Origin of the sequence: Geopseudomonas sagittaria (genome assembly GCF_900115715.1) — a bacterium.
In the GTDB taxonomy this organism is placed as follows: Bacteria; Pseudomonadota; Gammaproteobacteria; order Pseudomonadales; family Pseudomonadaceae; genus Geopseudomonas; species Geopseudomonas sagittaria.
Window position 1 is genome coordinate 1 of the sequence record NZ_FOXM01000001.1, and the last position, 110976, is coordinate 110976.

A 110976-nucleotide genomic window follows, 5' to 3' on the forward strand; every position below is an offset into this window, starting at 1 on the left:
TAGAACAGCAGCTGTTCGGACTGAAGGTGCGGATTGCCGAGCAGGCGATCCACACGCTTGATGGCGTGCTTGGGGTAGGCCTGCCCCGGCAACGAGCGTCCCAGCGCCGTCAGGGTCAGGCGCTGACCTTGTAGCAAGGCGCTGACGCAAGCCATGAGTGCGGTCAGGCGGCGAGCGTGAATGGTCGGCAGTGCTTGAGCGAACGCGGTATGTAAAAATTGGACGGCCTGCATGGGGAACGGGTGTGGTGGCTATGTTTGGCGACAACCACCGTGCCCGCCCATGCAGGCATCTTCAAGCCCTATCCTTTTGATTCGTAAAGATTTTTTGTGGGGATTCCTCAGGCACTGACCAGAGTTGCATTGAACTGCTCCGGCCAGCCAAGCAATAGAACCGCAAGAAAGAGCAATGCGGCGTCGCGGAGCAGGGCGACGGCATCCTTTTCGATCGCCACCATCATCGGCAGGGAAGCTCTCGCTCCCCTCTGCTGCCCCTCTTGAGCCATCGTCATCATCCTCCCCACCGGCTCCCGAAACATGGGCCAGGTGGCATCGTCCTGCACTGCGCCTCAGACCAGGCCCGCGCCTCCTGTGCTCACTCGCACCCCTGCCCCGCCGCCCCCTCCTGCATATTGGCGGCCTCCATCTCGCAGGCCCGTTGCTGGGCCATGGCCCGCAGGCACTCGGCAGCGGCGACCTGGCTGATGGAGCCCTCGCCCGCCGCATAGAAACCGCAGTTCGCGTCGCGGTACTGCACCCACAGGCGCTGCGCCGCCTTCAGCGGCTCCTTCTGGCCGGGGTCGCTGCGCGACATCAGCGCCTTGTAGGCGCCGTTCAGCCGGCGGTCCCAGGTTTTCGCGCTGGCATTCAGGCAGTCGACGATCTCGGTGGTGGATTGCTGGTTGCATTCCTCGTAGTCCGCGCCGTACATCTGCGCCCCGACGGGAGCACTGAGCGCCAGGAACAGCACAGGCAGAGCAAGCTGACGCATGACGAAAACCTCCCGTATCGGAAACCCCACGGACCGCCGTCCGGCCTCCCCTCAGGGTAGATGTTCTGCGCGACGCTGCCGCGCCATGGAACGTGCAGGAAAAGCAAAACGCCGGGCAATGCCCGGCGTCTTGTTCAGCGCTCGCTGCAAACGATCAGTGGCTATACGCCCGCTCGTTGTGCTCGGCCAGATCGAGGCCGATGTCCTCGACCTCCTCGTCCACGCGCAGACCGACCAGCTTGTCGACCAGTTTGAGCAGCACCCAGCTCACCACGAAGCAGTAGACGAAGGTGAACAGCACGCTCTTCAGCTGCGCCCAGACCTGCGGCAGGATCTCGCTGCCCTCGACGTAGCCGCCCAGCGCCGGCACGCAGAACACGCCGGTGAGGATGGCGCCAACCACGCCGCCGACGCCATGCAGGCCGAACACGTCGAGGCTGTCGTCATAGCCCAGGCGCTGCTTCAGCGAGGTGACGGCGAGGTAGCACAGCACGCCGCTGAGCAGGCCGATGACCAGCGCACCGCCGGGACCGACGTAGGCACAGGCCGGGGTGATGCCGACCAGGCCGGCGATGGCGCCGGAAGCCAGGCCCATGGCGCTCGGCCGGCCGGCCTTGAGCACTTCGGTGAGCATCCAGCCGACGATGCCGGCGCAGGCGCCCAGCTGGGTGTTGAGCATGACGATGCCGGAGATGCCGCCGACGCCGGCAGCCGAGCCGACGTTGAAGCCGAACCAGCCGACCCACAGCAGCGCCGCGCCGGTCATCGCCAACGGCAGGTTGTGCGGACGGATCTCGACGTGCGGGTAACCCTTGCGCTTGCCCAGCAGCAGGCAGGCGGCCAGCGCGGCGACACCGGCGTTGATGTGCACGGCAGTGCCGCCGGCGAAGTCCAGCGCACCCCAGTTGTGCATCAGTGCACCCGGACCGCCCCAGACCATGTGCGCCATCGGCGCGTAGACGAAGGTGAACCACAGCGCCATGAACAGCACAGCGGCGACGAACTTCATGCGCTCGGCGAAGGCGCCGGCGATCAGCGCCGGGGTGATGATGGCGAAGGTCATCTGGAAGGTGATGAACACCCCTTCCGGCATGCCCAGCACCAGGCTGTCGCCCTTCAGGCCAGCGAGCATGGCGCGCTCCAGGCCGCCGACGAAGCTGTTGAAGCTGTATTCGCCGGCCGCCATGCCGGTGGTGTCGATCACCAGGCTGTAGCCGTAGATCACCCACAGCACGCCGATCACCCCGGCGATGGCGAAGCATTGGGAAAACAGCGAGAGCATGTTCTTGGCGCGCACCAGGCCGCCGTAGAACAGCGCCAGGCCGGGCAGGCACATGCACAGCACCAGCACGGTGGCGGTCATCATCCAGGCGGTGACGCCGGTATCCAGAACGGGGGCGGCTTCCTCGGCCAGCGCCAGCGGCGCGAAGGCCATCAGCAACAGCGGCAGGGCACGACTGAGCGTGCGGCGTAGCGGTGTGGAACCTAGTGGTGTGGTCGACATGGTGATGCACCTCAAACGGTCATTGAAGAATTCCTGGAAGTCGTGGTGACGCAATGCAAGTTCCTGGCCGGGATACCGATCCGTAGGGGCGAATTCATTCGCCCGACAGGGCTGCGCTGGCGAATGAATTCGCCCTACGGGATCCGGACCAGTGGAGCGGGCGCCAGTACGCTGCAGGCGCCCGTCCGACGATCAGTACTGCTGGCCCGGAATCCAGCTGGTGCCGGCCAGCGGCACGCGGGCCATGGCGGCGGACTCCACGGTCAGCGCCACCAGGTCCTCGGGGTCGAGGTTGTGCAGGTGCGACTTGCCGCAGGCGCGGGCCATGGTCTGCGCTTCCAGCACCAGCACGCGCAGGTAGTTGGCCAGGCGGCGACCGCCCTCCACCGGATCGAGGCGCTTGCTCAGCTCCGGGTCCTGGGTGGTGATGCCGGCCGGGTCGCGGCCGTTCTGCCAGTCGTCGTAGAAGCCGGCGGCCGAGCCGATCTTCTTCAGCTCGTCGTCCAGGCGCGGGTGGTTGTCGCCGAGGGCGATCAGCGCGGCGGTGCCGATGGCCACCGCGTCGGCGCCCAGCGCCATGGCCTTGGCCACGTCGGCGCCGGTGCGGATGCCGCCGGAGACGATCAGCTGCACCTTGCGGTGCATGTCCATCTCCTGCAGCGCCTGCACGGCCTGCGGGATGGCGCAGAGGATCGGGATGCCGACGTGCTCGATAAACACTTCCTGCGTCGCGGCCGTTCCGCCCTGCATGCCGTCGAGGACGATCACGTCGGCGCCGGCCTTCACCGCCAGCTTGACGTCGTAGTACGGGCGGCTGGCGCCGATCTTCACGTAGATCGGTTTTTCCCAGTCGGTGATCTCGCGAATCTCGGCGATCTTGATCGCCAGGTCGTCCGGGCCGGTCCAGTCCGGGTGGCGGCAGGCGCTACGCTGGTCGACGCCGATCGGCAGGGTGCGCATGCCGGCGACCCGCTCGGTAACCTTCATGCCCAGCAGCATGCCGCCGCCGCCCGGCTTGGCGCCCTGGCCGAGGACGATCTCGATGGCGTCGGCCTTGCGCAGGTCGTCGGGGTTCATGCCGTAGCGCGATGGCAGGTACTGGTAGACCAGGTGCTGCGACTGGCCGCGCTCTTCCGGGGTCATGCCGCCGTCGCCGGTGGTGGTACTGGTGCCGGCGATGGTCGCGCCGCGGCCGAGGGCTTCCTTGGCGTTGGCGGACAGCGCGCCGAAGCTCATCCCGGCGATGGTCACCGGGATCTTCAGGTGGATCGGCTTCTTGGCGAAGCGGGTGCCGAGCACCACGTCGGTGCCGCACTTCTCGCGATAGCCTTCCAGCGGGTAGCGCGACATGCTGGCGCCGAGCAGCAGCAGGTCGTCGAAGTGCGGCACCTTGCGCTTGGTGCCGCCGCCGCGGATGTCGTAGATGCCGGTTTCGGCGGCGCGCTGGATTTCCTGGATGGTCAGGCGGTCGAAGGTGGCGGACTCGCGCAGTACCGGGGTGTGTTTCTCGCTCATGGTGCTACTCCTCGTGGCCGGCCGGCGCAGGGCGCCAGCGGGCCGGAATCGGGTGGCCGGGCCGCGCGCGGCAAGCCCGGACGATGGTCTCGATCAGTAGGCGGACGCGTTGTCGACCTTGAAGTTGTACAGCTGGCGGGCCGAGCCGTAGCGCTTGAAGCTGGCCGGGTTCTCGTCGAAGCCGGCGCGGTTCAGCAGGTCGGCCAGTTCCTCGATGTGTTCGGCGCGCATCTCCTTCTCGATGCAGTCCGAACCCAGCGACTTCACCGTGCCCTTCACGTAGATTCGCGTCTCGTACAGCGAATCGCCCAGCGCGTCGCCGGCATCGCCGCACACCACCAGGCGACCGGCCTGGCCCATAAAGCAGCTCATGTGGCCGATGCTGCCGCCGACCACGATGTCGACGCCCTTCATCGAGATGCCGCAGCGCGCGCCGGCATCGCCCTCGATCACCAGCAGCCCGCCGTGGGCGGTGGCGCCGGCAGCCTGGGAGGCGCTACCCTTCACCCGTACCGAGCCGGACATCATGTTCTCCGCCACGCCGACGCCGACGTTGCCGTGCACGGTGATGCTGGCCTTCTGGTTCATGCCCGCGCAGTAGTAGCCGGCGTGGCCCTGGATATCGATGGACAGCGCTTCGTTGATGCCCACGGCGAGGTTGTGCTTGCCGTCCGAATGGGTGACGACCCACTCGCGTTCTTCAAGGGTCTTCACCTGGTCGTGCAGGGCCTGGTTCAGATCGCGCACAGTGGCGGTAGAGAGATCGATAGTTTTCATGTGTGCGCTCCTCAGGCGGACTTGCGTTCCCAGATGTACATGGTGGCCGGCTCGGGTTCCCAGACCTTGGCCTTGTCGATGCCCGGCAGGCTGGCCAGCGCCTGGTACTCCGAGGCCATGGCCACGTAGTCGTCGGTCTCGGCGAGGATCGCCGGCTTGCAGGCGATCGGGTCGCGGATCACCGCGAAGCCGTCGCGGGTGCCGATGGCGAAGGTGAAGAAGCCGTCGAGGTCTTCCAGCGAGTGGTCCAGCGCTTCCTTGAGGCTGTCGCCCTCCTGCAGGCGCCAGGTCAGGTAGCCGGCGGCCACTTCGGTGTCGTTGAGGGTCTCGAAGGCGATGCCCTTGCGCTTGAGTTCCTGGCGCAGGCGGCTGTGGTTGGACAGCGAGCCGTTGTGAACCAGGCACAGGTCGGCGCCGGTGGAGAACGGGTGGCTGCCCTCCATGGTCACCGCGCTCTCGGTGGCCATGCGGGTATGGCCGATGATGTGGCTGCCCTTCATGTTCGCCAGCTTGAAGCGCTCGGCGATTTCCGCCGGCAGGCCCATGCCCTTGAGGATCTCGATGCTCTGCCCGGCGCTCATGATGCGCACCTGCGGGGCCAGTTCGGCCAGCGCGGCGCGCACCAGCGCTTCCTCGGCGGCGACCTTGAGCACCGCGGCGCTGGCGTTCTGGAACCAGTCCAGCGAGCAGCCCAGGCGCCCTTCCAGCGCGCCCATCAGGGCGTTCCAGTCGTACTCGCCGACCGTGCTCTGCAGGGTCAGCTTGACCCAGCCGTCCTTCACTTCGTCACCGTAGATGGCGAAGCCGGCGCTGTCCGGACCGCGGTCGGTCATGGCCAGCAGCATCGGCTCGAACAGCTTGCCGAGCTGGGACTCCAGCGCCGGGTTCTTCAGGTAAAGACCTACGATTCCACACATGTTCACTCTCCTTCGGAGGCAGGTGGCCGCCGCCCACGCGGGCGACAGCCCGAAGCGGGTCAGAAAAATTCGGTGTAACGCTGGATTTCCCAGTCGGAGACGTGGCGGCTGTACTCCACCCACTCCATGCGCTTGAGCTTGATGAACTCGTCGACGATCTGCGGACCGAGCACCTCGCGGAACAGCGGGTCGGCCTCCAGCGCGTCGCAGGCTTCCTTGAGGCTCTGCGGCAGGGTGGCGATGCCGCGACCGGCGATCTCCTCCAGGCTCAGCTTGTAGAGGTTCTCGTTGCACACCGCGCCCGGCTCGAGCTGGCGGTCGATGCCGTCGAGGCCGGCGGCGATGATCGCGGCGCTGACCAGGTAGGGGTTGCAACCGGCGTCCGGCAGGCGGAACTCGATGCGCCCGTAGGGGATGCGCACCATCGCCGAGCGGTTGTTGGCGCCGTAGGTGATGAAGGCCGGCGCCCAGGTCGCCCCGGACAGCGAGCGGCCCACCACCAGGCGCTTGTAGGAGTTCACCGTCGGCGCGGCGAAGGCGCACAGCGCCGGGCCGTGGGCCAGCAGGCCGGCCATGAAGTGGTAGGCCATCTTCGACAGGCCCATGCCGCTCGGGTCGCTGGCGTCGTGGAACAGGTTCTTGTTGGTGGCGCTGCTGATCGACAGGTGGAAGTGCATGCCGTTGCCGGCGCGCTTGGGGTCCGGCTTGGGCATGAACGAGCAGATTATCCCCAGCTCGTTGGCGATCTCGCCGGCGGCCATGCGGAAGAAGGTGAAGCGGTCCGCCGAGGTCATGGCGTCGCTGTAGGTGTAGTTGATCTCGAACTGGCCGTTGGCGTCCTCGTGGTCGATCTGATAGATCTCGAAGCCGACCGGCTGCAGCGCCTCGGTGAGCCGTTCGAGGAACTCGCGGGAGCGCGACAGGCCCTTGTAGTCGTAGCAGGGCTTGTCCAGGTTGTCGGAGGCGTCGACCAGCTGCAGCTTGCCGGCGCCGTCGCGCTGGAACAGGCTGAACTCCGGCTCCAGGCCGGTGTTCAGCGTCCAGCCCTTGTCGCTCAGGCGCTGCACCTGCTGCTGCAGCACGTAGCGGCTGTCGTAGGGATGCGGCTGGCCGTCGACGTGGCCGATGCACACCACCCGGCCGTAGCCCGGCTGCCAGGGCACCGGAGTCAGGGTCGACAGATCGCCCTTGGCCATGAAGTCCGGGCCGTGGGGCTCCATGCCCATGCCGCAGATGGCGAAACCGGCGAAACCGGCGCCGGCCTCGGCGACCGCCTCCAGACCGCAGATCGGCACCGACTTGGTCTTGGCGGCGCCATGGATGTCGACAAACTGCGCCAGCACGTACTTGATGCCGTACTGGTCGATGATTTTCTGGGTTTCGCTGGGCAACATGGGCGGTTGGCTCCTCGGTCGCTGATGCTTTATTCCGCTGGGGAAATTTACTTTCACCAAAAGAAATGCAAACACCTTGCCAACCTTGCCCGCCCACTCGCCAACCCGGCGAAAGCCCCGCAATCCTTCTATCTATATGGGAAAGATGGTTTCATTGCGGGAAAGTCACGCGCCAGCCGGGACCGAACGGCCCCCAACAGCGAACATTCCTGGTGCGAAATTTATATTCTTGATCTAAAAGAGTGCAGATCCGCATGAAGAAAACCGACGACGATCAACCCCGCCTCAAGCTGGAGCAGTACCTTGGCATGCAGGTCAAGCGCCAGCGCCTGGCCCAGGAACTGAAGATCGCCGACGTCGCGCGCATCGCCGGCATCAGCCAGGGCATGCTCAGCAAGATCGAGAACGCCCAGGTCTCCACCAGCCTCGACACCCTCAGCCGCCTGTGCGACGTGCTCGGCATGCCCATGTCCAAGCTGTTCAGCCAGTACGACCAGCAAGGCAGCGGCGCGCTGCTGGTCAAGTCCGGTGAAGGCATGGAGGTGGTCCGCCGCGGCACCGACAAGGGCCACACCTACCACCTGCTCAACCACGTGCGCGGGCCGAAGAAGAACTTCGAGGCTTACATGATCGACATGGACGACGCCAGCGAAGTGTTCCCGACCTTCTCCCACCCCGGCACCGAGTTCCTGCATCTATTGGAAGGCGAACTGGTCTACCGCCACGGCAACCAGCTCTACCCCATGGGCCCCGGCGACAGCCTGACCTTCGACGGCGAAGTGCCGCACGGGCCTGAGCAGCTGGTGAAGGTGCCGATCAAGCTGTTGTCGGTGGTGAATTATGGGAAGGAGTAAACAGGAGCAGGACGGACGCGGAACAATCAACTTGTTGCGGTTGACGACGGAAAAGTCGCTCGCAGCTCTGTGGAGTGGTTGAAAACGGGAAATAGCAGAGATGCTCCGAAGAGCCTTTTAGTGGTATTGCGTAAATACCTGCCAACCCACCAGAAGAAAAATTCTTAGCTGAGGGAACAGCCTCCATGCATAGCGATGAACAAATTTTCACAGATGCTCTGCTGCGCATCCTCGGAAGTCTGTACCCCAGCGGGGACCAGTTACTCACTTCATTCCTATATGGGATGCCGGGCACTCCGCATTGGAATCACCGAATCGGTGCTGAGATTTTCGTCCGGGAACATCAATATATCGAAGCCCTGCTCTTTCTCCGGCGACATGGCGCGCCCTTCCTCAGGGACATCTCGATTGGTTCGCTGTGGTCGATGACCACCAACTTTATCACCGAAAACTACGCCTATATAAGTGAGGGCCGCCTGACCCTATCCCCCAACGTATCGCTGGCCCAGCAGATTTCCCCGAAAAGTCTTTCCATCCTGTCTCAAGCCCTGCGTCGTTCTCAACTTTTCAATCCTTCTAATGAAGTCACCCTCTATCCTCTAGTCCCAGTTAGAGTCATGGCTTGCTTTCAGTCCCGCCATTTTGCTCTCACAGGATCAGATGGCTTGGCCGCCGCACTCGAGGGTTTTGAAACTCGTCTACCTTCCCTGCTACCGACTCAGTTTCCGCCCATCGAGGGACTGATAGGATTGCCCAAGCCGACGTCGACCTGGCTTTGCATCAATTCGCCAGACCCGTTAGTTGCTCGTAAGCGTGCATGTGCAACGCTCGGAGCGCTGTCGCTAACCGCCATCAGGAAAGAGAGATACCTACAAATAGGGAGATCAGTGCATGGAGGCCATTGCACGTTGTCAACCACGACTGTCTCGTGTAGTCCAGACACCGAACCAATGACTCCACGGATACCTAGCGACATTATCATCACCAAAGACGATCATCCATGGCTAGAAATCCTCAGCACGCTGTTCGACAGTGAGGCGTTTGTACAAAAGTCCCAAGTGCGGGCATTGGAGTACTTCCACCGTGCTTGGTTTGATGCCCCTAGGGAGCGTTTTCCCACCCTGTGCATGGCCTTGGACTCACTAGTTTCCGCCCAGCATCGGCACACGAGGGCAGCTATTGACTTCGTCAGGTCTACGATCAATGAGCCTATTGATCAAAACAGGCTACTCCTGCTCATGAAGCTTCGTGGCGCCGTCGTCCATGGCGCCGCCCCCGACGTATATGAATCGGAGCACTACGAAGCCTACTATTCCCAGTATGGTGAAGATCCCATATGCGACTTGGAACTAGTGGTAGCTGGTTGCCTGAGGCAACGCATCTTTCTGGGGGAACTGATCCCTCATCCGGACCCACATGCGGACATCATCAAGCAGCAGCAACAGCTAGGCCGACTGCCGCACAACATGCGTGGACGATCGATCATTGTGGATGATTGATCGCATACGTTGCACCTTCGATGTTTTAGAACTGCCTAGCTAGCCCGATCGGTTGGCTTGATACCAAGGCGCACTTGAAGAATCAACTTGATCGCATTGAGGACCACTGCATACGCATCACTCAATGCTTGAGCGTCTACGGTGCCTGTGTGGACCAATGAGCCACGCAAGTCATAGGCATTCACCACCTTGCGAGCAAGCTTATTAAGCTCTGGTTCGGAAAGCGGCGCAACGTCTAGGACAAGTTTGCGCACCCTGCGCCGGATGGAAGTTTCCTTGCGAAAATCGATTTCCCTGAGCAAGGCCTGCAAGGCGTCGTAGGCCTCGTCATCTGATGTCGCATTGAGTTTCGCTTGCACCATGGCAGCAAATTTTTGCAGCAGCACCACAGCCTCAGCATGTTTATCCGCCTCTGGTGCAAGCACTTCGAGTGCCATCATAAGGGTCAAGAAACGAGCTCTGGTAGAACTCTCTGACAAGTGCGCCAGATATAAGTCCAGTGCAATATCCAGACGCGGGTCAGTCTGGTCAGATACGACATTACCAAGCTGTATTCCTTCGCTTAACGATTCCTCCACCATGGCCCATGGTGTGGATACATAACCTGTGGCGCTCATCGAGAAAAAGCGGATATTCTCGCCGCCCCTATACACGGTGAAACCCGCTTCTTCAGTCAAGCCATGCACCGGCCCTGTGTAGGGGAGATTGAATCCCTTATCCAGATGCTTAGCCGCTCCCTCGGGATCGTTAGCTCGGATAATTTCACGCCGCTGAAAATATGGGACAAATGCGATATTTCTTTCTATGGAAAGATTCCAAAGTCCGGCCTTCAAGTGTGGGACATAGGCTACCGCAGCAGCTTCGGAGTCGAAGTCGCGCGCTTGCAGAACAAGGTGGCCAGTTCGCTCTTTTGCCGTTATCTGGAGCGTCCCGACCTGAAAAGTAGGCTCAGATTCCAGCCCAGAAACCGATTTTTCACCAAGCAGCTTTACGGAGAGGCGCAAAGTCCATTTTTCAGCGGGCATTGTCGAGTTACCTTTTGCTCTGTGAATCGCATCCGTCAACTCTAACTAAAATCATAGGGTTGTTGGGCATCAGTCGTTTGAAGGCTTTGGTTGAATAGACGCTGCACATAGCGGTAGAACACTCGCAAAACGATTTTCTACCAAGGGGCCAGCCATAGCGCCCACATTGCCCTGCCCCCGCCCCCCAGCCTTGCCTTTCCCCCATCCGCCCCCATAAAGCCGTAACGACTTCTGGAGGCTGTATGAGCAAGCTGTCCACCACCCCGTTTTCCATCCTCGACCTGGCACCGATGCGCGACGACGACGTCGGCCCTGGGCCGGCGCTGCGGCGTTCGCTGGCGCTGGCGCAGCACGCCGAGCGCCTCGGCTTCACGCGCTTCTGGGTGGCCGAGCACCACAACATGGAAGGCATCGCCAGTTCGGCCACCGCCGTGCTGCTCGGTTATCTGGCCGCCGGCACCTCGACCCTGCACCTGGGCTCCGGCGGGATCATGCTGCCCAACCATGCGCCGCTGGTGGTCGCCGAGCAGTTCGGCACCCTCGCCGCGCTCTATCCGGGACGCATCGAGCTGGGCCTCGGCCGCGCGCCGGGTTCCGACCCGCAGACCGCCCGCGCTCTGCGCCGCGAGCGCAGCGGCAGCGCCGACGACTTCCCCGAGGATGTCGCGGAGCTGCAGGCCCTGCTCGGCCCGCGCCAGCCGGGGCAGACGGTGATCGCCATGCCCGGCATGGACAGCAACGTGCCGATCTGGCTGCTCGGCTCCAGCCTGTTCAGCGCCCAGCTGGCGGCGCAGATGGGCCTGCCCTACGCCTTCGCCGCGCACTTCGCGCCGCGCTACCTGCATCAGGCGCTGCGCATCTACCGCGACAACTTCCAGCCCTCGGAGGCCCTCGACAAGCCCTACGCCATGGTCGGCGTGCCGCTGATCGCTGCACCGAGCGACGAGGAGGCCGAGTTCCTCGCCACCACCGCCTACCAGCGCGTGCTGGCGCTGATGCGCGGCGAGAGCCTGGTGCTGCGCCCGCCGGTGGAGAGCATGGCCGGGCGCTGGCGGCCCCACGAGCAGGCGGCGGTGGGCGACTTCATGGGCCTGGCGGTGATCGGCGGGCCGGAGAAGGTGCGCGCCCGCCTGGAAGTGCTGCTGGAGCAGACCGGCGCCGACGAGCTGATCTTCACCGGCGACATCTACCAGCCCGAACACCGCCTGCGCAGCTTCGAGATCGTCGCCGGCTTGCGCTAGGTGGGCTTCTTGATCCTGCCCACTGAGCTGCCCCTGCAGCTGGACGCGGAGCGTCGATGATTCGGGCTCCCACGCCGGAGGGTGGGAGCCATCAAGGTGCGTGGCGATGCAGCGCGCTGGACGAGGCACCCACCTTCAGAAGTAACCCACCAGCCGGCCGAGTCCGAGCGCCGTGAGCCACGCCGCGAGCGAGAAAGCCGCGGCCAGGCGGATACGTGGGGGCACCTTGTCGGCCTCGCCGTGCACGCCCGCCGGATCGAAGCCGGCCCGGCGCAGGGCGAGCGCGTTGAGTGTCGCGAGCAGAACCAGCGCCATCTTTCCCAGGAACAGGCCGGACGCCGCGTATTCGGTCGCACGCGTTGCGAAGAGCAGCCCGCCGCACCCCACGGCCAGGGCGAGACCCACTGCGGCGGTGCGCGTCAGGGCCACCCACAACGGGGCGAGGGGCAGCGTGCGCCAGGCCCCCAGCAGGCGCAGGTCAAGCGGCACTATGGCCCCGACCAGGAGCGCCACGCCCAGCACATGCCCCGCGTTGACCAGCGGGTAGGACCACACCGAGTCGCGCAGCGCCTGGGCGAATCCGGTCGCCTCTAGCGCAGCGAGCCAGCTCGCCATGTTCCGCTCGTCTCAGGAGGCGCGATCGGGATACAGGTTGTAGCTCTTGCCCTCGATCACGATGCGCTCGGCCTTCATCAGGCGCTGCTCCGGGTTGGAAGAGCGGTGGCCATGGGCGGTGAGCTCCCGGCCGATGCTCAACAGATCGTCGTCGAGGCCAGCCCGCTTGTTGCGCCATGGCTGGCCGACCTCCACGATCCAGCGCTGGCCGTCCGCCTCCACGCTCAGCTCGCCGTGGGGATTTCCGAGGCGTACCGCCACGATCTTGCCGGTGAGCACGAACTCCTCGTCGCTCGTCCAGCCCCAGCCATGGTGGGCAGCCGCGACCTGCGCCCCCAACACGCCAACCGCGAGCGCGAGTGCGATCGCAGCCGCTTTCAACTTCGTCCAGAGGTGCATGCCCGTTCCTCCGCCTGTGCGCGTCATGCCCCGGACCGCAGGGCCGCTTCATCGGACCGAGTATAGGCTGCTCGTAGACCTCGGCCGCCCCGCGGCTGGACGCGGAGCGTCCGGAGTGAGCCTGTCTAGTGGCCTGTGCGGTTAGTTTGTTAGCTCAAGTTCGGATGACCATGGTTCCGAGACAAGGCGCCGCGACGAGTCATAGCAGGGCTATGGCGAGGAGTGGCAACGCAGAATCGGGGCCATGGGCGCCGAAATTGACTAACTGAACTGACCAAACAGGCCGCTAGTCCTTCACGACCAGCAACTCCACCGCCCGGCGCGCCAGCGGGGCGATGACCAGCACCGCCGGAAAGGCGAACAGCCAGGCGGTCAGCCAGGCGTCGATCCACAGGCTGGCGAAGTCGGGTACCGACCCCACGGCGCGCAGGGTGGAGATTCCCGACACCATCAGGGACATCAGTCCGGAGAGGATCAGGGCGAACAATACCTGGCTGTATTTCCTGGGAATCATCGGGCGACCTCCAGTTGCTGGCTGCAGCGCTCGTCGCTACGGATGGCTGTGATTATCTTCATTTCTCGCTCTCCGGTGGAGGTTGGTCGGGGTCGACTTCAGGGCAGGAGCCAGGCGAGCAGAACGGCGCTCAGGTAGAGACCCAGGCCGAAGACCGCGTGATTGGCCACGCTGCGGATGCAGTTCTTCAGCGGGGTGGGCGTTCTGGCGGCGGCGAAGCCGGAGCCCATGGCGGGCTGGATCACGAACAGGGGAATGACCACCGTAGCGATGCCGACCAGCAGTGCGGGCAGCAGGCTCGGGCTGCGAACCCAGTCCCTGCCTTCGATGCCGAGCAGCAGGCCGGCGAAGGCGATGCCGGTGACGTAGTGCATCAACCAGCCCAGGGCGAGCTCGCCCTTGATCGGCTGCGCCCTGGCGATGGCGTCGTGCCTCACTTTTCCACGGACCAGGTGCCCGACCCAGCGGCCGATGAAGGCGAAGTCGAGCGTCTTGACGCCCCTGGATTTGAGGAACGTCAGCCAGATGTCCATGACCGCGGTCGCGCCGATGCCGATTCCGGCGGCCAGGATGATGTCGTGCAACAGGTGTCCCATGATGACCTCGTTCAGGTTGACCGGTGATGGGTTCGGGGTGACTATAGAAGTTCAAGTAAACTTGAGGTCAAGGGGTTATTTGTGGATATCGCCGAGGTCGCAAAACGCTCCGGGGTGCCGGCATCGACACTGAGGTTCTACGAGGAGAAGGGGCTGATCGCCTCGCTCGGCAGCCCTGGCGAGCGGCGCCGCTTCGCGCCGCAGATACTCGACCAGCTGGCGCTGATTTCCCTGGGGCAGTCAGCGGGCTTCACCCTGGAGGAGATACGCTCGATGTTCGGCGCCAACGGGGAACCCGAGATCGACCGGCAGATGCTCGCGGCCAAGGCCGACGAACTCGACGCGACCATCAAGCGCCTGCAGGCCATGAGCCGGGGGCTGCGCCATGCGGCCGCCTGCCCGGCCCCCAGCCATGCCGAATGCCCCACCTTCCAGCGGCTGGTGAAGGCCGCGGCGGCGAGCGCCCATGCGCGCAAGCACACAAACCCCGGGCGCGGGCGCCTGCGCAAGTGAGACGACCGCCGGCCCGGCGCAATCGACGCGCGAGTTAACTACCCTTCCGCCTGCATGTGATCATCGAAGCGGCACGCGCAGCAATTGGAACGGAGTGCACGGATGCTACTGCGGGGCGGCGCTGGACATGGGCCGGTGATTCGCTACCGGCAAACCACTTCACATCCCGTGTCCCCATTTTCAGGGGACAGGGCAGTGTCTCTTGTCGACCTATGCTGTTGCTCAGTGTCAAAACAGCGCAGCGGCGTCCTGACGTGCGCTCAGCCGACAACAACGACAAGAGGATTCTGCTCATGCAATACCATCTGAACGGTTTCAAGCCCGGCAACTACCAGATTCCCGATGCGGCGCGTGAGCCCGCAGCGCCGCCGCCGATGGTCGATCTGCCGAAAGAGGTCGATGTGCTGATCGTCGGTTGTGGCCCGGCGGGCCTGGCGCTGGCGCGGCAGCTGGCGGATTTTGCCGATATCAAGACCTGCATCGTCGAGCAGAAGTCCGGGCCCATGCTGTTTGGCCAGGCGGATGGTATTTCCTGCCGCACCATGGAAATCATGGAAGCCTTCAACAGCAGCGCACTGCTGGAGAAGGAGGCCTACCAGCTGCACCAGAACGCCTTCTGGGAGCCGGATGCGCAGAATCCGCAGCACATCAAGCGCACGCACAAGGTGCCGGATGCGCGCCTGGGGCTGTCCGAGTTCACCCACTGCGTGGTGAACCAGGCGCGCCTGCACGACATTCTGCTCGACGGCATGGCGCATTCGATCACCCACCTGGTGCCGCATTACAACCGCCGCCTGCTGGAGCTGGTGGTGGATCAGAGCCTGACTCAGGATCTGAACGCACACCCGATCACCGCGACCTTCGAGCGCAACGATGCCAGCCAGTCGAGCAAGGTCGAAACCATCAAGGCCCGCTATGTGGTTGGCTGTGATGGTGCCCGCAGTGCGGTACGCAAGAATCTGGGGATCGAGCTGCAAGGCGACTCGGCCAACAAGGCCTGGGGCGTGATGGATGTGCTGCTGGCGACGGACTTTCCGGATATCCGGGTGAAGAGCTTCATCCAGTCGAAGGACGACGGCGCGGTGATGCTGGTGCCGCGTGAGGGCGGCTATCTGGTGCGTCTGTATGTCGAGCTCGACCTGCTGGGCAAGGATCAGCGGGCTTCGCAGCTGAACCTGACCGTCGATGACATCATCGCCAAGGCCAAGCGGATCATGAGTCCGTATCAGGTGGATGTTAAGGAAGTCGCCTGGTGGTCCATCTATGAAGTCGGCCAGCGCGTTGCCGAGCGCTTCGACGATACCCCGGTGGGCAATCCGGATGGCCTGATTCCGCGTGCCTTTGTCGCCGGCGATGCCTGCCATACCCACAGCCCGAAAGGCGGTTGGGGCCTGAACACTTCGCTGCCCGACACCTTCAACCTGGGCTGGAAGCTGGCGGCGGTGCTGCAGGGCAAGTCGCAGCCGAAGCTGTTGCAGACCTACGCCACCGAGCGCCGCAAGGTGGCCTTCATGCTGATCAACGCCGACCGCGAAATGTCGGCGCTGGTCGCCACCCGCGCCAACAAGGACGCCACCGCGGCGAAGACCAGTACCGCCGACATCGAGAAGTTCATCGCCCGGCAGAACGGCTTCATCGCCGGCACCTCGATCGGCTATGACGAATCCTGGCTGTGCACGGGGCATGAGCACCAGGCGCTGGCGAGCGGCTTCCCGATCGGACAGCGTTTCCATTCCGCCCAGGCCGTGCGCGTGGCGGATGGTTGCCCGGTGCATCTGGGGCACCTGAACAAGGCGGATGGCCGCTGGCGCATTTTCATCTTTGCCGATGCGCAAGGCCCGCTGGATGCGACCTCCGCGTCGGCCAAGCTGGTCGAGTTCCTGGCCAACGCGGATAGCTCGCCGGTGAAGCAATACACCCCGGCCGGGGCGGATATCGACTCGGTGATCGATGTCTACGCGGTGTTCCAGCAGCAGGATCTGGCCATCGACGCACTGCCGGCTTTCCTCTGGCCCGCCAAGGGAAAATACGGCCTGCGCGACTACGAAAAGGTCTTCCAGACCAGCGCGGCGCACGACATCTTCGCGCAGCGCGGCATCGACCGTGCGCAGGGCTGCATGGTGGTGGTACGCCCGGACCAGCACGTCGCCACCATCCTGCCGCTCAATGCCCATGCCGAGCTGAGCCAGTTCTTTGCCGGGTTCATGCTGAAGTAAGTCCGCTCGCCCGTTTGGAAGAACGACACAGCCCGCTTCGGCGGGCTGTGTCGTTCTTCACCGGCGACCTCTACCAGCCCGAACACCGCCTGCGCAGCTTCGAGACGTAGCCGGGTTGCGCTGAGCGCCTCCCGGCGGGCGCCGCCGTTCAGCACGCAGGGTAGAAAACTCGCGCAGCGATGTTCTACCCCGGTGTCAGACGCGGCTCCCCAAGGTGGGCAATGCCTGCGGCAGTTGCCCCCTACGGCTGGGTCCGCTCTCTCGTCGGCCACCTGCCCCGCTGACCACCAACTCCCGCAGCTTGTGCTGAACTGTAGATACGGCCCTGTCACAGACAGCCGTGAGGGTTGCGGCTGGTGCGGGGCATTCGAGGGGTTGTGAACGCCGGGGGTGGAAATCATGTACCACGGTGAACGCTTCAACGCCTGGACCCATCTGGTCGGCGCGGTGCTGGCCAGCATCGGCGCGATCTGCCTGCTGGTGCAGGCGCTGTGGGAAGGCGAGCCGCTGAAGATCGGCAGCGTCGCGGTCTACGGCGCCAGTCTGGTGCTGCTTTACGTCATTTCCACCGTCTATCACAGCGTGCGCGGCCGAGCGAAGGCGGTGCTGCGCAAGCTCGATCATCTGTCGATCTATCTGCTGATCGCCGGCAGCTACACACCATTCTGTCTGCTGACCCTGCAGGGGCCGTGGGGCTGGGCGCTGTTCGGCACGGTGTGGGGGATGGCGCTGGTCGGCATGCTGCAGGAGCTCAAGCCGCGCTCCGAGGCGCGGGTGCTGTCGCTGGTGATCTATGCGCTGATGGGCTGGATTGCCGTGGTGGCAGTGGAGCCGCTGGCCGCCTCCCTCGGCCCGGCGGGCTTTGCCTGGCTGCTGGCGGGCGGGATCTGCTACACGGTCGGCATGGTCTTCTTCGTCTTCGACGAGCGCTTCCGCCACTGGCACGGCATCTGGCACCTGTGCGTGATCGGCGGCAGCACCCTTCACTACGTGGCGGTGCTGGTGTATGTGGTGTGAAGCTTCCTATGGACAACGACGGCGTGCCCGATGAACACACCTGCCAGTCTGCCCTGGAGTGACAGCGCAACAGCGAGGGAAACCGACCTCGGCGCATGGCTCGAGGAAACCGCCAGCGACCCGGTGGTCGTGGCGATCATGCACACCGAAGCCTTCCGCCGCCTGCACGACGTGGCCTTTCTCGGCGCGCTGGACTACACCCACCGGCTGTTCCTGCCCAGGGCGCAGCGCAGCCGCGCCGCGCACTCGCTGCACGTCGCCGCCCTGGCCAACTACGTGGCCTGCGGCCGGGACTACCCGCCGGCACTGCGCCAGCACCTGGTGATCGCCGCCCTGCTCCACGACATCGGCCACCCGCCGCTGTCCCACAGCAGCGAGGCGGCCCTGCAGGCGTGCACGGGCTACGGCCACCATGAGGCCAGCGCGCGGATCATCCGCGGCGAGGTGCGCATCGGCCGGGAACTCAACGCCCTGCTGCAGAACGTGGCCGACGTGCCCTTCCTGCTCAACCTGCTCGACCAGCAGATCGGCGGCACCACCGGCGGCGACCTGTTCGTCGGCCGCATGAACATCGACACCTTCGACGGCATCGCCCGCTCCCTCGACTGTCTGGAGCCCGGCCTGCCGCCACTGTGCCGGCTGGCCACCGCCCGCGCCGCCCTGGTGGATACGCGCCGGGACGCAGCGGCGCTGGCGATCCTCGACGAGTTCTGGGAACGCAAGAACCTGGTCTATACGCAGTTCATCCGCCAGCCACTGGGGATTCTCGCCGACCAGGCCAGCCGGCAGTTCTTTGCCCACACCGATGACGGACAGGCCGTCGTGGAAGAGGATTTCTACGCCGGCGAAACGCACTGGCGGCACAAGTACCCCGGCCTGTTCGAGGGCTTGGCGCAGTTGCAGCGCAGCCAGCTGCCCGCCTGGCTGTCCGACGAGGACTTCGAGGTCGAGTTCCGCGGCTACTTCGTCGACGGCGAAAAGAGCTTCCCCGAGCGCTACCGCCTGATCCGGAGCAGCCAGCAGGCCCAGGCCAGCGCTCTGCTGGCGAAGCTGGAGCCGGACGAAGAGCCGCAGCGCGAGCGCAACCCGGCGTACCGCGACTTCCTGCACGACTATCCGCACATCGCCAGGGCCAGGCGCCACAGCGAGGCCGTGGTGCAGCGCATCCGCGCGGACCTGCAGGCGCTGGTGGACACCAGCCCGCGCCGGGATCGGCTGAGCGTGGTGGCCACCGGCTCCTACGGGCGCGAAGAGGCCTGCACCGAGTCCGATCTGGACTACTTCATCCTGCTGGATGGCTGCAGCGCCGAGCACATCCGCAAGGAGAAGACGCAGATCAAGCGGGTCGTCGACCGCTACATCGCCCGGCAAACCAGCGACTCGGGCCTCTTCGGCGGCGAGGCGACCCAGGACTTCGCGCCGCTGGTGGAGCACATCGGCGGCAGCCAGGACAGCAATCCGTCGCTGACCCGGCGCATGCTGTTGCTGCTGGAGGGGCGCAGCCTGTACGGCGACCAGCGCTTCGCCAGCCTGCGCCGGCAGTTGATGGCGGCGTACATCTGCAAGGGCAGCCGGGACAAGTCGATCTCGCGCTTCCTGCTCAACGACGTGATCCGCTACTACCGGACGATCAGCACCGACGTGCAGCACAAGGCCTGCGTCGACCAGAGGGACTGGGGGCTGCGCAGCATCAAGCTGAAGTTCTCGCGCAAGCTGCTGTACTTCGCGGCGATCATCGCCATCGCCGAGACCGCCAGCGAGCCGGCCCGCGACGCGCGGATCGAGCGGATGCTCACCCTGCTGGAGCTGCCCGCGCTGGAGCGGATTCACGCCATCGCCAGCGCCACTCCGGCCGAGCAGACCTCGGCCGCACTGGCGGCGAAGACGCGGGAAATCTTCGCGATCTACGAGTTCTTCCTGCGGCAGATCTCCGACCCGGCCAAGCGCCGCGAGCTGGCCGACCTGCGCGAGGACAACCGTGAGGAGTCCGAGCTGTACATGGAGCTGCGCGCGTGCAGCAAGACCTTCACCCGCTGCCTGGTCGACTGGCTGCGGGTGAAGTATGCGCAGGAGCATCCGATCCACAACGCGCTGCTGTTCTGAGCGCGCCCTTCCCGGCTACCCCGGCGCTCGCTTACTCGGCGACGCGGTAGCGCTCCAGCCAGTGGGCGTAGGGCGCCGGCAACACCCAGGTGGGGCGCTCGACGCCGAGCTGCTGGGCGGCCTTGAGCGGCCAGTGCGGATTGGCCAGGTGGGCGCGGCCGATCATCACCAGGTCCATCTGCCCCTCGGCGACCACACGCTCGGCGTTGGCCGGGCTGTCGATACCCCAGGACGAGGCCACCGCAATCTCCGCCTCGCGGCGCACGCGCTCGGCGATCGGCGCGAGGAACGCCGGCCCCCACGGGATGTTGGCGTCGGGGATGGTGAAGCCGACGCTGACGTTGAGCAGGTCCAGCCCGCCGCGGCGGAAGCCCTTGGCCAGCTCGATGGATTCCTCGAGGGTCTGCTCGTCGCGTCCGTCGTACTCGATCACGCCGAAACGGGCGGTCAGCGGCAGGTGCTCCGGCCAAACCTCGCGTACGGCGGCGAGGGTTTCCAGCAGGAAGCGGCTGCGATTGGCCAGGCTGCCGCCGTACTGGTCGTCGCGCTGGTTGCTGTGCGCCGAGAAGAAGCTCTGCGCCAGGTAGCCGTGGGCGAAGTGCAGTTCCAGCCACTCGAAGCCGGCCGCCAGGGCGCGGCGCGCGGCGGCGACGAAGTCGGCCTGCACGCGGGCGATGTCGTCGAGGCTCATGGCCTGCGGCACGTTGGGCAGGTGGGCGCCGAAGGGGATCGCCGAGGGGGCGATGGTCTGCCAGCCGCGCGGGTCGCCTTCAGCGATATGGTCGTCGCCTTCCCAAGGCCGGTTGGCGCTGGCCTTGCGCCCGGCGTGGGCGATCTGGATGCCCGGCACGGCGCCGGCGGCCTTGATGGCGGCGGCGACCGGGGCGAAGGCTTCGGCCTGGGCGTCGCTCCACAGCCCGGCGCAGCCGGGGCTGATGCGCCCTTCGGGGGCGACGGCGGTGGCTTCGACTATCACCAGACCGGCGCCGCCACGGGCGATGCTGGCGTAGTGGTGCAGGTGCCAGTCGTTGATCAGGCCGTCGGTGGCGCTGTACTGGCACATCGGCGGCACGGCGATGCGGTTGCGCAGGGTGACGTCTTTGAGCTGGAACGGGGTGAACAGTGCGGACATGCGGAGTCGTCTCGAAAAGCGGGATGAATGGGGATGAAGCGCAGCGCCGGCCCCGCCAAGGGGCCGGACGGAAGGCGATTTCTTAGTGGCCGAGCAGTTTCAGCAGCGCCTCGGCGCTGGCGTCGGAGGACGCCGGGTTCTGCCCGGTGACCAGCAGGCCGTCGACGGCGACGTGGCTCTGCCAGTCGGCCGCGCAGCTGTAGTGGCCGCCGTTGGCCGTGAGCATGTCCTCGACCAGGAAGGGCACCACGTCGGTGAGTCCCACCGCCGCTTCCTCGCTGTTGCTGAAGCCGGTGACCTGCTTGCCCTTGACCAGCGGCTGGCCGTCGGCGCCTCTGACGTTGCGCAGCACCGCCGGGGCGTGGCAGACCGCACCGACTGGCTTGCCGAGGGCCTGGAAGCGCTCGATCAGCGCGGCCGAGCGCGGGTCGACGGCCAGATCCCACAGCGGGCCGTGGCCGCCGGGGTAGAACAGCGCGTCGAAGTCCTCGGCGCGCACCTCGTCGAGGGTCAGGGTGCTGGCCAGCGCGGCGCGGGCCTCGGCGTCGGCGTTGAAGCGCTCGGTGGCGGCGGTCTGCGCGAGGGGATCGCTGCTCTTGGGGTCGAGCGGCGGCTGGCCGCCCTTGGGCGAGGCCAGGGTGATCTCGGCGCCGGCGTCCTTGAACACGTAGTAGGGGGCGGCGAACTCTTCCAGCCAGAAGCCGGTCTTGTGGCCGGTGTCGCCCAGCTGGTCGTGGGAGGTGAGCACCATCAGAATCTTCATCGCGTTCTCCTGTGCGGCCATGCGGCCGGTCAGTGGGGCGTGGTGAACAAGCTTAGGCGGCTGGCGGGGTTTCGATAATTCGAAAACATTGATGCCCGCTATCGGCCAAATGAATACCGCCCACCGCGGCCGCAACCGCGCCCGCAGCCTGCGGGAACTGTCGTGCTCCAACGGCAACCCGCAGATCGTGAACGGGCGCTGACGCCAGGCCCGCAACGCTCAGGGATGCAGCCCGCCCGGCGCAGATGGCGTAGCGCCGACGATCCGCGCCACCTCGCCCATCATCGCCTCCGCCAGCGCCTGCCGCCGCGCGGCGGTCATCCGCGGGCGCGACAGCGCGCAGCTGAGCGCGCCGAGCACTTGGCCGGCACCGTCGACGATGGGCACGGCGAGGCCGGTGTAGCCGGGCAGGCGGCGGTCGGGCAGGCCGCAGGCGTAACCGAGGCGGCGCACGCTGGGTAGGCTGGCGGCGATCACCTCGGCGTCCAGGCCATAGTCGAGGCGCAGCGTGGCGGCGTTGTGGCGCAGGGTGTCGCGGCAGTCGCGGCGACCCAGGTGCGCCAGCAGCACCTGCGAGCCCTGGCCGACGCCCATGGGGATGCGCCCGCCGACCACCTCGCTGTAGCTGCGCACCGGCTGCTTGCCGCCTTGCCGCTCCAGGCACAGCACGGCGTGGCCGTCCGGCACCAGCAGGAAGAAGCTGTCGCCGAAGCACTCGGCCAGGCGCAGCAGCGCCGGGCGCGCCTGGTCGCGCAGGCCGCCGGGGTTGCCGGCCTGGGCGCCGAGGGCGAACAGCTCGTAGCCCAGCACATGCCGGCCACGCTGCGTGCCGGGGCGGACGAAGCCCTGCTGGCGCAGGGCCTGCAGCAGCCGGTAGGTGGTGCTCGACGAAGCGCCGCATTCGGCGCAGAGCTCGTCCAGGGTCGCGCCCGCCTCCCCCGCCGCGGCGATGGCGCGCAGCAGGGCGAAGGAACGGTCGAGGGTCTGGGTGCCCGGCACCCGGGCGGACTCGGCGAGGCTGACGGTAGGCATGGCGGCGGATCTCCGCGGGGTGATTCCCACATGCTGGGAAAGTCGCTCGCTGGAAATCGATGCAAGTTGCGCGCCGCGGAGCGTGCGGCAGGATCGGGGCATTCCCGTCCCATCGAGGTGCACCATGTATCCGCAGATCCCCACCGTTCCCAGCGACGCCCAGCTCCCCGCCCGCACCGATGTGGCGATCATCGGCGGCGGCATCGTCGGCGTGTGCACCGCCTACGCCCTCGCCGCCCGCGGCATCGCGGTGACCCTGCTGGAGAAGGGCGAGATCGCCGCCGAGCAGTCGTCGCGCAACTGGGGCTGGGTGCGCAGCATGGGCCGCGACCTGGCGGAGATTCCGCTGGCGCTGGCCAGCCTGCGCCTGTGGGACGCCTGGCAGACCACGCTCGGCGAGGACACCGGCTTCGTGCGCACCGGCATCTGCTACGCCTGCGAGAACCCGCGCCAGCTGGCGGACCAGGAGAGCTGGTTGCGCGGCGCCAGCGCGTTCGGCGCCGAGGCGCGGCTGCTGGCGGGCGACGAACTGCGCCGCCATCTGCCCGAGGGCGCGCGGGCCGGCTGGAGCGGCGCGCTGTTCGCCCCGCACGACGGACGCGCCGAACCGCAGCTGGCCAGCGCGGCGATTGCCCGCGCCGCGCGCCGGCTGGGCGCTCAGCTGTTCACCCGCTGCGCGGTACGCGGCGTGGGCACCGAAGGTGGCCGCGTGGCCTCGGTGATCACCGAGCGCGGCGAGCTGCACTGCTCCAGCGTGGTGCTCGCCGGGGGTGCCTGGTCGTCATTGCTGTGCAGAAGCCTCGGCATTCGCCTGCCGCAGCTCAAGGTGATCGCCTCGGTGCTGCGCACCCCGCCGATGCCCGGCGGGCCGGAGCAGGCGCTGGGCGCCAGCCGCTTCGCCTTCCGCAAGCGCGCGGACGGCGGCTACACCATCGCCCAGCGCACCGCCAACCTCGCACCGATCACCCCGGACAGCTTCCGCTACCTCGGCGACTTCCTGCCGGCGCTGGGCAGGCAGTACCGCGAGGTGCGCGTGCGCCTCGGCCGCGAGTTCGTCGACGAGTGGCGCCTGCCGAGCCGCTGGGATCTGGACGGCATCAGCCCGTTCGAGCGCTGCCGCGTGCTCGACCCCGCGCCCTCGCCGGCGATCCTCGAAGAGGCGCGGGCGGCGCTGGGCGCGGTCTATCCGTTCTTCAAGAACCTGCGCATCGCGCAGAGCTGGGCCGGAGCGATGGACGTGACCCCGGATGCGATCCCGGTAATCGGCCCAGTGGCGCAACTGCCGGGGATGTTCCTCTCCACCGGCTACTCCGGCCACGGCTTCGGCATCGCCCCGGGGGCGGGGCAGCTGATGGCGGATCTGATCATGGGGACGCAGCCGCTGGTCGATCCGCGGCCGTTCCGGTTCGAGCGGTTGTAGGCCGCGGCTCTCAGCTATCCAGTTCGTCGGCCAGCGCCCTCAGCAGCTTCGCCCCGTCGCCGCGCCAGGCGCTGCCGTGCATGCAGGCCAGGGTGGTCGGGCCGGCGCCGGCCAGGCGCTCGAGCATGGGCCGGACGAAGCGGGTGTGGGAGAAGTAATCCATCTGCCGGCGGAAGGCTTCGCTGGGGCCGAGGATGTCCGCCTCGGTGATGGCCGGCAGCTTGGCGCCGCCCTGGGTGAACAGGTCGCCGCACAGCAGGGTCCGCGTGCGGTGCTCCATCAGGAAGCCGCACTCCCAGGCGTGCGGCAGGTGCGGGGTGTCGAACCACTGCACGGTGTGCCGGCCGAGCGCCAGCGTCTCGCCGTCCTTTAGCGCCCGCGCCGGGCGGTCGGCGAGATCGTCGATCGACACCAGCGCCGCGACGCTGCCGCACAGCGGCACGGCCTGCGGGGCGACGGCCAGCCATTCGTTGAGCGAGCCGCACTCGTCGGCCTCGACGTGGGACAGGCCGATATAGCGCAGGCGCTCCACCGGCAGCACGCTGGCCACCGCCTCGCGCACCAGGGGGAACATCCTGCGCAGGCCGGTGTGGAACAGCATGGGCTCGTCGTCCACCACCAGGTACTGGTTGAACGAGAAGCCGCCGCCCTCCAACTGCACCGGGGTGTTGATGCGGTAGATGCCGTCGGCGATCTCGACGACGTTGGTGCCCGAGTAGGCATTGGTGATGGTCATGCTGCACTCCCCTTCTCGGTGTCACCTATCAGTTAAGCAAGCCGTGCAGTCCTGGAGTCCCGGGCGGATGGCCGGCCGTTTTCGGCAACCGGTCACAGCCTGGCACTTTCACCCGGGTGGTTATTGACCCGGCTCAGAATATGGAAATGCCAGCATTGAAGCTCGTCGACCATTTCGGCACCCTGCCGATTCGTCCACCCCAAGGAAGGAGGCCCAGGCATGCTGGATGCCAATCAGGCGCATATCACGCTGGTTATAGCCGGCGTCGACACCGATCTGCAGGTGCTCGCCTTCGACGGCCGCGAGGCCCTCGACACGCCCTACCGCTTCGACCTCGAGCTGGTCAGCGAACGCCCCGACCTCGATCTCGAGGCCCTGCTCAACCGCCCTGCCCGGCTGACCTTCGGCGCCGCCGGCCAGGGCGTGCACGGCATCGTCTACCGCATCGCCCAGGGCGAGCCGGGCAAGCGCCTGACCCGCTACCGCCTGAGCCTGGTGCCGCGCCTCGCCTATCTCGCCCACCGCAGCAACCAGCGCATCTTCCAGCACCTCACGGTGCCGCAGATCATCGCCCGGGTGCTGGAGGAGCATGGCATCCTCGAAGGCGACGGCCACCGCTTCCAGCTCGGCCCAACCGTCTACCCCCAGCGCGACTACTGCGTGCAGTACGACGAGTCCGACCTGCACTTCGTGCAGCGCCTGTGCGAGGAGGAAGGTATCCACTATCACTTCCAGCACAGCGCGGACGGCCATGTGCTGGTGTTCGGCGACGATCAGACCGTTTTCCCCAAGCTGGCGCCACTGGCCTATCAGCAGGACAGCGGCCTGGCCGCCGACCGCCAGGTGGTGCGCACCTTCGGCGTGCGCCTGGAAACCCGCAGCAGCCGGGCCAGCTACCGCGACTACGACTTCGAGAAGCCGCGGCTGACGCTGGAAGCCGGCTGCAGCAGCGCGTTTGTGCCGGAGCTGGAGGTCTACGACTACCCCGGCCGCTTCGCCGAACGCCCGCGCGGCAAGCACCTGGCCAAACGCACCCTGGAGCGCCTGCGCAGCGACTACCAACTGGCCGAGGGCGAGAGCGATGCGCCGCTCACCTGCGGGCACTTCCTCGCCCTGACCAACCACCCGCGCCCGTCGTGGAACGACCTCTGGCTGATCCATGCGCTGCACCACGAGGGCCGGCAGCCGCAGGTGCTGGAGGAGTCGGTCACCAGCGAGATGACGCCGACCGATGGCTTCCAGCAGGGCTACCGCAACCGCTTCAGCGCCACGCCCTGGGACATCCCCCACCGTCCGCCCCTGAAACATCCCAAGCCCAAGGTGCTCGGCAGCCAGACCGCCGTGGTCACCGGCCCGGCCGGCGAGGAGATCCACTGCGACCCATACGGTCGGGTCAAGGTGCAGTTCCACTGGGACCGCGAGGGCCAGGCCGACGACAGCACCAGCTGCTGGCTGCGCGTATCCAGCAGCTGGGCCGGCGACCGCTACGGCGGCATCGCCATCCCGCGGGTCGGCATGGAAGTGCTGGTCAGCTTCCTCGAAGGCGACCCCGACCAACCGCTGGTCACCGGCTGCCTGTACCACAAGGAGCATGTCGTCCCCTACGACCTGCCGGCCAACAAGACCCGCAGCGTATTCAAGACCCTCAGCTCCCCCGGTGGTGGCGGCTACAACGAGCTGCGCATCGAGGACCGCCAGGGCCAGGAGCAGATCTACATCCACGCCCAGCGCGACTGGGACCAAAACATCGAGCACGACCAGAAGATCCGCATCGGCCACCAGCGCCACGACACCGTCGAGGCCAACAGCTACAGCGAGTTCAAGGCCGAGGAACACCTGACCGTGCACGGCGACCGCAAGGTCGAGATCAAACCCGACGACCACCTCACCGTCGGCCAGAGCCAGCACATCAAGATCGGCACCGGCCAGTTCGTCGAAGCCGGCCGCGAAATCCACCTCAAGGCCGGGCAGAAGATGGTCATCGAGGCTGGTATGGAGCTCACCCTCAAGGCGGGCGGCAGCTTCATCAAACTCGACCCGAGCGGGGTCACAGTGGTGGGGCCGCAGGTGCGGGTCAATGCGGGGGGCTCGCCGGGGGCGGGGTCGGGGATTGGCATCAAGGCGCCGGTGTTGCCAGGAGCGGCGGATAAGGATAAGGCAGGAAACCTGCTGGATGACGCGCAGCTCAATCGACTCGCGCCTGGCAAACCCAGGGCCAAGCGCATGCTCAACTTCTCCGGCTGAACAGGACCGCAAGGACGCAGGCAATTGACTGCCCGCATGACCATGGACAAGGACTTTAGGTAAGTAACAATGATCGACAACGTGAAGAACTGGAGCTACCCCTTTGCCGGCGCCAGCGGCAATCCGCTGGCGAACCTGACCAGTCTGGCCAAGGCCACGAGCGGCTTCTACCCGATGGGAGCCAATGGCCTCTGGCATGGCGGCGTGCATTTCGACCAAGGCACTGCTGGCACATTTGATCAATCCAGCGTGCGTTGCATCGCCGACGGTGAGGTGATCGCCTACCGCATCGACGACACGTACCCGATCAGCGAATACATCGACGGTCTCCCCCAGTGCAGACGAGCCCCCTTTTCCTCCGGCTTCGTGCTAGTAAAGCATCAGCTAACGCTACCACCCCTGAACTCCGCACCTTCAGTCCCCGCACCGCCGGCGCTGACTTTCTACAGCCTGTATATGCACCTGCAGGACTGGGCCGGCTACCTCGCCAAGCCGGACTTGCCCCGCCCGAGCTTCTGGGGTGAAGGTATCTACCAGGTCAAAGCCAACACCACCGACCCCGTGCTGGGCCTGAATGTCCGCGGGCATCACAGGGTCCCCTTGGAACACGCCCAATACAGCGCCTATCGGACCATCCTCTGCACCTTGCCCAGAGGTACCCACGTAGAAGTTGATGAGGTAAGTCCGGATGGTAATTGGCTGAAACTCTCCAGCGTGAATCCCCTACCGGCTGAATTGGCAGCAAGCACTGGCTGGGTATTCAAAAATGAAATGAAATTCCTTGGCGGCAATAGTTATCTGATTGCAGAACAAGCCAAGGATGTGCCGGCCACTCCGCAGCAAGGCCTCAACATACGGGCGTCTGCCAACAGCACCAGCGATATCCTTGCCGTTCTCCCGCACGGCACGCAAGTCAAGATCAGCAGCGAAGCAGCGGCCAGCAAATACCACAAGCTGCTCGAGGTTGTCCGCGGCGACCGCGTGCCTGCGCTGATTGCAAAAGAGGACGGTGAACTGCCCGGATTCGTGTGGCGCGACTCGCTGGAAAGTAAAAGCGAACCCAAAGTCAAAGGCAGCGTAGTGGTGCTGGAAAGCCCGGTGCCGATCAAGGCCGGCGACCTCATCGGTCACCTCGGCCTTTACCAGAACCACAACGAAGGTTCGCCCCAAGCCATCCTGCATCTGGAAGTTTTTAGTTGTGAGGATGTGCCGGCATTCATTGCCCAAAGCAGAGCCCATGCCGCTCGCCTACCGGAGACACAGAAAACCTTGCTGAAGGTCCACAAAGGCGCCAGCAAACTGATCCCGCACCATACCGGTATCAACGCAGCCAATCCGCCGAAGCTCAGCGACGACGGTGTGACAGTTGGAGTCGATCTCATACTCCCGCAGAGCCTGCTCGACAGCCTACCGGCAGACGCCAAGCTGGTAGTGCCCGCCAATACTGGCGGCACTACATGCCGCCCCGAGATCCGCTGGTGGCGCCTCGACAACCTGCTGGCGGACGAAGACGACAACCCCATCAGCGGCTGGCTAGCCGAGCAGGACATGATTACCACCCGACATAGCCCTTGGGAGTGGGAGGGATACGATTTCATCGAGGACAGCGAACGCCAGGCCGGAGCCCTGGCCTATCACCTTGAGGCCATGCATCGCCTGAATGATCGCGAGCGCGCCAGTTACCAGGGCGTGATCGACCAGTCCGACAAAGGCCCTGTGCGCAGCCGTCTCTACGACATCATCGACACCAACCGCAACGGCAAGATGACCTCGGAAGAGATCCGAGCAGCGCTGGAAAAGCCGTGGCATGCCCAATCCATCTCGCAGCTCGTCACGCGGCATGAAAGCGAGTGGTTCTGGGATGCGTCGCGCTGGGACGAACTCGATGATCTGATGGGCCACAGTCCCGATGATCCCAATCAGGATTGGGTCGAAGAGAAAAACCGCATCAAGACCCTGAGCTGGTGGAGCGATGTGGCCGGCAGCCTGAAGCTCGATGCAGCAGGCAAGACCTGGCATCTGCAGCCCATTGGACTCTTAGCAACCTTCTCATCACAGCGAACCGAAGAAATCACCGTCTCCTTTCTGGAAAAAATACTCAAAAAGCCAGGCGATTGGTTCACCGGACGCGGCGGCCCTAGAAGCTTCGTTGCGCGTTTCCAAGAGAACTACCCTGCTATTTACAAGATTGACAAGGAGGAATTCGTAAAGATATTGAATGCGGCCTTGGCTAGGCACGGCATCACCTCGAGTTACCAAAAAGCCCACTTTCTGGCTCAGTGCTACCATGAGTCGGCACACTTCGAGACAACAATTGAATTTGCTTCAGGTGACAGATACAACCCTGGCCAGCACCCTGATGCAATAAGAAGGGGAAACACAGAAATGGGAGACGGCCCCAAATACAAAGGAAAAGGGCTAATCCAACTCACATGGAAAAACAACTACGCAGCGTATTCCAGATATCGCGGGATAAACTTTATAGACTCTCCGGACCTAATTGCATCAGACATGAATAATGCAATAGATGCATCCTGCTGGTTCTGGCGAAACATTGGTGGCGTATACAAGAAATATAACGCCAAAGGTGACATTAACGCACTGATTGAACATGAAAAAAACAATGTCGATCTAGTTACTTTGGCCGTCAACGGCGGATACAATGGCTTAGCTGAGCGCAAAGAGATATTTGTCGCCATTAAGAAGGAGTGGAATTTAACATGACAAAAGAAAAACTGAATTCCAAATTTTGCACTGCTTTTATCTATTACTTATTAGCCGGCGCTATCCTTCTTGCTACCACAAACACTTTCGCAACAACGAACAAAGAAAAACCTACAACACTTTCCGCCAATGGCTCTGGGGCAGCTATTTCAATTACAGCCTGCCACGAGGACATATGCAAAGCCATCACACCTCCAGAAACCATGCTAGATGCAATACATGATGGATATAGCCAGATTTCATTAGAAGACCTGACATTGGATGGGATCCCGGAAATCATTCTGACGCATAACGCGGAAGGCAGTGTGAACGCCTGTTCAAAAGTGTATCGATATGACAGTAAATTTGAAACACTACACTCCATGGACAACATTCGAAACCAGCTATGCAATTACTCCATAAATAATGACCATCTAGTTAGCAGTTATAGAAGTGGTGCAAAGTGGCATGAAGATATATACAAGATAAAAAACAACGACCTCATCCTAGCGTTTTCTGACAGCTGCATAGGATGCGACTACATAAACCGCACTATTTATCTCGGGAGCACAGAAACAGACACCTTGCTAGTCACGGACAATCTCGATTATCGGCTTCGCACTCCCATCTCAACAACCGTTATCTCCCAAAAAGCCACTCTCTACAGCGAGCCAAACATCAACCGCGCCACCAAAATGTATTTAATCAACGGCGATGAAGTAGCCCTTACCGATGCCACATCGGATGAAAATTACTTTTGGTACAAAATCCGCTACGCGACAAAAGAAGGCAGGCTAATTAATGCTTGGCTACAATGTGAGGATGTAAAATTTTGCGAAAAATGAGTTACATTTTCCAGAAAACCTAACACAAAGATACCTAGGGGAGGTCTGAAATAAACCCGAATTCCGTCTTCGCCATGCCCGGCAAGCCGAAAACGAAGGTCCCCTAGGTTCTGTACGAAAAGTCTCTGGCCTCTGAACAGCAAAGCAAAGAGCGCCTCGAAAAGCCTCCGAAACCCCAAAAAACGGATGTTTTTTGACCGATTCAGAGGCCCGTCAAATCCGGCTCGGGACTTTTCGTACAGAGCCTAAGTTAATCGCGGGCTATTTCAGCGCTCCCAACTCGACTCCTTGCCCATCACGGGCATCCTGTGGGCTGCTGCCCACATCACGGACGCACCTCGCCTGCCATCAGCAGTCGTTTCCGCATCATCCAGAGGTTTGATCTTGCCCAGCACCCGTGGACACGAGCTCAAACACTCTTCCAGGCCTTGAGCGGCGCCGGCGTGGTGGTCGGGTACTGACCGAGGCATCGCGCCATCGCCAGTCTGGAGTGCTGACCTCTCCTCTCGGGACGCGGAGCGTCCCTGGCTGGGTACCGACGCGGGAGCGTGGGCACCATCAGTTGCACGCAAGCCCCCGCCAATTGCTGCACTTGCGCCCCCTGGCTGCACCCCGCTGTGCAAGCCGCTCGTCGTACGTCTCGCCCCCGACCGCCTCCTCCATCCCGTCGCCCCACCCCGGCAGACAGCGCCGGCAACGGCATGCCCTCAAAAAATTCCCCACACGATAAAAAATTTCACCACAGGTATGGACGCACCGTTTCCCTTCGCTTATAAAAACACCAGCACGAAAATTTTATTCCCAGCAGTCAAAATTATTCAGGAATGAAATCGGGCTTCACCGACAAATTTTCCGCCTTGCAACCGCTGCCTCCACCTCCAGAGGACTCGACATGCAACACGCTCAGAACCAATACGTGATCAAGATCAGCTGCCCGGCCACTTCCGGCATCGTCGCCAGCGTGACTTCCTTCCTCGCCGACAACGGTTGCTACATCAGCGAGATGGCGCAGTTCGACGACGAGATCAGCGGCACCTTCTTCATGCGCGCGGTGTTCCGCTTCAATGCCGGCTTCGTCGGCGATATCGATGCGATCAGGCAAGGCTTCGTCGATGTCGCCGGCAAGTTCGACATGAACTGGGAGCTGCACGACGCCGCCAAGCCGATGCGCGTGCTGCTGATGGTCAGCAAGTTCGATCACTGCCTGTCCGACCTGCTCTATCGCCACCAGAAGGGCGAGCTGCACATGCAGATCACCGCCGTGGTTTCCAACCACCTCGACCTGCGGCCGATGGCCGAGCGCGAGGGCATCCGCTTCATCTACCTGCCGGTGACCAAGGAGACCAAGGCCCAGCAGGAAGCCGAGCTGATGAAGATCGTCGACGAAACCCAGACCGACCTGGTGGTGCTGGCGCGCTACATGCAGATCCTCTCCGACAACCTGTGCAAGCAACTTTCGGGCCGTGCCATCAACATCCACCACTCGTTCCTGCCCGGCTTCAAGGGCGCCAAGCCCTACCACCAGGCCTTCGAGCGCGGCGTGAAGCTGATCGGCGCCACCGCCCACTACGTCACCTCCGATCTCGACGAGGGCCCGATCATCGAGCAGGAAGTGCAGCGCGTGGACCATAACTACGCACCGGACGATCTGGTCGCCGTCGGCCGCGACACCGAAACCGTGGCCCTGTCCAAGGCGGTCAAGTACCACCTGGAGCACCGCGTGTTCCTCAACCACGACAAGACGGTGATCTTCCGATGAACAGTGCAGCTCCCGGCCAACTGATCGACGGCAAGGCCGTCGCCGCCCAGGTCCTCGCCGAAGTGACCGCCGATGTCATCACCCTGAAGATCGAGGGCATCGAACCGGCGCTGGCGGTGGTACTGGTCGGCGACGACCCGGCCAGCCACGTCTACGTGCGCAACAAGGTGCTGCGCGCCGGTGAGGCGGGCATCCGCTCGCTGGAATACCGCCTGCCGGCCGAGGCCAGCGCCGCCGAGGTGCTGGCGCTGGTCGCCGAACTGAATGGCGATGCCAGCGTGCACGGCATCCTGGTGCAGCTGCCGCTGCCCAGGCACATCGACGAGACCGCGGTGCTGCAGGCCATCGACCCGGCCAAGGACGTCGACGGCTTCCACAGCGAGAACGTCGGCGGCCTCAGCCAGGGCCGCGACGTGCTAGTGCCGTGCACGCCGGCAGGCTGCATGCGCCTGCTGCGCGACACCCTCGGCGATCTCGCCGGCAAGCACGCGGTGGTGATCGGGCGCTCGAACATCGTCGGCAAGCCGATGGCCGCCCTGCTGCTCGCCGCCGACTGCACGGTGACGGTGCTGCACTCGCGCAGCAAGAACGCGCAGGCGCTGTGCCGCAAGGCCGACATCGTGGTCGCCGCCGTCGGTCGGCCGCGGATGATCGATGCCGAGTGGATCAAGCCCGGCGCGGTGGTGATCGACGTCGGCATCAACCGCATCGAGGAAGACGGCAAGAGCCGCCTGGTCGGCGACGTCGACTTCGCCAAGGTGCAGCCGCTGACCGCGGCGATCACCCCGGTGCCCGGCGGCGTCGGGCCGATGACCATCGCCCTGCTGATGCAGAACACCGTCACCGCCGCTCGCCAGCAACATGCCCGCCAGGCGGCTTCCGGTACATCGCTGCAGGCGGCAACGCAGTAGTTTTCAACGGCCTGCCATGGCCAGTGAGGAGGCAACATGCCTTTCAGTCTTCTGAAGTACGGCCTGAGTTCGGAATACCCGGTGGACGTCGATCTGCCGGCGCCGAAGGAACTCAAGTCGTCCTACGATGTGGTCATCATCGGCGGCGGCGGCCACGGTCTGGCCACTGCCTACTACCTGGCCAAGTACCACGGCATCACCAACGTGGCGGTGCTGGAGAAAGCCTATCTGGGCGGCGGCAACACCGCGCGCAACACCGCGGTGATCCGCTCCAACTACCTGACCTCGGAAGGCGTGAAGTTCTACGCCGAGTCGGTACACCTGTTCAAGGAGCTGTCCAACGAGTTCGACTTCAACATCATGTACTCCGAGCGCGGCCAGCTGACCCTGGCGCACACCGACGCCACCGTACGCGCCTTCCGCCAGCGTGCCGAGGTGAACAAGCACTTCGGCGGGCGCACCGAGATGATCGACCGCCAGCAGATCCGCGAGCTGGTGCCGACCCTCAACCTCGACCCCGGCCACCTGCCGGTGCTCGCCGGCCTCTGGCACATCGACGGCGCCACCGCGCGCCACGACGCGGTGGCCTGGGGCTACGCCAAGCAGGCGGCCAAGCGCGGTGTGGAGATCCACCAGCTCACCGAGGTGCAGGACTTCGTGATGGAGAACGGTCGCGTCGCCGCGGTGAAGACCAACCGCGGCACCGTCAAGTGCGGCTGCGCGGTGCAGGCGATCGCCGGGCACAGCTCGCTGCTGCTCAACAAGCTGGGCATCCGCGCGCCGATCCACAGCTTCCCGCTGCAGGCGATGGTCACCCAGCCGTTCAAGCCGTTCCTCGACCCGCTGGTCAGCTCCTCGGCGCTGCACTGCTACGTGCAGCAGACCGGGCGCGGCGAGGTGGTGTTCGGCGGCGGCTCCGACCCTTATCCGCTGTACAACACCCGCTCGACCCTGGACCTCAAGGAAAGCCTGCTGGCCCACGCCATCGAGATGTTCCCGTTCCTGGCCAACGCCAAGCTGATGCGCCAGTGGGCGGGCACCACCGACATGACCCCGGACTACAGCCCGATCATGGGCCGCTCGCCGGTGGACAACTACTACCTCGACGCCGGCTGGGGCACCTGGGGCTTCAAGTCGACGCCGATCTGCGGCAAGACCATGGCCGAACTGGTGGCCAGCGGCGGCAGGACGCCGGAGCTGATCAAACCGTTCGCCCTGGACCGTTTCTCGACCTTCCAGCAGGTCAACGAAATGGGCGCCACGGCCGCCAGTCACTGAGGAACGCACCATGAAGATCATGCCCTGCCCCCTGAACGGACCCCGCAACATCAGCGAATTCACCTACGGCGGCGAATTCAAGCCGATGCCCGATCCGGCCACCTGCAGCGACGCCGAATGGGCCGACTACGTGTTCAACAGCGACAACCGCGCCGGCGTGGTCACCGAATGGTGGATGCACAACGCCAGCAGCTACTGGTTCCTCGCCGAGCGTCACACGGTGACCGACGAGATCGTGCGCACCTTCGACCCGAAGGAAGTCTTCACCCAGCGCGTCGACTTCGCCGCGCCCGCCAAGCCTCAGGAGATCGTCGCATGACTTCGTTCAGCCGCCTGCCCGCACCCATGGGCCTGCTGATCGACCGCGATCAGCCGCTCACCTTCAACTTCGACGGCAAGCCGTATCAGGGCCTGCAGGGCGACAGCATCGCCAGCGCCCTGATCGCCAACGGCCGCTGGCTGATGTCGCGCTCGTTCAAGTACCACCGCCCGCGCGGCCCGCTGACCATGGCCGGCCAGGACGCCAACACCCTGGTGCAGCTGCCCAGCGAGCCCAACGTGCTGGCCGACCTGCAGCCGCTGGCCGCCGGCCTGACCGTCACCGGGCAGAACTTCGCCGGCTCGCTGGACAACGACCGCGACGCCCTGCTCGGCAAGTTCTCCAGGTTCATGCCGGTCGGCTTCTACTACCGCTCCTTCTACAAGCCGATGGGCATCTGGAAGGTCTGGGAGCCGATCATTCGCAAGAAGGCCGGTCTCGGCGTGCTGGACCTGAAGTTCCAGCCCGAGTACCACGACAAGGCCTTCCTGTTCGTCGATATCGCCGTGGTCGGCGCGGGACCTGCCGGCCTCACTGCCGCGCTGAACGCCGCCAACGCCGGCGCCAAGGTGCTGCTGATCGAGCAGCAGGCGTATCTCGGCGGCGCCCTGGCCTGGGCGCGCTTCGACATCGCCGGCCAGCGCGCCGACGCGCTGCGCCGCGAGCTGGTCGACGCGGTGGAGAATCATCCGAACATCCAGATTCTCAAGGAGTCCACCTGCAACGCCTGGTTCACCGACAACTTCCTGCCGGTGATCCAGGGCAACCGTCTGTACAAGGTGCGCGCCAAGCAGTGCATCGTCGCCGCCGGCGCCTTCGACCAGCCGGTGGTGTTCCGCAACAACGACCTGCCGGGCGTGATGCTGACCAGCGCCGCGCAGCGCCTGATCAAGCTGTATGCGGTCAAGCCGGGCAAGCGCGCCGTGGTGCTGACCGGCAACGACGACGGCTACCTGGCCTCCCTCGACCTGCATGAGGCGGGCGTCGACGTCGCTGCGGTGGTCGACATGCGCGAGCTGCCGGCCGATGCCGCCCTCGTCACCGCCCTGAAGCAGGCCGGCATCCCGCTGCACAGCGGCAGCACCGTGTACGAGGCGCTGCACGCCAAGGGCATGCGCCACGTCACCGGCGTCGACGTGCGCCGCATCACCGGCAAGGGCGAAGTGGCCGGCAAGGGAATGCAGATCGACTGCGACCTGCTGTGCATGTCCGCCGGCTACATGCCGGTCTACCAGCTGCTCTGCCAGGCCGGCGGCAAGCTCGCCTACGACGACGCCCAGGCCGCCTTCACCCTCAGCGGCCTGCCGAAGAACCTCAGCGTGGCCGGCTCGGTCAACGGTCGTCACGCCATCGACAACGTGCTGCTCGACGGCGGCCTGGCCGGTGGCGCCGCCGCCGACCAGCTCGGCATGAGCGTGCCGGCCGCTGGCAAGGCCTTCGCCGCCGAGCCGCGGGTCAACTTCGACTGGCCGATCTTCCCGCACCCGGACGGCAAGGACTTCGTCGACTTCGACGAGGACCTGCAGGTGCGCGACATCGTCAACGCCACCCGCCACGGCTATCGCGACGTGCAGCTGGTCAAGCGCTTCTCCACCGTCGGCATGGGCCCCTCGCAGGGCCGCCACTCAGCGCTGCCGACCGCGCGCCTGGTCGCCCAGGCCACCAACCGCAGCGTCAGCGAGACCGGGGTGACCACCGCCCGCCCGCCGTTCGTGGCCGAGAAGCTCGCCCACGTCGCCGGCCGCGGCTTCGACCCGTACCGGCAGACCGCCATGCACCAGCGCCACGTCGAACTGGGCGCCAAGATGATGCCTGCCGGCGTCTGGCAGCGCCCGGCCTACTACGGCAAGCCCGAGGAGCGCGAGGCGTGCATGCAGGCCGAGGCCCGCCATGTGCGCGAGAAGGTCGGCATCATCGACGTCTCCACCCTCGGCGGCCTCGACGTGCGCGGCCCGGACGCCGCCGAGCTGCTCAACCGCATCTACACCTTCGCCTTCGCCAAGCAGCCGGTGGGCCGTTCGCGCTACGCGCTGATGACCAACGAGCACGGCGTGGTGATCGACGACGGCGTGTGCGCACGCTTCGCCGACCAGCACTTCTACGTCAGCGCCACCACCAGCGGCGTCGACCGCATCTACCAGCAGATGCTCAAGTGGAACGCGCAGTGGCGCCTGAACGTCGACATCACCAACGTCACCGCGGCGATGGCCGCGGTCAACCTGGCCGGGCCGCGGGCGCGCAACGTGCTGCGCAAGCTGTGCACCGACGTCGACCTCAGCGCCGAGGCCTTCCCCTACCTGGCGGTGCGCCAGGGCACGGTCGCCGGCATCCCGGCACGCCTGCTGCGGGTCGGCTTCGTCGGCGAGCTGGGCTACGAGATCCACGTGCCGGCGCGCTACGGCGAATACCTGTGGGATGCGCTGATGCAGGCCGGCGAGAAGGACGAGATCCGCCCGTTCGGCGTCGAGACCCAGCGCCTGCTGCGCCTGGAAAAGGGCCACATGATCATCAGCCAGGACACCGACGGCATGACCCACCCGGCGGAGATCGACATGGGCTGGGCCATCGCCCGCAGCAAGCCATTCTTCGTCGGCAAGCGCTCGGTGGAAATCCTCGAGGCGCAGCCGCTCAAGCGCAAGCTGGTCGGCTTCGTGCTGCCGGCGACGGCCAGAAAGCCGCTGGAAGGTCACCTGGTCCTCAACGGACCGGACATCAGCGGCAACGTGACCTCCTGCGAGTACTCGCAGACCCTCGGCCAGATCATCGGCCTGGCCTACTGCGCCGCCGGGCAGAGCACGCCGGGCAGCCAGATCCCGATCCGCGTCGAAGGCGGCGAGGTGGTCCAGGCCACGGTGGTCAAGCTGCCGTTCTTCGATCCGCAAACCCAACGTCAGGAGCTGTGATCATGGCCGCACTGCAAGCCCAGCAATTCATCGAACGCAGCCCGCTGTACCGCCAGCAGGCCGGCGCCACCTTCGGCCAACTGGGCGACAGCGTGATCGTCGCCCACTACGGCGAGCACGACGAAAGCGCGCAACTGCAACGCTGCGCGCTGATCGACCTGACCAACCTGGCGCGCGTCGGCTTTCGCGGCGCTGCGGTCGCCGAGTACCTGAGCGGACGCGGCTACCAGTTGCCGGAGGCGCCCAACCGGGCGCTGACCCAGGCAGATGGCAGCCACGTGGCGCGTCTGTCGCAGACCGAGTACCTGCTGCTCGGCAGCCTGCGCGACGCCGGTAGCCGCATCGCCGCCGAGGAGGCCAACTGGCAGTTCGGCGCAGCCGCCAACTACCTGCTGCCGCGCCAGGACAGCCATGCCTGGCTGCTGCTGACCGGAGAATGCATCGCCGAGGTGATGGCCAAGCTGTGCGGCGTCGACCTGCGCCCGGAAGCCTTCCCGGTGGGTGCGGTGGCGCAGACCTCGGCGGCGCGGATCAACGTCATCGTCGTCAACCTGCCGGAAGGCGAACTGCCGTGCTTCCACATCCTCTGCGACCGCGCCTCGGTGAGCTACTTCTGGGACGCGCTGCTGGATGCCATGGCCGAGTTCGGCGGCCAACCGGCGGGGATCGATGCGCTGCTGTGAACATGCAGGAGGCGCCCTGCCCCTGTGGGAGGAGCGCCCTCGCGGCGCTGCGGGCCGCAGGCCCGCCAGAGGATCAACCGCTTCGCCCCGAGGTCGGGGCTCCCACAAGAGCCCCGGAGCGCACCGGCTGTTCCCTGTGGGAGGCGCGCCCTCGCGGCGATGCGGGCCGCAGGCCCGCCAGAGGATCAACAGCTTCGCCCCGAGGTCGGGGCTCCCACAAGAGCGCAACCATTCCATCACCCTGGGAACCCGAACATGACCCTCGCCGAAGACCTCGATACCGGCCGCGACACCGACTACATGGTGCCCGCCCTGCAGCGCGGGCTGAGCATCCTGCAGATGTTCAACGCCCGCCAGCGCACCCTGGCCAGCAACGAGATCGCCGAGCGCCTCGGCGTCAGCGTCTCGGCGATCTACCGCATCCTGCACACCCTCGACGAGATGGGCTACCTGCGCAAGATCGCCAAGAACACCTGGGAGCTCGGCCCGCAGGTGGTGTCCGACGGCTTCAGCTACCTGGCCAGCCGCGACCTGGTCGACCTGGCCCTGCCGCACCTCAACGCCCTGCGCGACCGCACCTCGCTGTCCTGCCACCTGAGCATCCGCGAGCACACTGACAGCCTGTACCTGTACCGCGCCTTCGCCGCCCAGCGCCTGTCGGTGAACATCCCCATCGGCACGCGCCTGCCCTGCCACTGCACCGCCATGGGCCGCATCCTGCTCAGCGGCCTGACCCCGCCGGTGCTCGACGCCCTCTACCTGCACGTGCGCCTCGACGACTACCCGCCGCCGGCGCCGAAGACCCTGCCCGAACTGCAGGAACTGATCGCCGGCGACCGCGAACGCGGCTGGGTGCTGCACCGCTCCGACTACTCCACCGCCATCGCCACCGGCATCCGCAACCACCTCGGCGAGATCGTCGCGGCGATCAACCTGTCCGGCCCGGACGCGGTGATGGACAGCGCGGAGTCGCAGGCGCGCTTTCGCGAGGCGCTGCTGCTGACGGCGGCAAGGATTTCGGCGGAGCTGGGCGGCTGACAGCTCTGCTTAGCATCGCGCGAAAGCTGCCGGCCCTCGACTGGCGCAGCCGATCAGCGCCTACTGGCAGTGCAGTGCGTAGCGCATCGCGGACCGCTCGCCTTGCCAGATCCGCGATCAGCTGCTGCTATGAAAGGCAGACCGAATCATGGCCCTGAGCACAGTCGACGCCGGCGTGGCTGCGTCCCGGCCCGGCATACCTACTAAAGGAACGGACATGCATAGCAATCGTTTGCCGTCATTGCTGCTGGCCAGCGCGCTGCCCCTGGTGGCGCCGCTGGGCATGGCGGCGCCAGAGGTGACCGCCGAGCAGGCCGTGGCCGCCATCGAGGGCGTGTTCGGCGTCACTCCGGGCGAGCGGCGCAATCACACCAAGGGCACCTGCGCGACCGGCGAGTTCGTCGGCCGGCCCGCGGCTGCCGCCTATTCACGCTCGGCGCTGTTTTCCGGGGCGCCCGTGCCGGTAGTCGCACGCTTCTCGCTGGCCGGCGGCAATCCGAAGGCCCCCGACACGGCGAAATCCCCGCGCGGCATGGCCCTGGAGTTCAAGCTCGGCGACGGCCAGCTGCAGCACATGACCATGCTCAACACGCCGGTGTTCGGTGCCGCGCAGCCGCAGACCTTTGTCGACCTGATGCTGGCGATGAAGCCCGACCCCGCCACCGGCAAGCCCGATCCCGAGAAGCTCAAGGCGTTCAAGGCGAGCCACCCTGACCATCTGGCACACGCCAAATTCCTCGAAGAGAACAACCCGCCGACCAGCTACGCCAACAGCAGCTATTTCGGCATCCACACGTTCAAGTTCAGCGACAGCAACAACCGGACCACGCTGGTGCGCTGGCGCTTCGTGCCGCAGGACGGCGAGCGCCGCCTGTCCGCCGAGGAGCTCGCCAGCCTGCCGGCGGACTTCCTCGAACAGCGCCTGATCGAGCGGACCCGGCAGGGGCCGGTGCGCTGGGACATGGTGCTGAGCATCGGCGAGCCCGGCGATCCGGAGGACAACCCGACCCTGGCCTGGCCGGAGAACCGCCAGCAGGTGACCGTCGGCACCCTGACCCTCAGCGCGGCGATGCCGCAGAAGGGCGCGGCCTGCGAGCCGATCAACTTCGATCCGCTGGTGATGAGCGACGGCATCGCCGCGAGCGACGATCCGGTGCTGCACTTCCGCTCCCAGGCGTACGCGGCATCCTTCGCCCGGCGGCTGAGCGAGCGCTAGCCGTTCAGCCCTGGCGCTTTTCCGCGATCCAGATGGTGTGGCGGGTGCCCTTGTTGCCGTGGGCGTACACCTTCACCTCTTCGGCCTTGAAGCCGGCCTTGTTCAGGCGGGCGGAAAAGGAGCGGTCCGCGCTGGCCGACCACACGGCGAGGATGCCGCGCGGGCGCAACGCCTGGGCGCAGGCGTTGAGGCCGTCCAGCGAATACAGCCAGTTGTTGGCTTCCTGGGTCAGCCCCTCGGGGCCGTTGTCGACGTCCAGCATGATCGCATCGAAGCCGTGCGGCTCGGCCTGCAGCACCTTGGCGACGTCCTCGTTGACCACCTGGGCGCGCGGGTCGCGCAGCGGGTTGCCGGACTTCTCGCCCAGCGGGCCGCGGTTCCATTCGATGACGCCGGGCACCAGCTCGGCCACCACCACGGCGCCGTTGTCGCCCAGGTGCCTGAGCGCGGAGGCGAGGGTGAAGCCCATGCCCAGGCCACCGATCAGCACCCGCGGGTTGGGCCGGGCGGCGACCTTCTTGCAGGGGATTTCGGCCAGGGCGTCTTCGGAGCCGTGCATGCGCGTGTTCATCAACTGGCCGCCGTGGCCGCCCTGGATCTTGATCACGAAGTCGTCGCCGTACTCGAACAGGCACAGGGCGCCGCCGTTGTCGGGAATCACGGCGGTGTCGAGCAGGACAAAACGTTTCATGGCGCATCTCGTGAGTGGGTCGAGCTGGTCGACCGGGATCGAGCGCCGGCCTCGACAATCCTCGACCGGCAGCGGAAGCGCTCCATTCTAGTGGCCTGTGCGGCTAGTGGGTTAACTCAAGTGCGGATAGCCAGGGTTTCGCGACAAGGCGCCACCAGGCCCTCGAGCGGCGGGCCCGACAATCCATCTGCGCCGCCAGGCAATCCGCCGGGAATGGCCGGCGGATTGCGCGGTCTCGCGACCTCAGGCGCGGATCACTTGATCCCCTGGCCGAGCATCACGCCGTTGACCATCTTGCCGTAGAGGTTCACGCCGTCGTCGGCGTGGTACTTGTCGCGGGTCTTCTCGACCGAGCCGTCGATCAGCCGCGGGTCCTGCGGACGCTCGTGGCTGTTCATGAACGCCGCCACATGCCAGGCATCCTCGTCGCTGAGGCTGCCGGCCTTGCCCAGCGGCATGTTGTGCTTGATGAAGCCGGCCGCGGTGTTGATCCGGTGCATGCCGGCGCCCCAGTTGTAGGAGTCCTTGCCCCACAGCGGCGGCAGCACGTAGTCGTTGCCCGACTTCTGGCCCTGGCCGTTGTCGCCATGACAGACCGCGCACTGCGCCGCGTAGACCTGCTCGCCCCTGGCCAGGTCGTAGCCGCCCTTGGGTTCGGCCACCACGGGATACAGGCGCCCCGGCAGCGCCTTGCCGGTGGGCGCGCCGCTGGCCATCCAGTAGGAATAGGCCGTCAGCGCATTGATCACGTGGCTGTCCACCGCCGGGGCCTTGCCGTTCATGCTGAACTGGAAGCAGCCCTGGATACGCTCGGCGTAGCTGTTGACCCGGTTGTTCTTCTTCCGATAGGCCGGATACATGGGGTAGGCGCCCCACAACGGCGCGGAGTTGGCCTTGCGGCCCTGATCGAGGTGGCAGTTGGTGCAGTTCATCCCGTTGCCGACGTATTCCGCCGCCTGGTTGCGGGTATCGACGAAGATCGCCCGACCTTCCTGCACCAGCTGGCCAAAGACATCGGCCGGCAGGTCCTGTTCCTGCGGCGGCTGGAACCAGGCCTCTGCGGCGGGCTTTGCCGGGCTGGGCTGCACCTGCGACTGATCCTCCATCGCGATCTTGGCCGCCTGGGCTGGCGCCACGATGGCCAGGGCGAGGAGTGCTGGCATAAAGGTTTTCATTGCGCGGCTCCCTGGGGGTTGAGGCTGGCAAAGTAGGACGACACGGCGGTGACCTCGGCATCGGTCAGCGAGCGGGCGACCTGGCCCATCAGATCGCTGGGATCGTTCTTGCGGGCCCCCTGGCGCCAGGCATTGAGCTGGGCGCTCAGGTACTGGGCGGACTGACCGGCCAGCGGCGGGAAGGTGTCGCCGACCCCTACGCCACCCGGGCCATGGCAGGACACGCACTCGGGGATGTCGCGCTCCCAGGCGCCGCGCAGGGCGAGCACGGCGCCGCTGCCCTCGGCCTTCTCGGCCCGACCGGTGCGCGGATAGGCGGGAGCCGGCATGGCGGCGAGGGTCCGGGTCACGGCGTCGATCTCGTCGTCGCTCAGCGCCACGGCAATCGGCTGCATGATCGGATTGACCCGCGCGCCCGAGCGGAAGTCGCCCATCTGCTTGGCCAGGTAGCCGGCCGACAAACCTGCCAGGCGCGGAAATCCCGCCGCCGCCATGCCCATGCCATCGGCTCCGTGGCAACCGGCACAGGCCATTGCCGCGGGATTGGCACCGCCTTGAGTGAAGAGCTTGTGTCCATCATCGGCAGCCTGTGCCTGGGCCGCCAGCAGCAGCGTACACAGGCCTGCCAGGGGCAAGCGGGAGAAAGTCATAGGGAGCCTCGTCACGATTGTTGCTATCGAAAGGCGACCCGGCCTCTCCGGCATTGACTGCTCGACTGAGCTTGCCGGCCGTGCGGCGGGATGTCGCAGGCCCAAAATAGCACAGCCGCCCGAGACATAGAAAACCAAGGAATATGTATATAACCAAAAATTCTATTCGATCCATCGCGCCCTGCTGAGGCGGGCAGCCACGGGGAACACACCCCGCGACTGCCGCGACGCCTGCGCCCGTCTCAGCGATCGCTGCGCAGCGGGCCGTACTCCACCGGCACCCAGGCATAGCCCTCGCCTTCGGTGCGCACATGGCCGATGCCGGGGAACGGCAGGTGCGCACCGGCTACCCACAGCTTGTCGAGCGCTGCGTCGGCGAGCACCCGCTGGCGGGTGGCGATGGCCTGGGCGCTGTCGACGTCGAATTCGATGGCCACTTCCGGGCGGGCGAACTGCACCGCATGGCTGTGCACGATGTCGCCCCACACCAGCAGGCGGCTGTCGCCCGAAGCGAACAGGTAGCCGCTGTGCCCCGGGGTGTGGCCGCGGCTGGCCACGCTGGTCACCCCGGCGATGCCCGGGCCCTGCTCGCCATAGCGCTTGAGCTTGTCCGCCGCCACATAGGGCGCAACCGCGGCCTGGGCCATCTTGAACATGCCCTGGCTGGGCTCCGCCGCCGTGGCCATCACCTCCGTGCTCAGCCAGTAGTCCGCCTCGGCCTGCGGCACGTGCACGCTGGCGTTGGGGAAGGCCATCTGGCCGTCGGCGGTCAGCAGGCCGCAGGCGTGATCCGGGTGCAGGTGGGTGAGCAGCACGCTGTCGATCTGTTCCGGCTGGTAGCCGGCCGCCTGGATGTTGGCCTGGATCACCCCGAGGGTCGGCCCGAAGCACTGCGCCGCGCCGGCATCCACCAGCACCAGCTGGCTGCCGGTGTTGATCAGGTAGGCGTTGACCGCGGTCTGCACGCCCCTGCTCGACTCGACGAACATCTTCGCCAGCAACCTCTGGATGTCCTCGGCGCTGGCGCCCTTGAGTATCTTGGGATCGAGGTCCACGTAGCCGTCGTACAGCGCGGTCACCTCGAACTCGCCCAGCGCCATGCGGTAGAAGCCCGGCACCTGGGTCTGCTGCTTGGCCACCGGCGCGGCGCTGGCCGTCAGCGGCAGGCCGGCGGTCATGACGGAACCGGCGAGCGCCGCGGCGAGCAGGGCATGGCGGGCGATGTGGCGGGGTAGAAGCATGGTGCAGATCTCCATTTCAGAAGCTGGGGCACAGCCGCCCCGGATTGGCGCACTCACTGCGCCGCACGAACCCCGCCCGTTATGCGAAATCCTCGCCGGCTTGTCCAGTGCATCAGGGCGATTGCGCAGGCCCCGCGTCAGCCCGCCGCCCGGCGCAGCAGTTCGCGGGCCGCCGGGCTGCCCGGCTTGGCGTCGACGCGCTCGGCGGCGAGGCCGCGGGCCAGCGCCTTCTGGCCGTCGCGCAGGGCCGCCTCGAGCAGGGTCAGGTCGATGAGGTCGCGCTGCGCGTGGCTGCCGCCGAAGCGGTGGGCGATGCCGCGCAGCGGGCGCAGCAGCTCCACGGTGCGCGCTGCATCACCCTCGACCAGGGCGAGGATCGCCTTGCACAGCGGCGCGCCGACATCGCGGGTGAACATGGCGTTGTCGCCACCGCCCTGCAGCGCCCGCGCCTGGGCGGCCAGCACGGCCTGGATCGCCTCGCCGCGCTGGGCGCAGGCAAAGGCCATCATCGCGTGGGCATCGTTGAAGGCGTAGTGGCCGGTGGCGGCGAACGGCAGCCAGCGCTCCGCCACCCCTTGCCAGCGCTCGCCGACATCGACGCCGCGCAGGTACAGGCGCCAGAGCAGCGCCGAGGCATCCACCAGGTCGAGCGCCAGCGGCGACTCGGTGCCGACGATGGCGCTGTCGAACAGTTCGAGTACCGCGTCGAGCTCGCCCAGGTCCAGATGGAACAGCGTGAGGTGCCACCAGTTGTGGATGGCGAAGAAGTTGTCCTCGGCCCACTGCGCCTGGCGGTCGCGCATCCAGGCGATGCCCTCGTGCTGGCGACCCTGCATTTCCAGCACATGGGTCACCGCGTGGTGCGCCCAGGCATCGCGCGGCTCCAGCAGCAGGGCGGCATGGCCACTGGCGGCCGCGCGGGCATAGACGCCGGTTTCCTCCAGACCGAAGGCATGCATGCCGAGCAGGGCATGGAAGCCCGGCATCGCCGGCGACCAGGCGGGAAAGGCCCGCGCGATGCGGTCGCGCAGCATGCGCGCATCGCCGACGTAGAAGTCGAGCACGTGGCCGGCCAGCAGGCCGAGGCCGTCGCGCGGATAGGCCAGGGTCAGATCCTCCAGCACCCGTCGCGCCGCATGCCAGTGCCCGTCGACCAGCTGGGCGATGGCGGCCAGGTGCGCCTGCTCGCGGTCGTTGGCATGCCATTGCCGCGCCAGTTCGAGGTCGGCGCGCGCGACCGGCCAGCCGCTCGGCTCGGTGCCGAGCAGATGCAGCCAGGCATGCAGCACCCTGGCCATGATGAAGTCGGGACGCTCGGCACAGGCCACCTCGATGGTCGCCAGCGGATCGCCGCAGTAGCACTGGAACTGGTGCAGTGCCTGTTCGTAGTGCTGCACGCCGCTCGGCTGCGCACCGCTGAGCGGATTGCCGAGAGTGTCTCTGCTGGTGTTCATCGTTGCCTCCTCGTCGCCGCCAGTCGCTCGCCGGTCTTTGGCCGCCGCGCCCCGTCCGCCGCCTTGCGCCGGCTGAAAACGGCGCGCCCTACCCCTCCCCGCGGCGCAGGTTCAGCTCCACCATCAGGTCGTCGGCCAGGGCCTCCAGGTGCTCCCGCAGCAGGGGCAGGGGCACGCCGGGCGGCACGCCGAGCAGTGCCTCGGCGCGGAACAGCGGCTCGCCGCTCATCGGCGCCGACAGCACCTCGGTGGTCAGACTCTCGACGTTGATGCCGTGCTCGCTGAGCAGGCGGGTGATGTCGCGCACGATACCGGGGCGGTCGTTGCCCACCAGTTCGAGGTAGATCGGCTGCCATGCGCCGCCCGGCTCCGGCCCGCTGGGCGCCAGCAGCACGCGGATGCCCTCGGCGGCCAGCGCCTGCAGGGCCTGCTCCAGCGCCTGATGGCGCTCGGCGGGCACCGCGACGCGGAGGATGCCGGCGAACTGCCCGGCCATCCGCGCCATGCGGCTTTCCAGCCAGTTGCCACCCTGCTCGGCGACGCACCTGGCCAGCTTCTCCACCAGTCCCGGTTGATCGGGAGCGATGACCGTCAATACCAGATGATCCATGCCGAGCCTCTCTGCAGACGCGTGGGAGAATCACTCGGCCACCCGGACGGGGAGCGCGAGCCAGTAGGTGCGGAAGAGCCGAGCAGCCCGCTGGGGTGCAGGCTCGGCGCGGAAAACCGGCGGCGCGGGTCATCCGGATCGACCGGGGTGGCCAGGCAAGGGGCCTGGGCAACTCCCGCCAGCAATGGTTGCAGCAGTATAGGCATTGGTGGCCGGCTCGCTAATGCCGGGGGCCGAGCCGAGCGGACACCCTGCCTTGCGGTCATGCCGGGCCTATAGTGGCTGAAGGCCAAACCCGCGCGGAAAGCCCCCATGCAAATCATCCTCGCCCGTCATGGCAAGCCGGACCTGCACCTCGACTCCTGGTTCACGCCGATGGCGATGCAGGACTGGCTGCGCCATTACGACCAGGCCGGCATCGTGGCGGACGCGGTGCCGGCGGCGACGCGGGCGCTGGCATCCGCCGCCGGTCTGCTGGCCAGCAGCACCCTGCCGCGCTGCGTGCAGTCGGCGCAGCGGCTGGCGCAGGGTCGGGCCGTGCTCAGCGAGGAGCTGTTCTGCGAGGCCGAACTGCCCTGGCCGCACTGGCTGTATTCGAAGCTGCCACCGCTGCTCTGGGAGGCGATGTTCCGCCTGGCCTGGTTCCACGGCCTGACCACCCACGCCAGGCCGCGGCCGCACACCGCGCAGCGCGCCCGCCTGGCGGCGCAGCGACTGATCCAGCTGGCCCGCGAGCACGACTCGGTGTTTCTGGTCGGCCACGGCCTGCTGATCCTGCTGATCGCCCGCGAGCTGCTCGCCCTCGGCTGGCACGGACCGCGGCGCCCGGCCAGCGGCTACTGGCAATGCAACACCTACCAGGCGCCGGATTGAGCGCTGCCGCCCTGGCCCGCTTCCTGCAGCAGTTGTTTATCCCTCAGCCACCTGGACTCCCAACCGATGTACATCCGTCCCGCCCTGCCCGCCGACATCCCGGCGCTCTGTGCCTTGCTCGACCAGCTGTTCGCCCAGGAAGCCGAGTTCACCCCGGAGCGCGCCGCCCAGCAGCGCGGCCTGGCGGCGATCATCGACGATCCGGCGGTCGGCGCGATTCTGCTCGCGGTCGAGGGCGAGCGGATCGTCGCCATGGTCAACCTGCTCTACACCATCTCCACCGCGCTCGGCGCACGGGTGGCGCTGCTCGAGGACATGGTGGTGGATGCCGGCGCGCGCGGCGCCGGCCTGGGCTCGGCACTGCTGGAATACGCCATCGGCCATGCGCGCGACAGCGGCTGCCGGCGCATCACCCTGCTCACCGACGGCGACAACGCCGCGGCGCAGCGTTTCTACCAACGCCACGGCTTCGGCCCCTCGCCGATGATTCCGCTGCGCCGGGCACTGTAGTCGTCGACTACGCTGCACAGGCGGGCGTGGGCAGGTAACCACGCCCTTCAACAGGCGGAGGAGACGAGCGATGCCCATCAAGACCTGGCTGCTGCTGGCTGGCGTGGCGCTGGCCGGCCAGGGCTGCGCGCCGTGGTCCGGCACCCCGCAGGAGCGCCAGATCCTCACGGTGCCCCTCGCGGCGACCATCCACAATGCCGGCAAGATCGCCCAGGCCACCCTGGTGGCCGAGGGCGAGCGCACCGGCATCAGCTTCATCATCGGCGGCGTACCGGACGGCACCAGCCGGCCGGTGCATCTCTACACCTTCATCTACCCCGGCCGCTGCGACCGCCTCGGCCCCGCGCCGGCCTGGGAGATGAACCAGATCGTGCTCGCCGACCGCCTCGGCCGCGCCCAGGCCGGCTGGCGACTGTCGAAGAGGGTGGAGGTGCCGCTGGAACAGCTGCGCAACGGCGGCTACAGCCTGCTGGTGCGCAACAGCCCCGCCGATGGCAACTGGGATCTGTTCTGCGGGGAGATCGAATAGCCCGGCAGCAACCGCTCACCGGCTCCCCGCCAGCAGCGGCCCGAGCAGCGCGCACATGTTGCGCCAGTGCGAGCCTTCCCAGTAGATGCGCTGGCAGCCGTCGCAGACCAGAAAGCGCGAATAGAGCCAGGCGGCGCGCGGTGGCACGCGGGCGCGGGCCTGCTCGACGTCGAGTTCGTGCAGCGGCAGATTGCAGTGCACGCACAGGCTGAACGGCCGCGCGCTGCGCGCCAGGTCGAGGCGCTCGAAAAGCTCGCGCAGCTGCAGCGCCGGCTTGAGCGCATGCACGTAGCAGCCGTGGCTGACGATGCGCCGCTTGAGCAGTTCACGGTCGCGGGTCAGCACGATGCGCTGCTGCGCGGCGGCCAGCGCGGCGATCTGGCCGTCCTCGAAGTCGTTGTCGTAGAGGGTGTCGAAGCCGCTCATGCGCAGCAGGCGGGCCAGGCCGCCGAGGTGGGCGTCGGCGACGAAGCGCAGCACGCGCAGGGGCTGGGTGCGCACCTTGAGCAGCGGGGTGATGTCCAGCGCCTCGAAGCGCGGATAGACCGCCACCCGGTCGCCGGCCTCGATCAAGCGGCCGAAGTCCACCGACTGGTCGTTGACCAGCACCAGCTCGACCTCGGTGTGCGGCACGCCGAGCGCCTCGATCATGTGCTTGACCGTCGCCGCCCGCGCGCACTCGCAGGCGAACGCCTGCCCACGCCGTTCGGCCGGCAGGAAGTCGTTGAGCTCCGCGTAGAAGCGAAAAGTGGCGCTGACCATGCAATGACCTTAGTCCATCGCCGCGCGATCCGACCACCGCACCGCGGTCTGCCGGCCCAGCACCTAGACTGGAGGACGGATACCCTTGCGTTGCGCCCCGGAGGTCGCATGCCCGCCAGTGAGCCCAGCGAACTCCTCGAACTCGAGCGCCTGGTCGACAAGCTCGGCAACCTGCTGCAGGTGCGCGTGCTGTGCCGGGTGGACGTCGGCGCGCGCAGCCTGCCGGTGTACGCGATCAGCCTCGGCAATCCCGCGCCCAGCGCGCCTGCGGCTGGCTACTTCGGTGGGGTGCACGGGCTGGAGCGGATCGGCGCGACCGTGGTGCTGTCCTTCCTGCGCAGCGTGGCGGCGCGCCTGCGCTGGGACAGCCTGCTGCAGCAGCAGCTCGAGCGCATGCGTCTGGTGTTCATGCCGGTGGTCAACCCCGGCGGGCTGTGGCGCGGCACCCGCGCCAATCCGCAGGGCGTCGACCTGATGCGCAACGCCCCGGTGGACGCCGAGCAGCGCGTCGCCTTCCTGGTCGGCGGCCAGCGCCTGAGTGCGCGCCTGCCCTGGTACCGCGGACCGCGCAGCGCGCCGATGCAGGCGGAGAGCCAGGCGCTGTGCACCGTGGTCGAGGAGGAACTGCTCAGCCACCGCTTCAGCATCGCGGTCGACTGCCACTCCGGCTTCGGCCTCAGCGACCGCATCTGGTTTCCCTACGCGAGCACCCGCACGCCGATTCCCCATCTGGCCGAAATGCATGCGCTGAGCGAGATCCTCGACCAGACCCATAGCCACCACCCCTACGTGTTCGAGCCGCAGAGCTGCCAGTACCTGACCCACGGCGACCTCTGGGACCATCTCTACCAGCGCGCCTGCAGCGACCCGGCGCGGGTGCTGCTGCCGCTGACCCTGGAGATGGGCTCCTGGCTGTGGGTGAAGAAGAACCCGCGCCAGCTGCTGTCGCTGCAGGGCCTGTTCAACCCGCTGCTCGGCCACCGCGAGGCGCGCGTGCTGCGCCGCCAGGTGGAATGGCTGGACTTCGTCGGCCGCGCCGCCTGCGGCCACCAGGGCTGGTGCCCGAGCGGCGAGGCCCGCGAGCAGCACCGCCAGCAGGCCCTGCGCCGCTGGTATCCGTGGCATTAGGCATGGCCACCTGGATCCTGCTGCGTGGCCTGACCCGCGAGAGCGGCCACTGGGGCGAGTTCCCCGTCCAACTGGCGACGCAGCTGGCGACTGCGCGCATCCTCACCCTCGACCTGCCCGGCAACGGCGTCCGGCACCGCGAGGCCAGCCCGCTGCAGGTGGCCGGCATGGTCAGTGCCTGCCGCACCCAGCTGGCGGCACTGGGGATCGACGGCCCGGTGCACCTGCTGGCCATGTCGCTGGGGGCGATGGTGGCGCTGGCCTGGGCGAGCGCCCATCCGCGCGAGGTGGCCGGCTGCGTGCTGATCAACAGCAGCTTTGCCGGCATCAGCCCGTTCTACCGGCGGCTGCGCCCGTCCAGCTACCCGACCCTGCTCGGCGTGCTGGCCCGCGGAGAGGCCCGCGCCCGCGAGGCGGCGATCCTGCGCCTGACCAGCCGGCGTGCCGACCCTGCGGTGCTCGAGCAGTGGGTGACGCTGCGCCGCCGCCATCCGGTAACCCCCCTCAACGCCCTGCGTCAGCTGGCGGCGGCGGCGCGCTTTCGCCTGCCGCCGCAGCGCCCGGCCGTGCCCCTGCTGGTGCTCAGCGGCCGCCAGGACGCCCTGGTCGATCCGCGCTGCTCCGCCGAGCTGGCCGCACGCTGGCAGCTGCCGCACGTCGAGCACCCCGGCGCCGGCCACGACCTGCCGCTGGACGACGGCCCCTGGCTGGCCGCGCGGATCGGCGAATGGCTGGCCGGGCTCCCAGACAGTCTTCCCGAGCAACCAAACGCGCCCGGATGAGCGCCGGGAGTCGCCGGAGCGGGAGCGCGGTCGGGGTAACGACGCCGAAAAAACGCCCCACAAATGACAAACAATTGCATCAGCTCAATAAACCCCCGCTTTCCACCGGTAAAATCAGCCGCGAACACTGAGAAATGGCCGTGGATCATAAAGTCTGCCGACCGTCGTCAAATTCAAGGCGTCAACTTGACTTGCATGTGATCCGCATCAGACTTGTCCGTGTAGTTCAGCGGAAGACCGACGCTTGAGTGAGTTCTGCTATCGGTCAGTAGTGGGGAGGTTTACATGAGTGACGCAAGTGCAATTCCCCTCCCGGTCAAGCACCCGACCAACGACATCGCCCGCGCCCGCCGCGTCCGCGATGAAAGCGAAATCGAACAGGCTCTTGCCGCGCGCATGGCGCTCCATGAGCACTGGTGCTCGGAACAGAAGGCAATGATTCCCCAGGCACAGGAAGCCCTGGTCAGACTGCTGAAGGCGGCCCTGCACGGCACGGGCGACGGGCAAAGCGAGATCTGCCGGGACTTCCTGCTCGGCCTGCGCAACGGACAGGAGCATCTGTTCAATCTGTCCAGGCTGCGGCGCCTGGAGATCGAGCAATGGCAGGACTGCATGGCGGTGCTGCAGCTGCACCAGTACTCCCTGTCGCCGCTGCACCTGGCCATCCAGGACGGCGAGCGGATCTGGCAGCAGCTCAAGCTCACCAGTCTGCCCCGCGCGCGGCACGCCGACAGCTGACGGTGACCCTGGAGAGCGGCCAGATCCTTTACCCGCTCCGACGTTACACCTCCAGGCGGGGCCGCCGGCTGCACAGCCGTGCGCCTGCGGCTCCTGCTGTGGCAAAGTTGCGCACTGTCGCACCTTCACCCACCTTGCGAGGTCGCCCCGCCGGCATGGACATCAAGCAGTTGCGCTTTCTCGTCGCCCTCGACGAAACCCGCCACTTCGGCCAGGCGGCGGCGCGCTGTCACGTCACCCAGCCGACCCTGTCGATGCGCCTGCGCAGCCTGGAGGAAGAGCTGGGCCTGGAGCTGGTGCGCCGTGGCCAGCGCTTCGAGGGTTTCAGCGCCGAGGGCGAGCGCATCCTCGCCTGGGCGCGCAGCCTGCTCGCCGCGCAGGACGGCCTGTACGCCGAGGCGGCAGCCTGTCGCGGCCAGCTGGTCGGCACCCTGCGCCTGGGCGTGGTGCCGCTGGCCGGTTTCGATCCGCTGCGCCTGGTGCAGCTGTTTGCCCGCGAGCATCCGGAGCTGCGCTTCCAGCTGTTCGCCCTCAGCAGCGAGCAGATCCTCGAGCGCCTCGGGCGCAACCAGCTGGACCTGGGGATTTCCTACCTCGAGCGTCTCGACCGCGAGCACTTCGCCAGCCTGGAGCTGGCCGAGACGCGCATGGGCCTGCTGCACGACCGCCGGCATTTCCATTTCGAGCAGGCGTCGCTGCGCTGGGAGGCGCTGGCCAGCCTGCCGCTCGGCCTGCTGTCCAGCGGCATGCACTTTCGCCAGTCCATCGATCACGCCCTGCGCAGTCGCGGCCTCAGCCCGCAGCCGCGGCTGGAAACCGACGCCGTGCACCAGCTGCTGCAGGCGGTCAGCGCCGGCCTGTGCTGCGCGATCATGCCGCTCAACGGCGGCCTCGACGAGCTGACCGAACACCTGAGCCTGACGCCCATCGAGGACGCCCACACCCTCGCCCCGCTGGGGCTGATCCTGCGCCGCAGCGCGCCGCGCTCGGCGCTGGCCGAGGCCTGCTTCGCCGAGGCGCGCACGCTGCTGGCGCAGCCCACCGCGTAGCTTGGCTGCGCCCTACGGCAGCCCACCGACCCTACAGCCCGCCGACGGAGCCGTCCTGCGGGTAGGCGATGGTGTAGTCGACACCGAACTTGGCGCTCTCACCGGCGGCCAGGGTCTTCTCCCAGGCCACCACGCCGCGGCGCTGCTGCCAGGCCTGGATCGTCGGCGCGGGGTCGAAGGCGGCGCGCACGCTGATCTCCTCCGAACCGCTGACCGGCGACGACTCGAGCAGCAGCACGTCCACCGGGCTCTTGTGGGTGTTGGTGAGGGTGAATACCTCGGCGACGCGCTGCTCGCGGCGCTTGTCGAATACCCCGGTGGTGCCCGCCTGGCCCTCGACCTGATCGACCGCCACGCGCAGCTGCTCGTCGCGACCGAAGGAAAACACGAAGCGCTCGGCACTGGCCGGGTTCCAGTACGCGGAGCCGACGTAGCTGCCATCGCGGAACAGCTGGGTATCGCCGGGCAGCCAGACGCCCTCCGGGCGTTCGGCCTCGGCGGTCACCACCGCGGCCTTTTCGAGACGCGGCGCGATGCGCAGATGGTGTTTGGCCGGCAACGTCTGCCGGGCCAGGCTGACCGACACCTCGCGGCCATCGGCCGGCAGGCTGACCGGCGTCGGCACCACGAACTCGCTGGCGAAGGCGCCATGGTTGACGAAGGTCGGCGGCTGGTAGTCCGCCTCGTCGCTGGAGGCGATCGAGGCCGGTGCGGGGGCGCCGGCCAGGGGACCGAGCGAGCGGGCCTTGGACTCCATCGCCGCCATCTGCGCCGGCAGCGGCGGCTGCCAGGTCAGCACCCAGGGCTGCGGCTCGGGGCCGGCGGGCGACAGCCGCGGCTGGGTGGTCGACAGCGTCAGCTTGACGTTGTGCCAGTCTTCGCCGGTCCTTTGCGCGACGCTGGCCAGGCGTTCCAGATCCAGCTGGGCGGCCTGGGTATCCAGCGCCGCCCGGTAGGCGGGCTTCCAGCCGGCATTGGCCACCTGGTAGCTGAGCTTCAGCTCGCCGGCCCGCGCCGCACTGAGCATCACGGTGACGCTGCGCGAATCGCGGATGCCGCTGCGCAACTGGCCCAGATCGCGCTGCAGCACGTCGATCCGTTTGGCGATCTCGCGCTTCTGCACCGTCAGGCCCTGAATCCTGGCCAGGGCGGCGCTCGCCCCCTGGCCGATGGCGTCGAGCATGCCGGTCAAGGTTTTGGCATCCGTGGGCAGGCTCTGCCCCTCTGCCGGCACGCTGGCCTCGCTGCTGAAGCGCTCGAGATAGCGCTTGACCAGCTCGGCCGCGGCGATCTCGGCATCCAGCGCGGCCTGCTGGTCCTGCAGGGCGAGGATTTTGGCATCCAGCTCCGCCTCGGCGGGGTTGAGCGCGGCGGCGCCGGCGGCGTCCTGGGTGACGATCTGTCCCACGCGCACATGGGGACCGGCTTCGGCGCGCAGGGTCTGCACGTCGAAGCGTGCCGGCAGTCCGGAGAACACCACCTGGGTCATGCCCGGCGCCACCTGGGCGCTACGCACCACCGTGGCGCTGCCGGGATGCAGCACCACGGCGGCGATCGGCGTCGCGACCTCGGCCAGCACGCCGGTACTCAGGGTGGCGGGGAACAACAGGACGATGGTCGCTTTCAGGCGCATAAGGGGCTCCTCCCCTGGGTGGTCGACAAGGACCGGAGGAGCGGCGCGGGCGGCCGTCCCTGTCCCGGCTGCTCGAGGCTATGCCAGGCGGACCGGCCTGTCCATGCGCCAGGTCGCGGCCGCCGCGCGCAACTGACGCTGCCCACAAGGCCGCACAGGAATCGAGCCGATAAACCCGCTCGATCAAGGCATCGGCCACAGCAATTGGACGCCCTGCCTGCGCCCGACCTAGGCTGACGGGGTCTAATCGTCGCCGAGGGCTCCGCCCATGCCGTGCTCCGCCAGCACCCACCCTGCCCCGTCCGCCACGGCCGTGTTGCCGGCGAACGGCTATGCCTACGCCGAGCTGGCGCAACCCGAGCGGGTGGCCGCCGCCGCACTGGCCGAGGAGTGTGCGCTGGCGATCAGCTACAACGGCCTCAGCCAGGCGGTAATGATGGTCACCCCGCAGGACCTGCACGACTTCGTGCTCGGTTTCAGCCTGAGCAGCGGCCTGATCGACAGCCTCGATGAACTCTACGACCTGCACATCGATGGCGAGGGCGCCGCGCGCCACGCCGAGGTGCAGATATCCAGCCGCGCCTTCTGGGCGCTCAAGCGCCAGCGCCGCCAGCTGGCCGGCAGCAGCGGCTGCGGGCTGTGCGGCGTGGAAGCACTGGAACAGGCGCTGCCGTCGCTCGCCCCCCTGCCGGGCGGTGCGCTGCCGCCAGCCGAGCATCTGCTCGATCTGCGCGAGCGCATCGCTGCGGCGCAGACCCTCGCCCGCCACAGCGGCGCGGTGCACGCCGCGCTGTTCGTCGATGCCGGCGGCGCCATCGCCCTGTGCCGCGAGGACATCGGTCGCCACAACGCGCTGGACAAGCTGATCGGCGCGTTGCCCGGCGCGGCCATCGCGCCCGCCGCCTGCTTCGTCGTGGTCACCAGCCGCTGCAGCCTGGAACTGATCCACAAGGCGGTGCGCGCGCGCATCGCCACCCTGGTCTGCCTGTCGGCGCCCACCGCGCTGACCGTGCAGTGGGCGCGCGCGCACCGCCTCAACCTGATCCACCTGCCCCACCACAGCGCGCCGCGGGTCTACAGCCCGGCGCCCACCCACGCCTGACGCAAGGAACCGCCATGGCCGACCGCTTCCATCCCGATGCCCGCTTCCAGCCCTACGCCGGCCCGGCCGGCGGCTGGGGCGCCCTGCGCAGCGTGACCCGCGCCTGGCTGGGCAGCGACAACGCCCTGAAGAACATCCGCACCCTGCTCAAGACCAACCAGAACGGCGGCTTCGACTGCCCCGGCTGCGCCTGGGGCGAGGCGCCGGGCAACCATGTCGTCAATTTCTGCGAGAACGGCGCCAAGGCGGTGAACTGGGAAGCCACCCGGCGCGGCGTCGGCGCCGAGTTCTTCGCCCGCTACCGCGTCGCCCAGTTGCGCGAGCAGAGCGACTACTGGCTCGAATACCAGGGCCGGCTGACCGAACCGCTGCGCTACGACGCCGCCAGCGACCACTACGTGCCGATCAGCTGGGAGGCGGCCTTCAAATTGATCGCCGGCGAACTGCAGGCCATGGAGCACCCCGACCAGGTCGAGCTGTACACCTCCGGGCGCGCCAGCAACGAGGCGGCCTTCCTCTACCAGCTGTTCGGCCGCGCGCTGGGCAGCAACAACTTCCCCGACTGCTCGAACCTGTGTCACGAGGCCAGCGGCGTCGGTCTCGGCCAGAGTCTCGGCGTGGGCAAGGGCACCGTCACCTACGCCGACTTCGCGCACGCCGACGCCATCTTCGTCATGGGCCAGAACCCCGGCACCAACCACCCGCGCATGCTCGAACCGCTGCGCGAGGCGGTCGGCCGCGGCGCCCAGGTGGTGTGTTTCAACCCGCTCAAGGAGCGCGGCCTGGAGCGCTTCCAGCATCCGCAGAAGGCGCTGGAGATGCTCGCCAACGGCGCCGCGCCGACCCACAGCGCCTACTTCCGGCCCCGGCTCGGCGGCGACATGGCGGCGCTGCGCGGCATGGCCAAGTTCCTCCTGCAGTGGGAGCGCGAGGCCGTCGAGCAAGGCCAGCCGCCAGTGTTCGACCACGCCTTCATCGCCGAGCATTGCCAAGGGATCGACGGCTACCTGGCCGCGGTGGACGCCACGCCCTGGGCGCAGATCGAGGCGCAGTCGGGCCTGCCGCTGGTCGAGATCGAGCAGGCCGCGCGCATCTACCGCCAGGCCGGGCGGGTGATCGTCTGCTGGGCGATGGGCATCACCCAGCACCGCCATTCGGTGGCGACCATCCAGGAAATCGCCAACCTGCTGTTGCTGCGCGGCAACGTCGGCAAGCCCGGCGCCGGCGCCTGCCCGGTGCGCGGCCACAGCAACGTGCAGGGCGACCGCAGCATGGGCATCAACGAGCAGCCGCCGGCGGCGCTGCTGGAGGCGCTGGAAAAGCGCTTCGCCTTTGCCGTGCCGCGCCAGCCGGGGCACAACGCGCTGGCGGCGATCAACGCCATGCTCGCCGGCCAGGTGAAGGTGTTCATCGGCCTGGGCGGCAACTTCGCCCAGGCCACCCCGGATACCCCGCGCACCCACCGGGCGCTTCGCAGCTGTGCATTGACCGTGCAGATCAGCACCAAGCTCAACCGCAGCCATCTCACCACCGGCCGGCAGGCGCTGATCCTGCCCTGCCTGGGGCGCACCGACATCGACCGCCAGGTCGGCGGCCCGCAGGCGGTGACGGTGGAGGACTCGTTCAGCATGGTGCATGCGTCCTGGGGCCAGCTCGAACCGCTGTCGCGGCAGATGCGCTCCGAACCAGCGATCGTCGCCGGCATCGCCGCCGCCACCCTGGGCAAACGGCCGGTGGACTGGCTGTGGCTGGTCGAGGACTACGCGCGCATCCGCCAGCTGATCGGCGAGACCATCCCCGGCTTCAGCGACTTCGAGCAGCGTCTGGCCCAGCCCGGCGGCTTCTATCTCGGCAACGCCGCAGCGCGCCGGCAGTGGCAAACCGCCAGCGGCCGCGCCGAATTCAAGGACCACGCGCTGCCGGACGACCTGCTGCCGCAGCAGGTACGCAGCCAGCAGGACAAGCCGGACCTGATCCTGCAGACCCTGCGCTCCCACGACCAGTACAACACCACCCTGTACGGCCTGGACGACCGCTATCGCGGAGTGAAAGGGATGCGCGAGGTGGTGTTCGTCAATCCGGCGGACATCGAGCGCCTGGGCCTGGAATCAGGGCAACAGGTGGATCTGGTCTCCGTGTGGGACGACGGCATCGAGCGGCGGGTGAGTGGCTTCACGGTGCTGGCCTACGACACGCCGCCCGGCCAGGCCGCGGCCTACTACCCGGAAACCAACCCGCTGGTGCCGCTGGACAGCTTCGGCGCAGGCAGCCACACGCCGACCTCGAAGTTCGTCGCCATCCGCGTGCTGCCGGCGCGGGCGTCGGGATTGATCGTGCAGGCGGGCTGAGCATGGCGCGGCCTGGTTGGTGGGTTACGGGCCGGAGGCCTAACCCACCCTACCTACGGGGTATACACACCTCTCAGGTGTACCAACCGCTCCCGTAGGGTGGGTTAGCCGCACAGCGGCGTAACCCACCATGTTGATGGTTCTCATGCTCCTGCGTGGGAACCCGGCTCCAGTGCCCGAGGCGCGCAGAGCGTGCCGGGCTGCGCTCCCACGCCGAGCGTGGGAGCGATCATGCCCCTTAGCCGCGCTTCAGCGCCGCTTGCCGCCGAGCAGCGAGCCCATCAAGCCGCGCACCAGCTCTCGGCCGATCTGGTTGGCGGCCTGGCGCATGGCGCTCTTCATCGCCTGGCCGACCGCGCCGCCGAGCAGTTCGCCGGCCATGTCGCCGAGCGACTTGTCCTGCTCCGCCGGCTTGCCCTTGGCCACCGCTGCCGGCGCCTCGGCCTGCACGGCACGTTCGGCGAGCAGCTCGTAGGCCGACTCGCGATCCACCGCGCGGTCGTAGCGGCCGGCCAGCGGCGACTGGCGGATCAGCGCTGCGCGCTCGGCCTCGCTGAGCACGCCGATGCGCGACTGCGGCGGAGCGATGGCCACGCGCTGCACCATCGCCGGGGTGCCCTTGTCCTCCAGGGTGCCGACCAGCGCCTCGCCGATGCCCAGCTCAGTGAGCACGTCCAGGGTATTGAACTCTGGATTGGGCCGGAAACCGTCGGCCACCGCGCGCAGCGATTTCTGCTCCTTGGCGGTGAAGGCGCGCAGGCCGTGCTGGATGCGCAGGCCGAGCTGGGCGAGCACCGCGTCGGGCAGGTCGCTGGGCGACTGGGTGACGAAGTAGACACCGACGCCCTTGGAGCGGATCAGCCGCACCACCTGCTCCAGGCGTTCCTGCAGGGCCTTGGGCGTGTCGGCGAACAGCAGGTGGGCCTCGTCGAAGAACAGCGCCAGCAGCGGCTGGTCGGCATCGCCACGCTCGGGCAGTTGCTCGAACAGCTCGGCCAGCAGCCAGAGCAGGAAGGTGGCGTAGACCTTGGGCGCCTCGTGCACCAGGCGGCTGGCGTCGAGCAGGTGGATGCGCCCGCGGCCGTCCGCCGCCGGCTGCAGCAGGTCTTCCAGCTGCAGCGCTGGTTCGCCGAACAGCGCCTCGGCGCCCTGCTGCTCGAGGGTGGCCAGCTTGCGCAGCAGGGCCTGGGAGGATTGCGGCGTGAACAGCGCGCGGTCCTCGCCGAGCACCTCGGGATGCGCCTGCAGGTGGTTGAGCAGCGCCTTGAGGTCCTTGAGATCGAGCAGCAGCAGGCCATCGCGGTCGGCCACCTGGAACGCGGCATACAGCACGGCCTGCTGGCTGTCGGTCAGCTGCAGCAGCGCGCCGAGCAGCAGCGGGCCCATCTCGCTCAAGGTGGTGCGCAGCGGGTGGCCGCTCTGCCCGGCGACGTCCCACAGGGTCACCGGGTAGGCCTGCGGCCGGTGCGCGAGCCAGGGCATGCTGGCGATGCGCTCGGCGATCTTGCCCTGCGGCTCGCCGGCGGCGCCGAGGCCGCACAGGTCGCCCTTGATGTCGGCGGCGAACACCGCCACGCCGGCATCGCTGAACAGTTCGGCGAGGCGCTGCAGGGTGACGGTCTTGCCGGTGCCGGTGGCGCCGGCGATCAGGCCGTGGCGGTTGGCCAGGCGCAACAGGTGGGAAACCGGCTGCCCGGACGGGTCGGCGCCGAGCAGCAGTTGACGAGATTCGGGCATGATCCATTCCCCGCGGGTGATGAAGGTGGCAACCCGCTCAGCCGCGCATGGGCGAGCCGCTGCGCCTGCCGGTCGTCGTTCAGTCGTTCGCCTTGCCCTGCTCGTGCTGGGCGAACTCCTTGACCGCGCGCAGCACGTCGTGGCGGCTGATCAGGCCGACCAGGCGGCCATCCTCGAGCACCGGCAGGCGTCGGCGCTGGCCGCGCAGGAAGGTCTCGGCGGCCTCGATGATGTCGGCATCGGCGTCGATGGTGTCCAGCGCCGTGGTCATGTAGCTACCGACCGAACCGTGGGCGTCGTCGAAGTAGGCGCCGGCGAGGATCGCCCGCAGGCAGTCGCTCTCCGACAGCATGCCGATCAGGTAGCCTTCCGAATCCACCACCGGCGCACTGGCGATGATGTGCTCGAGCAGGCGGTTGATGGCGGTGAACAGGTCCATTTCCGGGCGAAAGGTCACCAGGTGGCGCGTCATGTAGGCGCGGACCTTGATTGACTTGAGCATGGGCTTACTCCTTTATCCTTGCGTCTTGCGAACGACCACGGCAACGGGCGTCACGCCCGCGCGGGTCCGAATCAAACCGTTGTTGCAACGCCTGCACCAGCGCTTCGCGGCCGCCGATCAGTCGAATACCACGGTCTTGTTGTCGTGCACCAGCACCCGGTCCTCCAAGTGATAGCGTAGTCCACGGGCCAGCACCCTCCGCTCCACGTCCTTGCCGATGCGCACCATGTCCTCGGCCTGCTGGCGGTGGGTGACCCGCGCCACGTCCTGCTCGATGATCGGCCCGGCATCCAGCTCCTCGGTCACGTAGTGGCAGGTCGCGCCGATCAGCTTGACCCCGCGCTTGGCGGCCTGGTGGTAAGGCTTGGCGCCGGCGAACGAGGGCAGGAAGCTGTGGTGGATGTTGATCACCCGGCCGGCGTAGTCCTGGCACAGGGTCGGCGGCAGGATCTGCATGTAGCGCGCCAGCACCACGCAGTCGGCCTGGTGCTCGGCGATCAGCCGGCTGACTTCGGCAAAGGCCGGGGTCTTGTCCTGCGGGTCGACCGGCACATGGTGATAGGGGATGCCGTGCCACTCGACCATGCTGCGCAGGTCGTCGTGGTTGGAGATCACGCAGGGAATCTCGCAGTACAACTCGCCACTGTGCCAGCGATGCAGCAGGTCGGCCAGGCAGTGCGACTCGCGGCTGGCCATCAGCACCACGCGCTTTTTCACCGCCGAATCGTAGACCTGCCAGCGCATGCCGAACTCGCGGGCAATCGGCGCAAAGGCATGGCGGAATCCCTCGAGATCGAACGGCAGGGAGTCGGCACGGATCTCGTGACGCATGAAGAACCAGCCGTTATCCAGATCCGAATGATGGCTCGCCTCGGTGATCCAGCCGTTGTAGGTGGCCAACAGGTTGCTGACCTTGGCCACGATGCCGACGCGGTCGGGACAGGCGATGACCAACCGGAAAGTACGCATGGGGTAACTCCGCAAACATCGAAGGGGCCATTCTAGCCAGCCGGTGGAAAAACTACAGCAGCGCCGTGGCAGGAAACTGCGGGAAAACTTGCGAAATACTGCAGGCCTGCGCCGCCGCGAGCAACTTCCAGAACTCGGATTATTTTTTGCCAAACACTCCGCAAACCTCATCTGGCTATTTACTCGGCATTATCCAGTGCCTATTATTCGTTCACACCTGTATTCCTGCAGACCTGTTTACCAAGGTAACGACAATGTCCCTGATCAACGAATTCCGCTCGACCGAAGCCGCCATCAAGCAACTGCAGGAGCGCCTGCAGGCCCTCAAGCAGGATGACAAACTGCAGAAGGAGCTGGACTTCGAAGCCAAACTCCGCGAGCTGATGGCCGAATACGGCAAGTCCCTGCCGGATATCCTTGCCCTGCTGGATAGCGAGGGCAAGATCGTCAAGGCTGGCCGTCAGCCGCGCGCCGCCAAAGTTGAAGCGCCGACCAAGCGTACCCGCAAGGTCAAGCAGTACAAGAACCCGCACACCGGCGAAGTTATCGAAACCAAGGGCGGCAATCACAAGACCCTGAAAGAGTGGAAAGCCACCTGGGGCGGCGACACCGTTGAAAGCTGGGTAACCCTGCTCGACTGAGTTCGCACCGTTTAGTGCACTGCAATATAAAAAACGCCAGCCTTGCTGGCGTTTTTTATTGGCGCGTCCTCCGCCCACTGCAGGGTTAACAACTGCCGCGCTTTTGCCAGCCAGCACCCGCCAACCGAGTCGACGGGTAACCCTGCGCGCTCAGCCACCCTGGCAGCGCGCGGCCAGGCCGCCGTTCAGGCCAGCCCGTAGCGCTGGCGCAGCTGCTGCGCATAAATCTGCCACTCACCGAGCAGGGCCTGCTGGCCGGCATCGGCGCCCGCCAGCACCTCGGCCAAGGCACTGTCGAATTCGGCCAGGGTATTGGGCGCACCGGCGCGACTATCACTCAGACGCCGTCGACAGAACTCCTGCCAGCGTTGTTGTTCAGGCCCACTCAAGGTGTGCGGAAAGTTGCGCGCCCGATAACGGAACAGCAACTCCTCGAGGCGTTCGTCAGCAAACAGGCCGTGGCGCTCACCCAACCGGACTGGATCGCTCTCGCGCACCTGCACGCACAAACCGCGATCACGATCACCGATAAAGCCGTCATACAGACGCTGTTCCGGATCCTCGCTGGCGGCAAAGCCATTGTCGGCATAGATCGCCGGCAACTTGCCCTTCCAGACGCTCTGCCGCTGTTCCAGCAACTGTGCCTGCTGCTGGCAGGCCGACATATCCACGCCGAGACGCTGGCAATCTTCCTCGCGCAATACCTTGAGCGGCGCCAGTACTGGGCAACGATTGACCTGGACCAGTTTCAGCGGCACCGGCAGTTCGCCTTCGCCCAGTTCATCGCGACGGGTATACAGGCGCTGGGCGAGAACTTCCGCCGGCAACTCCAGCAACGGGGCAATATCCGCCTGCAGGTCACAGACAATCAGCGCATTGCGATTGCGCGGATGCCAGGCCAGCGGCAATACCACGGCAAGAAAGTGCCGCTCTGCGGAAAAGCGTCCGGATATATGCACCATCGGTTGCAGCAGGCGGACCTGTTCCAGCACCCGCTGCTTGCTGCGCAACTGATAGCACCAGTCGTACAAGCGCGGCTGGCGCTCGCGCAGCAGACGCGCCAGGGCGATGGTGGCGCGCACGTCGGCCAGCGCATCGTGGGCCTGGCCGTGGTCGATGCCGTTGGCGGCGGTCAGGCGCTCCAGCTTGAGGGTCACCCGTCCCTCGGCCTGCGGCCACTCGATCCCCTGCGGACGCAGGGCGTAGGCGGTGCGCAGCAGGTCGATCAGGTCCCAGCGGCTGTTGCCGCCCTGCCACTCGCGGGCATAGGGATCGAAGAAGTTGCGGTACAGGCTGTAGCGGGTGACTTCGTCGTCGAAGCGCAGGCTGTTGTAGCCGGCCGTGCAGGTGCCGGGACGCACCAGTTCGGCGTGCAGGCGGGTCATGAACTCGGCCTCGCCGAGGCCCTCGCGCGCCAGTCGCCCGGGGGCGATGCCGGTGATCAGGCACGACATCGGGTGCGGCAGGATGTCGTCGCTGGGCCGGCAATACAGGTTGAGCGGCTCGCCGATCTCGTTGAGTTCCTCGTCGGTACGGATGCCGGCCACCTGCAGCGGCCGGTCGCGGCGCGGGTCGATGCCGGTGGTTTCGTAGTCGTACCAGAAGATGCTCGCAGTCACAGGAAGGGCTCCAGAATCAAGGCGGCGGCAGTCTACCGCGAATCGCCCGGCCGCCGGCCGGAGCCGCGACAACACCGACAGTTGCCGCCGCAGACCTCGCCCCGCTAGCATCCGCCCTTTCCCCGATGCAGCCCGCGCCCATGCCCCCAGCCACCCCCGCCACCCCGCTGCTGGATACCCGCCTGCGGGTGGAAACCCCGGAGGGGGTCGATCTGCTGCTCAGTCCGGCCAGCGCGCTGGTGCGCGCGCGCGCCTTTGCCGTCGACCTAGCCCTGCGCGCCGCCCTGTCGCTGGCGGTGCTCGGCGGGCTCGGCCGGCTCGGCGAGCTGGGCATCGGCCTGGGCCTGATCCTGCTGTTCCTGCTCAACTGGTGGTACATGGTGCTGTTCGAGGTTCTCAACCAGGGGCGCTCACCCGGCAAGCAGCTGTTCGGCCTGCGCGTGGTCCACGAGGACGGCACGCCGGTCGGCTGGGGCGCCGCGCTGCTGCGCAACCTGCTGCGCTTCGTCGACATGCTGCCGCTGGGCTACTGCTGCGGCCTGCTCGCCAGCCTGGCCAACCCGCGCTTCCAGCGCCTCGGCGACCTCGCCGCCGGCACCCTGGTGATCCACCAGCCCCGCGCGCCGGCCGCACCGCAACTGGAGCCGATGACGCCGCTGCCGGCGCCCTTCGCCCTGAACGCCGCCGAGCAGCGCGCCATGCTGGCCTACAGCGAGCGCCAGCGCCAACTGTCGCCGGCCCGCCGCGAGGAACTCGCCGGGCTGCTGGCGCCGTTGCTCGGGGTCACCACCGAGCAGGCGCCGCTGCGCCTGCTGCAGATCGCCGCCGACCTGCGGGGGACGCCATGAAACAGGCGCAGTTCGAAAGCCAATACCAGGCCGACTGGCAGGCACTCGACGGCCAGCTCAAGCGGCTCGAGCAGGGCCAGTCGCTCGGCGCAGAGGCCGGCGAGTTCGCCGCCGCCTACCGCCGGCTGTGCCAGCAGCTGGCGCTGGCGCAAAGCCGCGCCTACAGCGCCAGCCTGGTCGAGCGCCTGCAACTGCTCAACCTGCGCGCCCACCAGCAGCTGTACCGCCCGCGGCAGAACCTCGGGCCGCGCCTGCTCGGCTTCCTCATCGACGGATTTCCGCGCCAGGTGCGCGCGGCCTGGCGCAGCATCCTGCTGGCCAGCCTGCTGTTCTACGGCAGCCTGCTGGGCATGGGCCTGCTGGTCTATCTGTTTCCCGACCTGATCTACAGTCTGCTGTCGCCGCAGCAGGTGGCCCGGATGGAGCAGATGTACGACCCCGATGCCAGCCGCCTCGGCCCCTTTGGCGAGCGCGGCAGCAGCGACGACTGGCTGATGTTCGGTTTCTACATCATGAACAACATCGGCATCGCCTTCAAAACCTTCGCCAGCGGCCTGCTGCTGGGCCTCGGCTCGCTGTTCTTCCTGCTGTTCAACGGCCTGAACATCGGCGCCGTCGCCGGCCACCTGCTGCGCATCGGCTACGACCAGACCTTTCTGAGTTTTGTCGTCGGCCATGGCGCTTTCGAGCTGACTGCCATAACCTTCGCCGGCGCCGCCGGCCTGCAACTGGGCGGCGCCCTGCTCGCCCCCGGTCCGCGCAGCCGCCGGACCGCCCTGCGCGAGACCGCCAAGGGCTGCGTCGGCCTGGTCTGCGGGGTGATCGGCCTGCTGCTGATCGCCGCCTTCATCGAGGCCTACTGGTCGTCGGTCACGCAGTTGTCCGCGACGGTCAAGTACCTGGTCGGCGCCGCGCTCTGGCTGCTGCTCGGCGCCTACTTCCTGCTCGGTGGACGCCAGCGCCAGGCCGTATAGAAAGGCTACCGGCAGTGGTCGTCCACAGCCGGGCCGCGCGGGACAGTTACCCAACACAGGGAGTCGTCGTGATCGTTGTTGTCTCATCCAGCCATCCTTGCCGGCCAGCCCCGCGCTGCCGGAGCCACGCATGCCGCTGAGCGATGCCGCGGTAGCCGTGCGCCTGCGCAGCCCTTGGGAAGCCGTCGACCTCGGCGTGCGCCTGGCGCAGCGCCATGCCGGCCTGCTGCTGGCCAGCTGGGCGCTGCTGACCCTGCCGCTGCTGGCCGTGCTCAGCCTGCTGCTGTGGCGCTACCCGAGCGTCGCCCTGCTGCTGTTCTGGTGGCTGAAGCCGGCCTTCGAGCGCCTGCCGCTGCACATCCTCTCGCGCGCGCTGTTCGGCGCCACGCCGACCCTCGGCCAGGCCCTGCGCGCCTGGCCCGGTCTGCTGCGTGGCGAGCTGCTGGCCAGCCTGACCTGGCGCCGTTTCAGCCTGAGCCGCAGCTTCACCCTGCCGCTGCTGCAGCTGGAGAACCTGCGCGGCCAGGCACGCCGCCAGCGCCTCGACGCGCTGGGCCGGCGCAGCAGCGTCGCGCGCTGGCTGACCCTGCTCGGCATGCACATCGAGCTGCTGCTGTGGACCGGCCTGCTGGTGCTGATCTACCTGCTGCTGCCGTCCTCCTTCGACAGCGAGCGCGGCTGGCTCGACCTGCTGCTGCGCCCGGCGGAGGAATGGCTGTGGCTGGAGCACCTGAGCAACGCCTGCTACGCCCTGGTGCTGGTGCTCTGGGAACCGATCTACGTCGCCTGCGGCTTCAGCCTGTACCTCAACCGACGCAGCGAACTGGAAGCCTGGGACCTGGAGCTGGCGTTCCGCCGCCTGCTCGAGCGCCTCGGCCAGGCCAGCCTGGTGCTGCTGCTCAGCCTCGGCCTGTGGCTGCCACCTGGCCCGGCGCTGGCGCAGGAGACTGCGCCGGAGACCGCGCCCACCAGCCTGGCGAGCCTGGCCACCTGCCCGCTGCCCGGCGCGGACGACCCCGGACCGCAGGCCGCGCGCCTGACCCACCAGCCGCTCGACAGCCAGCAGGCCCGCCGGGAGATCCAGGCCCTGCTGGCGGCGCCGCCATTCCGCCGCGTCGAGGAACGCCTCGACTGGGGCTGGAGCGCGGGCGACGAATCCACAGCGCCGCCGAGCCACGCGCCGCAGTGGTTGCAGGGCGCCGCCGCGCTGATCGAAGTGCTGCTCTGGGCCCTGCTGGTCGCCGGCCTCGCCCTGCTGGCCTGGCGCTACCGCGACTGGCTGCGCCTGTTCGCCGCACGCGGCCAGGCCGCGCGCCCGGCAGAGGCGACGCCGCCCGCCCAGCTGTTCGGCCTGGCCGTCGATCCGCGCAGCCTGCCGGACGACCTGCCCGCCAGCGTTGAGCAGCTGTGGCCGACCGATCCGCGCGCCGCCCTCGCCCTGCTCTATCGCGGCCTGCTCAGCCACCTGCTGCACCAGCGCCGGCTGCCGCTGCGGGCGGCGCACACCGAGGGCGAGGTGCTGGTGCTGCTGCAGGGCCTCGACGACCCGGCGCTCGGCGCCTTTGCCCGCCGCTTGCTCGACGCCTGGCAGGCGCTGGCCTACGGCAGCCGCCCACCGCCGGCCGAACTCGGCCCGCAGTTGTGCGACGCCTGGCGCCAACTGGGCCTGAACAGCCGCGTGCACGCCGAGGTGGCGCCATGACCACTCGCCAACGCCTGTGGGCCGGCCTCGCCGCGCTGGCCCTGCTCGCCGCCCTGGCCTTCCTCCTGCTCGCCCAACTCGACCCGCAACGGCGCACGGTCGACCTCGGCCCGGCGCCGGAGGCCCGCGCCAATCCCTATCTGGCCGCCGAGCACTTCCTGCGCCAGCGCCAGGTCGCGGTCGAGCGCGCCGACAACTTGGCGCAGATCCTCGACGACACCCCGGCCGCCGGCCACAGCCTGCTGCTGCTCGGCTCGCGCCAGCAGCTGAGCGCCGCGCAGAGCCAGCGCCTGCTCGACTGGGCCGCCAACGGCGGCCACCTGCTGGTGATCGCCGAGGCCAACTGGAGCGAGCAGCGCCAGCGCAGCGACGACCTGCTCCTCGACCTGCTGCAGATCCGTCGCCTGCCCAGCAGTAGCCTGGCCGACGACGAGGCATCGGCCGCGTCGAGCGACGAGCCCTGGCCCGCGCTGACCAAGCTGTACCTGGAGAACGAGGACGCGCCGGCCTATTTCGCCTTCGACACCCGTTACCACCTCGAGGACAGCGGCAACCGCGCGCATGCCTGGGCCAACAGCGCCGCGGCCACCCACCTGCTGCAGCTGGCCCACGGCGACGGCCTGGTCACCGTGCTCAGCGACGGCAAGCTGTGGCGCAACAGCCGCATCGGCGAACACGACCACGCCTGGCTGCTCTGGTATCTCACCCAGGACAGCCAGGTGATCCTGCTGCAACGCCTCGACGGCGAAGCCCTGCCTTACTTGCTGCTGCGCCATTTCCCCGCGGCGCTGCTCGCCCTCGTCGTGCTGCTGGCCCTGCTGCTCTGGCACTTCGCCCTGCGCCACGGTCCGCTGCAGACCGATGCGCCGCCGGCACGCCGCCAGCTCGGCGAGCACCTGCACGCCAGCGCCGAGTTCCTCTGCCGGCAGAGCGGCCACACCGCCCTGCTCACCCGCCTGCAGGCCGAGGTGCGCCAGCGCGCCCGCCAACGCCATCCCGGCTTCGAGCGCCTGCCTGTCACCGAACAGTGGCAGCTGCTGGCCCGCCTCAGCCGCCAGACGCCCAGCCAGATCGGCCAGGTCATGCGCCCGCTCGGCGAGCAGCGCATCCCTCCCGCCCAGTTCACCCGCCAGGTCGCCCACCTGCAACGACTCAGGAATGAGATATGAGCGAAGAATCCAGCCTGCCCCTCGAAGGCGAGCAGCCCGCCGCAAGCACCCCGGCCACTAGCGAGCCCGCCGCCAGCCAGCTGCAGCGCGCCACGCAACTGATCCAGGCGCTGCGCGAGGAGCTGGGCAAGGCGCTGATCGGCCAGCAGCAGGTGATCGACGACGTGCTCTGCGCCCTGCTTGCCGGCGGCCACGTGCTGATCGAGGGCGTCCCCGGCCTCGGCAAGACCCTGCTGGTGCGCGCCCTGGCGCGCTGCTTCGGCGGCCAGTTCGCGCGCATCCAGTTCACCCCCGACCTGATGCCCAGCGACGTCACCGGGCATGCCGTCTACGACCTGGCCAGCGAGCAGTTCAAGCTGCGCCGCGGCCCGGTATTCACCAACCTGCTGCTCGCCGACGAGATCAACCGCGCGCCGGCCAAGACCCAGGCGGCGCTGCTCGAGGTGATGCAGGAACGCCAGGTCACCCTCGAGGGCAACGCCTTGGCGGTGCCGCGGCCGTTCATGGTGCTGGCCACGCAGAACCCGATCGATCAGGAAGGCACCTACCCGCTGCCGGAAGCCGAGCTCGACCGCTTCATGCTCAAGCTGCGCATGGACTATCCGCAGCACAACGAGGAGCTGGAGCTGGTGCGCCAGGTGACCCGCTCGGCGCGCAGCGACATGCTCGAGGTCGCCGCCCTGCGTCCGCTGCTGCGCGAGCGCGACGTGCCGGTGCTGCAGAAAATCTGCGCCGAGCTGCCGATCGACGCCCAGGTGCTCGACTACGCGGTGCGCCTGGTGCGCAGCACCCGCGACTGGCCGGGCCTGGTGTTCGGCGCCGGGCCGCGCGCCTCGATCGCCCTGGTGCGCTGCGCACGCGCCCGCGCCCTGCTGCGCGGCGGCGAATTCGTCACCCCCGACGACCTCAAGGCCTGCGCCCCGGCCGTGCTGCGCCACCGCGTGCGCCTGGCCGCGGAACTGGAGATCGAGGGCCAGGATGTCGACCGGGTGCTCGCCCAGCTGCTCGACCAGGTCGCCGCGCCGCGCTCATGAAGCCCTCGCCACGCCTGCTCGCCCTGAGCGCCGCCCTGCTGCTGGCGGCCATCCTGCTCGGCGCCCTGCCGCTGCTCGGCCTCGCCCTGCCCGCCTGGCTCGACGGCCTGTGGTGGGGCGCGCTGCTGGCCCTGAGCGGCGGGGCGCTGCTCGATGCGCTGCGGCTGCGCCGCCTGCCCGCGCCGCAGGTGCAGCGCGAGCTGTCCGGCCAGCTGGCGCTGGATCGCTGGAGCGAGGTGCGCCTGCGCATCGCCCCCACGGCGCAGCCGCCGCGCTGGCTCGAGCTGTTCGACCATGTGCCGGCCGCGCTGGAGTTCCAGGGCCTTCCGCAGCGCATCGCGCTGCCGGCGGGGCAAGGCGCCGAGCTGCGCTACCGCATCCGTCCGCGCCAGCGTGGCGACTGCCTTTTCGAGCGCTGCGAGATCGGCCTGCCCTCGCCGCTCGGCCTGTGGCAGGCGCGCCGCTACCTCGAGCTGCCCGGCCGTACCCGCGTCTACCCGGACTTCGCCCGCCTGCACGGCGCGCAGCTGATGGCGGTGGACAACTGGCTCGGCCGTCTCGGCGTGCGCCCGCAGCCGCGCCGCGGCAGCGGTCAGGAGTTCCACCAGCTGCGCGATTTTCGCAGCGGCGACAGCCTGCGCCAGATCGACTGGAAGGCCACCGCGCGCAAGCACCAGCCGATCGCCCGCGAATACCAGGACGAGCGCGACCAGCAGATCGTCTTCCTGCTCGACAGCGGTCGGCGCATGCGCAGCCAGGACGGCGACCTCAGCCATTTCGACCACGCCCTGAACGCCTGTCTGCTGCTCGCCCACGTCGCCCTGCGCCAGGGCGATGCGGTCGGCCTGCTCAGCTTCGCCGGTGACACGCCGCGCTTCCTGCCACCGGCCAAGGGCCGCCAGCAGCTCAACGCCCTGCTCAACGGCGTCTACGACCTGCAGCCGGGCCAGCTGCCCGGCGACTACCAGGCCGCCGCCGGCGAGCTGCTGGCCCGCCAGCCGCGTCGCGCGCTGGTGGTGCTGCTGAGCAACCTGCGCGACGAGGACGACCAGCAGCTGCCGCTGGCCGCCGCGCAGATCGCCCGCCGCCACCGCCTGCTGATCGCCAGCCTGCGCGAGGAGGTGCTCGACCGCCAGCGTCGCCAGCCGGTGGAGAACTACGCCGACGCGCTGAGCTACTGCGGCACCGTCGACTACGCCGCCGCACGCACCCGCCTGCACGAACGCTTCGCCGCCCAGGGCCTGCCGGTGCTCGACGTGCGCCCCGCCGAGCTGGGCCCGCAGCTGGTCAACCGCTACCTGCAGTGGAAGGCGGCCGGGACGCTCTGAACTGCCTGTCACGCCGCTGTCACCGGTTTGCATGTCTAGTGGTGCTGGCGCTAGGCTGAACCAATTGCAGCCGACCGCCCCGCGCCTGCGCGCTCACGGGGCATCACCCAACCCGGCCGAGGAATCCGACATGCAATTGCAGCAGCTGCTGGTGGTGATCGACCCCACCCAATCTTCGCAACCGTCGCTCGAGCGCGCCGCCTGGATCGCCCGCCACAGCGGGGCGGCCATCGAGCTGCTGATCTGCGAATACAACGGCGCGCTGGACAGCGGCCTGATGTTCGAGGCGCCGGCGCTGGACAAGGCGCGCCACTCGCTGCTGCAACAGCGCCGCGACTGGCTCAAGCAGTTGGCCGCACCGTTGCGCCAGGAAGGCCTGCAGGTGACCAGCGAGGTGCGCTGGGGCAAGCCGCTGCACAAGATGATCATCGCCCGCTGCGAGGAACTGAAACCCGACCTGCTGCTGAAGACCGCGCACAGCCACGGCCTGCTGCATCGCCTGCTGCTGAGCAACACCTGCTGGCAACTGATCCGCTACTGCCCGACGCCACTGTGGCTGGTCAAGCCGCAGGGCGAGTGGCGCGGCCAGCGCCTGGCCGCAGCCCTCGACCCGACCCACAGCGCCGACAAGCCGGCGACCCTCGACCACCAGCTGATCGACGCGGCACGGATGCTGAGCCAGACCCTCGGCCTGGAGGATCATTACCTGCACAGCTACGCGCCGCTGCCGCGCACCCTGGTGTTCGATGCCGAGCTGGTGGCCGATTACGAGTACTATGTCGAGCGGACCGGCGAGCGCCATCGCGAAGCCTTCGAACAGCTGCTCGACGGCTATGCCATCGGCAAGCCGCGTACCCATCTGCTGCAGGGCTTCGCCGAGGAAACCCTGCCGCGCTTCGTTGACGAGAACGCCGTCGACCTGCTGCTGATGGGCGCCATCGCCCGCGGCCACCTCGATACCGCCCTGATCGGCCATACCGCCGAGCGGGTGCTCGAAGGCGTCAACTGCGACCTGCTGGTACTCAAGCCGCAGGGCGTAGCCGCCCACTGAGCCGGACGACCGTCACGGATGACCCTGCCCCGCCGCGCGCGGGGCCACCTGCTGATTGCGCACCCGCCACAAGCGGGGCGCCAGCATTTTTCAGACCTTATCCAGGAGTGCCCTGATGCCCTCACGCCGTACCAAGATCGTCGCCACCCTCGGCCCATCCAGCAGCTCGCCGCAAGTGCTCGAGCAACTGATCCTCGCCGGGATGAACGTCGCCCGCCTGAACTTCTCCCACGGCACCCCGGACGAGCACAAGGCGCGCGCCAAGCTGGTCCGTGAACTGGCGGCCAAGCACGATCGCCACGTCGCCCTGCTCGGCGACCTGCAAGGGCCGAAGATCCGCATCGCCAAGTTCGCCAACAAGCGCATCGAACTGCAGGAAGGCGACGCCTTCCGCTTCTCGATCAGCCACCCGCGCGACGCCGGCACCCAGGAAGTGGTCGGCATCGACTATCCGGACCTGGTCAAGGACTGCAGGGTCGGTGACGAGCTGCTGCTCGACGATGGCCGGGTGATCATGGTCGTCGACCAGGTCACCGCCACCGAACTGCTGTGCAGCGTGCTGGTCGGCGGCCCGCTGTCCGACCACAAGGGCATCAACCGTCGCGGCGGCGGCCTCACCGCCCCGGCGCTGACCGACAAGGACAAGGCCGACATCAAGCTGGCCGCCGAGATGGAGCTGGACTACCTCGCGGTGTCCTTCCCGCGCGACGCCGCCGACATGGAGTACGCCCGCCGCCTGCGCGACGAGGCCGGCAGCGATGCCTGGTTGGTCGCCAAGATCGAGCGTGCCGAAGCGGTGGCCGACGACGAGGCGCTGGACGGCCTGATCCGCGCCAGCGACGGCGTGATGGTGGCGCGTGGCGACCTCGGCGTGGAAATCGGCGATGCCGAGCTGGTCGGCATCCAGAAGAAGATCATTGCCCACGCCCGCCGCCTCAACAAGTTCGTGATCACCGCCACCCAGATGATGGAGTCGATGATCCACAGCCCGATGCCGACCCGCGCCGAGGTGTCCGACGTGGCCAACGCCGCGCTGGACTACACCGACGCGGTGATGCTGTCGGCGGAAAGCGCCGCCGGCGACTACCCGGTGGAAGCGGTCAAGGCCATGGCGCGGGTCTGCGTCGGCGCCGAGAAGCATCCGACCAGCCAGAAGTCCAGCCACCGCATGGGCCGGAGCTTCGAGCGCTGCGACGAGAGCATCGCCCTGGCGGCGATGTACACCGCCAACCACTTCCCCGGCGTCAAGGCGATCATCGCCCTCACCGAAAGCGGCTACACCCCGCTGATCATGTCGCGCATCCGCTCCTCGGTGCCGATCTTCGCCTACTCGCCACACCGCGCCACCCAGGCGCGCGTGGCGATGTTCCGCGGCGTGCAGACCATCCCCTTCGACGCCGCCGCCCTGCCGGCGGAGCAGGTCAGCCAGGCGGCGGTGAACGAGCTGCTCAAGCGTGGCGTGGTCGAGCCGGGCGACTGGGTGATCATGAGCAAGGGCGACAGCTACGACACCATCGGCGGCACCAACACCCTGAAGATCCTCCACGTCGGCGAGCCGCTGGCCTGATCGGCAAAGTGTGACCCGAAGGCCGCTCATTCGAGCGGCCTTCTGCTTTGGCGACGAGCCGGCCGGGCGACGGACTGTCCGCCAATCGACCAAGGTCGACCGCGGGCGGGTGTCCGCACCGCCCCCTGCACGCTATACTTCGTCGCCGTTTTTTTGCGCCGCCTGCGGTGGCGCGCCGTGAAGTTCCGCCTGTTTAGAGGACCGCGTTCCATGGCCGTGATCAAGCAAGACGACCTGATCCAGAGCGTCGCCGACGCCCTGCAGTTCATCTCCTACTACCACCCCGTCGACTTCATCCAGGCGATGCACGAGGCCTACCTGCGCGAGGAATCGCCGGCCGCGCGGGACTCGATCGCCCAGATCCTGATCAACTCGCGCATGTGCGCCACCGGCCACCGCCCGATCTGCCAGGACACTGGCATCGTCACCGTGTTCGTGCGCGTCGGCATGGACGTGCAGTGGACCGGCGCGACCATGAGCCTGGACGACATGATCAACGAGGGCGTGCGCCGCGCCTACAACAACCCGGACAACGTCCTGCGCGCCTCGATCCTCGCCGACCCGGCCGGTGCCCGCAAGAACACCAAGGACAACACCCCGGCGGTCATCCACTACTCCATCGTCCCCGGCGACAAGGTGGAAGTGGACGTCGCCGCCAAGGGCGGTGGCTCCGAGAACAAGTCGAAGATGGCCATGCTCAACCCGTCCGACTCGATCGTCGACTGGGTGCTGAAGACCGTCCCGGAAATGGGCGCCGGCTGGTGCCCGCCGGGCATGCTCGGCATCGGCATCGGCGGTACCGCCGAGAAGGCCGCGCTGATGGCCAAGGAAGTGCTGATGGAGTCGATCGACATCCATGAGCTGAAGGCCCGCGGTCCGCAGAACAAGATCGAGGAAATGCGCCTCGAGCTGTTCGACAAGGTCAACCAGCTGGGCATCGGCGCCCAGGGCCTCGGCGGCCTGACCACCGTGCTCGACGTCAAGATCATGGACTACCCGACCCACGCCGCCTCGCTGCCGGTGTGCATGATCCCCAACTGCGCCGCCACCCGCCACGCCCACTTCGTGCTCGACGGCTCCGGCCCGGCCAGCCTGGAAGCGCCGTCGCTGGACGCCTACCCGGACATCGTCTGGGAAGCCGGCCCGAGCGCGCGCCGCGTGAATCTGGACACCATCACTCCGGAAGAAGTGCAGAGCTGGAAGCCGGGCGAGACCATCCTGCTCAACGGCAAGATGCTCACCGGCCGCGACGCCGCGCACAAGCGCATGGTCGACATGCTCAACGCCGGCGAACAGCTGCCGGTGGATCTCAAGGGCCGCTTCATCTACTACGTCGGCCCGGTCGATCCGGTGCGTGACGAGGTGGTTGGCCCGGCCGGCCCGACCACCGCGACCCGCATGGACAAGTTCACCCGCCAGATCCTCGAAAGCACCGGCCTGCTGGGCATGATCGGCAAGTCCGAGCGCGGCCCGATCGCCATCGACGCGATTCGCGACAACAAGGCCGTGTACCTGATGGCCGTCGGCGGCGCCGCCTACCTGGTCGCCCAGGCGATCAAGCAGGCCAAGGTGCTGGCCTTCGCCGAACTGGGCATGGAGGCGATCTACGAGTTCGAGGTCAAGGACATGCCGGTCACCGTGGCCGTCGACACCCAGGGCGAGTCGGTGCACATCACCGGCCCGGCGATCTGGAAGCAGAAGATCGCCGACAGCCTGGCGGTGGAAGTGAAGTAAGCCACCCCGGCAGCAAGCCCAAGGCCCGGCCCCCTCAGCAGAGGCGCCGGGCCTTGTTGCATCTGGCGCAAGCAGAAAGTCTCGATCCGCGCCATAGAGACAATCCAGTTCATCTCCCGGCCAGCCACGGCGATCATGACGGCACGCACCAGCAACCACCGGAGAACGACCATGCAACAGCTCAAGCAACTGCTTCAGCAGATCCGCCGCCAGCCGGCAAACCCCGACGCCACCTCGCCCGCCACCGAAAACCCCAACTTCTGGATGTACTGAGTCCGCCTCAGCGCCAGCGATCCATCAGGTTCACCACCAGCCGATCCAGCCAGCCCCACAGGCGCTGCGAGATGCGCATCCCCAGCGGCCTGGCGAACCAGTCGTCGAGGGTGATCTCGCGGCTGAGCACGAAGTCGCTCTCGAAGCTCGCCGCCAGCGCCGCGGTCAGTGCGGGATCGAGCGCCTCGAGGTTGGCCTCCAGGTTGAAGCGCAGGGTCCAGTGGTCGAAGTTGCACGAGCCGATGCTGACCCAGTCGTCGACCAGCACCGCCTTCTGGTGCAGAAAGCGCGGCTGGTACTCGAAGATGCGCACGCCGCTGCGCAGCAGCTTCGGGTAGTAGCGGTGGCCGGCGAAGCGCACCGGCCCATGATCGGTCAGCCGCCCGCTGAGCATCAGGCGCACGTCCACGCCGCGCTGCGCCGCCTTGCGCAGGGCCTTGCGCACCCGCCAGCTGGGCAGGAAGTACGGCGTGGCCAGCCAGATGCGCCCGCGCGCATGGCCGAGGTTGCGCAGCAGCGAGTGGAGGATGTCGCGGTGCTGGCGCGCATCGGCGTAGGCCACCCGGCCCAGGCCATCGCCGGGCAGTGGTCTGGCCGGCAGATGGGCGAGCGGGTGGATGTACGGGCGCCAGGCACAATCGTCGACGCACGCCTCCCACTCGCGCTCGAACAGGATCTGCCAGTCGGCCACCACCGGGCCGGCCATCTCCACCATCAGCTCGTGCCAGTGGCTGAGCGATGGTTCCGGCAGCCAGAAATCGTCGGTAACGCCGGCGCCACCGACCCAGGCCAGCTGCTGATCGACCAGCAGCAGCTTGCGATGGTCGCGGTACAGGTTGCGCACCCCGCGCCGCCAGCTGATCGGGTTGTACAGGCGCAACTGCACGCCCGCCTGGCGCAGTCGCGCGCTCAGGCGCGCGCCGAGGCGCTGGGCGCCGAAGGCATCGAACAGGCAACGCACCGGCACACCGCGACTGGCGGCATGGCACAGGCAGTCGACCAGCCGCTCGGCGCAGGCACCGGCCTCGACCAGATAGAGCTCCAGCTCGACCTGGCTGCGGGCGGCATCGATGGCGGCGAGCAGGCGGGGAAAGAATTGCTCGCCATCGATCAACAGCTGGAAACGGTTGCCCCCGCGCCAGGGGAAGACGGTTTGCGGCATGGCGCTAGCGAAACATGGCAAAGGCAGGGCACAGGCTGGGCATCGAGTCCTCGCGCGGCAATCGGTTCAGCGCACCATAGCCGGCCGTTCGTCGGGGCTCAAGGAAGCCGCCGGCAGAAAATGACAACGCCGGCGAGCCCGAGGGCTGCGCCGGCGTTGTCTGCGCGCGAAAAGGACTCAGCGTGGCAGGCTGTAATCGGCAGCGCCCATCAGGTCCATACCGCACTCCAGCTGGCTGATCCAGTCGAGGAAGGCGTTGATCATCGCCGGGCCGACGAAGGCGCGGCCGTGCTGCGGCACGATCATCGAGATGTCCATCTTGCGCACCATGTCGGCCCACAGGCGGCAGACCTTGTTGCTGGCCATGTAGCGGCGGTGGAAGCCTTCCATACTCGACAGGTGGGCGGCGAAGTCGGTCACCGGCTGGGCATCGTCGACCAGCGAGGCGCCCATGTCGCCGGAGAAGAGGATCTTGCTGATCGGATCGTAGAGCTGGAAGTTGCCCACCGAGTGCAGGAAGTGCGCCGGCACGGCCTTGAGCTGGCTGTTGCCCAGCGGGATGCTCTGGCCACGGTCGGGCAGCGCGATGATGCGGTCGTAGGTGGAGATGCCGTGGCTGACGGCCAGGTAGTTGGCGGTCAGGTGCGGCAGGAAGCGCGCCCACAGGCGCGAGCAGATGACCTTGGCCTTGGTGTGCAGCAGCCACTTGTCCAGCGCAGCGATGATGTCCGGGTCCTGGTGCGAGGCGAAGATGTAGGTCAGGTCCTGCACCGGAATGTGCTTGGACAGCTCCAGCGACAGCGGGGTGTAGGTCAGGTCGCCACCCGGATCGAGCAGCATGTACTGCTCGTTGTCGACGATCAGGAACTGGTTGGTCTGAACACCCTCACCGGTGACCAGGTTGTCGAAACACAGGCATTGGTGGGTGCCGTTATCAAACAGGACGATGGGCTCGCGACGCATGGCTACCTCAATTTCTAAGTTTGACCAAGCTTAGCGAGGCCGGGTTACAAGTTCACTGACCTGCATCAAGCGCGCCAGCGCCGCCAGCCTCGCCGAAGGTCGTGCCACTCTACGCCGCACGGACCGCCGGACGGTGCGCGCGCGGTCACAGAAGCATCACCGGTGCGTCACCGCGCCGACATCCCGGCTTGCCAGCATGGCCCTGCACACAACATGGAAGCGGCCGCAAACGGCTGCCCGGAGGTTCTGCATGTCCGCCATTGCACTGTCCTGCGAGTCCAGTCCCACCCGCCGCCTGCAGGCCGAACGCCTGCACGGCAGCGAAGCCCTGATCGAAGCCCAGACCCTGCGTTACCGCGTATTCGGCGAGGAGTTCGGCGCCCGCCTGGAGGGCGCCGAACTGGGCCTCGACTGCGACGGTTTCGACGTCCACTGCAGCCACCTGGGCGTGCGCGACCTGGCCAGCGGCGAACTGGTCGCCACCACCCGCCTGCTCGACCACCACACCGCACGCAAGCTCGGCCGCTTCTACAGCGAGGACGAGTTCCGCCTGCACGGCCTCGGCAAGCTCGACGGTCCGACCCTGGAGATCGGCCGCACCTGCGTGGCCGCCGACTACCGCAACGGCGCCACCATCGCCGTACTGTGGGGCGCGCTGGCCGAGATCCTCAACGAGGGCGGCTACCGCTACCTGATGGGCTGCGCCAGCATCCCCATGCGCGACGGTGGCATCCAGGCCCGCGCCGTCATGCAACGCCTGCGCGAGCGCTACCTGTGCACCGAACACCTGCGCGCCGAGCCACGCCAGCCGCTGCCGCCCCTCGACGTGCCGGACAACCTCACCGCCGAGCTGCCGCCGCTGCTCAAGGCCTACATGCGCCTGGGTGCGAAGATCTGCGGCGAGCCGTGCTGGGACCCGGACTTCCAGGTCGCCGACGTGTTCATCCTGCTCAAGCGCGACGACCTCTGTCCGCGCTACGCGCGCCACTTCAAGGCGGTCGGCTGATGGCTCGCCTGCGTCTGTACCTGCGCCTGCTGCGCCTGTTCGCCGTGCTCGGCGAAGGCACGCTGTATGCCGGCTGGGTCGGCCTGCGCGAACGCCTGGGCGGCGCGCCGATGGAGCTGCGCCAGCGCCTGACCTGCCGCTTCATGCGCCACCTGCGCAATGCCCTGCCGCTGCAGGTGGAGATCCGCGGCCAGCTGCCGGACACCCCGGCACTCTGGCTGGCCAACCACGTCTCCTGGGTCGACATCGCCGTGCTCGGCGCCCTGCGTCCGCTGTCGTTCCTCGCCAAGTCCGAGGTCGGCCGCTGGCCGTTGGCCGGCTGGCTGGCGCGCCAGGCCGGCACCCTGTTCATCCGCCGCGGCGCCGGCGACAGCCTCGCCATCGGCCGGCAGCTGGCCGAGCAGCTGCAGCAGGGCCGCCATCTGGCCATCTTCCCCGAGGGCACCAGCTCCGACGGCAGCGGTGTGCTGCGCTTCCACGCCCGCCTGCTGGCGGCCGCGGTGGACAGCGGGGTGGCGGTGCAGCCGGTGGCGATCCGCTACCGCCGCGACGGTCAGCGCGATCCGCTGGCGCCCTTCATCGACGACGACGAACTGCCCGAGCATCTGCTGCGCCTGTTCGCGGCCGAGCGCGCGACGGTGGAGATCACCCTGCTCGAACCCATCGCCAGCCAGGGACTGTCGCGCAGCGAACTGGCGCGCCGCAGCCAGGCGGCGATTGCCGCGGTGGTCGCTGGCGAGGCGGTGGTGGCCGCCCGCGCGGCGGCCTGAATCAGGCCGCGCGCTGCACCCGGGCGAAGACGATCAGTTCGGGATAGAAGGCGCGAAAATCCTCCAGCAGCTGCGGGTACAGCCGCTCCAGCTCGCCCAGCGCACCGTCCAGGCCCTGCGGTCGCGACAGGCGCCGCTGCATGTTCAGCAGCACCCGTTCGAGCACGGCGAACTCGCGATAGCTGCCCAGCCAGTCCTGCTCGGCCATGCGCGGGGCGATCAGCGCCAGGCGGCCGGGCAGCTCGGCCTCGGCGGCCAGCGTGCGGTACACCCGGCCGGTGAACAGCGCCAGCGGTTCGTCGGCGTAGTCGTCCCAGTGGCAGGCCAGGCAGTGGTCGAAGAACAGGTCGAGGAGGATGCCGGCATAGCGCCGGCGCTCGGCGGGAAAGCGCGCCACCGCCGCGCGCACCTGCGGATGGGCGTCGGTGAACACGTCGATGCGCCGGTGCAGGCGGATGGCGGCTTCGATATCCGGCGCATAGCGCCCCGCCAGCGATCCCTTGACGAAGTCGCCGTACAAACTGCCGAGCAGTTGCCCCGGCTGCGGACCGCCGAGGTGCAGGTGGGCGAGATAGTTCATGGCCCCAGCTTACCCCCCTGCCACGCCAGCCGGTAGTATGGGTGATCCCTTCTCCACGCCAGGACACCGACCATGCCGACGCTGTTCGACCCCATCCAGATAGGCGATCTGCAGCTGCCCAACCGCATCATCATGGCCCCGCTGACCCGCTGCCGCGCCGAACCCGGCCGCGTGCCCGGCGCGCTGATGGCCGAGTACTACGTGCAGCGCGCCAGCGCCGGGCTGATCATCAGCGAAGCCACCTCGGTCACGCCGATGGGCGTCGGCTACCCGGACACCCCCGGCATCTGGAGCGAGGAGCAGGTGCAGGGCTGGAAGAACGTCACCAGCGCCGTGCACGCCGCCGGCGGGCGCATCGTCCTGCAGCTGTGGCACGTCGGCCGCATCTCCGACCCGAGCTACCTGGACGGCCAGCTGCCGGTGGCGCCCAGCGCGGTCCGGCCCAAGGGCCACGTCAGCCTGATCCGTCCGCTGCGCGACTTCGTCACCCCGCGCGCGCTGGAGACGGCGGAGATCGCCGGCATCGTCGAGGCCTACCGCCAGGGCGCGGCGAATGCCAAGGCCGCCGGCTTCGACGGCGTGGAGATCCACGGTGCCAACGGCTACCTGCTCGACCAGTTCCTCCAGGACAGCACCAACCAGCGCAGCGACCAGTACGGCGGCTCGCTGGAGAACCGCGCGCGGCTGATGCTGGAGGTGACCGATGCGGTGGTGTCGGTGTGGGGCGCCGGCCGGGTCGGCATGCACCTGGCGCCACGCGCCGATGCCCACGACATGGGCGACTCCAACCGCGCCGCGACCTTCGCCTACGTGGCCCGCGAGCTGGGCAAGCGCGGCATCGCCTTCATCTGCGCCCGCGAGAAGGAAGGCGAGGACAGCCTCGGCCCGCAGCTCAAGCAGCTGTTCGGCGGCGTCTACATCGCCAACGAGCGCTTCACCAAGGCGCAGGCCAACCGCTGGCTGGCCGAGGGCAAGGCCGACGCGGTGGCCTTCGGCATCCCGTTCATCGCCAATCCCGACCTGCCGGCACGCCTGGCCGCCGATGCGCCGCTGAACGAGCCGGACAGCGGCACCTTCTACGCCTCGGGCCCGCTCGGCTATCTGGACTATCCGACCCTGTAAGCCTGGCGACGTGAAAAAGCCCCCGCTGCCTGGCAGTCGGGGGCTTCTTTTTTTCAGCAGCTCGCACGCGGCCTGTCAGCGGGCGTTGAGCTGCTGCTGCAGATTCTGCACCTGCGCCTGCAGGGCGGTGATGTTGCGGGTCATCTGCGCGCGGAAGGCATCCAGCTCGGCCGTGCCGGTGCTCGCCGGACGGTTGTCCAGCTGGCTGCGCAGCACCAGCAGGTCCGCCTCGAGGCGGCTGATCGCCTGACTGGGGTTGCCCTGCTTCTTCAGCGCGGCGACCTCGCCCGCGAGGCCCTGCAGGCGGCTCTCCAGCTTGCCCACCTCGCCCTGCGCCGCCTTCAGCGCCGCCTGCTCGCCGGCCAGGCTCTGCAGCCGACCGTCCAGACCGGCGACGCTGCCCTGCTGCTCCTTGAGCGCGGCAGCCAGCTGGGCGGCACTGCCCTGCTGGCTCTTCAGCTCGCCGCGCAGCTGTTCCAGCTGGCGGCCTTGGCTGCCCTGCTGCTCGCTGGTGGTCTGCTGCTGCTTGCCGAGCTGGGCCAGCTTGTTCTCCAGCTGCCTGATGCGCAGCTTGAGCGCCTCGCTCTCGCTGGTGACGCTGGACTCGGTGGCCACCACCTTGCTGGAGATGTCCTTCAGGCTCCCCGCGGCATCCTCGCTGATGCGCGCGAAGCTTTCCTGGGTCGCCACCAGCTGCTGCTCCATGCGGGCGATCTGCTGCTGGCTCCACAGGGCCAGCCCACCCAGCGCCAGCAGCAACACAGCGACCAGCGCGCCCAGCAGCCGTCCCGCGCCGCTGCGCGGGGCGACGGCGGCCGGCGCCACGGCACGCAGCCGCGGGGCCGGCGGCTCATCGGCCGGATCAGCGCTGTCACGGCGATCGGAAGTAAGACTGGGCAGATCGTCCAGTTCGTCGAGGGAGTCGTTACGCATGCCAACACAACCTGTAAGTGAGCCCGTGTATCCGGGGGGCCTGCGCAGTATACCGGCTGGCTACTGGGGCAGGCTTGGCGCCTTGCCACGGTGCAGCGTGCACTGCAACGAGGCCTGTCCGCCATTCAGACCCGCCGCAGGGCGCACGGTTCGGGCGGGAATAGCTGGTATGAGGCTTGCATTACCCCATGCAGACCCGCGATAGCACCAAGGAGAGACCCCATGGAACTGAACAAGGCCGTGCTCGATTGCATGCAGAAGCTGCGCCGCCGCCTGCGTGAAGAGCTGGGGACCGACATTCACCTCAGCCAGAGCGACGTGATCAGCGCCCTGCTGGCCGCCTGCGCGCTCAGCGACTCGCTGCAGACCCGCCAGCTTGGCGAAGAGCTGGCCCGCCTGAGCGGAACCTCGCCCGCCGAAGCCGCGCCGGCGGACCCGCGCGCGCAGCCGCTGTATCGCGGCCAGGTGCCCTCGCCGGCAGCCGCCAGTGCGCCGCTGCCCGGCGGCGAGGAACGCCAGGTGCGCATCTACCGCGGCCAGCGCATCTACGTCTGAGCGCACGGCTCACGCCTCCTCCGCCGCCACCAGCCAGCGCCGGGCGGCGCGCGCGACGTGCCGGGTGAGACTGTCCAGGCGCTCGCCGCCCAGTCGCCAGCTGTGCCAGTACAAGGGCACGTCGACCGGCCGCCCCGGCAACACCTCCTGCAGACGCCCCGCGGCGATCTGGCCGGCCACCTGCAGCTCGGGAATCAGTCCCCAGCCGAGGCCGGCCTCGGTCATGCGCACGAAGCCCTCGGACGACGGGCACAGGTGGTGGAGGAAACCGCCGTCCACGCCCAGCGCGGCCAGGTAGCGATGCTGCAGACGGTCGTCCGGGCCGTAGACGATGGCCGGCACCCGCGCCAGCGCCGCGCCGCTGACCCCGTCGGCCAGGTAGCGGGCGATGAATTGCGGGCTGGCCAGCGCCCGGTAGCGCATAGCGCCCAGCGCCAGGGCCCGTGCCCCGGCCACCGGCCTGGCGGTGGCGCACAGGCAGGCGGCCACCTCGCCGGCGCGCATGCGCTTGAGCCCCACCGCTTGGTCCTCCACCAGCAGATCGAGCAGCAGGCCCGACTCCTGGCAGTAGCCGCTGACCCCCTCCGCCCACCAGGTGGCCAGACTGTCGGCGTTCAGCGCCACGCGCAGGCGTTCCGGCCGCCCCTCCTCGTCCAGCGCCGGCACCAGCTGCTGCAGGTCGCCTTCGAGCAGACGCACCTGCTGCACGTGGTTGAGCAGGCGCTGGCCCAGCGCGGTGGGCTGCGGCGGCGCGCTGCGCACCAGCACCGGCTGGCCGAGGCGCATCTCCAGCAGCTTGATGCGCTGCGACACCGCCGACTGCGACAGGCCCAGGCGCTGCGCAGCGCGCTCGAAGCCGGCCTGCTCCACCACCGTGGCCAGGGCGGCCAGCAGCTTGTAGTCGAACATATCGATTTACCTAATGCCTGATCAGCAACATTCGTTTCTCTTATACAACCACGCTGCCTAGAGTGGCCACTCCTTTCCCCTGCGGAGTTGCCCGGATGTGGCAGAGTTACAGCAACGGCCTGCTGGTCGCAGCCGGCCTGATCATCGCCATCGGCGCCCAGAACGCCTTCGTCCTCGCCCAGAGCCTGCGCCGCGAGCACCATCTGAGCGTGGCCGCGCTCTGCGTGCTGTGCGATGCGCTGCTGATGACCGCCGGCGTGTTCGGCCTGGCCAGCGCGCTGGCGCAGAGTCCGCAGCTGCTGGCCATCGCCCGCTGGGGCGGCATCGCCTTCCTGCTCTGGTATGCCGCCCAGGCGCTGCGCCGGGCCTGCTCGCCACAGAGCCTCGCCCAGCAGGTGCAGAGCGGGCCGCGTTCGCGCCGCGCGGTGCTGCTCGCCGCCCTCGCCGTGACCCTGCTCAACCCGCACGTCTACCTCGACACGGTGCTGCTGATCGGCTCGCTCGGCGCCCAGCAGGCGGTGCCCGGCGCCTATGCCCTGGGCGCGGCCAGCGCCTCGCTGCTGTGGTTCGCGGCCATCGCCCTCGGCGCCGCCCGGCTCGCCCCCTGGCTGGCGCGACCGCGCACCTGGCAGCTGATCGAACTGGGCGTGGCGGCCATGATGCTCGGGGTTGCCGTGCAGCTGGCGCGCCCGCTGTGGAGCGCATAACCCCACGGCTGCTGCGTGGATAAGGCGGGGGGCCGGTGCTATGATCCGAGGTCGACGGCGCGCCCCAGCGCTGCGGCCGTTCCGTAGTCACGGAATGGCCAGGCCGGCCCCGTGAGCCGGCTTCGCGCACCTTGCGCTTGCATACACCTGACGATGATAGGGAGATAAACCCATGGCTTTCGAACTGCCGCCGCTGCCTTACGCACAAAACGCCCTCGAGCCGCACATTTCCGCCGAGACCCTGGAATACCACTACGGCAAGCACCACAACACCTACGTGGTCAACCTGAACAACCTGGTCCCGGGTACCGAGTTCGAAGGCAAGACCCTGGAAGAGATCGTCAAGACTTCCTCCGGCGGCATCTTCAACAACGCCGCCCAGGTGTGGAACCACACCTTCTACTGGAACTGCATGAAGCCGAACGGCGGTGGCCAGCCCACCGGCGCCCTGGCTGACGCCATCAACGCCGCCTTCGGCTCCTTCGACAACTTCAAGGCCGAATTCAGCAAGGTCTCCATCGCCACCTTCGGCTCCGGCTGGGGCTGGCTGGTGAAGAAGGCCGACGGTTCCCTGGCCCTGGCCAGCACCATCGGCGCCGGCAACCCGATGACCAGCGGCGACACTCCGCTGCTGACCTGCGACGTGTGGGAGCACGCCTACTACATCGACTACCGCAACCTGCGTCCGAAGTACGTCGAGGCGTTCTGGAACCTGGTCAACTGGGACTTCGTGGCTGCCAACTACGCCGCCTGAGTCGCCTGACCGCTCCACCGAAGCCCGGCCTTGCCGGGCTTCTTCGTTTACGGACCATTTGAAGCCCATCCGGTGGCCAGCGGCAGTATTTCGCACCTTGGCCATTGCCCTTTGACGCCTCCCGAGCAATTCCCAATACTCCGCACGGCTTCGCGGGGCAGGAAGCGCCAAACAAGGAAACGTCCAGTTGTCGTCTGACGCCAGGAAAAGTCTCTCGCACCGGCTGCTAGGCCTGGCCCTGCTGGCCGCCATCGTGCTCGACCTGCTGCTCGGCGCCGCGCAGATCGCCTACGACCTGCGGCAGACGCGCCAAGCCATCGACCGCGACGGCACGCAGCTCCTCGACATGTTCCGCGACGCCTCGATCCAGGCGGCCTATCGTCGCGATCCGCTCCTGGCCCGGCAGGTGGTGGCAGGCCTGCTCGGCCATCCCGGGGTCCGCCAGGCGCACATTCTCGACGGCAGCGGCGTCGCGCTGGCGGCCCGCGAGCGCGCGGCGACCGCAGCGGCGCACGCCTGGCTGAGCGACCCGCTGTTCGGTCGCGAGCGACACTTCGCCATGCCGCTGAGCGGCCCGGCGCCGCGCCAGCAGCACTACGGCGAGCTGGCGCTGACGCTCGACAGCGCCGACCGGGCCAACGAGTTCCTCGCCAATGCCGGCGTCCTCCTCACCGCCGCGCTCAGTCGCGTCCTGCTGCTGGGTCTGGCGCTGCTGCTGCTCTACCGCTGGCAGCTGAGCCGCCCGCTCGGCCGGCTGCTCGAGCACATCGCCCGCATCGACCCGCAACGCCCGGACCTCAACCCGCTGGCGCCACTCCAGGGCCACGCGCGCGACGAACTGGGCCGCTGGGTCGACAGCACCAATCGGCTGCTCGCCGGCATCGCCCGCCACGGCCAGCAGCGCCGCGAAGCGGAAAGCCATCTGCAGCGCCTGACCCAGTTCGACCCGCTGACCGGCCTGCCCAACCGCCAGCTGCTGCAGCAGCAGCTGGGACAGATCCTCCGCGACAGCGCGCGCACCCAGGGCCGCGTGGCGGTGCTCTGCCTCGGCCTCGACGACTTCAACCTGCTCAACGAGAAGTACGGCTACCAGAGCGGCGACCGCCTGCTGATCGGCGTCGCCGAGCGCCTGCGCGCCCTCGACCCGCGCCTGGGCAGCCTGGCGCGCCTGGGCAGCGACCAGTTCGCCCTGGTTCAGATCGCCCTCGAGCAGACCTACGAGGCCGCCGAGCTGGCCCAGCGGGTGCTCGACGAGCTGGCGCGACCGCAGCTGATCGACAGCCACGCCATCAGCCTGCGCGCCACGCTCGGCATCACCCTGTACCCCGAAGACGCCGACAGCAGCGAGCGCCTGCTGCAGCGCGCCGAGCAGACCATGACCCTGGCCAAGCAGGGCGCGCGCAGCCACTACCAGTTCTTCCTCGCCAGCCGCGACCGCGAGATCCGTCGCCGCCGCCAGCTGGAACACGACCTGCGCCAGGCGCTGCACAACGGCCAGCTGGAGCTGTACTACCAGCCGCAGGTGGCGGCAGCCGACCAGCGGATCGTCGCGGTCGAGGCGCTGCTGCGCTGGCGGCATCCGCAGCTGGGCTTCGTCCCGCCGGACCAGTTCATCCCACTCGCCGAGCAGAACGGCCTGATCCTCGAGATCGGCGACTGGGTGCTGGAGCGCGCCTGCCGCCAGCTGCGCGACTGGCACGCGCAGGGCCTCGCCGGGCTGCGCATGGCGGTCAACCTGTCCACCGCACAACTGCGCAGCGACAAGCTGCCGCGCCAGGTGAGCGGCCTGCTGCAGCGCCACGGCCTGCCGGCGCACAGCCTCGAACTGGAAATCACCGAAACCGGCCTGATGACCGATGTCGCCGGTGCCGCGCAGCAACTGCACAGCCTGCGCCTGGCCAAGGTGCTGCTGGCGATCGATGACTTCGGCACCGGCTATTCGTCGCTGAGCTACCTGAAGACCCTACCGCTGGACAAGATCAAGATCGACCGCAGTTTCGTGCGCGACCTGACCCACAGCGAGGACGACGCCACCCTGGTGCGCACCATCATCCAGCTGGCGCACAACCTGAACATGACGGTGATAGCCGAAGGCGTGGAAAGCGCCGAGCAGGAGGCCTACCTGATCGCGCACGGCTGCCACGAGAGCCAGGGCTACCTGCACTGCCGGCCGCTGCCGGCGCTCGAGGTGACCCGCTTCATGCTCAATGCCGCGCGGCGCCAGCGCGCGCCCGGCGCAGCGCCGCTGCCGTTCGCCGTCGACTGAGCCTGCCGCCGTTCAGGCGCCGCGGGTCAGCAGCCAGGTAAGCGCCAGCGCCCCGCCCAGGCAGAGCAGCGCGCCCCCCAGCGCCTGCCAGCGGAAGGCGCGGGCCAACTCGTCCTCGCCCTTGCAGGAGAGCAGGAACGGCAATGCCTCCTGCGGGCGGCGCAGGTGGTTCTGCTCCGGGGCGCCACTCGCCGCGCGGTGGCGGTCCTCGGCCTCCAGTTGCGCCGCCAGGCGCACCAGGCGCCACTCCTGATCGTCGAGCGCGCCGTTGCCATCGCGATCGAAGCGCCCCAGCAGGCCCTGGAAGTCCTGCTTCCACTCGCGCACCACCGCCGCCTGCGCGGCGGCCAGGTCCAGCCCCTGGCGTCCGCCACCGCTGGTGCGGAACTCGCCCAGCGCGTACAGCGGGTCGCCGGCGTGCAGACGCTCCTCGATGTAGCGGTAGCGCTTGCCCATGCCCAGCAGCTGGCCGAGCAGACCGTGACGGTCCTCGCGGCGCGGGTGGCGGCGATCGCCGTGCCAGCTCTCGCGGCGCGCCGGCCGCACCTCGGCGCCGAGCGGGTTGATCAGGCACTGCCCGGAGCTGTCGGCCAGGCTCAGCCAGCCCTCGCTGCTGGCCGACTCGAGCAGCCGCCAGGACTTGCTCTTGCCGCTCTCGCGGTACTCCTCGATGCGGTAGCGCCACCACAGGCACGGCTTGCCGGTCAGCGGCGCACTCAGCGGCTCGCCCGGCCCCGCCTGCAGCACGCCGTACAGCTCGACGTAGCCTTGCGCCGCCGAGCGGATCTTCGAGGTCGGCATGTCCTCCAGCAGGCGCGCCTGGGCCAGGCGACGCAGGCACCACCAGCCGCCGCCGAGACTCGCCGCGCCGGCCATGCCGAGGCCGACCAGCAGGCCCGGATCGACCGCCATCAGCCGAACAGCTGCCTGAGGTCGACGTCGGCCTTCTCCGCCTCGCTGAACTGCAGCAGGTCGGCGGCCTTAAAGGCGAACATCCGCGCAATCAGCACGTCGGGGAACTGCTCGATGCGCACGTTGTTGAGGTTGACCGACTCGTTGTACAGCTCGCGGCGGTCGGCGATGCCGTTCTCCAGCCCGGTGATGCGCTGCTGCAGGTGCTGGAAGCTCTCGTTGGCCTTGAGCTGCGGGTAGTTTTCCGCCAGCGCGAACAGCTGGCCAAGGCCCAGACGCAGGCCGCTCTCGGCGCGACCGAGGGCGGCCATGTCGCCCTGCTCGCGGGCACTGGCCACCGCGCTGCGTGCGGCGGTCACCGCCTCGAGGGTGCCACGCTCGTGCTGCATGTACTGGCGGCAGGTTTCCACCAGCTTGGGCAGCTCCTCGTGGCGCTGGCGCAGCAGCACGTCGATGTTCGACCAGGCCTTGCCCACCCCGTGCTTGAGGCGCACCAGCGCGTTGTAGATCAGCACGGCGTAGCCGGCCAGCAGGACGATGGCCACCAGAAAGGCGACAGTGCTCAGACTCATGGGCGAAGCTCCCTGTGAAATGGCGGCCATTGTAGCGGCGCGCCGCTGGCGCAGCCGAGCGATAGTGCACAGGCAAAAGTGCCCCGCGCGATGACGCGCGATAGCCCTTCCCTTTGATGCGAATATTTCGCATTATGTTTCGAAAGGCTTTCTCAGCCGCTCCCCCGTTGCCCACACAAGGATTGCCGCATGCCCCGCTACCCTCTGCTCGCCAGCAGCCTGCTCGCCCTGTCCATCGCGCTCGCCGGCTGCGGCGAGGACCAGAAGGCCGAGGCCCCTGCCCAGACCAGCGCTCCGACCGCCGCCCCGCAGGCTGCGGCGGTCGCCACCGCGGCGAGCATCGACCCGGCGGCCGCCAGGGCGGTGGTCAGCCACTACGCCGAACTGGTCGCCGCGGTGTTCGGCGATGCCCTGAGCACCGCGCAGGCCCTGCAGCAGGCCGTCGATGCCCTGCTCGCCGCGCCGAACGAGGCCAATCTCCAGGCCGCCCGCGCCGCCTGGATCGCCGCCCGCGCGCCCTACATGCAGAGCGAGGTGTTCCGCTTCGGCAATCCGGTGGTCGACGACTGGGAAGGCCAGCTCAACGCCTGGCCGCTGGACGAGGGCCTGATCGACTACGTCGCCGCCGACTACCAGCATGCCCTCGGCAACCCGGGCGCCACCGCCAACCTGATCGCCAACACCCAGGTCCAGGTCGGCGAGGACCAGCTCGACGCCAGCGCCATCACCGGCGAGCTGCTGGCCAGCCTCAACGAGCTGGGCGGCTCGGAAGCCAACGTCGCCACCGGCTACCACGCCATCGAATTCCTGCTCTGGGGCCAGGACCTCAACGGCAGCAACCCCGGCGCCGGCAACCGTCCGGCCAGCGACTACCTGCTCGGCGAGGGCGCCACCGGCGGCCACAACGAGCGCCGCCGCGAATACCTCAAGGCCGCCACCGCGCTGCTGGTCAGCGACCTCGAGTACATGGTCGGCCAGTGGCAGGCCGGCGTGGCCGACAACTACCGCGCCAAGCTGGAGGCCGAGCCGGCCGAGAACGGCCTGCGCAAGATGCTGTTCGGCATGGGCAGCCTGTCGCTCGGCGAGCTGGCCGGCGAGCGCATGAAGGTGGCTCTGGAGGCCAACTCCACCGAGGACGAGCACGACTGCTTCAGCGACAACACCCACAACGCGCACTTCTACAATGCCCTGGGTATCCGCAACGTCTACCTCGGCGAGTACCAACGTGTCGACGGCAGCCTGCTCGGCGGCCCGAGCCTGTCGGCGCTGGTGGCCAAGGCCGACGCCCAGGCCGACGCCGCGCTCAAGGCCGACCTGGACGCCACCCAGGCCGCGCTGCAGAAGCTGGTGGACAGCGCCGAGAAGGATGGCGTGCACTTCGACCAGCTGATCGCCGCCGACAACGCCGCCGGCCAGCAGCTGATCCGCGCCGCCATCGCCGGGCTGGTCAAGCAGACCGCCAGCATCGAACAGGCGGCCGGCAAGCTGGGCATCGGCGAGCTCAATCCGGAAACCGCCGACCACCAGTTCTGAGTGTTCCCTGCGCCGGGAGCGCGGGCCTGTGCCCCGCTCCCGCCGACGGTGCGGCCCTGCGCCGCACCGGCCCGGCAAGCCCCGTCCGCCGTGCCCTGCTACCCGCCAGTCGCTCGCTGCAAATGAAAAAATTTCTTATTTGCACCGAAACACGCTGTTACACTGCGACCACCTTTCGGCACCCGGGGAGATCCATCGCCATGCCCGTTCCGCCTGTCCTGCGCCTGCTCGGCACACTGGTCCTGGGCCTCGCCCTGGCCGCCTGCGAGCAGACCGAGACACCGCGCTTCACCACCGCCGAGCCGGGCGAGCAACTGTCCGGCGGCAGCGCCACGGTCAGCAAGGCCGACCAGAACGCCTACTCGCTGCCCTCGGCCAACCTCTCGCCCAGCCGCCGTCTGGACTTCAGCGTCGGCAACAGCTTCTTCCGCAATCCCTGGGTGATCGCCCCCGCCTCCACCGACGCCCGCGACGGCCTCGGCCCGCTGTTCAACACCAACGCCTGCCAGAACTGCCACATCAAGGACGGCCGCGGCCATCCGCCGGGCAGCGCCACCGACAACGCGGTGTCCAGCCTGGTGCGCCTGTCGATTCCCGCCCAGCCCGGCCAGGCGCACCTGCTCGAACGCCAGGGGCTGATTGCCGAGCCGGTCTACGGCGGCCAGCTGCAGGACATGGCGATTCCCGGCGCGGCCCCGGAAGGCAAGCTGCGGGTCAGCTACACGACAGAGCGGGTCCCCCTCAAGGACGGCACAGTGGTCGAGCTGCAGAAACCCGAGCTGCAGATCAGCCAGCTGGGCTACGGCGCACTGCACCCGCACACCCTGTTCTCCCTGCGCGTGGCGCCGCCGATGATCGGCCTGGGTCTGCTCGAGGCGATCCCCGAGGCCGCGCTGCTGGCCAATGCCGATCCGGACGATACGGACGGCGACGGCATCTCCGGCCGCGCCAACCTGGTCTGGGACCACGCCAGCCAGAGCACCCGCCTCGGCCGCTTCGGCTGGAAGGCCGGCCAGCCGTCGCTCAACCAGCAGAACGCCGATGCCTTCTTCAACGACATGGGCCTGTCCACCACGCTGATCGCCGGCAGCAGCTGCAGCGCCGCCCAGGCGGAGTGCCTGGACCTGCCGCACGGCGGCGCGCCCGAGGTCAGCGAGCACATCCTCGCCCAGGTGCTGTTCTACACCCGCAACCTGGCCGTGCCGGCGCGCCGCCAGGTCGACGATCCGCAGGTGCTCAAGGGCAAGGGCCTGTTCCACCAGGCCGGCTGCCAGGCTTGCCACACGCCGAAGTTCACCACCGCCGCGCAGGCCGCCGAGCCCGAGCTGGCCAACCAGCTGATCCGTCCCTACAGCGACCTGCTGCTGCATGACATGGGCGACGGGCTGGCGGACAATCGCCCCGAATTCCAGGCCAGCGGCCGCGAATGGCGGACCCCGCCGCTGTGGGGCATCGGCCTGACCGAAACCGTCAACGGCCACACCCGCTTCCTCCACGACGGCCGCGCGCGCAACCTGCTGGAGGCCATCCTCTGGCACGGCGGCGAAGCCGAAGGCGCCCGCCAGGCGGTGATGGCCTTCGATGCCGAGCAGCGCGCCGCCCTGCTGGCCTTCCTCGATTCCCTGTAAAGGAGCACTTCATGCTGCGCCCCGCCCTGCTTTCCCTGGCCCTGCTGACCGTCCTCGCCGGCTGCTCGCCGAACGAGCCGCCCAAGGAAAAGAAGGAACCCTTCGCCGCCGCCAGCGCCGCGCTGACCGACGCCGTGCTGCTGCCGGCCTACACCCGCTGGACCGACAGCGACCGCCAGCTGGCCGACAGCGCCCGCGCCCTCTGCGCCGGCGAGCAGGACCTGGCCAGCGCACGCCAGGCCTACCTCGCCGCCCACTCGGCCTGGGCGGCGCTGCAGCCGCTGGCCGTCGGCCCGCTGAGCGAGGGCAACCTGGCCTGGCAGGTGCAGTTCTGGCCGGACAAGAAGAACCTGGTGGCCCGCCAGGTCAACAGCCTGCTGACCAGCAAGCCGCAACTCAGGCAGGCCGACCTGGAGCAGGCCAGCGTGGTGGTGCAGGGCCTGACCGCCTACGAATACCTGCTGTTCGACCAGGACGTCGATCTCGCCGACCTCGAGCAGAAGCGCCGCTACTGTCCGCTGCTGCTGGCCATCGGCAGCCACCAGCAGGCGCTCTCGGCCCGCGTGCTGGCGGCCTGGCTCGGCGAGCAGGGCATGGCCAGCCAGCTGAAGAGCTTCCCCAACGCGCGTTACGCCGAAGGCCGCGAGGCGGTCGCCGAACTGCTGCGCGTGCAGGTCAGCGCCCTCGACGGCCTGAAGAAGAAACTCGGCACCCCGCTGGCCCGCGGCAAGACCGCGCAGCCCTACCAGGCCGAGGCCTGGCGCAGCGGCGCCTCGCTGGCCAGCCTCGACGCCAGCCTGGCCAGCGCCGAGGCGCTGTGGCGCGGAGCCAATGGCGACGGCGCGCGCAGCCTGCTGACGGCCGAGCAGGCCGACCTGGCCACGCGCATCGACGCCGCCTATAGCGAAACCCGCCAGCGCATCGCCGCCCTCGGCCAGCCGCTGAGCGCGCTGCTCGCCAACGAGGCCGGCCGCGCCAGCCTGGGCGAGCTGTACGACAGCCTCGACAGCCTGCACCGCCTGCACGAGAGCGAGCTGGCCAAGGCCCTGGACATCCAGCTGGGCTTCAACGCCCACGACGGCGACTGAGCATGCAACGACGCACCTTCCTCGGCCTCGGCGGCGCCCTGCTCGCCGCCTCCGCCCTCGGCGGCTGGACCCTCGGCCGCCGCACCGGTCAGGCGCCGCTGCTGCTGTCGGCGCGCAACGATGCCGACGGCCGGCACTACGCGGTCGGCTACCGTCTCGACGGCCAGCGGCAGTTCGCCACCCCGGTCGCCGAGCGTTGCCACGACGTGGTGCCGCACCCGACGCTGCCGCTGGCGCTGTTCGTCGGCCGCCGGCCGAGCCGCGAGAGCTACCTGATCGACACCCGTGACGGCCGCCTGCTGCAGACCCTCGCCAGTCCGGCGCAGCGCCACTTCCAGGGCCACGCGGTGTTCCACCGCGGCGGCGAGTGGCTGTACAGCACCGAGAACGACACTGCAGAGCCCGGCCGCGGGGTGATCGGCGTCTGGCGCCTGGCCGGCAACCAGCTGCAGCGGGTCGACGAGCTGTCGAGCCACGGCGTCGGCCCGCACCAGCTGCTCTGGCTGCCCGACGGCGAACGCCTGGTGGTGGCCAACGGCGGCATCCGCACCGAGGCCGACAGCCGCGAGAAGATGAACCTCGAGGCCATGGAGCCGAGCCTGGTCCTGCTGCAGCGCGACGGCACCCTGCTCAGCAAGGAGCAGCTGCCCGAACGGATGAACAGCGTGCGCCACCTGGCGGTGGCCAGCGACGGCACCGTGGTCAGCGGCCAGCAGTACGAGGGCGATCCCGCCGACGCCGCGCCGCTGGTGGCGATCAAGCGTCCCGGCCAGGCGTTCCAGGCCTTCCCGCTGGGCGAGGCGCAGCGCCTGGCCATGCACCAGTACACCGCCAGCGTGGCGATCCACAGCGGGCTGCGCCTGCTGGCGATCACCGCGCCGCGCGGCAACCGGGTGTTCATCTGGGATCTGGACAGCGCCGCACTGCGCCTGGACGCGCCGCTGCCCGACTGCGCCGGCGTGGCCGCCTGCACCGAGGGCTTCGTGGTCAGCTCCGGGCAGGGCCGCTGCCGCCTGTACGATTGCCGACAGGCGGAGATCCGCATGCAGGCGCTGCAGCTGCCGGCGGGGCTGTGGGACAACCACCTGCGCCTGGCCTGACCCCCTGAAACGAACATGGCCGCCCACTTCGCTGGACGGCCATGTTCGCTCGGTGCGCGGGCGACTTCAGCTGCGCATGCCATGCACCAGCTGGTACAGCATCAGCAATCCCTGCGGGTCGGTCTCCCTGCGTTCCTGCTGCGCGGCATTCGGGCTGCTCTGCGCCAGCGGCTGGTGGGCCAGATCGCTGCTGCGGATCACCGTCAGCCCCGGCTCCCACCAACTGACCACGGCCTGCGTGGCCACTCCGAACGCCGCCGCCAGGAACAGGCCGCGGATGATGAACCGTGCCATTTTGCCTACACCTCGATACGGTGGCCGGGGATACAGTGGTAACCGTAGCCGAGACTGCGCCACTCCTGTTCACCCCACGACGAGTGGCGGCGCAGCTGGCGCAGGTCATGGCGCGCTGCACGCCGCGCGCTGAGCCGACGCCGGCTCTTCTCCAGGTCGAGCAGGGCCAGTTCGACCCGACCATCGGTATCGATCCGCACAAAGATGTGCTTGGGATACAGGCAGCCATGCTGCCAGCGTGCCCGATGCAGGCGCGCCAGCATTTCGCCCAGCTGGTGGAAGATGCGCGCCTGCAAGGCCGCGTCCCAGCGCAGCTGCTCGCCACGGGCATAGCAGTCCTCCAGGCTGGTGAATCCGTCCAGCGCGGCGGTGACCAGCAGCCCCAGCCGGTGACCGTGCCGGCGCCGGGTAGCGCAGAACAGCAGCTGCGGCACCCGCACGCCGAGTGCGGCGAAAGCCCGCAGGGCGCGCTCTTCACGCAACACGGTCGGTTCGCCGAGCGGATGCCGCCAGTCGCGATAATCGTGATCGACCTGCTGCTTGCGATACAGCAGGCGACCATCGCCGCTGCGCACACGCTGCACCCCGCTCATGCCGCCGCGGCGCTCGTTGGGTGCCTCGACCCACTCGCCGGGTTCTGCCAGCCAGCGGTCGAAGGCCTGTTCCTGCGGCATTGCCTGCAGACTTGCCAGAAGGCTGCCCATGGCTCAGGCCTTGCGCAGCACATAGACCCGCCACATGGCGTAGCCCGGCAGGAAGTCGTAGTGGCTATCGATGCGAAAACCGGCGGTGGCAAACTCGCGCTCGATCTGCGCCTGCGGCACGACGAAACGGTTCTGGTAGCCACCAAGCTTGCCTTCGGCCTGACGGCGCTGCTCGAGGCGCCGGCGCCTCCAGGCCTTGTAGTTGCCATCCACCCACAGCGAGATGATCACGCTGTCGCGACTCACCCGGTGGAACTCGCGCAGCAGGGTCTGCCGGTCGCCGGCCTCGCCGATATGGTGCAGCAGGCGCATGCAGAAGATGCTGTCGACGGCACTGTCCGGCAGATCGATGGCGAACGCCGAGGTCTGCAGCGGCTTGACCCGCTGGACCACCTCGGCCGGCTGTCCGGCGCAGGCCATCAACAGCATGTGGGCCGAGTTGTCGGCGCCGATGATCACCCGATTGGCCTTTTCCGCCAGCAGCGGCCAGAAGCGCCCGGCACCACAGGGCAGATCGAGGACCAGCCCCGGATCGCCGGCACGCTGCAGGGCACGGCGCGCCAGTTGCACGTCGCGCCAGTGCGACAGGCGCCGCGACAGGCCGTCCTGGTGCTTGTTGAAATACTCGCGGGCGTGTTCCGCATCGTACTTGCGGGAGAACTCGAGTTCGACGGACTTGGGCATGGGGACGCTCCGGTTGTTGCTGACCCTGGCAGCCTAGGCCCGCGCCTGTCATCGCCCCGTCAAGGCGTTGTGAAAAAAGCGTCAAGCGCCATCACAGCCTGACCTCGAAGCGACAGCCATGGGGCTGCGCCGGCAGCAGGCGAATCCGCCAGCCCTCCTGGGCGCAGATCCGCTGCACCAGCGACAGGCCGAGCCCCAGGCCCTCGCCGCGCTCGGCGGGGCCGCGCACGAACGGCTCGAACACCGCCGCGCGCAGTGCCTCGGGAATCCCCGCGCCGCTGTCCTCGACGCTGAAGCCCTCGGCGGTGAGCGTCAGGCGGATCGCCCCATGCTCGGTGTAGTGCCAGGCATTGCGCAGCAGGTTGCCCAGCACCGCACGCAGGAAGGTGGCGTTGTACAGGGTCGACTGCGGCTGCTCGGCCAGGTAGTCGAGACGCAGCCCCTTGGCCTCGATCGGCTCGCGCCAGTACGCCACCAACTCGTCGGCCACCTGCCGCAGGGTGGCCTGCGGCGCCTCGGCAGCCTGTCCGGACTGCGTGCGCGCCAGTTGCAGGAAGGTCTGTACCAGTTCACGCATTTGCGCACTGGCGCGGGCGATGCGCTGCACCTGGCTGCGGGCCCGCGGGTCCAGCGCCGGATTCTCCAGCAGCAGCTCGCAGGCGCCGGCCAGCACCATCAGCGGCGTGCGCAGTTCGTGACTGACGTCGCTGGTGAACAACTGTTCCCGATTCAACGCCTGGCGCAGCTGGCTGAGGGTTTCGTCGAAGGCCACGGCCAGTTGGCCGACCTCGTCGGCCACGTAGTCCGGTGCCAGCGGCGGAGCCAGCGCCAGCAACTGGTCGCGGTGGCGCACCTGGCGCGCCAGGCGTGCCACCGGAGCCATCACCTGGCGCGCCAGCAACCAGCCGAGCAGCGCGGCCAGCAACAGACTGATCACGAAGCCCACGCTGACGGCGACGTACAGCAACTGCTCGCGGCGCTCGAAATCGCTCTGATCTTGCAACAGCACATAGCGGCGCCCGTCCACCAGCCGCACCATGGCGTGATAGGAAAGCTCGCCACGGAACACCTCGTGGAAGCCTTCCGCCAGCCCCGACAGGTCGGCCGGCAGGGCGAATTCCTCGGGGCCGTCGGTGAAGTGGAACAACTGGTCCGTCTGCGGCCGGGCACGCCACTCGTCCATGCTGTCCATCTTCAGCAGCAGGTCGAGGTCGCGGCCCAGCTCGCCCGACAGCAGGCGCGCCTCCACCACGTGCACCGTCAGCACCGTGCCGACGGCAAAGGTGCCGGCCACCAGCAGGGTCATCAGCACGAAGGCGATGACGATGCGCTGCGCCAGACTAGGCCTGAACGTCATCGTCACGCTCCGCCAGTCGGTAGCCCAGGCCGTGCACGGTGTGCAGCAGCGGGCGTGCAAACGGCTTGTCGATCACCTGGCGCAGCTGGTGGATGTGGCTGCGCAGGCTGTCGCTGTCCGGGCAGTCGTCGCCCCACAGCGCCTCCTCGAGCGCCTCGCGACGCAGCACATGGGGACTCCTCTGCATCAGCAGGGCCAGCAGCTTGAGCCCCAGCGGGTTGAGCTTGAGGCGGCGGCCGCCGCGGCTGACTTCCAGGGTGTCGAGGTCGTACTCGAGGTCGGCGACCTGCAGCAGGCGTCGCCCGCCGCCCTGGCTGCGGCGCAGCACCGCCTCGATGCGCGCGGCCAGCTCGCTGAGCGCGAACGGCTTGACCAGGTAGTCGTCGGCGCCGGCCTGGAAGCCCTGCAGGCGGTCGTCGAGCTGGTCGCGGGCGGTGAGCATGATCACCGGCACCACGCTGCGCGCCTCCTCGCGCAGGCGCCGGCACAGGCTGTAGCCGTCCAGCCCGGGCAGCATGACGTCGAGCACCAGCAGGTCGTAGTGCCCGTTGGTGGCCAGGTGCAGGCCGGACAGGCCGTCCTGGGCGCAGTCGACGCTGTAGCCCTTGAGTGTCAGGTAGTCGGCCAGATTGGCCAGGATGTCGCGGTTGTCTTCGACCAACAGAATTCGCATAGGCATGCCCTCTGACGCAGACTCGCACGAGCGGCTTAGGGAAACCTTACGTGACGCGACCGCGGGTCCGCGCCGCCGAGCCAGGCCAATCCCTGCGCATAAAAAAACCCGCGCCAGGCGCGGGTTTTTTCAGCTGTGGAGCTGGGGGGCGGTCGGCTTACATCATGCCGCCCATGCCACCCATGCCACCCATGTCCGGCATGGCCGGAGCAGCCTTGTCGTCGACGATCTCGGCAACCATGGCTTCGGTGGTGATCATCAGCGCAGCGATGGAGGCCGCGGACTGCAGGGCAGTACGGGTCACCTTGGCCGGGTCGAGGATACCCATCTCGATCATGTCGCCGTACACGCCGGTGGCTGCGTTGTAGCCGAAGTTGCCCGAGCCGTTCTTGACCTTGTCGACCACCACGCTCGGCTCGTCGCCGGCGTTGGCGACGATCTGGCGCAGCGGCGCTTCGACCGCACGGCGCAGCAGGGCGATACCGACGTTCTGGTCTTCGTTGTCGCCCTTCAGGCCTTCGATGGCCAGCAGGGCACGTACCAGGGCGACACCGCCGCCAGGCACCACGCCTTCTTCCACGGCAGCGCGGGTGGCGTGCAGGGCGTCTTCGACGCGGGCCTTCTTCTCTTTCATCTCGACTTCGGTGGCAGCGCCAACCTTGATCACGGCAACACCGCCAGCCAGCTTGGCCAGACGCTCCTGCAGCTTCTCACGGTCGTAGTCGGAGGTGGTTTCCTCGACCTGCTTGCGGATCTGCGCCACGCGGGCTTCGATGTCGGCCTGAGCACCAGCGCCGTCGATGATGGTGGTGTTTTCCTTGTTCAGCACCACGCGCTTGGCGTTGCCCAGGTGCTCCAGGCCGGCGCTTTCCAGGCTCATGCCGACTTCTTCGGAAATCACGGTACCGCCGGTGAGGATGGCGATGTCCTGCAGCATGGCCTTGCGGCGATCGCCGAAGCCCGGCGCCTTGACCGCAGCGACCTTGACGATGCCGCGCATGTTGTTGACCACCAGGGTGGCCAGCGCTTCGCCTTCGACGTCTTCGGCGACGATCAGCAGCGGACGACCGGCCTTGGCGACCGCTTCCAGCACCGGCAGCATTTCGCGGATGTTGGAGATCTTCTTGTCGACCAGCAGCAGCAGCGGGCTTTCCAGCTCGGCAACCATGGTGTCCGGCTTGTTGATGAAGTACGGGGACAGGTAGCCGCGGTCGAACTGCATGCCTTCGACGACGGACAGCTCGTTCTCCAGGCCCGAGCCTTCCTCGACGGTGATCACGCCTTCCTTGCCGACCTTTTCCATGGCTTCGGCAATGATGTTGCCGATCGACTCATCGGAGTTGGCGGAGATGGTGCCGACCTGGGCGATGGCCTTGGTGTCGGTGCACGGCTTGGCCAGATCCTTGATCTGGGCAACGATGGCGATGGTCGCCTTGTCGATGCCGCGCTTGAGGTCCATCGGGTTCATGCCGGCAGCGACGGCCTTGAGGCCTTCGTTGACGATCGACTGGGCCAGCACGGTGGCGGTGGTGGTGCCGTCACCGGCCTGGTCGTTGGCCTTGGAAGCCACGTCCTTGACCAGCTGGGCGCCCATGTTCTCGAAGCGGTCCTTCAGCTCGATTTCCTTGGCGACGGAAACGCCGTCCTTGGTGATCAGCGGCGCGCCGAAGCTCTTTTCCAGCACCACGTTGCGGCCTTTCGGGCCGAGGGTGGCCTTCACGGCGTCAGCCAGGACGTTTACGCCGATCAGCATCTTCTTGCGTGCGGAATCGCCGAACTTAACTTCTTTAGCAGCCATGTTCTCTACCTCAAATGGAATTCAGTGAATGCGGAAAAGGGACGGTGACTCAGGCTTCCAGCACGGCGAGGATTTCGCTCTCGGCCATCACCAGCAGGTCTTCACCGTCAACCTTGATGGTGTTGCTGCCGGAGTACGGGCCGAACACCACCTTGTCACCCACCTTCACTGCCAGCGGACGCACTTCGCCGTTGTCCAGGACGCGACCGGCGCCGACCGCGACGACTTCGCCTTGGTTCGGCTTCTCGGCAGCGGAACCCGGCAGCACGATGCCACCTGCGGTCTTGGTTTCTTCTTCGCTGCGACGAATCACGACGCGGTCATGCAGAGGACGAAGCTTCATTGTCGATCTCTCCTAACAGGTTGTTTCCAGCGACCGGTGATGCTCACCGGCGGGTTGGTAGATTCCGGCGTTGCCGGGAACGACGTGGCGGGCACGCCGTTGAAGTCTGGGCAGCGACTGCTACAGCAATCCTGCGCTGACCGCTACATAAGGGCCGGCAAGGGCATTTCAAGGGGCGGTCGAAAAAAAATTCAGTCGTCGCGGCGTTCCCACTCGCCCTCGATGACCTGCGGACGCGACGGTTTGGACGCCTCCTGGCCAGGCTGACCGGCGGATTGACCGGCGTGCATGGAGGACTGGGCAAAGCGCTGCGCGCGCAGGCCGAGGCGCTTGCGCAGCAGGTGACGGGTGAACGGCAGCAGGCACAGCACGCCGAGCACGTCGCTGAGGAAACCCGGCAGCAGCAGCAGGAAGCCGCCGAGGGCCATCAACAGGCCGTCGAGCATCTCCTGCTCCGGCGCCTCGCCGCTGAGCAGACGGGCGCGGGCGCGCCAGGCGGTCGCCGGGCCGGCGATACGCAACAGGAAGCCACCGACCAGCGCGCTGCCGATCACCAGCAACAGGGTGGTCAGCACGCCGATGCTGCTGCCGACCTTGATCAGCAAGGCCAGTTCGAGCAGTGGAAAGAGGATGAAGACAAACAGCAGTACGCGCATCGAGTCGAATTTCCTGAACGGGCATTACGCCCCCAATGTGACATGAAATGGCGTCAACACTGGATAAATTCAAGACAGCGTGCCGCCGTCCGTCGCCCGCCGCCCAGCCAACCGCTCGGCGGGGACTGAATTATTCTTGACCACCCCGCACGAGCATGCTGCACTGCACAATACGCTCGAAGCATGCTTCCTCGCACAGAATCCGTTGCAACGGACAGGCCCTTCCAGATAGCCGGGAATGCCCGCGAGGCCCTATATCAATCAAGCGGCGGGGATTCCCTCATGCACCTGAAAGACAAAGTCATCATCATCACCGGCAGCGGCCAGGGCCTTGGTCGCGCCATGGCCGAACACCTGTCATGCCGCGGCGCAAAACTGGCCCTGATCGATCTCAACCCGGAAAAGCTGCAGGAGGCGGTGAGCGCCTGCCAGGCCAACGGCGTCGAGGCGCGCGCCTATATCTGCAACGTCGCCGACGAGGCGCAGGTCGAGCGCACGGTGCAGCAGGTGGCCGCCGATTTCGGCGCCCTGCACGGCCTGATCAACAACGCCGGCATCCTGCGCGACGGCCTGCTGCTCAAGGTCAAGGACGGCGAGATCCACAAGCTGCCTCTGGCGCAGTGGCAAGCGGTGATCGACGTCAACCTGACCGGGGTGTTCCTCTGTACCCGCGAGGTGGCGGCGAAGATGATCGAGCTGCAGTGCGCGGGCACCATCGTCAACATCTCCTCGGTGTCCCGCGCCGGCAACATGGGCCAGAGCAACTACAGCGCGGCCAAGGCCGCGGTGGCCTCGCTCACCGTGGTCTGGGCCAAGGAGCTGGCGCGCTACGGCATCCGCGTCGGCGCCGTCGCCCCCGGTTTCATCGGCACCGACATGGTGGCCAGCATGAAGCCCGAAGCTCTGGAGAAGCTGGCCGCGGGCATCCCGCTCAAGCGCCTGGGGCAGCCGGAGGAGATCGCCAGCGCCGCGGCGTTCATCTTCGAGAACGACTACTTCACCGGCCGCGTACTCGAGGTGGATGGCGGCATCCGCCTGTAAGTGCCACCCGTGGCGGAGCGGCGCGCCAGCCCGCTCCGCCCCCTTACCAACCGACGCCGAAGCCGACGCTGTAGGTCGACTCGTCGACATCGCCCTGCTCACCACGTAACTGGTCCCATTCGCCCTTGAGGTGCAGCGAGGCCCAGCTGTTGATCTTGTAGCGCAGGCCCAGGTCGCTCTCCAGCTTGTAGTCGATGGCATCGATGAAGGGCACACCCAGCTCGCCATGGCTGAACAGCTCGAAGCGCTTGCCGAGCAGGAAGCGGTTGTAGTCCCACTTGAAGCCCAACGCGTAGAGGTGCTCGTCGCTGGCACCGGCAAAGTCCAGATCGTGGCGGTTGAGCAGCGAGACCAGCGAGAAGGCGCCCAGCTCGTTGTCCCAGAACTGGTAGCCGGGGCCGGTGCCGAGGGTACGCTGGATCGCCAGCGCGCCGATGCGGTCGCGCTCGTACTCGAACTTGCCCTGCCAGAACCAGTGCTCGTCGAGGAAGCGGTCGAGGGCGTACTCGGCGCCGACGCTGTCCTCCACCTCCACCTCGTCCTTGGACTCGCGGTCGTAGCTGGCGCTGAGGTTGTGCCGCCACAGGCCGTGACGGGCCTTGGTGCGCAGGTCGACGTCGAACTCCTCGACATCCTTTTCGGCCTGCTCGTACTCGAAGGCGAAGTCGGCGCTGCCGCTCCACACCCAGTCCTCGACCAGCGGGCGCGGCGGCAGGATCTGCTTGACCTGGGCCAGCTCGACGCTGCGCGCCGCACCATTGACCAGTTCGACCCGGCCATCGGCAGCGCGGCGCAGGCCGCGGGCATGTTCGCCCTCGCCATCATCCAGCTTGACCAGCAGCGCCTGGCTGCTTTCCAGGCTGGCAACCTGCTTCCAGTCGAGGGTCACGCTGCCGGCGTAGGCGGTCTTGAGCAGCAGCTTGCCGCCGTCGAACAGCTGGATCTGGCCGCTCAGGCGGTCGCCATTCTTCAGCCAGACGGTATCGGCCAGGGCCGGCAAGGCGGTACAGCACAGCAACGAAAGGCACAGCAGGGACAACAAACGCATGATGGGCGGGAAGCAGGCTGGGAAACGGGGAGCGCATTATCCTTGCGCCCGGCGAGCGCGCAAGGCGCAGCCGCCATACGGTGGTACTGCCCACTCGACCAGCAGAGCGCTATGCTGGAGTTCCGATCGCTGACGAGCCCCTGCACCATGCCTGCCTCCCCCGCCCAGCGCCCGGCCGACTGCCGCCGCAGTGCGCTGTATGCCGCGCTGGCCCAGATCCCGCCCGGACGGGTGGTCAGCTATGGCCAACTCGCCGAGCAGGCCGGTCTGGGCCGCGCGGCGCGCTGGGTCGGCCGCTGCCTGAGCCAGTTGCCGGAGGATACCGCCCTGCCCTGGCACCGGGTCATCGCCGCCGGTGGTCGCCTGAGTCTCCCCGCCGGCTCGCCGGCCGGTGACGAACAGCGCCGCCGCCTGGCCGCCGAAGGCATCGCCCTGTCAGGCAGCCGCCTGGACATCCGTCGCCATGGCTGGCATCCCGGCCGCCAGAGCGGTTAGAGTGCACACTTTGTCCGCCACCATGCAGCGTTCCATGCCCCGTAGAACCTGGCGCGAAGCCTTCGCCACCTATGCCAGTCCTTCCGCCCTCGCCCTCCTGCTGCTCGGCTTCGCCGCCGGTCTGCCCATGGTGCTGGTGTTCTCCACCCTCTCGGTGTGGCTGCGCGAGGCCGGGGTGGCGCGCGAAACCATCGGCTACGCCAGCCTGATCGGCCTCGCCTACGCCTTCAAGTGGGTATGGTCGCCGCTGCTCGACCAGTGGCGCCTGCCACTGCTCGGCCGCCTGGGCCGGCGCCGCTCCTGGCTGGCGCTGTCGCAGCTGCTGGTGGCCGTCGGCCTGGCCGGCATGGCGCTGTTCGACCCGCAGACCCACCTGGGCTGGCTGATCGCCGTGGCGGTACTGGTGGCCTTCGCCTCGGCCACCCAGGACATCGCCCTCGACGCCTACCGCCTGGAGATCGCCGAGAACACCCAGCAGGCGGCGCTGGCGGCCTGCTACACCACCGGCTACCGGGTGGCCATGCTGCTGGCCAGCGCCGGCGCGCTGTTCGTCGCCGAGGGCTTCGGCTCGGTGGGCAACAACTACCTGTATCCGGCCTGGGCCAGCACCTACCTGCTGTTCGCCCTGCTGATGCTGCCCGGCCTGCTCACCACCCTGTGGATGCGTGAGCCGCCGGTGCCGCAGCAGACCCAGCAGGCTGCCGCCCGCTACGGCCTGACCCACCAGCTGGTATCGGTGCTGGTGCTGATCGTCCTGCTCATCTCGGTGCCGGCGATGTTCACCCAGCTGTACCACAGCGGCGTGGACGGCGTGTTCAGCAGCCAGGTGACCCTGCTCGACCTGCTGCTCGACGACCGCGCCTTCCTGCGCTTCACCCTGTACACAGTGCTCACCGTGCTGTGCCTGTCGTCCTTCGGCCGCCGCGGCCTGGCCCCGGTGCTGACGCCGATCAGCGACTTCATCCAGCGCTACCGCTGGCAGGCGCTGGTGCTGCTCGGCCTGATCGCCACCTATCGCATGTCGGACACGGTGATGGGCGTGATGGCCAACGTGTTCTACGTTGACCTGGGCTTCAGCAAGGAGCAGATCGCCAGCGTCAGCAAGCTGTTCGGTCTGGTGATGACCCTGCTCGGCGCCGGCGTCGGCGGCCTGCTGATCGTGCGCTTCGGCATCCTGCCGATCCTGTTCCTCGGCGGCCTGGCCTCGGCGGCGACCAACCTGCTGTTCGCCATGCTCTCCGGCATGGGCCCGAACCTCGAGATGCTGGTGTTCACCATCTCGGCGGACAACTTCAGCGGCGGCCTGGCCACCGCGGCCTTCGTCGCCTACCTGTCGAGCCTGACCAACCTGCAGTTCTCCGCCACCCAGTACGCCCTGCTCAGCTCGATCATGCTGCTGCTGCCGCGCCTGATCGGCGGCTACTCGGGGGTGATGGTGGAGAACCTCGGCTACGCCGACTTCTTCCTGGTCACCGCGCTGATCGGCGTGCCGACCCTGCTGCTGATCGGCCTGCAGTGGGGGCGCGAACGCCGGCATACCAGCAGCAGCCCCGATACGCCAGGCAATCCGGGCACCCCGACCAGCGCCGCGCCACAGGCGCCCCGCCCGACCAGCACCCCCGAATAAACAAAAGGCCAGCCCCTGAGGCTGGCCTTTTGGCTTATGCGACCACGCAGTCCGCGGTCGCGACGGGCAATCAGTCGCGGAAATTGTTGAACTGCAGCGGCATGCCCAGCTCCTGGGTGCGCAGCAGGGCGATGGCCTCCTGCAGGTCATCGCGCTTCTTGCCGGTGACGCGCACCTGCTCGCCCTGGATCGCTGCCTGGACCTTGAGCTTGCCGTCCTTGATCAGCGCGACGATCTTCTTCGCCAGCTCCTTGTCGATGCCTTCGCGCAGCACCACTTCCTGCTTGACCACCTTGCCGGAGGCATAGGAGTCCTTGACCTCCAGGCACTGCACGTCGATCTTGCGCTTGACCAGTGCCAGCTTGAGGATCTCGAGCATCTGCTCGAGCATGAAGTCGGCCTCAGCCGTCAGGGTGACGGTCTTCTCCTTGAACTCGAAACTGCCCTTGCCGCGCAGGTCGTAGCGGCGGTCCAGGTCCTTGATGGCATTGTCGACAGCGTTGGTGACTTCGTGCTTGTCCAGTTCGGACACCACGTCGAACGAGGGCATGGGGTATCTCCAGATGGACGGCGCGACCGGGTTCACGGATGCATCGCGCCTGACTTGACGGTAAAAAGCGAGTCGTCATTATAACCGACCATCCGACCGCTGCCGTACCCGAGCACCACTCCTCACCCTCAACCGAGCCCGCACCCATGCCCGATCCCAACCTCAGCATCATGGTGGTGGACGATGCCAGGTTTTCCAGCGCGCTGATCGGCCGCGTACTCCAGCAGGCCGGCTACCGAGACATCCGCTACGCCGGCAGCGCCAGCGAAGCGCTCGCGGCGCTCGACCAACGCCCGGCCAACGTGCTGCTCGCCGACTGGCTGATGCCGGAGATGGACGGTCTGCAGCTGACCACGCGGATTCGCCAGCTCGACGAGAGCGGCGAGCACTACACCTACATCATCCTGCTCACCGGCAGCGACGGCGACAGCCTGCTGACCGAAGCCTTCGACTGCGGGGTCGACGACTTCGTCAACAAGGCCACCGTCAACGAGCAATTGGTACCCCGGGTACGCGCCGCCGACCGCCTGTGCGGCCGATTGCAACGCCTGGAACAGGAAACCCGCCGCCTGACGCACAATGTCAGCAACCTCGAACAGCGCAACGTGATCGACGAGCTGACCGGCCTCGGCAACCAGCGCTTCCTGCGCCAGCATCTGGGCGATGCCCTGCGCCAGCTCGAGTCACGCGGCGGCGCGCTGTGCTACCTGCTGATTGGCCTGGACGATCCCGCCAACCGGCGCAGCCGCAGCGAGGGTCTGCAGCGCGAGCTGCTCTACAACGTCGCCTGCCGCCTGCGCAACATGCTGCGCCCCCTCGACGCACTGGCCCGCCTGGACGACAACCATTTCGCCGTGGTCGCCATGGTCGACGACCTGCGCGAATGCAGCCACAGCAGTTTTCGACGCCTGCACGACAGCCTCAACCTCAAGGCCCTGAAGACCAGCGAGGGCTTCATCACCCTGCAGGCCGCCATTGCCCTGGTCGGCGTCGATGCCCGCGACTGCCCGGCGAGCATCGACACGCTGATGCGCCAGGCCGCCAGCCAGTTGGCGGAGGCCCGCAGCAGCGGCCGCATCGCCTGCCAGCGTCTGCAGCAGACGCAAGCCTCGGCGTCGTGACCTGGCATGTCCTCGGTGCCGGCAGCCTCGGCGGCCTGTGGGCCGCGCGCCTGGCCGCTGCCGGCCTGCCCGTTCGCCTGCTGCTGCGCGACCCGCAGCGGCTGGCGCAGTACCACGCCGCCGGCGGCCTGACCTTCGAGACTGATGGCGTGTGCCGGCGGCTGCCGCTGCCCGCCGAAACCCTTACCGACCGCGCACCGATCCACCGCCTGCTGCTGGCCAGCAAGGCCTACGACGCCGCCGCGGCCGCCCGCGCCCTGCACGCACGCCTGGCTCCCGGCGCCGAGGTCATCCTGCTGCAGAACGGCCTGGGCAGCCAGGAACAGGTCGCCGCCCTGCTGCCGCAGGTACGCTGCATCTTCGCCTCCAGCACCGAAGGCGCCTTCCGCCGCAGCGACTTCCATGTCGTATACGCCGGCGCCGGGCAGACCTGGCTCGGCACCGTGCCCCCCTCCCCCGCGCCGGACTGGCTGGGCGAGCTGGCCCAGGCCGGGATTGCCGCCAGCTGGACGACGGACATCCTCAGCCGGCTGTGGCGCAAGCTGGCGCTGAACTGTGCGATCAATCCGCTGACCGTGCTCCACGACTGCCGTAACGGCGGCCTGCAGGCGCATGCCGAGGAAGTCGCCGCGCTGTGCGCCGAACTGGTCGAACTGCTGGTCGCCTGCGGCCAGGCGGACGCGGCAGTCGACCTGCAGGCCGAGGTGGAGCGGGTGATCGCCGCCACCGCGGCCAACTATTCATCCATGCACCAGGACGTCGCCGCCGGCCGGCGCACCGAGATCGCCTACCTGCTCGGCCACGCCTGCCGCGAGGCCGCGCACCGGCAGCTGGCGCTACCACGCCTGCAGGCCCTCGAGCAGCGCCTGCGCGCCCATCTGCGCGCACGCGGATTGCCGCAGGACTGAGCACCGGCTACCCTGCCGGCTGCCATTCCCAGCCGTCACAGGACCTGCACCATGGGCTTTCGCCTGTCGAAGATCTACACCCGCACCGGCGATGCCGGCGAAACCGGCCTGGCCGACGGCCGCCGGGTAACCAAGGACCACCCGCGCATCGAGGCGATGGGCGAGGTCGACACGCTGAACAGCCAGCTCGGCCTGCTGCTCGCCGAACTGGCCGAGCAGGAAGCCCTGTATCCGGGACTGACGGAAATCCTCGAGCTGCTCGCGCCCTGTCAGCACCGCCTGTTCGACCTCGGCGGCGAACTGGCGATGCCCGAGTACCAGGCGCTGGACGCCACCGAGATCACCCGCCTGGAACAGGCCATCGATGCCTGGAACGAGGAAGTCGGCCCGCTGAAGAACTTCATCCTCCCCGGCGGCTCGCGCCTGGTGGCCCAGGCCCACGTCTGCCGCAGCTTCGCGCGCAGCGCCGAGCGCCGCTGCCAGCACCTCAACGCCGTCGAGCCGCTGCGCGGCGAGTGCCTGGCCTATCTCAACCGCCTGTCCGACCTGCTGTTCGTCGGCGCGCGGCTGATCGCCCGCCGCCAGCAGGTCAACGAGGTGCTGTGGCAGGCGGCGGCGCCGGAACGCGCCGAGTGAAGCCCGAGGATCTGCTGCTCCTGGTCGGCCGGGAGATGCCCTTCGGCAAGTATCAGGGGCGACTGATCAGCGATCTGCCCGGCCACTACCTGGCCTGGTTCGCCCGCAGCGGCTTTCCGCCGGGCGAGATCGGTCGCCTGCTGGCGCTGATGCACGAGATCGACCACAACGGCCTGCGCGCCCTGCTCGAACCGCTGCGCCGGCGCTGAGCCAACTCAGCGCGGCCAGAAGGCGCGGATGCCGGCCACGCCTTGGGCGCCGATCTGCCAGGCCCGCGCCTGCTCGGCCGGGCCGACGCCGCCGAGCAGGTACACCGGCCGGTTGAAGCCGCTGATCAGCTCGGCCGCCACCTCCCAGCCCAGCGGCGTGGCGTCGGGATGGCTCCGGGTGGCCTGCAGCGGCGACAGGGTGACAAAGTCGACGCCCATCTGCGCCGCCAGCGCCAGCTCCTCGGCGCCGTGGCAGGAGGCCGCCAGCCAGCGCTCGGCCGGGAACGGTCGGCCCCTGGCCGCGTACTGGCGCAGCTGCGCGGCGGTGAGATGCCAGCCGGCGGCGGGGAAGTCGCCCAGCCACTCCAGCGGCCCCTTGAGCATCAGCTGCGCCTTGCCGGCGCACAGGCCCTGGATGTCCACCGCCAGGTCGCGGTATTCGGCGCTGTACATGGTCGGTGCGCGCAGCTGCAGCAGACGGATGCCGCCGGCCAACGCTTCACGCACGCCGCGCAGCAGCTCGGCGGGCTCGAGGTCAGCAGGGGTGATCAGGTACTGCGCCGGCAGGCGGGCGGCGGCGACGATCGGCCGGTTGGCCTCGGGAAACTCGTAGTGCGGCAACTCGCGCGGCGCCACCCAGGCCAGCGGCTGGCCCTCGGCACCATGGGGCTCGCCGGTGAAGGCGCCGACCTCGTGGACGTCGAGCAGCACGGCGAGATCGGGATAGTCGTGGCGCACCTGGATCAACGGCCGGGAGGCGGTGACGACGATACCCAGCTCCTCGTGCAGCTCGCGCGCCAGCGCGGTTGCCACCGCCTCGCCGGCCTCGACCTTGCCGCCAGGGAACTCCCACAGGCCGCCCTGATGCTTGTGTTCGGGACGCCGGGCAATCAGCACCCGGTCATCAGCGCCGCGGATCACCGCCGCGGCCACGTGCAATCGTTTCATCGACTCGGACTCCACAGGCCAGCCCGGGCGCAGGCTCTGCATCCGGACTGGCTGCCGGCGCCACCGGCCAACATCGGCAGACGGCGCCGGCCTGGCTTCAAGAACGGTATTCGGCGTTGATGCGCACGTACTCGTGGGACAGGTCGGTGGTCCAGATGGTCTCGCTGAACGCGCCGCGGCCCAGTTCGATGCGGATGCCGATCTCCTCCCGCTTCATCACCGCCGCGCCCTGCTCCTCGGTGTAGGTCGCTGCGCGACCGCCCTGGCTGGCGATGCACACGTCGCCGAGGAACACGTCGATCAGGCTGACGTCCAGGTTGGGCACGCCGGCATAGCCGACCGCGGCGAGGATGCGCCCCCAGTTGGGATCGGAGGCGAACAGCGCGGTTTTGATCAGCGGCGAGTGGGCCACGGCGTAGGCGACGTCCAGGCATTCCTGAGCATTGGCGCCGCCGTTGACCTGCACGGTGACGAATTTGGTGGCGCCCTCCCCGTCGCGGACGATGGCCTGGGCGACCTCCATGAACACCTCGAACACCGCCTGCTTGAGCTTGGCGTACAGCTCGCCGGTCTTTTCGGTGATCTCCGGCAGGGCGGCCTGGCCGGTGGCGATCAGCATGCAGCAGTCGTTGGTCGAGGTGTCGCCGTCGATGGTGATGCGGTTGAACGACTTGTTGGCCGCGTCGCGCACCAGGTCCTGCAGCACGTCGCGGGCGACCTTGGCGTCGGTGGCGATGTAGCCGAGCATGGTCGCCATGTTCGGGCGGATCATCCCGGCACCCTTGCTGATGCCGGTGACGGTGACGGTGACGCCGTCGTGCTGGAACTGGCGGCTGGCGCCCTTGGGCAGGGTGTCGGTGGTCATGATGCCTTCGGCAGCCTGCGCCCAGTTGTCGACCTTGAGGTCGGCCAGCGCGGCCTGCAGCGCGCCTTCGATCTTCTCGACCGGCAGCGGCTCGCCGATCACCCCGGTGGAGAACGGCAGCACGGCGCTCTCGGCCACCCCGGCCAGCTCGGCCAGCTTGGCGCAGGCGCGGCGGGCGCGGAGCAGGCCGTCCGGACCGGTGCCGGCGTTGGCGTTGCCGGTGTTGGTCAGCAGGTAGCGGACCTCGCCCTGCAGGCGCTCGCGGGTGATCAGCACCGGCGCGGCGCAGAAGGCGTTGGTGGTGGTCACGCCGGCGATGGTCGAGCCCTCGGCGCAGCGCATCACCACCACGTCCTTGCGCCCGGGGCGCTTGATGCCGGCCGAGGCGATGCCGAGTTCGAAACCGGCAACCGGGTGCAGGGTGGGCAGGGGACCAAGACCGACAGCCATGGGGAAGCTCCTTGAAGTGCGCGCTGCGCGAAAAATGATGGGATCACGATGGAAAACGCCGCGAGCGGCAGGGCCGGTCGCGGCGTGATCAAGCTACCCGCCGATCAGCCGATCTGGCCGTGGCAGTGCTTGTACTTCTTGCCGCTGCCGCACGGGCAGGGCTCGTTGCGGCCGATCTTCGGCTCCTGGCGCACCGCGGCAACGGCCGCCACCGGGACCGGCTCGCCAGCCTCGGCGATGTCCTCCAGCGGCTGATCGAGCGCCGGGGCGGCGGCATGCTGGAACTGCATGCGGGCGGCCAGCGCTTCGGCCTCGCGGCGCAGGCGTTCCTCTTCCTCGGCGGGGTCCTCGCGGCGCACCTGCACGTGGGACAGCACGCGGATGGCATCGCGCTTGATGTTGTCCAGCAGCTCCTGGAAGAGGGCGAACGACTCGCGCTTGTACTCCTGCTTGGGGTTCTTCTGCGCGTAGCCACGCAGGTGGATGCCATGGCGCAGGTGGTCCATGGTCGACAGGTGATCCTTCCACAGGTCGTCGAGCACGCGCAGGAGGATCTGCTTCTCGAAGCTGCGCAGCGCATCGCTGCCGGCCAGCTCCTCCTTCTCGGCGTAATCCTTGAGCACCTCGGCGGCAATGCGCTCGCGCAGGGTTTCCTCGTAGAGCTTGTCGTCCTCGTCCAGCCACTGCTGCACCGGCAGCTTGAGGCCGAAGTCGCTTTGCAGCGCCGCCTCCAGGCCGCGGATGTCCCACTGCTCGGGCAGCGACTGCGGCGCGATGTGCGCATCGATGAGCCGTGCCAGCACTTCGCTGCGGAACTCTGCGATGGTCTCGCCGACACTCTCGGCGGCCAGCAGGCTGTTGCGCATGTGATAGATCACCTTGCGCTGCTCGTTGGCCACGTCGTCGAACTCGAGC

Annotated in this window: 104 protein-coding genes and 1 pseudogene (1 of these 105 only partly in view); 56 read left to right on the forward strand and 49 right to left on the reverse strand. The window is 67.9% G+C overall.

Going from position 1 to position 110976, the window contains the following annotated elements; genetic code table 11:
* The 8 genes and pseudogenes from BM297_RS00005 to glnT all read right to left on the reverse strand — a co-directional run.
* Window positions 1-233: pseudogene (locus BM297_RS00005) on the reverse strand (IS4 family transposase); the annotation flags it as partial.
* Between the two features lie 107 nt (window positions 234-340).
* Entirely contained in the window at window positions 341-511 is a 171-nt protein-coding gene (locus tag BM297_RS21745; protein WP_175526571.1) for a hypothetical protein, read from the reverse strand.
* Between the two features lie 83 nt (window positions 512-594).
* Window positions 595-990: a lysozyme inhibitor LprI family protein gene (locus BM297_RS00015; RefSeq protein ID WP_092426904.1), complete on the reverse strand. Its 396-nt coding sequence runs from the start codon at window positions 988-990 to the stop codon at window positions 595-597.
* Window positions 991-1144: 154 nt separating this feature from the next.
* Window positions 1145-2494, reverse strand: coding sequence for an ammonium transporter (locus BM297_RS00020; protein ID WP_092427885.1), 1350 nt, complete (start codon window positions 2492-2494; stop codon window positions 1145-1147).
* Window positions 2495-2686: 192 nt separating this feature from the next.
* Window positions 2687-4009: an FMN-binding glutamate synthase family protein gene (locus BM297_RS00025; protein ID WP_092426907.1), complete on the reverse strand. Its 1323-nt coding sequence runs from the start codon at window positions 4007-4009 to the stop codon at window positions 2687-2689.
* 93 nt (window positions 4010-4102) lie between these two features.
* Window positions 4103-4786, reverse strand: a complete 684-nt coding sequence (locus tag BM297_RS00030; protein WP_092426910.1) for a GltB/FmdC/FwdC-like GXGXG domain-containing protein — start codon at window positions 4784-4786, stop codon at window positions 4103-4105.
* A gap of 11 nt (window positions 4787-4797) precedes the next feature.
* On the reverse strand, window positions 4798-5703 hold the full coding sequence (locus BM297_RS00035; RefSeq protein ID WP_092426913.1) for a class II glutamine amidotransferase: 906 nt from the start codon (window positions 5701-5703) through the stop codon (window positions 4798-4800).
* 59 nt (window positions 5704-5762) lie between these two features.
* Entirely contained in the window at window positions 5763-7097 is a 1335-nt protein-coding gene (glnT, locus tag BM297_RS00040; RefSeq protein WP_092426916.1) for a type III glutamate--ammonia ligase, read from the reverse strand.
* A 254-nt stretch (window positions 7098-7351) separates the two neighbouring features.
* On the opposite strand from glnT, the gene BM297_RS00045 reads away from it, so the two are divergent.
* Window positions 7352-7951, forward strand: a complete 600-nt coding sequence (locus BM297_RS00045; RefSeq protein WP_092426919.1) for a helix-turn-helix domain-containing protein — start codon at window positions 7352-7354, stop codon at window positions 7949-7951.
* 185 nt (window positions 7952-8136) lie between these two features.
* On the forward strand, window positions 8137-9450 hold the full coding sequence (locus BM297_RS21325; protein ID WP_139230992.1) for a hypothetical protein: 1314 nt from the start codon (window positions 8137-8139) through the stop codon (window positions 9448-9450).
* Between the two features lie 35 nt (window positions 9451-9485).
* On the opposite strand, the gene BM297_RS21330 is transcribed toward BM297_RS21325, so the two are convergent.
* A complete protein-coding gene (locus BM297_RS21330; protein WP_139230993.1) occupies window positions 9486-10475 on the reverse strand; it encodes a HEPN domain-containing protein in 990 nt (329 codons plus the stop codon).
* A 242-nt stretch (window positions 10476-10717) separates the two neighbouring features.
* Between BM297_RS21330 and BM297_RS00060 the strand changes: the two genes are divergently transcribed.
* Window positions 10718-11716, forward strand: coding sequence for an LLM class flavin-dependent oxidoreductase (locus BM297_RS00060; protein WP_092426928.1), 999 nt, complete (start codon window positions 10718-10720; stop codon window positions 11714-11716).
* A 135-nt stretch (window positions 11717-11851) separates the two neighbouring features.
* Here BM297_RS00060 and BM297_RS00065 read toward each other — a convergent pair whose 3' ends face one another.
* The 4 genes from BM297_RS00065 to BM297_RS00080 all read right to left on the reverse strand — a co-directional run bounded on the left by BM297_RS00065 (window position 11852) and on the right by BM297_RS00080 (window position 13840).
* Window positions 11852-12331 carry a hypothetical protein gene (locus BM297_RS00065; protein WP_092426931.1) on the reverse strand — a complete coding sequence of 160 codons (480 nt, stop codon included), beginning with the start codon at window positions 12329-12331 and terminating at the stop codon, window positions 11852-11854.
* A gap of 12 nt (window positions 12332-12343) precedes the next feature.
* Complete coding sequence (locus tag BM297_RS00070) at window positions 12344-12730, reverse strand: DUF6152 family protein (RefSeq protein ID WP_092426934.1); 387 nt, start codon at window positions 12728-12730, stop codon at window positions 12344-12346.
* Between the two features lie 286 nt (window positions 12731-13016).
* A complete protein-coding gene (locus BM297_RS00075; protein ID WP_092426937.1) occupies window positions 13017-13244 on the reverse strand; it encodes a DUF2798 domain-containing protein in 228 nt (75 codons plus the stop codon).
* Window positions 13245-13342: 98 nt separating this feature from the next.
* Window positions 13343-13840, reverse strand: coding sequence for a DUF2938 domain-containing protein (locus BM297_RS00080; RefSeq protein WP_092426940.1), 498 nt, complete (start codon window positions 13838-13840; stop codon window positions 13343-13345).
* Window positions 13841-13921: 81 nt separating this feature from the next.
* Between BM297_RS00080 and BM297_RS00085 the strand changes: the two genes are divergently transcribed.
* From BM297_RS00085 to BM297_RS00100, 4 genes are all read left to right on the forward strand, one after another.
* Window positions 13922-14353: a helix-turn-helix domain-containing protein gene (locus BM297_RS00085; protein WP_092426943.1), complete on the forward strand. Its 432-nt coding sequence runs from the start codon at window positions 13922-13924 to the stop codon at window positions 14351-14353.
* A gap of 293 nt (window positions 14354-14646) precedes the next feature.
* Entirely contained in the window at window positions 14647-16569 is a 1923-nt protein-coding gene (locus BM297_RS00090) for an FAD-dependent monooxygenase (protein ID WP_092426946.1), read from the forward strand.
* 399 nt (window positions 16570-16968) lie between these two features.
* Window positions 16969-17586 (forward strand): PAQR family membrane homeostasis protein TrhA, encoded by a 618-nt coding sequence (gene trhA, locus BM297_RS00095; protein ID WP_092426949.1) that lies wholly within the window; start codon window positions 16969-16971, stop codon window positions 17584-17586.
* 30 nt (window positions 17587-17616) lie between these two features.
* Window positions 17617-19689, forward strand: coding sequence for an HD domain-containing protein (locus BM297_RS00100; RefSeq protein WP_092426952.1), 2073 nt, complete (start codon window positions 17617-17619; stop codon window positions 19687-19689).
* 31 nt (window positions 19690-19720) lie between these two features.
* On the opposite strand, the gene BM297_RS00105 is transcribed toward BM297_RS00100, so the two are convergent.
* From BM297_RS00105 to BM297_RS21335, 3 genes are all read right to left on the reverse strand, one after another.
* The gene (locus tag BM297_RS00105) at window positions 19721-20821 is read right to left on the reverse strand and encodes an NADH:flavin oxidoreductase/NADH oxidase (protein WP_092426955.1); all 1101 of its coding nucleotides are present in this window, start codon (window positions 20819-20821) and stop codon (window positions 19721-19723) included.
* An 82-nt stretch (window positions 20822-20903) separates the two neighbouring features.
* Window positions 20904-21584, reverse strand: coding sequence for a type 1 glutamine amidotransferase domain-containing protein (locus tag BM297_RS00110; RefSeq protein ID WP_092426958.1), 681 nt, complete (start codon window positions 21582-21584; stop codon window positions 20904-20906).
* Between the two features lie 219 nt (window positions 21585-21803).
* Window positions 21804-22616 carry an IclR family transcriptional regulator gene (locus tag BM297_RS21335; RefSeq protein WP_175526572.1) on the reverse strand — a complete coding sequence of 271 codons (813 nt, stop codon included), beginning with the start codon at window positions 22614-22616 and terminating at the stop codon, window positions 21804-21806.
* A gap of 124 nt (window positions 22617-22740) precedes the next feature.
* On the opposite strand from BM297_RS21335, the gene BM297_RS00125 reads away from it, so the two are divergent.
* Window positions 22741-24036 (forward strand): NAD(P)/FAD-dependent oxidoreductase, encoded by a 1296-nt coding sequence (locus tag BM297_RS00125; RefSeq protein ID WP_092426961.1) that lies wholly within the window; start codon window positions 22741-22743, stop codon window positions 24034-24036.
* 10 nt (window positions 24037-24046) lie between these two features.
* On the opposite strand, the gene BM297_RS00130 is transcribed toward BM297_RS00125, so the two are convergent.
* Complete coding sequence (locus tag BM297_RS00130) at window positions 24047-24772, reverse strand: FprA family A-type flavoprotein (protein ID WP_092426964.1); 726 nt, start codon at window positions 24770-24772, stop codon at window positions 24047-24049.
* Between the two features lie 219 nt (window positions 24773-24991).
* Between BM297_RS00130 and BM297_RS00135 the strand changes: the two genes are divergently transcribed.
* From BM297_RS00135 to BM297_RS00180, 11 genes are all read left to right on the forward strand, one after another.
* Entirely contained in the window at window positions 24992-27016 is a 2025-nt protein-coding gene (locus BM297_RS00135; RefSeq protein ID WP_092426967.1) for a type VI secretion system Vgr family protein, read from the forward strand.
* 69 nt (window positions 27017-27085) lie between these two features.
* On the forward strand, window positions 27086-29740 hold the full coding sequence (locus BM297_RS00140) for a glycoside hydrolase family 19 protein (protein WP_092426971.1): 2655 nt from the start codon (window positions 27086-27088) through the stop codon (window positions 29738-29740).
* Entirely contained in the window at window positions 29737-30564 is an 828-nt protein-coding gene (locus tag BM297_RS21340) for an XAC2610-related protein (protein WP_139230995.1), read from the forward strand. The genes BM297_RS00140 and BM297_RS21340 overlap by 4 nt, the downstream gene beginning before the upstream one ends.
* An 892-nt stretch (window positions 30565-31456) precedes the next feature.
* The gene (gene purU / locus BM297_RS00145) at window positions 31457-32323 is read left to right on the forward strand and encodes a formyltetrahydrofolate deformylase (protein ID WP_092426974.1); all 867 of its coding nucleotides are present in this window, start codon (window positions 31457-31459) and stop codon (window positions 32321-32323) included.
* Window positions 32320-33234: a bifunctional methylenetetrahydrofolate dehydrogenase/methenyltetrahydrofolate cyclohydrolase FolD gene (gene folD, locus BM297_RS00150; protein ID WP_092426979.1), complete on the forward strand. Its 915-nt coding sequence runs from the start codon at window positions 32320-32322 to the stop codon at window positions 33232-33234. Before purU (BM297_RS00145) ends, folD begins: the two co-directional genes overlap by 4 nt.
* Before the next feature lie 36 nt (window positions 33235-33270).
* Entirely contained in the window at window positions 33271-34512 is a 1242-nt protein-coding gene (locus tag BM297_RS00155; protein ID WP_092426982.1) for an FAD-dependent oxidoreductase, read from the forward strand.
* 10 nt (window positions 34513-34522) lie between these two features.
* On the forward strand, window positions 34523-34831 hold the full coding sequence (locus BM297_RS00160) for a sarcosine oxidase subunit delta (protein WP_092426985.1): 309 nt from the start codon (window positions 34523-34525) through the stop codon (window positions 34829-34831).
* Entirely contained in the window at window positions 34828-37734 is a 2907-nt protein-coding gene (locus BM297_RS00165; RefSeq protein ID WP_092426988.1) for a 2Fe-2S iron-sulfur cluster-binding protein, read from the forward strand. The genes BM297_RS00160 and BM297_RS00165 overlap by 4 nt, the downstream gene beginning before the upstream one ends.
* Before the next feature lie 2 nt (window positions 37735-37736).
* Window positions 37737-38417, forward strand: coding sequence for a sarcosine oxidase subunit gamma (locus BM297_RS00170; protein ID WP_092426993.1), 681 nt, complete (start codon window positions 37737-37739; stop codon window positions 38415-38417).
* Window positions 38418-38672: 255 nt separating this feature from the next.
* Window positions 38673-39455 carry an IclR family transcriptional regulator gene (locus tag BM297_RS00175; protein ID WP_092426996.1) on the forward strand — a complete coding sequence of 261 codons (783 nt, stop codon included), beginning with the start codon at window positions 38673-38675 and terminating at the stop codon, window positions 39453-39455.
* A 217-nt stretch (window positions 39456-39672) separates the two neighbouring features.
* Window positions 39673-40671: a catalase family peroxidase gene (locus BM297_RS00180; protein ID WP_092426999.1), complete on the forward strand. Its 999-nt coding sequence runs from the start codon at window positions 39673-39675 to the stop codon at window positions 40669-40671.
* 4 nt (window positions 40672-40675) lie between these two features.
* Here BM297_RS00180 and BM297_RS00185 read toward each other — a convergent pair whose 3' ends face one another.
* The 6 genes from BM297_RS00185 to BM297_RS00210 all read right to left on the reverse strand — a co-directional run bounded on the left by BM297_RS00185 (window position 40676) and on the right by BM297_RS00210 (window position 46492).
* On the reverse strand, window positions 40676-41362 hold the full coding sequence (locus BM297_RS00185; protein ID WP_092427002.1) for a spermidine synthase: 687 nt from the start codon (window positions 41360-41362) through the stop codon (window positions 40676-40678).
* Window positions 41363-41616: 254 nt separating this feature from the next.
* Window positions 41617-42537, reverse strand: coding sequence for a c-type cytochrome (locus tag BM297_RS00190; RefSeq protein ID WP_092427005.1), 921 nt, complete (start codon window positions 42535-42537; stop codon window positions 41617-41619).
* Window positions 42534-43187 (reverse strand): c-type cytochrome, encoded by a 654-nt coding sequence (locus BM297_RS00195; RefSeq protein ID WP_092427008.1) that lies wholly within the window; start codon window positions 43185-43187, stop codon window positions 42534-42536. The genes BM297_RS00190 and BM297_RS00195 overlap by 4 nt, the downstream gene beginning before the upstream one ends.
* A gap of 242 nt (window positions 43188-43429) precedes the next feature.
* A complete protein-coding gene (locus tag BM297_RS00200; RefSeq protein ID WP_092427011.1) occupies window positions 43430-44428 on the reverse strand; it encodes an MBL fold metallo-hydrolase in 999 nt (332 codons plus the stop codon).
* A 137-nt stretch (window positions 44429-44565) separates the two neighbouring features.
* Entirely contained in the window at window positions 44566-45882 is a 1317-nt protein-coding gene (locus tag BM297_RS00205; protein WP_092427014.1) for a tetratricopeptide repeat protein, read from the reverse strand.
* Window positions 45883-45970: 88 nt separating this feature from the next.
* Window positions 45971-46492 (reverse strand): glycine cleavage system transcriptional repressor, encoded by a 522-nt coding sequence (locus BM297_RS00210; protein WP_092427017.1) that lies wholly within the window; start codon window positions 46490-46492, stop codon window positions 45971-45973.
* A gap of 312 nt (window positions 46493-46804) precedes the next feature.
* On the opposite strand from BM297_RS00210, the gene BM297_RS00215 reads away from it, so the two are divergent.
* From BM297_RS00215 to BM297_RS00225, 3 genes are all read left to right on the forward strand, one after another.
* Window positions 46805-47365, forward strand: a complete 561-nt coding sequence (locus BM297_RS00215) for a histidine phosphatase family protein (protein WP_092427020.1) — start codon at window positions 46805-46807, stop codon at window positions 47363-47365.
* Window positions 47366-47431: 66 nt separating this feature from the next.
* On the forward strand, window positions 47432-47875 hold the full coding sequence (locus BM297_RS00220) for a GNAT family N-acetyltransferase (RefSeq protein ID WP_092427023.1): 444 nt from the start codon (window positions 47432-47434) through the stop codon (window positions 47873-47875).
* A 70-nt stretch (window positions 47876-47945) separates the two neighbouring features.
* Window positions 47946-48404 (forward strand): hypothetical protein, encoded by a 459-nt coding sequence (locus BM297_RS00225; protein ID WP_092427026.1) that lies wholly within the window; start codon window positions 47946-47948, stop codon window positions 48402-48404.
* Between the two features lie 15 nt (window positions 48405-48419).
* On the opposite strand, the gene BM297_RS00230 is transcribed toward BM297_RS00225, so the two are convergent.
* Window positions 48420-49166, reverse strand: a complete 747-nt coding sequence (locus tag BM297_RS00230; RefSeq protein WP_092427029.1) for a Mut7-C RNAse domain-containing protein — start codon at window positions 49164-49166, stop codon at window positions 48420-48422.
* Between the two features lie 108 nt (window positions 49167-49274).
* Here BM297_RS00230 and BM297_RS00235 point away from each other — a divergent pair, with 108 nt between their 5' ends.
* The 4 genes from BM297_RS00235 (at window position 49275) to BM297_RS00250 (ending at window position 52863) form a co-directional block, all read left to right on the forward strand.
* Window positions 49275-50294 (forward strand): M14 family zinc carboxypeptidase, encoded by a 1020-nt coding sequence (locus BM297_RS00235; RefSeq protein WP_092427032.1) that lies wholly within the window; start codon window positions 49275-49277, stop codon window positions 50292-50294.
* A gap of 2 nt (window positions 50295-50296) precedes the next feature.
* On the forward strand, window positions 50297-51076 hold the full coding sequence (locus BM297_RS00240) for an alpha/beta fold hydrolase (RefSeq protein WP_092427035.1): 780 nt from the start codon (window positions 50297-50299) through the stop codon (window positions 51074-51076).
* Window positions 51077-51361: 285 nt separating this feature from the next.
* The gene (locus BM297_RS00245) at window positions 51362-51814 is read left to right on the forward strand and encodes a DUF7673 family protein (RefSeq protein ID WP_092427038.1); all 453 of its coding nucleotides are present in this window, start codon (window positions 51362-51364) and stop codon (window positions 51812-51814) included.
* A gap of 155 nt (window positions 51815-51969) precedes the next feature.
* Window positions 51970-52863 (forward strand): LysR substrate-binding domain-containing protein, encoded by an 894-nt coding sequence (locus BM297_RS00250; RefSeq protein ID WP_092427041.1) that lies wholly within the window; start codon window positions 51970-51972, stop codon window positions 52861-52863.
* 31 nt (window positions 52864-52894) lie between these two features.
* On the opposite strand, the gene BM297_RS00255 is transcribed toward BM297_RS00250, so the two are convergent.
* Window positions 52895-54496, reverse strand: coding sequence for a DUF4139 domain-containing protein (locus tag BM297_RS00255; RefSeq protein ID WP_092427044.1), 1602 nt, complete (start codon window positions 54494-54496; stop codon window positions 52895-52897).
* A gap of 268 nt (window positions 54497-54764) precedes the next feature.
* Between BM297_RS00255 and fdhD the strand changes: the two genes are divergently transcribed.
* Complete coding sequence (fdhD, locus tag BM297_RS00260) at window positions 54765-55598, forward strand: formate dehydrogenase accessory sulfurtransferase FdhD (protein ID WP_092427048.1); 834 nt, start codon at window positions 54765-54767, stop codon at window positions 55596-55598.
* A gap of 14 nt (window positions 55599-55612) precedes the next feature.
* Window positions 55613-57946 (forward strand): FdhF/YdeP family oxidoreductase, encoded by a 2334-nt coding sequence (locus BM297_RS00265; RefSeq protein WP_092427051.1) that lies wholly within the window; start codon window positions 55613-55615, stop codon window positions 57944-57946.
* A 249-nt stretch (window positions 57947-58195) separates the two neighbouring features.
* On the opposite strand, the gene BM297_RS00270 is transcribed toward BM297_RS00265, so the two are convergent.
* From BM297_RS00270 to purU (BM297_RS00280), 3 genes are all read right to left on the reverse strand, one after another.
* A complete protein-coding gene (locus BM297_RS00270; protein ID WP_092427054.1) occupies window positions 58196-59683 on the reverse strand; it encodes a helicase HerA-like domain-containing protein in 1488 nt (495 codons plus the stop codon).
* 79 nt (window positions 59684-59762) lie between these two features.
* Window positions 59763-60185, reverse strand: coding sequence for a CBS domain-containing protein (locus BM297_RS00275; RefSeq protein WP_092427057.1), 423 nt, complete (start codon window positions 60183-60185; stop codon window positions 59763-59765).
* A 117-nt stretch (window positions 60186-60302) separates the two neighbouring features.
* Window positions 60303-61154, reverse strand: coding sequence for a formyltetrahydrofolate deformylase (gene purU / locus BM297_RS00280; protein WP_090306161.1), 852 nt, complete (start codon window positions 61152-61154; stop codon window positions 60303-60305).
* 254 nt (window positions 61155-61408) lie between these two features.
* Between purU (BM297_RS00280) and mvaT the strand changes: the two genes are divergently transcribed.
* Window positions 61409-61795, forward strand: a complete 387-nt coding sequence (mvaT, locus tag BM297_RS00285; protein WP_092427060.1) for a histone-like nucleoid-structuring protein MvaT — start codon at window positions 61409-61411, stop codon at window positions 61793-61795.
* Window positions 61796-61980: 185 nt separating this feature from the next.
* Here the strand turns inward: mvaT and sbcB are convergent, their stop codons facing one another.
* Window positions 61981-63414 (reverse strand): exodeoxyribonuclease I, encoded by a 1434-nt coding sequence (gene sbcB, locus BM297_RS00290; RefSeq protein WP_092427064.1) that lies wholly within the window; start codon window positions 63412-63414, stop codon window positions 61981-61983.
* 140 nt (window positions 63415-63554) lie between these two features.
* Between sbcB and BM297_RS00295 the strand changes: the two genes are divergently transcribed.
* The 9 genes from BM297_RS00295 to BM297_RS00335 all read left to right on the forward strand — a co-directional run bounded on the left by BM297_RS00295 (window position 63555) and on the right by BM297_RS00335 (window position 74821).
* Window positions 63555-64262, forward strand: coding sequence for an RDD family protein (locus tag BM297_RS00295; RefSeq protein WP_245768172.1), 708 nt, complete (start codon window positions 63555-63557; stop codon window positions 64260-64262).
* Window positions 64259-65236, forward strand: coding sequence for a stage II sporulation protein M (locus BM297_RS00300; protein ID WP_092427070.1), 978 nt, complete (start codon window positions 64259-64261; stop codon window positions 65234-65236). The genes BM297_RS00295 and BM297_RS00300 overlap by 4 nt, the downstream gene beginning before the upstream one ends.
* Window positions 65237-65366: 130 nt before the next feature.
* The gene (locus tag BM297_RS00305) at window positions 65367-66938 is read left to right on the forward strand and encodes a DUF4129 domain-containing protein (RefSeq protein ID WP_092427073.1); all 1572 of its coding nucleotides are present in this window, start codon (window positions 65367-65369) and stop codon (window positions 66936-66938) included.
* Window positions 66935-68107, forward strand: a complete 1173-nt coding sequence (locus BM297_RS00310) for a DUF4350 domain-containing protein (RefSeq protein ID WP_092427076.1) — start codon at window positions 66935-66937, stop codon at window positions 68105-68107. Before BM297_RS00305 ends, BM297_RS00310 begins: the two co-directional genes overlap by 4 nt.
* Window positions 68104-69141 (forward strand): AAA family ATPase, encoded by a 1038-nt coding sequence (locus tag BM297_RS00315; RefSeq protein WP_092427079.1) that lies wholly within the window; start codon window positions 68104-68106, stop codon window positions 69139-69141. The genes BM297_RS00310 and BM297_RS00315 overlap by 4 nt, the downstream gene beginning before the upstream one ends.
* Window positions 69138-70469 carry a DUF58 domain-containing protein gene (locus BM297_RS00320; protein ID WP_092427082.1) on the forward strand — a complete coding sequence of 444 codons (1332 nt, stop codon included), beginning with the start codon at window positions 69138-69140 and terminating at the stop codon, window positions 70467-70469. The genes BM297_RS00315 and BM297_RS00320 overlap by 4 nt, the downstream gene beginning before the upstream one ends.
* A 130-nt stretch (window positions 70470-70599) precedes the next feature.
* Window positions 70600-71520: a universal stress protein gene (locus tag BM297_RS00325; RefSeq protein WP_092427085.1), complete on the forward strand. Its 921-nt coding sequence runs from the start codon at window positions 70600-70602 to the stop codon at window positions 71518-71520.
* 115 nt (window positions 71521-71635) lie between these two features.
* On the forward strand, window positions 71636-73087 hold the full coding sequence (gene pyk / locus BM297_RS00330) for a pyruvate kinase (protein ID WP_092427088.1): 1452 nt from the start codon (window positions 71636-71638) through the stop codon (window positions 73085-73087).
* A gap of 210 nt (window positions 73088-73297) precedes the next feature.
* A complete protein-coding gene (locus tag BM297_RS00335) occupies window positions 73298-74821 on the forward strand; it encodes a fumarate hydratase (protein WP_092427091.1) in 1524 nt (507 codons plus the stop codon).
* Window positions 74822-75101: 280 nt separating this feature from the next.
* On the opposite strand, the gene BM297_RS00340 is transcribed toward BM297_RS00335, so the two are convergent.
* Complete coding sequence (locus BM297_RS00340) at window positions 75102-76256, reverse strand: phospholipase D-like domain-containing protein (RefSeq protein WP_092427094.1); 1155 nt, start codon at window positions 76254-76256, stop codon at window positions 75102-75104.
* A gap of 177 nt (window positions 76257-76433) precedes the next feature.
* Window positions 76434-77219: an oxygen-binding di-iron domain-containing protein gene (locus BM297_RS00345; RefSeq protein ID WP_092427097.1), complete on the reverse strand. Its 786-nt coding sequence runs from the start codon at window positions 77217-77219 to the stop codon at window positions 76434-76436.
* 250 nt (window positions 77220-77469) lie between these two features.
* Here BM297_RS00345 and olsB point away from each other — a divergent pair, with 250 nt between their 5' ends.
* Window positions 77470-78225 carry an L-ornithine N(alpha)-acyltransferase gene (olsB, locus tag BM297_RS00350; RefSeq protein WP_092427100.1) on the forward strand — a complete coding sequence of 252 codons (756 nt, stop codon included), beginning with the start codon at window positions 77470-77472 and terminating at the stop codon, window positions 78223-78225.
* A complete protein-coding gene (locus BM297_RS00355) occupies window positions 78225-78995 on the forward strand; it encodes a lysophospholipid acyltransferase family protein (protein WP_092427103.1) in 771 nt (256 codons plus the stop codon). The genes olsB and BM297_RS00355 overlap by 1 nt, the downstream gene beginning before the upstream one ends.
* A gap of 1 nt (window position 78996) precedes the next feature.
* Here BM297_RS00355 and BM297_RS00360 read toward each other — a convergent pair whose 3' ends face one another.
* Entirely contained in the window at window positions 78997-79575 is a 579-nt protein-coding gene (locus BM297_RS00360; protein WP_092427107.1) for an acyl carrier protein phosphodiesterase, read from the reverse strand.
* A 72-nt stretch (window positions 79576-79647) separates the two neighbouring features.
* Between BM297_RS00360 and BM297_RS00365 the strand changes: the two genes are divergently transcribed.
* The gene (locus tag BM297_RS00365; protein WP_092427110.1) at window positions 79648-80697 is read left to right on the forward strand and encodes an alkene reductase; all 1050 of its coding nucleotides are present in this window, start codon (window positions 79648-79650) and stop codon (window positions 80695-80697) included.
* Between the two features lie 75 nt (window positions 80698-80772).
* Here the strand turns inward: BM297_RS00365 and BM297_RS00370 are convergent, their stop codons facing one another.
* Window positions 80773-81630, reverse strand: a complete 858-nt coding sequence (locus tag BM297_RS00370; RefSeq protein WP_092427112.1) for an ATPase — start codon at window positions 81628-81630, stop codon at window positions 80773-80775.
* A 222-nt stretch (window positions 81631-81852) separates the two neighbouring features.
* On the opposite strand from BM297_RS00370, the gene BM297_RS00375 reads away from it, so the two are divergent.
* Window positions 81853-82185, forward strand: coding sequence for a hypothetical protein (locus BM297_RS00375; RefSeq protein WP_092427115.1), 333 nt, complete (start codon window positions 81853-81855; stop codon window positions 82183-82185).
* Window positions 82186-82194: 9 nt separating this feature from the next.
* Here the strand turns inward: BM297_RS00375 and BM297_RS00380 are convergent, their stop codons facing one another.
* On the reverse strand, window positions 82195-83094 hold the full coding sequence (locus BM297_RS00380; RefSeq protein ID WP_092427118.1) for a LysR family transcriptional regulator ArgP: 900 nt from the start codon (window positions 83092-83094) through the stop codon (window positions 82195-82197).
* A 95-nt stretch (window positions 83095-83189) separates the two neighbouring features.
* Between BM297_RS00380 and BM297_RS00385 the strand changes: the two genes are divergently transcribed.
* The 3 genes from BM297_RS00385 (at window position 83190) to BM297_RS00395 (ending at window position 86821) form a co-directional block, all read left to right on the forward strand.
* Window positions 83190-83801, forward strand: coding sequence for a LysE/ArgO family amino acid transporter (locus tag BM297_RS00385; protein ID WP_092427121.1), 612 nt, complete (start codon window positions 83190-83192; stop codon window positions 83799-83801).
* 172 nt (window positions 83802-83973) lie between these two features.
* Complete coding sequence (gene sodB / locus BM297_RS00390) at window positions 83974-84555, forward strand: superoxide dismutase [Fe] (RefSeq protein ID WP_092427125.1); 582 nt, start codon at window positions 83974-83976, stop codon at window positions 84553-84555.
* 187 nt (window positions 84556-84742) lie between these two features.
* The gene (locus BM297_RS00395; protein WP_092427128.1) at window positions 84743-86821 is read left to right on the forward strand and encodes a putative bifunctional diguanylate cyclase/phosphodiesterase; all 2079 of its coding nucleotides are present in this window, start codon (window positions 84743-84745) and stop codon (window positions 86819-86821) included.
* 12 nt (window positions 86822-86833) lie between these two features.
* Here the strand turns inward: BM297_RS00395 and BM297_RS00400 are convergent, their stop codons facing one another.
* The gene (locus BM297_RS00400) at window positions 86834-87733 is read right to left on the reverse strand and encodes a hypothetical protein (protein WP_092427131.1); all 900 of its coding nucleotides are present in this window, start codon (window positions 87731-87733) and stop codon (window positions 86834-86836) included.
* Window positions 87733-88305: a LemA family protein gene (locus tag BM297_RS00405; RefSeq protein WP_092427134.1), complete on the reverse strand. Its 573-nt coding sequence runs from the start codon at window positions 88303-88305 to the stop codon at window positions 87733-87735. Before BM297_RS00405 ends, BM297_RS00400 begins: the two co-directional genes overlap by 1 nt.
* A gap of 189 nt (window positions 88306-88494) precedes the next feature.
* On the opposite strand from BM297_RS00405, the gene BM297_RS00410 reads away from it, so the two are divergent.
* From BM297_RS00410 to BM297_RS00425, 4 genes are all read left to right on the forward strand, one after another.
* On the forward strand, window positions 88495-89838 hold the full coding sequence (locus BM297_RS00410) for an imelysin family protein (RefSeq protein WP_092427137.1): 1344 nt from the start codon (window positions 88495-88497) through the stop codon (window positions 89836-89838).
* Window positions 89839-90038: 200 nt separating this feature from the next.
* Complete coding sequence (locus BM297_RS00415; protein ID WP_092427140.1) at window positions 90039-91466, forward strand: di-heme oxidoreductase family protein; 1428 nt, start codon at window positions 90039-90041, stop codon at window positions 91464-91466.
* Window positions 91467-91477: 11 nt separating this feature from the next.
* Window positions 91478-92554 (forward strand): imelysin family protein, encoded by a 1077-nt coding sequence (locus tag BM297_RS00420; protein ID WP_092427143.1) that lies wholly within the window; start codon window positions 91478-91480, stop codon window positions 92552-92554.
* Between the two features lie 2 nt (window positions 92555-92556).
* On the forward strand, window positions 92557-93654 hold the full coding sequence (locus BM297_RS00425) for a DUF1513 domain-containing protein (RefSeq protein WP_092427146.1): 1098 nt from the start codon (window positions 92557-92559) through the stop codon (window positions 93652-93654).
* Window positions 93655-93720: 66 nt separating this feature from the next.
* Here BM297_RS00425 and BM297_RS00430 read toward each other — a convergent pair whose 3' ends face one another.
* The 8 genes from BM297_RS00430 to BM297_RS00465 form a co-directional block, all read right to left on the reverse strand.
* Window positions 93721-93948 carry a hypothetical protein gene (locus tag BM297_RS00430; RefSeq protein WP_092427149.1) on the reverse strand — a complete coding sequence of 76 codons (228 nt, stop codon included), beginning with the start codon at window positions 93946-93948 and terminating at the stop codon, window positions 93721-93723.
* A 5-nt stretch (window positions 93949-93953) separates the two neighbouring features.
* Window positions 93954-94652, reverse strand: coding sequence for a lipopolysaccharide kinase InaA family protein (locus BM297_RS00435; RefSeq protein ID WP_092427152.1), 699 nt, complete (start codon window positions 94650-94652; stop codon window positions 93954-93956).
* A gap of 3 nt (window positions 94653-94655) precedes the next feature.
* Entirely contained in the window at window positions 94656-95336 is a 681-nt protein-coding gene (locus BM297_RS00440; RefSeq protein WP_092427155.1) for a class I SAM-dependent methyltransferase, read from the reverse strand.
* Window positions 95337-95427: 91 nt separating this feature from the next.
* Window positions 95428-96693 (reverse strand): sensor histidine kinase, encoded by a 1266-nt coding sequence (locus BM297_RS00445; RefSeq protein ID WP_092427158.1) that lies wholly within the window; start codon window positions 96691-96693, stop codon window positions 95428-95430.
* The gene (locus BM297_RS00450; protein WP_092427161.1) at window positions 96677-97366 is read right to left on the reverse strand and encodes a response regulator transcription factor; all 690 of its coding nucleotides are present in this window, start codon (window positions 97364-97366) and stop codon (window positions 96677-96679) included. Before BM297_RS00450 ends, BM297_RS00445 begins: the two co-directional genes overlap by 17 nt.
* A gap of 157 nt (window positions 97367-97523) precedes the next feature.
* Window positions 97524-99164 carry a chaperonin GroEL gene (gene groL, locus BM297_RS00455; protein WP_092427164.1) on the reverse strand — a complete coding sequence of 547 codons (1641 nt, stop codon included), beginning with the start codon at window positions 99162-99164 and terminating at the stop codon, window positions 97524-97526.
* 49 nt (window positions 99165-99213) lie between these two features.
* On the reverse strand, window positions 99214-99507 hold the full coding sequence (locus tag BM297_RS00460; protein ID WP_090306043.1) for a co-chaperone GroES: 294 nt from the start codon (window positions 99505-99507) through the stop codon (window positions 99214-99216).
* A 191-nt stretch (window positions 99508-99698) separates the two neighbouring features.
* Window positions 99699-100163: an FxsA family protein gene (locus BM297_RS00465; protein ID WP_092427167.1), complete on the reverse strand. Its 465-nt coding sequence runs from the start codon at window positions 100161-100163 to the stop codon at window positions 99699-99701.
* A gap of 282 nt (window positions 100164-100445) precedes the next feature.
* On the opposite strand from BM297_RS00465, the gene BM297_RS00470 reads away from it, so the two are divergent.
* Window positions 100446-101204 carry an SDR family oxidoreductase gene (locus BM297_RS00470; RefSeq protein ID WP_092427170.1) on the forward strand — a complete coding sequence of 253 codons (759 nt, stop codon included), beginning with the start codon at window positions 100446-100448 and terminating at the stop codon, window positions 101202-101204.
* Between the two features lie 43 nt (window positions 101205-101247).
* On the opposite strand, the gene BM297_RS00475 is transcribed toward BM297_RS00470, so the two are convergent.
* Complete coding sequence (locus BM297_RS00475; protein ID WP_092427173.1) at window positions 101248-102252, reverse strand: DUF481 domain-containing protein; 1005 nt, start codon at window positions 102250-102252, stop codon at window positions 101248-101250.
* A 147-nt stretch (window positions 102253-102399) separates the two neighbouring features.
* Here BM297_RS00475 and BM297_RS00480 point away from each other — a divergent pair, with 147 nt between their 5' ends.
* Both BM297_RS00480 and BM297_RS00485 read left to right on the forward strand, forming a co-directional pair.
* Complete coding sequence (locus BM297_RS00480; protein ID WP_092427889.1) at window positions 102400-102747, forward strand: MGMT family protein; 348 nt, start codon at window positions 102400-102402, stop codon at window positions 102745-102747.
* 34 nt (window positions 102748-102781) lie between these two features.
* Window positions 102782-104374: an AmpG family muropeptide MFS transporter gene (locus tag BM297_RS00485; protein WP_092427176.1), complete on the forward strand. Its 1593-nt coding sequence runs from the start codon at window positions 102782-102784 to the stop codon at window positions 104372-104374.
* Between the two features lie 70 nt (window positions 104375-104444).
* Here the strand turns inward: BM297_RS00485 and BM297_RS00490 are convergent, their stop codons facing one another.
* Window positions 104445-104924, reverse strand: coding sequence for a YajQ family cyclic di-GMP-binding protein (locus BM297_RS00490; RefSeq protein WP_092427179.1), 480 nt, complete (start codon window positions 104922-104924; stop codon window positions 104445-104447).
* A gap of 146 nt (window positions 104925-105070) precedes the next feature.
* Here BM297_RS00490 and BM297_RS22015 point away from each other — a divergent pair, with 146 nt between their 5' ends.
* The 4 genes from BM297_RS22015 to BM297_RS00510 are packed head-to-tail and all read left to right on the forward strand — an operon-like array spanning window position 105071 to window position 107798.
* Window positions 105071-106045 carry a response regulator gene (locus tag BM297_RS22015; protein ID WP_092427182.1) on the forward strand — a complete coding sequence of 325 codons (975 nt, stop codon included), beginning with the start codon at window positions 105071-105073 and terminating at the stop codon, window positions 106043-106045.
* Window positions 106042-106953, forward strand: a complete 912-nt coding sequence (locus BM297_RS00500) for a putative 2-dehydropantoate 2-reductase (protein ID WP_245768173.1) — start codon at window positions 106042-106044, stop codon at window positions 106951-106953. Before BM297_RS22015 ends, BM297_RS00500 begins: the two co-directional genes overlap by 4 nt.
* 51 nt (window positions 106954-107004) lie before the next feature.
* Window positions 107005-107589, forward strand: coding sequence for a cob(I)yrinic acid a,c-diamide adenosyltransferase (locus tag BM297_RS00505; RefSeq protein ID WP_092427185.1), 585 nt, complete (start codon window positions 107005-107007; stop codon window positions 107587-107589).
* Window positions 107586-107798 carry a DUF3820 family protein gene (locus BM297_RS00510; RefSeq protein WP_092427188.1) on the forward strand — a complete coding sequence of 71 codons (213 nt, stop codon included), beginning with the start codon at window positions 107586-107588 and terminating at the stop codon, window positions 107796-107798. The genes BM297_RS00505 and BM297_RS00510 overlap by 4 nt, the downstream gene beginning before the upstream one ends.
* A 6-nt stretch (window positions 107799-107804) precedes the next feature.
* Here BM297_RS00510 and BM297_RS00515 read toward each other — a convergent pair whose 3' ends face one another.
* The 3 genes from BM297_RS00515 to secA all read right to left on the reverse strand — a co-directional run.
* A complete protein-coding gene (locus BM297_RS00515) occupies window positions 107805-108746 on the reverse strand; it encodes a Nudix family hydrolase (protein ID WP_092427893.1) in 942 nt (313 codons plus the stop codon).
* A 97-nt stretch (window positions 108747-108843) separates the two neighbouring features.
* A complete protein-coding gene (argJ, locus tag BM297_RS00520) occupies window positions 108844-110061 on the reverse strand; it encodes a bifunctional glutamate N-acetyltransferase/amino-acid acetyltransferase ArgJ (RefSeq protein WP_092427191.1) in 1218 nt (405 codons plus the stop codon).
* 104 nt (window positions 110062-110165) lie between these two features.
* On the reverse strand, window positions 110166-110976 hold the final stretch of the coding sequence (gene secA / locus BM297_RS00525) for a preprotein translocase subunit SecA (RefSeq protein ID WP_092427194.1). The gene runs 1934 nt beyond the window's last position; the window shows 811 of its 2745 coding nt (coding positions 1935-2745); its start codon lies off the right edge, out of view; the stop codon is at window positions 110166-110168.

What these genes read in the sequence shown, in the direction of transcription:
- BM297_RS21745 (WP_175526571.1), bottom strand. Translation starts at nt 511, where the DNA reads ATGACGATGGCTCAAGAGGGGCAGCAGAGGGGAGCGAGAGCTTCCCTG.
- BM297_RS00015 (WP_092426904.1), bottom strand. Translation starts at nt 990, where the DNA reads ATGCGTCAGCTTGCTCTGCCTGTGCTGTTCCTGGCGCTCAGTGCTCCC.
- BM297_RS00020 (WP_092427885.1), bottom strand. Translation starts at nt 2,494, where the DNA reads ATGTCGACCACACCACTAGGTTCCACACCGCTACGCCGCACGCTCAGT.
- BM297_RS00025 (WP_092426907.1), bottom strand. Translation starts at nt 4,009, where the DNA reads ATGAGCGAGAAACACACCCCGGTACTGCGCGAGTCCGCCACCTTCGAC.
- BM297_RS00030 (WP_092426910.1), bottom strand. Translation starts at nt 4,786, where the DNA reads ATGAAAACTATCGATCTCTCTACCGCCACTGTGCGCGATCTGAACCAG.
- BM297_RS00035 (WP_092426913.1), bottom strand. Translation starts at nt 5,703, where the DNA reads ATGTGTGGAATCGTAGGTCTTTACCTGAAGAACCCGGCGCTGGAGTCC.
- glnT (WP_092426916.1), bottom strand. Translation starts at nt 7,097, where the DNA reads ATGTTGCCCAGCGAAACCCAGAAAATCATCGACCAGTACGGCATCAAG.
- BM297_RS00045 (WP_092426919.1), top strand. Translation starts at nt 7,352, where the DNA reads ATGAAGAAAACCGACGACGATCAACCCCGCCTCAAGCTGGAGCAGTAC.
- BM297_RS21325 (WP_139230992.1), top strand. Translation starts at nt 8,137, where the DNA reads ATGCATAGCGATGAACAAATTTTCACAGATGCTCTGCTGCGCATCCTC.
- BM297_RS21330 (WP_139230993.1), bottom strand. Translation starts at nt 10,475, where the DNA reads ATGCCCGCTGAAAAATGGACTTTGCGCCTCTCCGTAAAGCTGCTTGGT.
- BM297_RS00060 (WP_092426928.1), top strand. Translation starts at nt 10,718, where the DNA reads ATGAGCAAGCTGTCCACCACCCCGTTTTCCATCCTCGACCTGGCACCG.
- BM297_RS00065 (WP_092426931.1), bottom strand. Translation starts at nt 12,331, where the DNA reads ATGGCGAGCTGGCTCGCTGCGCTAGAGGCGACCGGATTCGCCCAGGCG.
- BM297_RS00070 (WP_092426934.1), bottom strand. Translation starts at nt 12,730, where the DNA reads ATGCACCTCTGGACGAAGTTGAAAGCGGCTGCGATCGCACTCGCGCTC.
- BM297_RS00075 (WP_092426937.1), bottom strand. Translation starts at nt 13,244, where the DNA reads ATGATTCCCAGGAAATACAGCCAGGTATTGTTCGCCCTGATCCTCTCC.
- BM297_RS00080 (WP_092426940.1), bottom strand. Translation starts at nt 13,840, where the DNA reads ATGGGACACCTGTTGCACGACATCATCCTGGCCGCCGGAATCGGCATC.
- BM297_RS00090 (WP_092426946.1), top strand. Translation starts at nt 14,647, where the DNA reads ATGCAATACCATCTGAACGGTTTCAAGCCCGGCAACTACCAGATTCCC.
- trhA (WP_092426949.1), top strand. Translation starts at nt 16,969, where the DNA reads ATGTACCACGGTGAACGCTTCAACGCCTGGACCCATCTGGTCGGCGCG.
- BM297_RS00100 (WP_092426952.1), top strand. Translation starts at nt 17,617, where the DNA reads ATGAACACACCTGCCAGTCTGCCCTGGAGTGACAGCGCAACAGCGAGG.
- BM297_RS00105 (WP_092426955.1), bottom strand. Translation starts at nt 20,821, where the DNA reads ATGTCCGCACTGTTCACCCCGTTCCAGCTCAAAGACGTCACCCTGCGC.
- BM297_RS00110 (WP_092426958.1), bottom strand. Translation starts at nt 21,584, where the DNA reads ATGAAGATTCTGATGGTGCTCACCTCCCACGACCAGCTGGGCGACACC.
- BM297_RS21335 (WP_175526572.1), bottom strand. Translation starts at nt 22,616, where the DNA reads ATGCCTACCGTCAGCCTCGCCGAGTCCGCCCGGGTGCCGGGCACCCAG.
- BM297_RS00125 (WP_092426961.1), top strand. Translation starts at nt 22,741, where the DNA reads ATGTATCCGCAGATCCCCACCGTTCCCAGCGACGCCCAGCTCCCCGCC.
- BM297_RS00130 (WP_092426964.1), bottom strand. Translation starts at nt 24,772, where the DNA reads ATGACCATCACCAATGCCTACTCGGGCACCAACGTCGTCGAGATCGCC.
- BM297_RS00135 (WP_092426967.1), top strand. Translation starts at nt 24,992, where the DNA reads ATGCTGGATGCCAATCAGGCGCATATCACGCTGGTTATAGCCGGCGTC.
- BM297_RS00140 (WP_092426971.1), top strand. Translation starts at nt 27,086, where the DNA reads ATGATCGACAACGTGAAGAACTGGAGCTACCCCTTTGCCGGCGCCAGC.
- BM297_RS21340 (WP_139230995.1), top strand. Translation starts at nt 29,737, where the DNA reads ATGACAAAAGAAAAACTGAATTCCAAATTTTGCACTGCTTTTATCTAT.
- purU (WP_092426974.1), top strand. Translation starts at nt 31,457, where the DNA reads ATGCAACACGCTCAGAACCAATACGTGATCAAGATCAGCTGCCCGGCC.
- folD (WP_092426979.1), top strand. Translation starts at nt 32,320, where the DNA reads ATGAACAGTGCAGCTCCCGGCCAACTGATCGACGGCAAGGCCGTCGCC.
- BM297_RS00155 (WP_092426982.1), top strand. Translation starts at nt 33,271, where the DNA reads ATGCCTTTCAGTCTTCTGAAGTACGGCCTGAGTTCGGAATACCCGGTG.
- BM297_RS00160 (WP_092426985.1), top strand. Translation starts at nt 34,523, where the DNA reads ATGAAGATCATGCCCTGCCCCCTGAACGGACCCCGCAACATCAGCGAA.
- BM297_RS00165 (WP_092426988.1), top strand. Translation starts at nt 34,828, where the DNA reads ATGACTTCGTTCAGCCGCCTGCCCGCACCCATGGGCCTGCTGATCGAC.
- BM297_RS00170 (WP_092426993.1), top strand. Translation starts at nt 37,737, where the DNA reads ATGGCCGCACTGCAAGCCCAGCAATTCATCGAACGCAGCCCGCTGTAC.
- BM297_RS00175 (WP_092426996.1), top strand. Translation starts at nt 38,673, where the DNA reads ATGACCCTCGCCGAAGACCTCGATACCGGCCGCGACACCGACTACATG.
- BM297_RS00180 (WP_092426999.1), top strand. Translation starts at nt 39,673, where the DNA reads ATGCATAGCAATCGTTTGCCGTCATTGCTGCTGGCCAGCGCGCTGCCC.
- BM297_RS00185 (WP_092427002.1), bottom strand. Translation starts at nt 41,362, where the DNA reads ATGAAACGTTTTGTCCTGCTCGACACCGCCGTGATTCCCGACAACGGC.
- BM297_RS00190 (WP_092427005.1), bottom strand. Translation starts at nt 42,537, where the DNA reads ATGAAAACCTTTATGCCAGCACTCCTCGCCCTGGCCATCGTGGCGCCA.
- BM297_RS00195 (WP_092427008.1), bottom strand. Translation starts at nt 43,187, where the DNA reads ATGACTTTCTCCCGCTTGCCCCTGGCAGGCCTGTGTACGCTGCTGCTG.
- BM297_RS00200 (WP_092427011.1), bottom strand. Translation starts at nt 44,428, where the DNA reads ATGCTTCTACCCCGCCACATCGCCCGCCATGCCCTGCTCGCCGCGGCG.
- BM297_RS00205 (WP_092427014.1), bottom strand. Translation starts at nt 45,882, where the DNA reads ATGAACACCAGCAGAGACACTCTCGGCAATCCGCTCAGCGGTGCGCAG.
- BM297_RS00210 (WP_092427017.1), bottom strand. Translation starts at nt 46,492, where the DNA reads ATGGATCATCTGGTATTGACGGTCATCGCTCCCGATCAACCGGGACTG.
- BM297_RS00215 (WP_092427020.1), top strand. Translation starts at nt 46,805, where the DNA reads ATGCAAATCATCCTCGCCCGTCATGGCAAGCCGGACCTGCACCTCGAC.
- BM297_RS00220 (WP_092427023.1), top strand. Translation starts at nt 47,432, where the DNA reads ATGTACATCCGTCCCGCCCTGCCCGCCGACATCCCGGCGCTCTGTGCC.
- BM297_RS00225 (WP_092427026.1), top strand. Translation starts at nt 47,946, where the DNA reads ATGCCCATCAAGACCTGGCTGCTGCTGGCTGGCGTGGCGCTGGCCGGC.
- BM297_RS00230 (WP_092427029.1), bottom strand. Translation starts at nt 49,166, where the DNA reads ATGGTCAGCGCCACTTTTCGCTTCTACGCGGAGCTCAACGACTTCCTG.
- BM297_RS00235 (WP_092427032.1), top strand. Translation starts at nt 49,275, where the DNA reads ATGCCCGCCAGTGAGCCCAGCGAACTCCTCGAACTCGAGCGCCTGGTC.
- BM297_RS00240 (WP_092427035.1), top strand. Translation starts at nt 50,297, where the DNA reads ATGGCCACCTGGATCCTGCTGCGTGGCCTGACCCGCGAGAGCGGCCAC.
- BM297_RS00245 (WP_092427038.1), top strand. Translation starts at nt 51,362, where the DNA reads ATGAGTGACGCAAGTGCAATTCCCCTCCCGGTCAAGCACCCGACCAAC.
- BM297_RS00250 (WP_092427041.1), top strand. Translation starts at nt 51,970, where the DNA reads ATGGACATCAAGCAGTTGCGCTTTCTCGTCGCCCTCGACGAAACCCGC.
- BM297_RS00255 (WP_092427044.1), bottom strand. Translation starts at nt 54,496, where the DNA reads ATGCGCCTGAAAGCGACCATCGTCCTGTTGTTCCCCGCCACCCTGAGT.
- fdhD (WP_092427048.1), top strand. Translation starts at nt 54,765, where the DNA reads ATGCCGTGCTCCGCCAGCACCCACCCTGCCCCGTCCGCCACGGCCGTG.
- BM297_RS00265 (WP_092427051.1), top strand. Translation starts at nt 55,613, where the DNA reads ATGGCCGACCGCTTCCATCCCGATGCCCGCTTCCAGCCCTACGCCGGC.
- BM297_RS00270 (WP_092427054.1), bottom strand. Translation starts at nt 59,683, where the DNA reads ATGCCCGAATCTCGTCAACTGCTGCTCGGCGCCGACCCGTCCGGGCAG.
- BM297_RS00275 (WP_092427057.1), bottom strand. Translation starts at nt 60,185, where the DNA reads ATGCTCAAGTCAATCAAGGTCCGCGCCTACATGACGCGCCACCTGGTG.
- purU (WP_090306161.1), bottom strand. Translation starts at nt 61,154, where the DNA reads ATGCGTACTTTCCGGTTGGTCATCGCCTGTCCCGACCGCGTCGGCATC.
- mvaT (WP_092427060.1), top strand. Translation starts at nt 61,409, where the DNA reads ATGTCCCTGATCAACGAATTCCGCTCGACCGAAGCCGCCATCAAGCAA.
- BM297_RS00295 (WP_245768172.1), top strand. Translation starts at nt 63,555, where the DNA reads ATGCCCCCAGCCACCCCCGCCACCCCGCTGCTGGATACCCGCCTGCGG.
- BM297_RS00300 (WP_092427070.1), top strand. Translation starts at nt 64,259, where the DNA reads ATGAAACAGGCGCAGTTCGAAAGCCAATACCAGGCCGACTGGCAGGCA.
- BM297_RS00305 (WP_092427073.1), top strand. Translation starts at nt 65,367, where the DNA reads ATGCCGCTGAGCGATGCCGCGGTAGCCGTGCGCCTGCGCAGCCCTTGG.
- BM297_RS00310 (WP_092427076.1), top strand. Translation starts at nt 66,935, where the DNA reads ATGACCACTCGCCAACGCCTGTGGGCCGGCCTCGCCGCGCTGGCCCTG.
- BM297_RS00315 (WP_092427079.1), top strand. Translation starts at nt 68,104, where the DNA reads ATGAGCGAAGAATCCAGCCTGCCCCTCGAAGGCGAGCAGCCCGCCGCA.
- BM297_RS00320 (WP_092427082.1), top strand. Translation starts at nt 69,138, where the DNA reads ATGAAGCCCTCGCCACGCCTGCTCGCCCTGAGCGCCGCCCTGCTGCTG.
- BM297_RS00325 (WP_092427085.1), top strand. Translation starts at nt 70,600, where the DNA reads ATGCAATTGCAGCAGCTGCTGGTGGTGATCGACCCCACCCAATCTTCG.
- pyk (WP_092427088.1), top strand. Translation starts at nt 71,636, where the DNA reads ATGCCCTCACGCCGTACCAAGATCGTCGCCACCCTCGGCCCATCCAGC.
- BM297_RS00335 (WP_092427091.1), top strand. Translation starts at nt 73,298, where the DNA reads ATGGCCGTGATCAAGCAAGACGACCTGATCCAGAGCGTCGCCGACGCC.
- BM297_RS00340 (WP_092427094.1), bottom strand. Translation starts at nt 76,256, where the DNA reads ATGCCGCAAACCGTCTTCCCCTGGCGCGGGGGCAACCGTTTCCAGCTG.
- BM297_RS00345 (WP_092427097.1), bottom strand. Translation starts at nt 77,219, where the DNA reads ATGCGTCGCGAGCCCATCGTCCTGTTTGATAACGGCACCCACCAATGC.
- olsB (WP_092427100.1), top strand. Translation starts at nt 77,470, where the DNA reads ATGTCCGCCATTGCACTGTCCTGCGAGTCCAGTCCCACCCGCCGCCTG.
- BM297_RS00355 (WP_092427103.1), top strand. Translation starts at nt 78,225, where the DNA reads ATGGCTCGCCTGCGTCTGTACCTGCGCCTGCTGCGCCTGTTCGCCGTG.
- BM297_RS00360 (WP_092427107.1), bottom strand. Translation starts at nt 79,575, where the DNA reads ATGAACTATCTCGCCCACCTGCACCTCGGCGGTCCGCAGCCGGGGCAA.
- BM297_RS00365 (WP_092427110.1), top strand. Translation starts at nt 79,648, where the DNA reads ATGCCGACGCTGTTCGACCCCATCCAGATAGGCGATCTGCAGCTGCCC.
- BM297_RS00370 (WP_092427112.1), bottom strand. Translation starts at nt 81,630, where the DNA reads ATGCGTAACGACTCCCTCGACGAACTGGACGATCTGCCCAGTCTTACT.
- BM297_RS00375 (WP_092427115.1), top strand. Translation starts at nt 81,853, where the DNA reads ATGGAACTGAACAAGGCCGTGCTCGATTGCATGCAGAAGCTGCGCCGC.
- BM297_RS00380 (WP_092427118.1), bottom strand. Translation starts at nt 83,094, where the DNA reads ATGTTCGACTACAAGCTGCTGGCCGCCCTGGCCACGGTGGTGGAGCAG.
- BM297_RS00385 (WP_092427121.1), top strand. Translation starts at nt 83,190, where the DNA reads ATGTGGCAGAGTTACAGCAACGGCCTGCTGGTCGCAGCCGGCCTGATC.
- sodB (WP_092427125.1), top strand. Translation starts at nt 83,974, where the DNA reads ATGGCTTTCGAACTGCCGCCGCTGCCTTACGCACAAAACGCCCTCGAG.
- BM297_RS00400 (WP_092427131.1), bottom strand. Translation starts at nt 87,733, where the DNA reads ATGGCGGTCGATCCGGGCCTGCTGGTCGGCCTCGGCATGGCCGGCGCG.
- BM297_RS00405 (WP_092427134.1), bottom strand. Translation starts at nt 88,305, where the DNA reads ATGAGTCTGAGCACTGTCGCCTTTCTGGTGGCCATCGTCCTGCTGGCC.
- BM297_RS00410 (WP_092427137.1), top strand. Translation starts at nt 88,495, where the DNA reads ATGCCCCGCTACCCTCTGCTCGCCAGCAGCCTGCTCGCCCTGTCCATC.
- BM297_RS00415 (WP_092427140.1), top strand. Translation starts at nt 90,039, where the DNA reads ATGCCCGTTCCGCCTGTCCTGCGCCTGCTCGGCACACTGGTCCTGGGC.
- BM297_RS00420 (WP_092427143.1), top strand. Translation starts at nt 91,478, where the DNA reads ATGCTGCGCCCCGCCCTGCTTTCCCTGGCCCTGCTGACCGTCCTCGCC.
- BM297_RS00425 (WP_092427146.1), top strand. Translation starts at nt 92,557, where the DNA reads ATGCAACGACGCACCTTCCTCGGCCTCGGCGGCGCCCTGCTCGCCGCC.
- BM297_RS00430 (WP_092427149.1), bottom strand. Translation starts at nt 93,948, where the DNA reads ATGGCACGGTTCATCATCCGCGGCCTGTTCCTGGCGGCGGCGTTCGGA.
- BM297_RS00435 (WP_092427152.1), bottom strand. Translation starts at nt 94,652, where the DNA reads ATGGGCAGCCTTCTGGCAAGTCTGCAGGCAATGCCGCAGGAACAGGCC.
- BM297_RS00440 (WP_092427155.1), bottom strand. Translation starts at nt 95,336, where the DNA reads ATGCCCAAGTCCGTCGAACTCGAGTTCTCCCGCAAGTACGATGCGGAA.
- BM297_RS00445 (WP_092427158.1), bottom strand. Translation starts at nt 96,693, where the DNA reads ATGACGTTCAGGCCTAGTCTGGCGCAGCGCATCGTCATCGCCTTCGTG.
- BM297_RS00450 (WP_092427161.1), bottom strand. Translation starts at nt 97,366, where the DNA reads ATGCGAATTCTGTTGGTCGAAGACAACCGCGACATCCTGGCCAATCTG.
- groL (WP_092427164.1), bottom strand. Translation starts at nt 99,164, where the DNA reads ATGGCTGCTAAAGAAGTTAAGTTCGGCGATTCCGCACGCAAGAAGATG.
- BM297_RS00460 (WP_090306043.1), bottom strand. Translation starts at nt 99,507, where the DNA reads ATGAAGCTTCGTCCTCTGCATGACCGCGTCGTGATTCGTCGCAGCGAA.
- BM297_RS00465 (WP_092427167.1), bottom strand. Translation starts at nt 100,163, where the DNA reads ATGCGCGTACTGCTGTTTGTCTTCATCCTCTTTCCACTGCTCGAACTG.
- BM297_RS00470 (WP_092427170.1), top strand. Translation starts at nt 100,446, where the DNA reads ATGCACCTGAAAGACAAAGTCATCATCATCACCGGCAGCGGCCAGGGC.
- BM297_RS00475 (WP_092427173.1), bottom strand. Translation starts at nt 102,252, where the DNA reads ATGCGTTTGTTGTCCCTGCTGTGCCTTTCGTTGCTGTGCTGTACCGCC.
- BM297_RS00480 (WP_092427889.1), top strand. Translation starts at nt 102,400, where the DNA reads ATGCCTGCCTCCCCCGCCCAGCGCCCGGCCGACTGCCGCCGCAGTGCG.
- BM297_RS00485 (WP_092427176.1), top strand. Translation starts at nt 102,782, where the DNA reads ATGCCCCGTAGAACCTGGCGCGAAGCCTTCGCCACCTATGCCAGTCCT.
- BM297_RS00490 (WP_092427179.1), bottom strand. Translation starts at nt 104,924, where the DNA reads ATGCCCTCGTTCGACGTGGTGTCCGAACTGGACAAGCACGAAGTCACC.
- BM297_RS22015 (WP_092427182.1), top strand. Translation starts at nt 105,071, where the DNA reads ATGCCCGATCCCAACCTCAGCATCATGGTGGTGGACGATGCCAGGTTT.
- BM297_RS00505 (WP_092427185.1), top strand. Translation starts at nt 107,005, where the DNA reads ATGGGCTTTCGCCTGTCGAAGATCTACACCCGCACCGGCGATGCCGGC.
- BM297_RS00515 (WP_092427893.1), bottom strand. Translation starts at nt 108,746, where the DNA reads ATGAAACGATTGCACGTGGCCGCGGCGGTGATCCGCGGCGCTGATGAC.
- argJ (WP_092427191.1), bottom strand. Translation starts at nt 110,061, where the DNA reads ATGGCTGTCGGTCTTGGTCCCCTGCCCACCCTGCACCCGGTTGCCGGT.